This window comes from Veillonella parvula, assembly GCF_042850485.1.
Taxonomy (GTDB): domain Bacteria; phylum Bacillota; class Negativicutes; order Veillonellales; family Veillonellaceae; genus Veillonella; species Veillonella parvula_Q.
In genome coordinates this window covers 656,712-772,054 of record NZ_AP031417.1, presented here as the reverse complement: position 1 = coordinate 772,054, position 115,343 = coordinate 656,712, and the positions used below count along the sequence as shown (strand labels likewise).

Annotated in this window: 101 protein-coding genes, 1 tRNA gene, 3 rRNA genes and 1 pseudogene (2 of these 106 cut by a window edge); 11 read left to right on the top strand and 95 right to left on the bottom strand. The window is 38.8% G+C overall.

Annotation, left to right across the window (positions count from 1 at the left end):
* The 34 genes from ACGHIY_RS03335 to ACGHIY_RS03170 all read right to left on the bottom strand — a co-directional run.
* On the bottom strand, positions 1 to 881 hold the 5' portion of the coding sequence (locus ACGHIY_RS03335) for a branched-chain amino acid ABC transporter permease (protein ID WP_012864168.1). The gene continues 1 nt to the left of window position 1, outside the view; 881 of the gene's 882 nt are visible here — the first part of the coding sequence; the start codon lies at positions 879 to 881; the stop codon is cut by the window's left edge — 2 of its three bases fall inside, at positions 1 to 2.
* 16 nt (positions 882 to 897) lie between these two features.
* On the bottom strand, positions 898 to 2,046 hold the full coding sequence (locus ACGHIY_RS03330; protein WP_008713654.1) for an ABC transporter substrate-binding protein: 1,149 nt from the start codon (positions 2,044 to 2,046) through the stop codon (positions 898 to 900).
* Positions 2,047 to 2,166: 120 nt separating this feature from the next.
* A complete protein-coding gene (locus ACGHIY_RS03325; RefSeq protein ID WP_390525701.1) occupies positions 2,167 to 4,086 on the bottom strand; it encodes an ABC-F family ATP-binding cassette domain-containing protein in 1,920 nt (639 codons plus the stop codon).
* A gap of 28 nt (positions 4,087 to 4,114) precedes the next feature.
* On the bottom strand, positions 4,115 to 5,437 hold the full coding sequence (locus tag ACGHIY_RS03320; RefSeq protein ID WP_038150248.1) for a type II secretion system protein GspD: 1,323 nt from the start codon (positions 5,435 to 5,437) through the stop codon (positions 4,115 to 4,117).
* Positions 5,419 to 6,267 (bottom strand): hypothetical protein, encoded by an 849-nt coding sequence (locus ACGHIY_RS03315; protein WP_004697230.1) that lies wholly within the window; start codon positions 6,265 to 6,267, stop codon positions 5,419 to 5,421. Before ACGHIY_RS03315 ends, ACGHIY_RS03320 begins: the two co-directional genes overlap by 19 nt.
* A 125-nt stretch (positions 6,268 to 6,392) precedes the next feature.
* Positions 6,393 to 7,382 (bottom strand): UDP-glucose 4-epimerase GalE, encoded by a 990-nt coding sequence (galE, locus tag ACGHIY_RS03310; RefSeq protein WP_004693359.1) that lies wholly within the window; start codon positions 7,380 to 7,382, stop codon positions 6,393 to 6,395.
* A 9-nt stretch (positions 7,383 to 7,391) separates the two neighbouring features.
* On the bottom strand, positions 7,392 to 8,828 hold the full coding sequence (locus ACGHIY_RS03305) for a glucose-6-phosphate isomerase (protein WP_390525700.1): 1,437 nt from the start codon (positions 8,826 to 8,828) through the stop codon (positions 7,392 to 7,394).
* Between the two features lie 83 nt (positions 8,829 to 8,911).
* Complete coding sequence (locus ACGHIY_RS03300) at positions 8,912 to 9,190, bottom strand: DUF1294 domain-containing protein (RefSeq protein ID WP_077708305.1); 279 nt, start codon at positions 9,188 to 9,190, stop codon at positions 8,912 to 8,914.
* A gap of 20 nt (positions 9,191 to 9,210) precedes the next feature.
* Positions 9,211 to 10,134 carry an NAD-dependent epimerase/dehydratase family protein gene (locus ACGHIY_RS03295; RefSeq protein ID WP_390525699.1) on the bottom strand — a complete coding sequence of 308 codons (924 nt, stop codon included), beginning with the start codon at positions 10,132 to 10,134 and terminating at the stop codon, positions 9,211 to 9,213.
* Positions 10,135 to 10,156: 22 nt separating this feature from the next.
* Positions 10,157 to 10,882, bottom strand: a complete 726-nt coding sequence (locus ACGHIY_RS03290) for a viroplasmin family protein (RefSeq protein WP_390525698.1) — start codon at positions 10,880 to 10,882, stop codon at positions 10,157 to 10,159.
* Positions 10,883 to 10,892: 10 nt separating this feature from the next.
* Complete coding sequence (ybaK, locus tag ACGHIY_RS03285; RefSeq protein WP_004693347.1) at positions 10,893 to 11,384, bottom strand: Cys-tRNA(Pro) deacylase; 492 nt, start codon at positions 11,382 to 11,384, stop codon at positions 10,893 to 10,895.
* 81 nt (positions 11,385 to 11,465) lie between these two features.
* Positions 11,466 to 12,464, bottom strand: a complete 999-nt coding sequence (locus ACGHIY_RS03280; RefSeq protein ID WP_156697458.1) for a nucleoid-associated protein — start codon at positions 12,462 to 12,464, stop codon at positions 11,466 to 11,468.
* 27 nt (positions 12,465 to 12,491) lie between these two features.
* The gene (locus tag ACGHIY_RS03275) at positions 12,492 to 13,787 is read right to left on the bottom strand and encodes an AMP-binding protein (RefSeq protein WP_390525697.1); all 1,296 of its coding nucleotides are present in this window, start codon (positions 13,785 to 13,787) and stop codon (positions 12,492 to 12,494) included.
* Between the two features lies 1 nt (position 13,788).
* Positions 13,789 to 14,895, bottom strand: a complete 1,107-nt coding sequence (locus ACGHIY_RS03270; protein ID WP_390525696.1) for an acetyl-CoA C-acyltransferase — start codon at positions 14,893 to 14,895, stop codon at positions 13,789 to 13,791.
* Between the two features lie 62 nt (positions 14,896 to 14,957).
* The gene (locus tag ACGHIY_RS03265; RefSeq protein ID WP_295815585.1) at positions 14,958 to 15,470 is read right to left on the bottom strand and encodes a biotin transporter BioY; all 513 of its coding nucleotides are present in this window, start codon (positions 15,468 to 15,470) and stop codon (positions 14,958 to 14,960) included.
* Between the two features lie 8 nt (positions 15,471 to 15,478).
* Complete coding sequence (locus ACGHIY_RS03260) at positions 15,479 to 16,045, bottom strand: hypothetical protein (protein ID WP_302498409.1); 567 nt, start codon at positions 16,043 to 16,045, stop codon at positions 15,479 to 15,481.
* 173 nt (positions 16,046 to 16,218) lie between these two features.
* Positions 16,219 to 17,082 carry a UTP--glucose-1-phosphate uridylyltransferase GalU gene (gene galU / locus ACGHIY_RS03255; protein WP_004693334.1) on the bottom strand — a complete coding sequence of 288 codons (864 nt, stop codon included), beginning with the start codon at positions 17,080 to 17,082 and terminating at the stop codon, positions 16,219 to 16,221.
* 13 nt (positions 17,083 to 17,095) lie between these two features.
* The gene (locus tag ACGHIY_RS03250; RefSeq protein ID WP_302498411.1) at positions 17,096 to 18,649 is read right to left on the bottom strand and encodes an organic solvent tolerance protein OstA; all 1,554 of its coding nucleotides are present in this window, start codon (positions 18,647 to 18,649) and stop codon (positions 17,096 to 17,098) included.
* 37 nt (positions 18,650 to 18,686) lie between these two features.
* Positions 18,687 to 19,799, bottom strand: coding sequence for a hypothetical protein (locus tag ACGHIY_RS03245; protein WP_390525695.1), 1,113 nt, complete (start codon positions 19,797 to 19,799; stop codon positions 18,687 to 18,689).
* A 108-nt stretch (positions 19,800 to 19,907) separates the two neighbouring features.
* The gene (locus ACGHIY_RS03240; protein ID WP_004697051.1) at positions 19,908 to 20,354 is read right to left on the bottom strand and encodes a hypothetical protein; all 447 of its coding nucleotides are present in this window, start codon (positions 20,352 to 20,354) and stop codon (positions 19,908 to 19,910) included.
* A gap of 261 nt (positions 20,355 to 20,615) precedes the next feature.
* On the bottom strand, positions 20,616 to 21,623 hold the full coding sequence (gene hypE / locus ACGHIY_RS03235) for a hydrogenase expression/formation protein HypE (protein WP_302498414.1): 1,008 nt from the start codon (positions 21,621 to 21,623) through the stop codon (positions 20,616 to 20,618).
* 1 nt (position 21,624) lies between these two features.
* Positions 21,625 to 22,743, bottom strand: a complete 1,119-nt coding sequence (gene hypD / locus ACGHIY_RS03230) for a hydrogenase formation protein HypD (protein ID WP_390525694.1) — start codon at positions 22,741 to 22,743, stop codon at positions 21,625 to 21,627.
* Positions 22,703 to 22,954 carry a HypC/HybG/HupF family hydrogenase formation chaperone gene (locus tag ACGHIY_RS03225; RefSeq protein ID WP_004693324.1) on the bottom strand — a complete coding sequence of 84 codons (252 nt, stop codon included), beginning with the start codon at positions 22,952 to 22,954 and terminating at the stop codon, positions 22,703 to 22,705. The genes hypD and ACGHIY_RS03225 overlap by 41 nt, the downstream gene beginning before the upstream one ends.
* 233 nt (positions 22,955 to 23,187) lie before the next feature.
* Positions 23,188 to 25,467, bottom strand: coding sequence for a carbamoyltransferase HypF (gene hypF, locus ACGHIY_RS03220; protein ID WP_390525693.1), 2,280 nt, complete (start codon positions 25,465 to 25,467; stop codon positions 23,188 to 23,190).
* Between the two features lie 35 nt (positions 25,468 to 25,502).
* On the bottom strand, positions 25,503 to 26,912 hold the full coding sequence (gene scfB, locus ACGHIY_RS03215; protein ID WP_302498417.1) for a thioether cross-link-forming SCIFF peptide maturase: 1,410 nt from the start codon (positions 26,910 to 26,912) through the stop codon (positions 25,503 to 25,505).
* A 165-nt stretch (positions 26,913 to 27,077) separates the two neighbouring features.
* Complete coding sequence (scfA, locus tag ACGHIY_RS03210) at positions 27,078 to 27,221, bottom strand: six-cysteine ranthipeptide SCIFF (RefSeq protein WP_004693318.1); 144 nt, start codon at positions 27,219 to 27,221, stop codon at positions 27,078 to 27,080.
* Between the two features lie 100 nt (positions 27,222 to 27,321).
* Positions 27,322 to 28,083, bottom strand: coding sequence for an ECF transporter S component (locus tag ACGHIY_RS03205; RefSeq protein ID WP_012864151.1), 762 nt, complete (start codon positions 28,081 to 28,083; stop codon positions 27,322 to 27,324).
* 49 nt (positions 28,084 to 28,132) lie between these two features.
* Positions 28,133 to 28,975, bottom strand: coding sequence for a hypothetical protein (locus ACGHIY_RS03200; protein ID WP_390525692.1), 843 nt, complete (start codon positions 28,973 to 28,975; stop codon positions 28,133 to 28,135).
* Positions 28,968 to 29,372: a hypothetical protein gene (locus ACGHIY_RS03195; protein WP_279008286.1), complete on the bottom strand. Its 405-nt coding sequence runs from the start codon at positions 29,370 to 29,372 to the stop codon at positions 28,968 to 28,970. Before ACGHIY_RS03195 ends, ACGHIY_RS03200 begins: the two co-directional genes overlap by 8 nt.
* A 115-nt stretch (positions 29,373 to 29,487) precedes the next feature.
* Positions 29,488 to 31,626, bottom strand: coding sequence for a heavy metal translocating P-type ATPase (locus ACGHIY_RS03190; protein ID WP_390525691.1), 2,139 nt, complete (start codon positions 31,624 to 31,626; stop codon positions 29,488 to 29,490).
* Positions 31,627 to 31,640: 14 nt separating this feature from the next.
* On the bottom strand, positions 31,641 to 31,901 hold the full coding sequence (locus ACGHIY_RS03185; RefSeq protein WP_005376730.1) for a DUF6110 family protein: 261 nt from the start codon (positions 31,899 to 31,901) through the stop codon (positions 31,641 to 31,643).
* Between the two features lie 104 nt (positions 31,902 to 32,005).
* Positions 32,006 to 32,212 carry a FeoB-associated Cys-rich membrane protein gene (locus ACGHIY_RS03180; protein ID WP_390525690.1) on the bottom strand — a complete coding sequence of 69 codons (207 nt, stop codon included), beginning with the start codon at positions 32,210 to 32,212 and terminating at the stop codon, positions 32,006 to 32,008.
* A 231-nt stretch (positions 32,213 to 32,443) separates the two neighbouring features.
* A complete protein-coding gene (feoB, locus tag ACGHIY_RS03175; protein ID WP_155086300.1) occupies positions 32,444 to 34,813 on the bottom strand; it encodes a ferrous iron transport protein B in 2,370 nt (789 codons plus the stop codon).
* A 9-nt stretch (positions 34,814 to 34,822) separates the two neighbouring features.
* Positions 34,823 to 35,056, bottom strand: coding sequence for a FeoA family protein (locus ACGHIY_RS03170; RefSeq protein ID WP_021147945.1), 234 nt, complete (start codon positions 35,054 to 35,056; stop codon positions 34,823 to 34,825).
* A 539-nt stretch (positions 35,057 to 35,595) separates the two neighbouring features.
* On the opposite strand from ACGHIY_RS03170, the gene ACGHIY_RS03165 reads away from it, so the two are divergent.
* Complete coding sequence (locus ACGHIY_RS03165) at positions 35,596 to 36,894, top strand: DEAD/DEAH box helicase (RefSeq protein ID WP_390525689.1); 1,299 nt, start codon at positions 35,596 to 35,598, stop codon at positions 36,892 to 36,894.
* Between the two features lie 133 nt (positions 36,895 to 37,027).
* Here ACGHIY_RS03165 and ACGHIY_RS03160 read toward each other — a convergent pair whose 3' ends face one another.
* The gene (locus ACGHIY_RS03160; protein ID WP_390525688.1) at positions 37,028 to 39,349 is read right to left on the bottom strand and encodes a DNA topoisomerase 3; all 2,322 of its coding nucleotides are present in this window, start codon (positions 39,347 to 39,349) and stop codon (positions 37,028 to 37,030) included.
* A 178-nt stretch (positions 39,350 to 39,527) separates the two neighbouring features.
* Between ACGHIY_RS03160 and ACGHIY_RS03155 the strand changes: the two genes are divergently transcribed.
* Positions 39,528 to 41,123 carry a peptide chain release factor 3 gene (locus tag ACGHIY_RS03155; protein ID WP_287509192.1) on the top strand — a complete coding sequence of 532 codons (1,596 nt, stop codon included), beginning with the start codon at positions 39,528 to 39,530 and terminating at the stop codon, positions 41,121 to 41,123.
* A 444-nt stretch (positions 41,124 to 41,567) separates the two neighbouring features.
* On the top strand, positions 41,568 to 42,815 hold the full coding sequence (locus ACGHIY_RS03150) for a sodium/glutamate symporter (RefSeq protein ID WP_105086586.1): 1,248 nt from the start codon (positions 41,568 to 41,570) through the stop codon (positions 42,813 to 42,815).
* 228 nt (positions 42,816 to 43,043) lie between these two features.
* Here ACGHIY_RS03150 and rsmA read toward each other — a convergent pair whose 3' ends face one another.
* Positions 43,044 to 43,898, bottom strand: a complete 855-nt coding sequence (gene rsmA / locus ACGHIY_RS03145; protein WP_302498426.1) for a 16S rRNA (adenine(1518)-N(6)/adenine(1519)-N(6))-dimethyltransferase RsmA — start codon at positions 43,896 to 43,898, stop codon at positions 43,044 to 43,046.
* Positions 43,899 to 43,911: 13 nt separating this feature from the next.
* Complete coding sequence (gene rnmV / locus ACGHIY_RS03140; protein WP_302498428.1) at positions 43,912 to 44,439, bottom strand: ribonuclease M5; 528 nt, start codon at positions 44,437 to 44,439, stop codon at positions 43,912 to 43,914.
* 106 nt (positions 44,440 to 44,545) lie between these two features.
* On the opposite strand from rnmV, the gene ACGHIY_RS03135 reads away from it, so the two are divergent.
* The 3 genes from ACGHIY_RS03135 (at position 44,546) to msrB (ending at position 47,802) form a co-directional block, all read left to right on the top strand.
* Positions 44,546 to 45,484: a LysR family transcriptional regulator gene (locus tag ACGHIY_RS03135; RefSeq protein WP_302498429.1), complete on the top strand. Its 939-nt coding sequence runs from the start codon at positions 44,546 to 44,548 to the stop codon at positions 45,482 to 45,484.
* A 257-nt stretch (positions 45,485 to 45,741) separates the two neighbouring features.
* Positions 45,742 to 46,863 carry a 5-methyltetrahydropteroyltriglutamate--homocysteine S-methyltransferase gene (locus ACGHIY_RS03130; RefSeq protein WP_390525687.1) on the top strand — a complete coding sequence of 374 codons (1,122 nt, stop codon included), beginning with the start codon at positions 45,742 to 45,744 and terminating at the stop codon, positions 46,861 to 46,863.
* Positions 46,864 to 47,802 carry a peptide-methionine (R)-S-oxide reductase MsrB gene (msrB, locus tag ACGHIY_RS03125; protein WP_302498431.1) on the top strand — a complete coding sequence of 313 codons (939 nt, stop codon included), beginning with the start codon at positions 46,864 to 46,866 and terminating at the stop codon, positions 47,800 to 47,802.
* 47 nt (positions 47,803 to 47,849) lie between these two features.
* Here the strand turns inward: msrB and ACGHIY_RS03120 are convergent, their stop codons facing one another.
* The 20 genes from ACGHIY_RS03120 to ACGHIY_RS03025 form a co-directional block, all read right to left on the bottom strand.
* A complete protein-coding gene (locus tag ACGHIY_RS03120) occupies positions 47,850 to 48,827 on the bottom strand; it encodes a 3D domain-containing protein (protein ID WP_004693280.1) in 978 nt (325 codons plus the stop codon).
* Positions 48,828 to 49,252: 425 nt separating this feature from the next.
* Complete coding sequence (gene ppk1 / locus ACGHIY_RS03115) at positions 49,253 to 51,370, bottom strand: polyphosphate kinase 1 (protein WP_390525686.1); 2,118 nt, start codon at positions 51,368 to 51,370, stop codon at positions 49,253 to 49,255.
* Positions 51,360 to 52,925 carry a Ppx/GppA phosphatase family protein gene (locus ACGHIY_RS03110; RefSeq protein ID WP_390525685.1) on the bottom strand — a complete coding sequence of 522 codons (1,566 nt, stop codon included), beginning with the start codon at positions 52,923 to 52,925 and terminating at the stop codon, positions 51,360 to 51,362. Before ACGHIY_RS03110 ends, ppk1 begins: the two co-directional genes overlap by 11 nt.
* Positions 52,925 to 54,472, bottom strand: coding sequence for a Ppx/GppA phosphatase family protein (locus tag ACGHIY_RS03105; RefSeq protein ID WP_287501468.1), 1,548 nt, complete (start codon positions 54,470 to 54,472; stop codon positions 52,925 to 52,927). Before ACGHIY_RS03105 ends, ACGHIY_RS03110 begins: the two co-directional genes overlap by 1 nt.
* Before the next feature lie 214 nt (positions 54,473 to 54,686).
* On the bottom strand, positions 54,687 to 55,457 hold the full coding sequence (locus ACGHIY_RS03100; protein ID WP_314984744.1) for a TatD family hydrolase: 771 nt from the start codon (positions 55,455 to 55,457) through the stop codon (positions 54,687 to 54,689).
* Positions 55,457 to 57,400 carry a methionine--tRNA ligase gene (gene metG, locus ACGHIY_RS03095; RefSeq protein ID WP_390525684.1) on the bottom strand — a complete coding sequence of 648 codons (1,944 nt, stop codon included), beginning with the start codon at positions 57,398 to 57,400 and terminating at the stop codon, positions 55,457 to 55,459. The genes ACGHIY_RS03100 and metG overlap by 1 nt, the downstream gene beginning before the upstream one ends.
* A 34-nt stretch (positions 57,401 to 57,434) precedes the next feature.
* Positions 57,435 to 58,280, bottom strand: coding sequence for a 16S rRNA (cytidine(1402)-2'-O)-methyltransferase (gene rsmI / locus ACGHIY_RS03090; RefSeq protein ID WP_278607134.1), 846 nt, complete (start codon positions 58,278 to 58,280; stop codon positions 57,435 to 57,437).
* Positions 58,270 to 58,995, bottom strand: coding sequence for a tRNA1(Val) (adenine(37)-N6)-methyltransferase (locus ACGHIY_RS03085; protein WP_390525683.1), 726 nt, complete (start codon positions 58,993 to 58,995; stop codon positions 58,270 to 58,272). The genes rsmI and ACGHIY_RS03085 overlap by 11 nt, the downstream gene beginning before the upstream one ends.
* Positions 58,988 to 59,833, bottom strand: coding sequence for a stage 0 sporulation family protein (locus ACGHIY_RS03080; protein ID WP_278607132.1), 846 nt, complete (start codon positions 59,831 to 59,833; stop codon positions 58,988 to 58,990). Before ACGHIY_RS03080 ends, ACGHIY_RS03085 begins: the two co-directional genes overlap by 8 nt.
* Positions 59,834 to 60,874, bottom strand: coding sequence for a DNA polymerase III subunit delta' C-terminal domain-containing protein (locus ACGHIY_RS03075; protein WP_390525682.1), 1,041 nt, complete (start codon positions 60,872 to 60,874; stop codon positions 59,834 to 59,836).
* Positions 60,875 to 60,948: 74 nt separating this feature from the next.
* Positions 60,949 to 61,635, bottom strand: a complete 687-nt coding sequence (locus tag ACGHIY_RS03070) for a thymidylate kinase (RefSeq protein WP_295815630.1) — start codon at positions 61,633 to 61,635, stop codon at positions 60,949 to 60,951.
* Positions 61,636 to 61,637: 2 nt separating this feature from the next.
* Positions 61,638 to 63,119: an aminotransferase class I/II-fold pyridoxal phosphate-dependent enzyme gene (locus tag ACGHIY_RS03065; protein ID WP_390525681.1), complete on the bottom strand. Its 1,482-nt coding sequence runs from the start codon at positions 63,117 to 63,119 to the stop codon at positions 61,638 to 61,640.
* 57 nt (positions 63,120 to 63,176) lie between these two features.
* Positions 63,177 to 63,755 carry an aminoacyl-tRNA hydrolase gene (pth, locus tag ACGHIY_RS03060; RefSeq protein WP_390525679.1) on the bottom strand — a complete coding sequence of 193 codons (579 nt, stop codon included), beginning with the start codon at positions 63,753 to 63,755 and terminating at the stop codon, positions 63,177 to 63,179.
* 10 nt (positions 63,756 to 63,765) lie between these two features.
* Positions 63,766 to 64,719: a ribose-phosphate pyrophosphokinase gene (locus ACGHIY_RS03055; RefSeq protein WP_004693255.1), complete on the bottom strand. Its 954-nt coding sequence runs from the start codon at positions 64,717 to 64,719 to the stop codon at positions 63,766 to 63,768.
* A gap of 127 nt (positions 64,720 to 64,846) precedes the next feature.
* A complete protein-coding gene (gene glmU / locus ACGHIY_RS03050; RefSeq protein WP_390525678.1) occupies positions 64,847 to 66,220 on the bottom strand; it encodes a bifunctional UDP-N-acetylglucosamine diphosphorylase/glucosamine-1-phosphate N-acetyltransferase GlmU in 1,374 nt (457 codons plus the stop codon).
* Between the two features lie 133 nt (positions 66,221 to 66,353).
* The gene (gene purR / locus ACGHIY_RS03045; protein ID WP_302498444.1) at positions 66,354 to 67,172 is read right to left on the bottom strand and encodes a pur operon repressor; all 819 of its coding nucleotides are present in this window, start codon (positions 67,170 to 67,172) and stop codon (positions 66,354 to 66,356) included.
* Between the two features lie 221 nt (positions 67,173 to 67,393).
* Entirely contained in the window at positions 67,394 to 68,002 is a 609-nt protein-coding gene (locus tag ACGHIY_RS03040) for a peptidoglycan-binding protein (RefSeq protein ID WP_390525677.1), read from the bottom strand.
* A gap of 257 nt (positions 68,003 to 68,259) precedes the next feature.
* Positions 68,260 to 69,432: a Na+/H+ antiporter NhaA gene (nhaA, locus tag ACGHIY_RS03035; RefSeq protein ID WP_308521682.1), complete on the bottom strand. Its 1,173-nt coding sequence runs from the start codon at positions 69,430 to 69,432 to the stop codon at positions 68,260 to 68,262.
* Between the two features lie 36 nt (positions 69,433 to 69,468).
* Positions 69,469 to 70,626 (bottom strand): Na+/H+ antiporter NhaA, encoded by a 1,158-nt coding sequence (nhaA, locus tag ACGHIY_RS03030; protein ID WP_302498448.1) that lies wholly within the window; start codon positions 70,624 to 70,626, stop codon positions 69,469 to 69,471.
* 150 nt (positions 70,627 to 70,776) lie between these two features.
* Positions 70,777 to 72,102 (bottom strand): PepSY-associated TM helix domain-containing protein, encoded by a 1,326-nt coding sequence (locus ACGHIY_RS03025; protein WP_390525676.1) that lies wholly within the window; start codon positions 72,100 to 72,102, stop codon positions 70,777 to 70,779.
* 135 nt (positions 72,103 to 72,237) lie between these two features.
* Here ACGHIY_RS03025 and ACGHIY_RS03020 point away from each other — a divergent pair.
* Together ACGHIY_RS03020 and ACGHIY_RS03015 are read left to right on the top strand one after the other, a co-directional pair.
* Positions 72,238 to 72,311, top strand: a tRNA-Gly gene (locus ACGHIY_RS03020).
* A 101-nt stretch (positions 72,312 to 72,412) separates the two neighbouring features.
* Complete coding sequence (locus ACGHIY_RS03015) at positions 72,413 to 72,622, top strand: molybdopterin-binding protein (RefSeq protein ID WP_302498450.1); 210 nt, start codon at positions 72,413 to 72,415, stop codon at positions 72,620 to 72,622.
* Positions 72,623 to 73,279: 657 nt separating this feature from the next.
* On the opposite strand, the gene rrf is transcribed toward ACGHIY_RS03015, so the two are convergent.
* The 29 genes and pseudogenes from rrf to ylxM all read right to left on the bottom strand — a co-directional run bounded on the left by rrf (position 73,280) and on the right by ylxM (position 100,360).
* A 5S ribosomal RNA gene (gene rrf / locus ACGHIY_RS03010) occupies positions 73,280 to 73,396 on the bottom strand.
* 75 nt (positions 73,397 to 73,471) lie between these two features.
* Positions 73,472 to 76,406, bottom strand: a 23S ribosomal RNA gene (locus ACGHIY_RS03005).
* A gap of 475 nt (positions 76,407 to 76,881) precedes the next feature.
* A 16S ribosomal RNA gene (locus tag ACGHIY_RS03000) occupies positions 76,882 to 78,444 on the bottom strand.
* The 16S, 23S and 5S rRNA genes sit together here, the layout of an rRNA operon.
* Positions 78,445 to 78,909: 465 nt before the next feature.
* A pseudogene (locus ACGHIY_RS02995) lies at positions 78,910 to 80,086 on the bottom strand (MFS transporter).
* A gap of 240 nt (positions 80,087 to 80,326) precedes the next feature.
* Positions 80,327 to 81,220 carry a protein translocase subunit SecF gene (gene secF, locus ACGHIY_RS02990; protein WP_004695602.1) on the bottom strand — a complete coding sequence of 298 codons (894 nt, stop codon included), beginning with the start codon at positions 81,218 to 81,220 and terminating at the stop codon, positions 80,327 to 80,329.
* On the bottom strand, positions 81,217 to 82,491 hold the full coding sequence (secD, locus tag ACGHIY_RS02985; protein ID WP_390525675.1) for a protein translocase subunit SecD: 1,275 nt from the start codon (positions 82,489 to 82,491) through the stop codon (positions 81,217 to 81,219). Before secD ends, secF begins: the two co-directional genes overlap by 4 nt.
* A gap of 18 nt (positions 82,492 to 82,509) precedes the next feature.
* Positions 82,510 to 83,076 (bottom strand): 5-formyltetrahydrofolate cyclo-ligase, encoded by a 567-nt coding sequence (locus tag ACGHIY_RS02980; RefSeq protein WP_390525674.1) that lies wholly within the window; start codon positions 83,074 to 83,076, stop codon positions 82,510 to 82,512.
* Entirely contained in the window at positions 83,076 to 83,366 is a 291-nt protein-coding gene (gene yajC, locus ACGHIY_RS02975; protein WP_105087073.1) for a preprotein translocase subunit YajC, read from the bottom strand. The genes ACGHIY_RS02980 and yajC overlap by 1 nt, the downstream gene beginning before the upstream one ends.
* 77 nt (positions 83,367 to 83,443) lie before the next feature.
* On the bottom strand, positions 83,444 to 84,559 hold the full coding sequence (gene tgt, locus ACGHIY_RS02970; protein WP_390525673.1) for a tRNA guanosine(34) transglycosylase Tgt: 1,116 nt from the start codon (positions 84,557 to 84,559) through the stop codon (positions 83,444 to 83,446).
* An 8-nt stretch (positions 84,560 to 84,567) separates the two neighbouring features.
* A complete protein-coding gene (gene queA, locus ACGHIY_RS02965) occupies positions 84,568 to 85,593 on the bottom strand; it encodes a tRNA preQ1(34) S-adenosylmethionine ribosyltransferase-isomerase QueA (RefSeq protein ID WP_390525672.1) in 1,026 nt (341 codons plus the stop codon).
* Positions 85,594 to 85,604: 11 nt separating this feature from the next.
* Entirely contained in the window at positions 85,605 to 87,395 is a 1,791-nt protein-coding gene (locus ACGHIY_RS02960; protein ID WP_390525671.1) for a SpoIID/LytB domain-containing protein, read from the bottom strand.
* A gap of 2 nt (positions 87,396 to 87,397) precedes the next feature.
* Entirely contained in the window at positions 87,398 to 88,402 is a 1,005-nt protein-coding gene (ruvB, locus tag ACGHIY_RS02955; protein ID WP_038125893.1) for a Holliday junction branch migration DNA helicase RuvB, read from the bottom strand.
* Between the two features lie 2 nt (positions 88,403 to 88,404).
* Complete coding sequence (gene ruvA / locus ACGHIY_RS02950; RefSeq protein WP_390525670.1) at positions 88,405 to 89,013, bottom strand: Holliday junction branch migration protein RuvA; 609 nt, start codon at positions 89,011 to 89,013, stop codon at positions 88,405 to 88,407.
* Complete coding sequence (gene ruvC, locus ACGHIY_RS02945; protein WP_221741836.1) at positions 89,013 to 89,507, bottom strand: crossover junction endodeoxyribonuclease RuvC; 495 nt, start codon at positions 89,505 to 89,507, stop codon at positions 89,013 to 89,015. The genes ruvA and ruvC overlap by 1 nt, the downstream gene beginning before the upstream one ends.
* A gap of 204 nt (positions 89,508 to 89,711) precedes the next feature.
* Entirely contained in the window at positions 89,712 to 90,446 is a 735-nt protein-coding gene (locus tag ACGHIY_RS02940) for a YebC/PmpR family DNA-binding transcriptional regulator (RefSeq protein ID WP_221741834.1), read from the bottom strand.
* A 9-nt stretch (positions 90,447 to 90,455) separates the two neighbouring features.
* Positions 90,456 to 91,028 (bottom strand): RNA methyltransferase, encoded by a 573-nt coding sequence (locus tag ACGHIY_RS02935; RefSeq protein WP_005377916.1) that lies wholly within the window; start codon positions 91,026 to 91,028, stop codon positions 90,456 to 90,458.
* Positions 91,029 to 91,085: 57 nt separating this feature from the next.
* Positions 91,086 to 91,646: a hypothetical protein gene (locus ACGHIY_RS02930; RefSeq protein ID WP_295816467.1), complete on the bottom strand. Its 561-nt coding sequence runs from the start codon at positions 91,644 to 91,646 to the stop codon at positions 91,086 to 91,088.
* Positions 91,647 to 91,657: 11 nt separating this feature from the next.
* On the bottom strand, positions 91,658 to 92,089 hold the full coding sequence (locus ACGHIY_RS02925) for a DUF350 domain-containing protein (protein WP_004698434.1): 432 nt from the start codon (positions 92,087 to 92,089) through the stop codon (positions 91,658 to 91,660).
* Positions 92,090 to 92,099: 10 nt separating this feature from the next.
* The gene (locus ACGHIY_RS02920) at positions 92,100 to 93,170 is read right to left on the bottom strand and encodes a hypothetical protein (RefSeq protein ID WP_390525669.1); all 1,071 of its coding nucleotides are present in this window, start codon (positions 93,168 to 93,170) and stop codon (positions 92,100 to 92,102) included.
* Positions 93,171 to 93,272: 102 nt separating this feature from the next.
* A complete protein-coding gene (locus ACGHIY_RS02915) occupies positions 93,273 to 94,580 on the bottom strand; it encodes a glutathionylspermidine synthase family protein (protein ID WP_390525668.1) in 1,308 nt (435 codons plus the stop codon).
* Positions 94,581 to 94,594: 14 nt separating this feature from the next.
* The gene (locus ACGHIY_RS02910) at positions 94,595 to 95,167 is read right to left on the bottom strand and encodes a hypothetical protein (RefSeq protein WP_390525667.1); all 573 of its coding nucleotides are present in this window, start codon (positions 95,165 to 95,167) and stop codon (positions 94,595 to 94,597) included.
* Between the two features lie 44 nt (positions 95,168 to 95,211).
* Entirely contained in the window at positions 95,212 to 96,258 is a 1,047-nt protein-coding gene (locus ACGHIY_RS02905; protein ID WP_390525666.1) for a DUF4178 domain-containing protein, read from the bottom strand.
* Positions 96,255 to 97,070 carry a tRNA (guanosine(37)-N1)-methyltransferase TrmD gene (gene trmD / locus ACGHIY_RS02900; RefSeq protein ID WP_012864103.1) on the bottom strand — a complete coding sequence of 272 codons (816 nt, stop codon included), beginning with the start codon at positions 97,068 to 97,070 and terminating at the stop codon, positions 96,255 to 96,257. Before trmD ends, ACGHIY_RS02905 begins: the two co-directional genes overlap by 4 nt.
* Before the next feature lie 120 nt (positions 97,071 to 97,190).
* The gene (rimM, locus tag ACGHIY_RS02895; RefSeq protein ID WP_390525665.1) at positions 97,191 to 97,688 is read right to left on the bottom strand and encodes a ribosome maturation factor RimM; all 498 of its coding nucleotides are present in this window, start codon (positions 97,686 to 97,688) and stop codon (positions 97,191 to 97,193) included.
* The gene (locus ACGHIY_RS02890) at positions 97,688 to 98,095 is read right to left on the bottom strand and encodes a YlqD family protein (protein ID WP_390525664.1); all 408 of its coding nucleotides are present in this window, start codon (positions 98,093 to 98,095) and stop codon (positions 97,688 to 97,690) included. Before ACGHIY_RS02890 ends, rimM begins: the two co-directional genes overlap by 1 nt.
* A gap of 14 nt (positions 98,096 to 98,109) precedes the next feature.
* Positions 98,110 to 98,337, bottom strand: a complete 228-nt coding sequence (locus ACGHIY_RS02885) for a KH domain-containing protein (RefSeq protein WP_004695567.1) — start codon at positions 98,335 to 98,337, stop codon at positions 98,110 to 98,112.
* Positions 98,338 to 98,358: 21 nt separating this feature from the next.
* Positions 98,359 to 98,622, bottom strand: coding sequence for a 30S ribosomal protein S16 (rpsP, locus tag ACGHIY_RS02880; RefSeq protein WP_004695565.1), 264 nt, complete (start codon positions 98,620 to 98,622; stop codon positions 98,359 to 98,361).
* 60 nt (positions 98,623 to 98,682) lie between these two features.
* Positions 98,683 to 100,035: a signal recognition particle protein gene (gene ffh, locus ACGHIY_RS02875; protein ID WP_390525663.1), complete on the bottom strand. Its 1,353-nt coding sequence runs from the start codon at positions 100,033 to 100,035 to the stop codon at positions 98,683 to 98,685.
* Complete coding sequence (gene ylxM / locus ACGHIY_RS02870; RefSeq protein WP_390525662.1) at positions 100,025 to 100,360, bottom strand: YlxM family DNA-binding protein; 336 nt, start codon at positions 100,358 to 100,360, stop codon at positions 100,025 to 100,027. The genes ffh and ylxM overlap by 11 nt, the downstream gene beginning before the upstream one ends.
* A 307-nt stretch (positions 100,361 to 100,667) precedes the next feature.
* Between ylxM and ACGHIY_RS02865 the strand changes: the two genes are divergently transcribed.
* On the top strand, positions 100,668 to 101,993 hold the full coding sequence (locus ACGHIY_RS02865) for an FAD-containing oxidoreductase (protein WP_008603415.1): 1,326 nt from the start codon (positions 100,668 to 100,670) through the stop codon (positions 101,991 to 101,993).
* A gap of 194 nt (positions 101,994 to 102,187) precedes the next feature.
* Here ACGHIY_RS02865 and ACGHIY_RS02860 read toward each other — a convergent pair whose 3' ends face one another.
* Positions 102,188 to 102,715: an ECF transporter S component gene (locus tag ACGHIY_RS02860; protein WP_024060993.1), complete on the bottom strand. Its 528-nt coding sequence runs from the start codon at positions 102,713 to 102,715 to the stop codon at positions 102,188 to 102,190.
* Positions 102,716 to 102,922: 207 nt separating this feature from the next.
* Positions 102,923 to 105,097, bottom strand: coding sequence for a cation-translocating P-type ATPase (locus ACGHIY_RS02855; RefSeq protein WP_038150564.1), 2,175 nt, complete (start codon positions 105,095 to 105,097; stop codon positions 102,923 to 102,925).
* 407 nt (positions 105,098 to 105,504) lie between these two features.
* Here ACGHIY_RS02855 and ACGHIY_RS02850 point away from each other — a divergent pair, with 407 nt between their 5' ends.
* Positions 105,505 to 106,158: a YigZ family protein gene (locus ACGHIY_RS02850; protein WP_004698470.1), complete on the top strand. Its 654-nt coding sequence runs from the start codon at positions 105,505 to 105,507 to the stop codon at positions 106,156 to 106,158.
* 23 nt (positions 106,159 to 106,181) lie between these two features.
* On the opposite strand, the gene ACGHIY_RS02845 is transcribed toward ACGHIY_RS02850, so the two are convergent.
* Positions 106,182 to 106,367 (bottom strand): hypothetical protein, encoded by a 186-nt coding sequence (locus ACGHIY_RS02845; RefSeq protein WP_004698441.1) that lies wholly within the window; start codon positions 106,365 to 106,367, stop codon positions 106,182 to 106,184.
* A gap of 195 nt (positions 106,368 to 106,562) precedes the next feature.
* On the opposite strand from ACGHIY_RS02845, the gene ACGHIY_RS02840 reads away from it, so the two are divergent.
* Positions 106,563 to 107,453 (top strand): LysR family transcriptional regulator, encoded by an 891-nt coding sequence (locus tag ACGHIY_RS02840; protein WP_390525661.1) that lies wholly within the window; start codon positions 106,563 to 106,565, stop codon positions 107,451 to 107,453.
* A gap of 188 nt (positions 107,454 to 107,641) precedes the next feature.
* On the opposite strand, the gene ACGHIY_RS02835 is transcribed toward ACGHIY_RS02840, so the two are convergent.
* The 6 genes in view from ACGHIY_RS02835 to ACGHIY_RS02810 are tightly spaced (at most 5 nt apart) and all read right to left on the bottom strand, a layout consistent with a single transcriptional unit that may run on beyond the window.
* Complete coding sequence (locus tag ACGHIY_RS02835; protein ID WP_390525660.1) at positions 107,642 to 108,592, bottom strand: dihydroorotate dehydrogenase; 951 nt, start codon at positions 108,590 to 108,592, stop codon at positions 107,642 to 107,644.
* On the bottom strand, positions 108,592 to 109,359 hold the full coding sequence (locus ACGHIY_RS02830; protein ID WP_024060998.1) for a dihydroorotate dehydrogenase electron transfer subunit: 768 nt from the start codon (positions 109,357 to 109,359) through the stop codon (positions 108,592 to 108,594). Before ACGHIY_RS02830 ends, ACGHIY_RS02835 begins: the two co-directional genes overlap by 1 nt.
* A 5-nt stretch (positions 109,360 to 109,364) precedes the next feature.
* The gene (carB, locus tag ACGHIY_RS02825; protein ID WP_390525659.1) at positions 109,365 to 112,565 is read right to left on the bottom strand and encodes a carbamoyl-phosphate synthase large subunit; all 3,201 of its coding nucleotides are present in this window, start codon (positions 112,563 to 112,565) and stop codon (positions 109,365 to 109,367) included.
* Position 112,566: 1 nt separating this feature from the next.
* On the bottom strand, positions 112,567 to 113,634 hold the full coding sequence (gene carA / locus ACGHIY_RS02820; protein WP_221741781.1) for a glutamine-hydrolyzing carbamoyl-phosphate synthase small subunit: 1,068 nt from the start codon (positions 113,632 to 113,634) through the stop codon (positions 112,567 to 112,569).
* Complete coding sequence (locus tag ACGHIY_RS02815) at positions 113,634 to 114,920, bottom strand: dihydroorotase (protein WP_004695537.1); 1,287 nt, start codon at positions 114,918 to 114,920, stop codon at positions 113,634 to 113,636. The genes carA and ACGHIY_RS02815 overlap by 1 nt, the downstream gene beginning before the upstream one ends.
* On the bottom strand, positions 114,904 to 115,343 hold the 3' end of the coding sequence (locus ACGHIY_RS02810) for an aspartate carbamoyltransferase catalytic subunit (protein ID WP_004698511.1). The gene runs 511 nt beyond the window's last position; only the last 440 of its 951 coding nucleotides appear in the window; its start codon lies beyond the right edge, outside the window; its stop codon occupies positions 114,904 to 114,906. The genes ACGHIY_RS02815 and ACGHIY_RS02810 overlap by 17 nt, the downstream gene beginning before the upstream one ends.

Genomic DNA, 115,343 nt, shown 5'->3' with positions numbered 1-115,343 from the left:
TATGGTCTCCCCCCTTTATCTTTAGATCCAAACAAGCCTTGTGGGCGCCAGAATAATAATAGGATAATGAGACCAAAGGCCACAGCATCACGGAATGTAGATGCACCATAAGCAACAGAGAAGATTTCTGCTACACCTAAAATAAAGCCGCCAACCATGGCGCCTGTAATATTACCAAGACCACCTAAAATAAGTACTGCCAGACCTTTAAAGCCTATAATAACACCCATAGTAGGCTCAATAGCATTAAAGGACAAGCCTACCAATACACCTGCCGCTGCACCTAAAGCAGATGCAATCATAACAGTAATAGATATAATCATTGTTGGATTAATACCCAAGAGAGCTGCTGTTTCCGTACTCATGGATACAGCGCGAATAGCCTTACCAATCTTAGTTTTCTTAATAACTACATTTAAAATCAGCATTAGCACAACAGAAACGCCTAAACCAATAATTTGTACCATAGAAATTTTGAAAGCTCCAAAGTCGATTAGGCCACCAATATAGTCTGGTGGGAATGATCTAGTTTGAGGGCCCCAAAGCAATAATGCCAAACTTTCAAGGAAAATAGAAACACCAATGGTACTAATAAGTGGTGCCAAGTGAGACACCTTTTTCTTGCGTAGTGGACGAAGCGCCACAAATTCTAAAAGATAACCGAGGATAGCACCTACAGCCATAGCTACGATAAGGGCTACAAAAATGTTAACGTTAAAAATTGTTACCATAAAAAGACCAACGAAGGCACCTATCATAAAGATGCCTCCGTGTGCCATGTTGATGATATTTAAAACACCGAACACTAGTGTTAAGCCAATAGCGAGTACAGCATATAAGCTACCGAGGGTTAACCCGTTAACTAATTGTTGTAAAAACACTATACTACCTCAACTTTTATTTTTTTAATGCGTCAAATTGACCGTTTTTAATTTGTAAAACTTGAACTTCCATGGAAGGGTCGCGTTTTTCGTTGAACTTGAATTGACCAGTTACACCAACAAAGTCAGCAATATTTTTCAAAGCTTCTCGGAATTTTTCACGATCTGTAGTGGAACCTGCTTTTTTCAAAGCTGCTTCATAGAGGTATACCGCATCATAAGCTTGAGCTGCGAATTGGTCTGGTTCTTTACCGTATTTATCTTTATAAGCTTTACGGAAATCTTTTACCTTTTGATCGTCTTTGTTAGGGAACCAAGGTGTACCTACGATAACGCCATCAGCTGCAGCACCTGCAATTTTAATGAATTCAGGGCTGTTAAAGCCATTGGAACCAACTACAGGTTGATTCATACCCATTTCACGCATTTTTTTCATGATTAATGCGCCTTCTTGGTAAAGAGAAGCAACTACGATAACATCAGGTTTTGCTTGTTGAATCTTAGTTAATTGTGCAGAGAAATCAGTATCTTTATCTGCAAATGTTTCAGTATCAACGATTTGTACGCCTACAGCTTCCAATGCTTTACGAGCTGTATTATTTACAGATACCATTTGGTCATTATTGTTGGAGTACATAATAGCTGCAGTTTTGAAGCCTAAAGTTTTATGTGCTTCTTTAATTGCAGTATCTACTGCCAAGGATTCAGGTACAGCATTACGGAAAATGTAATCGCCGATATCTGTAATACCTTCAGCAGTTGTAGATGTACCAAGAGCTACGATTTTACTTTTGTTTGCTACAGGACCAGCTGCCATCATTTCACCAGATAACATTGGGCCGATAACAGCTACAACTTTATCCTTAGAAATTACTTTATTCATTGCATTAATTGCTTCGTTTTTATCACCTTTAGTATCTTCTACTAATAAGTTAATTTTTACAGCATTTGCATCAGCGTTAATTTCGCTTACTGCCAATTCTGCACCAGCTTTAATGGACTCACCATATGCGGCTGCACCACCAGTTGTTGTTGTCAACAATGCGATTTTAGCTTCATTGCTATTTGCATTACCTGCATCTTTATTACTGCCACAACCAGCAGCAACTGCCATTACACCAGCAAGGCCAAAAATGACTGCTTTTTTTAACATGGATTTATTCATGTTACACCCTTCCTTTAAAACATAAAACTTTGATTCTATACCTATATTATGAGAAATTTCAATCTTTTGTCAATTAAAAGAAAATGATTTTAATTCCTTAATAATATATACATTAAAAAGCTATTCACATAGCCGTTCCCACTTCTCATATAATGAATCCAACTCAGTTTGAGTCTCTTCAATTTGTATGGAAATTTTAGACATTTCATCTAAATCTTGTTGTACTACAGGATTCGCTAATTGCACTTCATACATCTTCATCGTCGCCTCTAAACGAGCAATTTCAGCTTCTACCTCAGCTAATTGTTTTTCTACCATATAAGCATTTGGCTTCTTCTGATTTTCCTCTATAGTTTCTGATGCTGAAAGCATTGACTCATTAGTAGGAGTAGCTGTACTATCACGCTTACTGCTCTCAGAGTTTTTCTCATTAGCTAATGCTAATAAGTCTTCTTGCTCTTTCAGCTTTTCCTTATAGTATGAATAATTACCGAGGTACTCTGTAATTTTACCTTCATCTAGAATTACTGTTTTTGTAGAAACTTGATCTAAGAAGTATCTATCATGAGAAATAATAAAGCAAGTCCCTTCAAATTGTTGTAATGCTCTTTCTACGATTTCTCGTGTAGGAATATCTAAATGGTTTGTCGGTTCATCTAAAATTAGGAAATTATCGCCTTGAAGAAATAACTTAAGCAAAGCTAAACGAGCGCGCTCACCACCCGATAATTCACCTACTAGCTTGAATACATCATCCCCTTTAAATAAAAACGACCCAAGCACATTACGCGCCTTATCCTCACTGTAGTTAAAGTGATTCATAATCTCTTCTACTACCTGCCAAGAATCGTGCAACTCTTCGTGCTCTTGTGAGAAGTAACCGACTTGTACCCGATTGCCAATATCTACATGACCGTTTTCAGGGAATAATTCTCCTACAATAGTTTTCACCAGTGTAGACTTACCAGCTCCATTAGGCCCGATAAGTGCTACGGATTCACCACGTCGAACAACAAGAGAGATATCATTAATAATACGACTTTCACCATATCCTACAGATAAATGATCTAGTACTAAAACTTTGTCAGCACTCATCGCTGCGGGAGGAAACAAAAATTGTAAATGATGTGAAGTAACAGGTGCCTCTAGACGTTCTAATCGATTGAGTTGGGACTGACGACCACGAGCCATTTTAGACTTGATACCAGCACGGTATTTATCTATATAAGCCTCTGTTTTCTTAATATACTCCTGTTGCTTTTCATAAGCCACCATATCTGCCTTTAAGCGTTCATCCCGTTGTTGAATATACCGACTATAGTTACCGCGATAGGTTGTAGCCTTATGATTATCTAACTCTACAACACCTGTGACAATACGGTCTAAAAAATACCGGTCATGACTTACAATGAGAATTCCACCCTGATAGGCAGATAGGTACCCCTCTAACCACTCCAGCATATCCATATCTAAATGGTTAGTTGGTTCGTCTAAGAATAAAAAATCGGGACTACGTACTAATGCTTTAGCTAAGTTAATACGTGTTTTTTGACCACCTGAAAATGCATTAGCCGGCTTATCTAAGTCATCGTCAGTAAAACCAAGACCATAGACTATGCGCTTTGTCTTTTGCTCGTAGTCATACCCGCCTAACCATTCTAGACGATTCTGTAAATAATCTAAGCGTTGTAAATCCGATTCGCTAGCCTCTTCAGATTCCAATCGACTAGTAAGTTCTTTTAATTGTTTTTCCAATGCATGAACATCGGCCCAAGCCTTTTCTATTTCCGTAGCAAGGCTATCATCCCCCAGATTTACATCTTGTCGTAAATAGCCAATACTAGCAACAGGCGACTTGACTACATTACCTTCATCCAGCTCTTCATAGCCTAATATGCACTTTAACAAGGTAGATTTCCCAGCCCCATTAGGGCCTACTAAGGCGAGTCGATCCCCTTCTTTTAACTCAAAGGACACATTGGAAAATACTTGGCGCACTCCAAACGATTTTCCAAGGCCTATCATTCGAATGCGTTCCATTCACAACCTCCTAATCATTTACTCTTCATTATACCACAGTTGCCCTCACTAACATTAACATTTCTATAGAATCTTTTGTTTTTCGACTATGACGGAATAATTTTCCTAACAAAGGGATATCTCCTAAAATAGGTATCTTTTGTATTTGATGTTGATCTCGATTGTCCATGAGTCCACCAATAACCAGCACTTCTCCTGGTTGTAATCGTACTCTTGTATGTGCTTGACGTGTGCTTATTTTATAGGCTTTCATTTCAGATACCATAATAGGTGTACTCACCTCTGCATGTATTTTAGCATCTACACCATCATCAGCAGTAATAATAGGAGTATAATTCAACTTAATGCCCACCTCTTCATAACGAGTAGAACGCTTTCGTTCTCCATTCACTTCCGATTCTTCTATAACTGGTATTCTTTCACCTATCAAGATATGTGCAGTCTCACCATTGAGAGCCATAATAGATGGCTTTGCAATTAGAACGGCTTTACCTGAGCTTTCCATAAGACTTAGCTCTGGTTTTACAAAGAACTTATAGGCCTCTCCAGTCGGAGTTTTGCCAAAGGTAACGGCACCATAGGAATGTGTTTTATCTTCTCCATGGCCGGTCAAGCTAAGCCAAGACCATCTAAATCCTTGTTCCTTAGCATAGGATTGTTCCATAGCAATGATGGTAGCTTCTAATTGCACTTGTTTTGGTTCCTTGTCGATAGCACGTACTAAGGTTTCTACACGTCGCTTTTCTCCACTCGTCAAATGCATAATTACTTCGTTTTGTTCTGAAAGCACTGCCATTTTATCGTTTTTTACCACTGTGCCTACCACATTTTTCAAAGACTCAGCCGGCAAATGTTCAGGTGATATAACATATAGCTCTCTTTTTTCAAGTGTTTCATCATCAGAATCAATAAGAAGGGTATTATGCTCCTTCGATACGGAAAAATGATATAACTTACCTAATTTATTAATAATTGCTTCTGGTGATTCTCCCTTTACAGTGGCCGTAATACTCCCTTTTAACGACTCTACACCAATTACGGATATACCATAACTACGACAAATGCCTAAGACGGTCTCCTTTAAGGATGCATTGCGTACAGAAATCGTTATGAGTTCGTTCCCAACCTTTTTTTCATTTTTATCTACTTCACTACTATTTACGATAGTTTCAGAACTACTAGCAATTATTCTATCATTTCTATTAGTACCTATCCTATCAGTACTATTAGCAAATACCATGAACGGAGTTACAAGCATGACGACCATCCATAAGCTTATTCGCAATATAACTATCACTATAATCTTATCTATATATTTTAGACTTAGAAAGTTTACTCGATTCTTAGCCACCGTGATGAACCTCCTTCAATAATTTCTACACCACTTGCAGTTATCTTAGATACTGATATTTCTTTCCACACACTTCCTATACTAACCATTTGTTCCTCTGTACCTTTTCGTAAAATGGCAATATTCTGTTGGCCCTCAATAATACCTATAAGCTCTATGGGATGTTGTTTGATAGGATTACTTATAGTAGGTTGTATACTAGATTCAACTCGTCTAGCACTAGTATCTTTAGATTTTAATTCAATATAATTACCACTATGCTTTTTATTATTTCTTATTTGTTGATATTTTCCATTTCTACGACTTTTATCTTCCGTTTTTCCAAAAGTACTCTTTTCATCATCGGACTCATATAAATTATTATTTATATCAACGAAATTGCCATTACTATCTTTAGTCATCTTATTCTGACCAAGTAAATCATCTATAGGAATATCTTTAAAAACCTCTCGCCAAGGATTTGCTCGCTCAACACCGGTAATATCATATAATAATCGTCCATGAACATTGCTTTTTACCTCTCTATCCTTTACATTTTTTATATCACTTTCATCTTTAAAATAGTTCTTTCCTTTCCCTGTTCTATTACCATGTGTTGTTTCTTTTGATAATTTCTCTGAGCCTCGTTCATCTTGATTACCATCTCTACCATTAGATTGATCTAAACTAATATGAACATTTTCCTCCTCATGAGGATAAAAAATACCAATACCTAAAAGGGCAACCGTAATGATAAGGAAAATACTAAGCGCAAACTTATAGTGGCGCATAATAAAATGCTGCTTATCAATCCACATTTTCATACGTTCTATATAGTCTCGTAAATTCATAATCCACCTCCTGCTGACATATTCTAGGAGGCTCTTTTAAAATCCTACAAAAAAATGACTCTACCAGTCACCACGGTGACTAATAGAGTCATTCATTATATTGACAAATCAAAACTATTTGTTCTTTATTTACTACTAAACCCATCTGGATGAGATGTATGCCAATGCCATGCATCTTTGATAACATCAGCAACATTACTAAATTTAGGATCCCAACCAAGTAAATTTTTAATTTTTTCAGAGGACGCAATTAATGTTCCTGGATCACCAGCACGGCGATCACCATATTGAACAGGAATATCGATACCTGTAACCTCTTTTGCAGTCTCAATGATTTCCTTTACAGAGAATCCATTGCCACTACCAAGATTAAATACTTGAGATTCTCCGCCTTTACGTAAGTAGTCCATAGCCAATACGTGAGCAGTTGCTAAATCATTGACATGAATATAGTCGCGTACACATGTGCCATCAGCCGTATCATAATCAGTACCAAATACAGTTATATGCTCTCTTTTACCACGAGCCGCATCTAACACAAGTGGAATCAAATGAGTTTCAGGATGATGGTCTTCTCCAATCATACCAGACGGATCTGCACCGGCCGCATTGAAATAACGCAACGCAACATATGTAGAGCCATAGATAGAACTATAATCAGACAACATTTCTTCTATCATCAATTTAGTGCGACCATATACATTTGTTGGTTGCAGTTGAGCATCCTCACGAATAGGCACTACCTTTGGCTCACCATACACAGCAGCCGTACTAGAAAATACAAAATGCTTTATACCTGCGGTACGAGCAGACTCAATAAGGTGATAGGAACCAACTACATTATTTTCATAATAAATAGCTGGATTTTGCATGGATTCACCAACTTGTGAGTGAGCAGCAAAATGCATTACACCTAGGATGTTATGTTCTTTCATAATGCCTACTAGTTTAGGATCTGCAATATCCATATTGTAGAACTTTACCCCTTCAGGAATAGATTCTACATGCCCTCGAGATAAATTATCTACAATGATTGGTGTATATCCTGCTTGTTGTAAAGCACGTACAGTATGACTCCCAATATAACCAGCACCACCTGTTACTAAAATATTCATAGTTCCCCCTCATGAATTATGTACATCCTTTGCTCGAGCCAATTTGGGCCCAATGAGACGCTTATAAACCTCTACCCCTGGTTGATCAAAAGCATCAACGCCCGCAAAAATGGACTCAAAATAAACGGCCCAACAATGCATAAACATAATTTCCCCTAAATGGAATGCGTTTAATGTTGGTACAGTTATAGTCATGTTAAAACGATTGTCACTAGACAAGGCTTCTCTATTAGCATCTAAAGCAATGTTTAAAATATCACAAATGCCTACATCAGATAGAGAGTGTAAACGTTCATATTGACTATAAGAATCTGGAACAATGAGATTATGTTTCCATTCCTTAACCTTAATAAATTGAACTACCTTATTTAGGCGCCCCTCTTGATGTTCTTGAACTTGGGCATGCATATCCATAGTACCTACTGCAGCTACTGGCGTACGTCCATATGGCAGACAAGTATTACTCATTTTTCCAAGAGATTCGGATAAGAGCTGCACATACCAATCAGATAATGAGTGGAGTGCTTCACTATAAGGCATAAACACCTCTATAATACGACCATATCGTTCAGATGCAATATATTTCAATAATGCACTTAAAAGGCCTGGATTTTTAAAAATGTCTTCTTCTTGACATGCTGCATCCATAGATGCAGCACCAGCTAAAAATCCTTCAATATCAAATCCTACAAGAGCGGCCGTTACAAAACCAACTTCTGTAAATACAGAGAAACGACCACCTACGCCATAAGGAATACTATAGGTCTTCCAATTATTTTCTATCGCCATAGATCGTAAAATCGTAGGATGTTCATCATCAGATACATCTGTAACAGCTATCACTTCGTAGTTAATATTACGATCTTGTAAAGCCTTCTCCAAAATCATGAAGTTAGCCATAGGTTCAATGGTAGATCCAGACTTAGAATTAATAACGAGCATCACCTTATAATCAGGACCTTTTTTCTGAGCTTGACACTCTAACGTACGAATTAGCCCTACTAAGTAATCACCATCCACATTAAAGCCTGCAAAGTACATTCTAGGATAGCCGTCGCGTTCCTCTGCACTGTAGTTATTCCAAAATGCTCCACATTGCACATCAAAAATAACTTTGCTCCCCAAATAGGAGCCCCCAATACCTAGAGATACAACCGTATCAATATTATGGCGTGCATAGTCACGTAATTCGTAAAGCCGCTCTAACATATCTGGTGTATTGATACCATCTTCTGAAATATATGGAAGTTGGTAAAACAACACAGGTTCAGGTAAACCATCTTTAGAAACATGACCTTCTTCAAAGCCTGTAGAACGCAAAATATTTGTATGACGCCATACATTTTGTATAGCCCGTTCAAAATTATTCACATCGCGTTCTTGTATGCAACTTTCATTATATATATTAGCATAATCTAACTCAAAACCTGATTGTAATCGCAACATCAAATATCTCCTTCACTGACATTTTATGTACAATATTCTCTTATTATATCATAAAAGAATGAATAAAATATTAGTTTATACAATCATTTCACCCACAAGCCATAACCGAATCCAACCGCATATACAGACCAAAGTAATGCAAAAGGAATGGCTAATTTAAATTTAAGCTTTAACGTCTTATGACGCCATAGGACCATACCTAATAAAGCACCAACACCACCAAAGGCAAAAGCTAAAAATAGTAATGTGAACTCTGAAATCCGATCATATCCATTAATGGCACATAATTTATCATATCCATACAGGCTAAATACGATAAGATTCCATATACCTACGGTCACCCAAAATTGCGTATCACTCATATCCCCAAACCTTATTCCTCTTACTTATGATGAGCTTTAAAATATTCTAATGTTTTTTGTAAACCATCTTCTAATGTTGTAGTAGCAATAAAACCGAAATCACGTTCAGCTTTTGTATTACTTAAGCGAGAATGTTTAATATCTCCTATACGCTCATCTTCATAATAAACCATAAAATCCGTCCCGCTAATAGTCCGGAATCGCGTAATCAACTCATTCACAGATGTTCCCTTATTGGTAGATATATTATAAATACCTGTGCATTGATCATTCCCCATAGCCTTAATGTTAGCATCTACCACATCATTTACATAAATGAAATCTCTAGTTTGCTCACCATCACCAAATACAGTTAATGGTTGCCCTTCGACAATCAAGCGGTTGAAAATACTGATAACACCACCTTCACCACCATCACCTTGACGTGGTCCATATACATTAGCATATCTAAAGCATACTGTATTTAATCCAAAAGCTTCATGATAAATTCGCAAGTAGCCTTCTGCAGTAAGCTTTGTTAAGCCGTAAAAAGACGAAGGCATACCACTCAAGTCTTCAGTCAATGGTAATACTGCCAAGTCGCCATATACAGCAGCTGATGAAGGCATTAAAAATTGTTCAACATTCATTTTACGACAAGCATCGAGAACATTAATAAGCCCTATTAGATTTACATCACAGTCATAACTTGGGTTCTCCATGGAGGATTGTACCATTGTTTGCGCCGCTTCATGGAAAACAATAGACGGCTTAAACTCTTCAAATACAGATAGTAATTTTGGATCTCGTACATCCATCTCAATAAATTGAGCATCTTCATGTACAAAGGAGCGCATACCTGTAGATAAATTATCTATAACGAGTACATCGTGACCTAATTCAATTAATCTATCAACTAAATGGGAACCAATAAATCCGGCCCCACCATTAACACATATATTCATAGCGCCCTCCCTTCTAACATCTTTAAATACCTGCACCTTGTTTTGCTAGTGCATCAGCCATTTCATTATATGTATCGCCCGTATGAGCAGCCACCTTGTGAAAGTAAACTCGCACACGATTTTTTATAGAATCATAAAATGCTGAGTACTCTTGGGTTAGCTCATTATTACGTTTCCATCCCTTAGTAGCCCACATTTCTATGCCCATATAATCATAGTATAGTGAACATTCAGAAATCCCATTATCAACGGCGTATTTCATAACATGCATAGCAGCCAACAACTCTCCAGCTACATTCCAAAACGATGTATATCGTTTATCAGTAGAGGAAAAAGAAAATGTTTTCCTCTTGCCATTCAAAAAGATAACCCCACCTGCCCCAACAGTATTGGTCTCTTTATTATAACTACCATCGATATACGCAACCATATAGTTTGGAGTAGTAAAATCTGGTTTCACAACATTTGCTGATACTTTACTTTGAATACTAGAACTAGAAACTATAGGCCTAGAATTTTTAGATTTAAACTTCACTTCTTGTGGCGATTTAAGTTCACTCTTTTTAGCGCTCATAAAATCACTTAAAGACAAACCTGAATCCTCTACAAAAGCACGTGCTTCGCCTTCTGTCGAAAATGATTTGTAGATAGCACCACCATAGCCCTTTACTTGTTTCTCACAGTCAGACCATGTAGTATAAACTCCTGGTACACGACCCTGACGAACAGCATAAAACTTTTTTGCCATACGCCCCCCCTTAATGGTCCATTGTCAGTTCAACAAATTCAGCATTTACAACAGATGCCAAATCCTTTGGATTTACCTTCATTTGCATACCGCGTAAACCTGCGCTTACATATACAAACTTTTGGGGTTCCATAGTAGCATCAAAATAGGTAGGGAATGCTTTTTTCATGCCTACTGGAGAACATCCACCGCGCAAATAACCTGTAATACCTAACAAATCCTTAACATGAACAAGCTCTACAGACTTATTATGACTAACACGTGCTGCCTGTTTCATATCTAACTCTTCAGCCACAGGAATACAGAATACTACATATCCAATTTTGTCACCTTTGCCAACTAATGTTTTAAAGACTTGTTTCTCATCGAGTTTTAATGCTTCTACTACATGAAGGCCAGCAGCACGCTCTTCAGACCACTCATATTCGCTAATACTATAAGGTATCTTATGAGTATCTAAAATACGTAATGCGTTTGTTTTTTTATGTTTCTCTTTACTCATCATAACCTCCATATACTAGCATAGCAAATAAATTTAATCATTACATAATATATTTCTATAGACAAATATAATTTTTCATTACTATTTATTTACGATTTTATTAATATTTTTTAATTCAATACGCAAAGTACCATCATCATTAGTTTTTATCTCAATAAACTCACGATTTTTCATATATTCTACAGGAAATGAAATCTCAATACCTGTATCTGTTTTAATCTTATGATGCTCTCCAACCTTCGTGGCAAACTCACGATTGACTGGCAAAGGACGCAGCATATCCGCATCAGCTAATTCTTTTTTTGCCGCCTCTTGTTGAATGGGATTCGCTTTAAATACCTCTTCTACAATACGAACAGGATCAACGGTATCTGATACTTCTGCATTTTTAGCAATCATAGATTTAGCGGTTGTCAACTCAACAACGCCATCAGACTCATGAGCTTGAGCCACCTTATCTACGATAGTCTTTACCTTTCTCACCGTATCTCGCGAGGATTGATTAGTCCCTAATTGCAAGACCTTATCTGCTAGGATATAGGATACCTCACCATCAAATTCCCCTTTAGGTTCAAAAATTCGAACGCTAAAATCATGCAAATTAATGGATGCAAAGGCACGTAACTTCTGCGACGGCATCGGCAACACAGCCTTATGAGAAACGAGTTCTGTAGCCAATGTACCATCATCTTCACTGAATAATTGATGGGTAAAAGCATCATGAGCTTGACACAAAAGAATACAAACATAAGGCGTATCCGTAACGGCTTCACAGATAATTGTATCAATAACAACAGAATCAGTAGCTTGTTTCATGTATGAAAATAAGCTTTCACCTAAATTCTTACATAAATCAATAAACTTAAGCGCTCCATTTTTATAATCTAATAATTGTTTGCCCACAGGGCTCGCATCATGTAAGGTTCCGGTTCTAGCCCCTGGATCTTTAAAAGCCTTAACTACATGATTTGCTATATAATCTTGTATAGCTTGATCCCCAACCTTTAATTCATGTTCAGAATATACAGCTAACGAGGATGTAAAGTCGAAAATCTCTAGCGCCGCCTTATTAATCTGCATGATGCCTCCTTGTAGTACAAAAAATGTTTACCCTTTATTATACCACTCTTTTAGCTTTCGTTTATCAACTTTTGAGCATTCCGTAAGGGGTAGCATAGGAACTTCTATTATAGCTTTTGGCCACTCCATAGAAGGCCTTTTATTATGAATAAGGTCTATAACTTCATTCAATCTAGCCTCACCATCTAGCACCATATAAACTACGTAGTCCTCCCCTCGTATCTCATCAGTAATATCAATTATAGCAACCTCGGAAACCCCTTGTAAGGATTGTAAATACAATTCCATCTCTGGAATAGAAATTTTATATCCCCCTTTATTGATTACGTCGCCTGCTCTCCCATTAAACATTAGATAACCATCGCTATCGATATATCCACAATCATTTACAGTATATGTATTAGAAATCCCTTCAATATGATATTTTGTGGTCACATAAATAACATTATCAGTCTCTGCTATCTGTATGGTTGGGAATGGTCTCCCCACCGTACCTTCTCGCTCTAGCCATTCCTTACCTGTACAATACGTTATATAGTTAAGCTCTGATGCGCCATAGTACAAGATAAACTCCATATCAGGACATATATGTTGTAACTGTTCCATTAATTGTCGATTTAGAACTTGAGATCCTGCAATTATATATTTAATAGATGATAAATTACTTTTACAGTGTCGTACCAATAATCGTAGTTTCGTTGGTAATGCATATATATGGTCTACATTGTATTCCTCTATAAGCTGTATCCATCTACTAGGACGCAATGAACTTGTTGTAACCACGGTCCCTCCAGCCCATAAAGCGGCAATGACCATATTACTAACGCCTGTGAAACTAAAGCTTCCCTGTAAAAAGATTTTAGTATCTTTGTTTATATGAAAAATATCATTTTGAATATCAAAAAAATCGCGCCAAGACATTTCTCGTCTCCACAAAGGTTTTGGTTGTCCCGTAGTCCCCGATGTAAGTACCCCAAAATCAGCTAATGGCGGTACACCTTCATAGGCTATAACACGAGCTAGCTCATCTACATAAGCCGTATCCATCTCATTGTGACATACCATAGGAATATTACCTTTATGTAATGCCCCAAGCCACTGTGTAAGTTGTTCAACAAACGACAGTTCTTGAATTAAAAGAATCTTAGTTTTTAATGTCTTTTTAGACTTAGTAAGATTTACAATGCGATTTGTATTATTAATACTGACCGATAGAATAGCATCATATAGTTCACCATATGTATATTGTATGTCATCTACGATTAAAGCCATTTTATGGGGCTCTAAATCTTTATGCTGTTGTAAGCGTTCAATAATTGTCATATTACATGCGTTCCATAATTAAAGCCGTACCTGTGCCCCCTGCACCAGCAATAGCACATAAACCATAGCGACCACCACAAGATTCTAAAGCAGCCATACAGTGAAGCACTAATATGGCACCAGAACATCCATAGGGATGTCCATAAGCTAAGGCACCTCCAAGCATGTTATATTTTTTAATGTGATTAGGATACGCCTTGTTAAAAAGAACATCAATGATGGCAAAAGCTTCATTCCATTCCACCACATCAATATCATCCATAGTTAAATCTGTACGTTTTAAAATGCCTTCTGTACTTTCAAGGGCGCCCTCTGGACTAAACTGGGGATTTCCTGCCCAAGGTTTAACGCTATGAATTTTAAAAGGCCCTTTTTTATTAGATAAATATACAAAGGCCGCTCCATCATGAGTTAAACACGCATTGCCTGCATTTGTAATAGAGTCAGCTCCCAACAAAGGCTTCATCCTAGACAAGAGTTTCTCGTTCATCGTAGGTCGAATACATTCATCTATACATCTTTTACCATCTATAGTAATAGGCATAATATATGACTGTAAATATGGGTTATCTAAAGCAACTGATGCTCTTTGATGACTGCCAATAATATGCGGATATAAATCTTCCTTTGTTACACTGTGTTTATGGATAGTCCGCTCAGCCCCTTCGAGCATGGCTAAAGGCGATTGATCTTGGGGCGTAAATTGAGCTACCTTATAGGTTCCTTTTCGATCATCCCCTAATGCATACACCCGCTCTGGCTGTAACGAAGAACTTTCAATACCACCCGCAATAACAGCATCCATAACGCCTGACGCAATATGTGTATACGCCATCTCAATACTCATTAATGCCGAGGCACATTGCATATCTACTGTGATAGCAGGCACAGAATTTGGTAAATTACACATTAACCCCATAAGCCGTCCTATGTTGCCACCGGTTCCAACAGCATTACCACAAAATAGCCCATCTACCTGTGAAATACTATGGCAATTGATTAATGTATCAATTACTTTAGCCCCTAGCACCTCTGGTCTCATATGTTTATATTGTCCATTTAAAACGCCGATGGGACTTCGAAGTCCACAATGAATATATACTGACATATAAACTCCTTCTATAAAAAGCAAAAAAGAGGCATCCCGAGGAATGCCACTTTTATTGTATTCTAAATTTTAATTTTAGTTGCTAACCAAGAAGCAACGAGACATTTTACGATATCCCCTGGGATAAATGGGAACATGACTACAGGCAAGGCCGCCCAAAGCTCTGTTTTTGTTACAATCATAAATCCTGCTACACCAAAGAGATATACTACAGGAATGGTAATCACAAGAGATCGCCAGGCATAAGAGAAAAAGCTTTTTTTAGAACCTTTAAATATACTTAGTAATGTATATGCAACTGGCCAAGAAAAAATAAAGCCCCCTGTTGGTCCCAACAATTTGCCAAGACCAGCCGTTCCCCCAACGAATACTGGCAAACCTACTGCACCAAGCAAAATATAAATGATAAATACGATAAGTGCATCTTTAGGCTGTAACAATAAGCCGGTCAATGTAGCTACCAAAGTCAAAGCCGTTACCATAGCGGGGCTAAATGGTAAGGGAAAAGAAATATATGCTGAAATACATAATAAGGCTGTTAATAAAGCCATTTTTGTTAAACGTCTTGTTTCCATAATTACCTCTAACTAATACATCTTTGTTTCAAAGATGATGAATCTTCATTTTCACCAAAAAATGTAGCCGAAAATGCCAATGTATCACCAATGTAACCTTCTACATGAGCATCTTCAGGATATTCCACCAAAGTTACCTTGTCATCTGCAATAACCGGTGCATGAAAATAAATCGCCATTTGTAGAGCAGATTTACTAATATTCCAAAAATCCCACATCGTTTCTAAAATCATGCAGCCAGGAACAACATAAGGATTCTCACGATGGATTGGATTCGTATCATTAATATCGTTTACAAATCGTACTATATCTTCCTTAGAGAACGATATAGCACCACTGCTTTCCTCTTGATGTATTGTAGCGCGAATGCTGAATTGTTTCGGCACCGGTCGTAAATCAACCATCAAGAAGCCTGAGCGATCCATAATACCAATTGTGGTAGTTTTAGCCACCTTCGATACGATTTCACATACCCTTCTATCACTACCTGAGGAATCATAATGCATATGTTTAATAACGCTGTGTCCTGGTAGGTTCAAATCATTATTACATAATGCTTTAAATAATGTTTTCATATAATCACAGTCCTTTTATTTATTCAATATCTTGATTATAATCAACATTATTTCATTCGTCAACAAAAGGCATTATCCATATGTTAACAAATAACAAATGAGTTTGAAACTATAACCAAAAAGAGCCTATGACATATATCATAGGCCCCTCACGTGGAAGTCTCATAGATTATCTATTTTAGATCTAATTCTTTTAAGTAAGCTTTAAAGCTTTCACCCAATTCTTCGTTGCGCAATGCATACTCAACAGTAGCTTTTAAATAGCCCAATTTATCCCCTGTATCGTAGCGAATACCTTCATATGCTAATGCATACGTATCAGTTTTAGAGGCTGCCAATGCATCAGTTAATTGGACTTCATTACCTACACCAGGCTTAGTAGCTTCTAAGATATTGAAAATATCTGGTGTCAAAATATAACGACCTAATACAGCGAGTCGAGATGGAGCATCTTCTTTCTTAGGTTTTTCCACCAAGTTATCAACGCGATATAAATTATCAGCCAATGCTTCGCCAGATACGATACCATAAGAGCTAACTTTATCTTCCGGTACAAATTGAGCACCTAAAATAATACCAGGATGCTCATTATAGCAATCAATCAACTGTTTTAAGCATGGATTTTCTGGATTGTAAACAATATCATCACCAAGTAATACTGCAAATGGCTCATCACCAATAAATGCTTTTGCACACAATACAGCATCACCAAGTCCACGAGGTGCTTTTTGACGAATAAAATGAACTTTAATGTCCGCCAAATCCTTAATCATAGCCAATGGTTTATTTTTGCCTTGACTTTGTAATAACAATTCTAATTCAACACTACTATCAAAATGGTCCTCAATAGCACGTTTATTACGCCCTGTAATAATTAGAATTTCTTCAATACCAGAATCTAACGCTTCTTTCACAATATATTGGATAGCAGGTGTATCGACAATAGGAAGCATTTCTTTGGGTTGTGCCTTGGTAGCTGGTAAGAAACGTGTACCAAAACCAGCTGCTGGGATTACAGCTTTTCTAATGCGTTGCATAGTATTCTCCTAACTAAAAGTCTTTACCTACAAATTTAATTTTCCATTGATCATTTTTATTTTTATGTCCATCTTTATATGTTAAGTACATATCGAAGGAATGTAAATCACGATGCCATGTATAATAGACAGAATCAATATCCCCACTCATCATGTTGTTCTTAACACTTACAGAAATATCATCAAGGCGAGTCAATTTATACGTACCACCATAAATAAGCTCTTTTGGAAGCTCTGTCGTATCAAAACGATAAGGTGAATTATTGTAGGTAATATTTCGTTGATTATAGCTAACCCATACATTAGCACGATTACCAACTTTAGATTGGAATCTAGCACCCCAATAAGGCATGCTACGGATACTACCATCATAACCATAGTAGTCACGTTGGTAACCACCTAAGAAGCGTAAATCAGCATTTTTGCCAAGCTTAATCGGATCATGAGAAACTTCTGCATAGTATTCTTTATGAGAACCTTTTACAGAGCCCTCTTTCCAATAACCAGCATTAACACCACCACGTACAGTAATTGGAGAATTCCCTACATGATATGTATGAGTATCCAAACGAGCTTCACCTATTTTTTCTACCCATACTGTTTCATCATTATATTCATTAGACTCCTTGCTATAACCAACAGAAGCAGTCCCCCAAGGTAAATAATGACGATATCCCACCTGTGGTTTAAAACCAGATTTAGAATACCAACGATAGTCAATATAAGCTTCACCGTTTTTACCGATAGGATATTCTGTACTACCATGTAAGCCAATACCATCATCGTTATTATACGTAGGCTTTGGTATTAAAGAAAAAATACTAAATTTGCCTTCTTTGTCATGACGCAATGAAGTCGTATAAGATGGCAAGGATAATATTTTAAAGTTTTTAATATAGAAGGATGGTTTTTTAATAACGACTCTATCACCAGGATATACCTTAATATCTTGACCTTCCACACGATAATCTGGAGTATGAACAAATGCCATTGCATGTTTTGTAGTTACCATGCCCTTTTCCATATGGCCTATTTGTCCATCAAAAGTGGCATTATTGCCCTTTACATAATAGGGGTCGCTCCATCCCATGGCTTGGTCCGCCTCAAAGTGACGATCGCTAGTGCGATACGTCATATTTTGACCTGTAATATCTTTTGTTTTACCTCCATCTTCCAAATAGCGATAGCCTCCAACAGTACGATATTCTGTAGTTTTAGTATTACCTTCAATACGGGGAGCCATCAAAGTTTGATTACCTTGAGACACCACAACATCGCCTTGAGCATATACATCACCTGTAGAGCCAGTATAAGACATTTTATTAGCATCGATACGTGTAGGCAACTGTTCAGCAGGAGTAGCAGATTTCGCTTTTTCACCACGACGTACAACACGGATATTACTATATTCAGGTGTAGATGCTTTAGAAATTTCTCCTGCATAGGATTGACCTACGCTATCCAATGTATCTTGATATACAATAGTTGACTCAGTAGCGGCAAATACAGGTTGTGCTAAACAAACAACACATGCCGCTGCCAGCCATTGTACTTTACGTTTCCTCATGGTTACTAGAACTCCTATTACTTTAAGAATTTGTTAATTATTGATTACGCTTTACAACAACGATAGGTTGAGAAACATTTTCTACAGGTTCTTCTGGCTCCTCAACCGCTGTAGTATCATCAGCTACAGTTACATTTTCATCAACACCATTATTTTCTACATATTCTTCAGACTCACCGGTTGTATTAGGTACAGTTACAGCATCAGCTAATTCATTATCACTATGAGCTAAACCATCGCCACCAATAACAAGACCTTGAATTGTTACGGAATCTTGAGGCTGTACATATACAGTAGCACCAGCTGGATACTCAATATTTTTACCTTTGATGAAAGCGCCTCCTACAAGTCCAACAGGGCCGAGTAGAACTGCGCCCGCCACAGATGCACCTGCTGCTTTAACTTCACTACGAGTTTTATCCTTAGCCTCTTTACCTTGAACAGCAGTAAATTCTGTACCATCAATAGCTGGGATTGTATCAAATGTAATATCTAACGCACCATTACGACCAAAGGAACGAGCCTTTTTCAAAGAAGTAATTGTTCCGGAACCTACAGTGCCCGCAGGTACTAATAAGACATTGCCATCCATTACATTTTCTGCAACTGTAAAGGATACAGTGTCACCTTCATGACTAGTTTTAGAAGAAACCGCTTCATTTAGAGTCACTTTGAACACTTGATTACCAGACAATGTACCTACTTGGTTAGTAAGAGCCACATTGCTACCATATACCTTTGTCTTCAAAGAGATAATACGTTTTTGTAAGGAACCGCTACCAATGCGACCATTAACGCTACGTTCCATCTTTTCTACACGGTCTACAAGAGATCCTGCGTTAATGCTATTTTGATATGTATATTCCAATGCATCCATTTCTTCGCGCAAAGAAATATTAGTACCACTGCCTTCTACAGAATTGTAGAGGGAGTCAACACGTTTACTCAATGTTGCGGAATTACCATTGAAACCAGTACCATACACGGTTTCATCAAGTTGATTAATGCGGTCCACAACAGCACCATCTTGTACGACTCCATATACAGTAGTTTCTAAAACATTTGTTTTTTCAGTTACTGTACCAGGAGCGGCAAATGCAGTACCTGAAATTAGGGATGCCATTAAAAGTGTAAGTACTTGTTTCTTCATAAATTCCTCCACAATGTATCTAATGTATAACTGTTATACAACAGAATAAGCACGGGCCTAAGACCGTGCTTATTCCCTGAGTCTATCAATTTATATGCTCAGTGGCCATTAAATTTTCAAATCAATAATCGCAGATACACCTACGCCTTGAACACGAGATGCACCAACTGGGTTTGTGCTATTAACAGGAACTAATCCTTTTACACGAACCATACCATTAAAGCTACCTTCTACTTGAGCAACAGCTTTAACCTCTTCAATGCTAGAAGCAGGCCCAGTAACTTGAGCCGCACCGATATAACCTTTTGTACCAATACTGATAATAGGAACTACTTTAGTTGTATATTCAGTACTCAAGTTATTTTGTTTCAATAATTTATTTAGGAAAGAGTCAATTTGTGGACCAAATTTATTAACAACAATGCCGATACCACCAATTTTAGCTGCACCACCAAGAATGCTACTAAGTCCACCAGCTTGAGTTGTCAAGATACCACCAAATGCAGTTGTAGTTAAACAAATCCCTAGAACAGCTGTAATAATCTTCTTTTTCATAATAAGCCTCCTATAGATACTTATATTTTAACAAATTCTATACATAGATTCTAGTGAAAGTATAAGAACTTACACATAAAGATACTAACATAATATAAATTTACGATGAATTCTTAATGAATTTTACGCAACTTAATTTAATGCTACCATCAACGATAAATACTGTCAACATCTAATATAAGTTACATCTAGAAAGCTCAAAAATTAAAATATAAAAATTAACAAAATGATATAGTTAAATTACTATTATTAATTATAAATTTAACAAATTCGTGGAACTTGATCTTCACCTAATAAATCAATCAAACGAACACCACCAATAGTTGTTTGTAATCCAACCTTACCGATATTTTTATCTAAGGTTTTACCAATTAGTACAGCTTCTTTTCCCTCTTCAAAACTATGAAGAATCTTAAGAGTTTCATCCGTAACAGATGGATCGACTACCATTACTACTTTACCTTCATTAGCTAAATATAAAGGGTCGTACCCTAATATGTCACAAACAGACTGTACCTCTTCATGAATTGGTATGGCTGTTTCTTCAACCTTAATCCCCACTTGGCTTTGGTCAGCTATTTCTTTTAGAACAGTACCTAGGCCACCACGAGTGGGGTCTCTCAACAAAGCAACTTGAACTCCTACTTTATCAAGCACCGCATGAACCATCTTATTTAAAGGAGCACAGTCAGTTGTTAAGGAGTCAGATAAATCTAAACCAAATCGCTGCCCCATAACGGCAATGGAGTGATCTCCAATAGCACCTGACAAAATGATATCCATCCCTGCTTTCACGCGATGTGGACCAATATCTATTCCAGCTGGAATCATGCCAATACCAGCAGTATTAATGTAGATTTTATCTACTTCGCCTTTTTTAACGACCTTTGTATCACCTGTAACAATTTGAACATTTGCAGCTTTTGCCATTTCTGACATAGTGCGAAGTATTTCATCTAGTTCTTTAAAGGCCAAGCCTTCTTCTAAAATAAGACCACAACTTAAATATTGAGGTATCGCACCATTCATGGCTAAATCATTCACAGTTCCACAAACAGCCAACTTACCAATATTACCACCAGGAAAGAATGAAGGTTGTACCACATAGGAATCCGTAGAGAAGGCCATGCGCCCGGCTGTAACGGGAAACTGGGCACCATCGTGTAGGGGCGCCAACAAATCATTTGTAAAATATTTCAAAATAAAACGGTCCGTCAACTCATGACTAAATCGTCCACCATTACCATGGACTAAGCGAACTCGTTCCATATTAATCCTCCCACGTCGATCCACCACTAGAATAACCATATTTATACCATGCAGCACAGCTACCCTCTACAGATACCATACAAGCACCTACTGGATGATCCGAGGTACAGCTTTTACCAAATAATGGACATTCACTAGGTTTAATAAGGCCTTGTAAAACACGTCCACATTGACAGCCTTTAGGATCAAGGGATGGTTTATCTAAGTTAATAGGTAGGACAAGCTCTACATCATAAGCTGCATATTCACCCTTTAATGCTAAACCAGAGTTAGGAATAACACCAATACCACGCCATACATCATCGCATACTTCATACACTTCCTCGATCATAGCTTGGGCTACAGGGTTTCCCTTCTGCATAACTACAGAATGATACGTATTGCCCACCACAATATTACCAGACTTACGTTGCTCTAAAATATTAGCTATGGCAGACAATATTTCTAAGCCATCAAAGCCAGCGATACAAGATGGGATACCGTATTCTTTGGGCAAAAATCGGTATGGTTCTTCCCCAATAATAACGCTAACATGACCAGGTAGAATAAATCCATCGATATGGCCTTCTTGTTTATCTAGTAATGCACGCAATGCTGGTGGTACTAACTTATGAGATACAAGAAAGAATACGTTCTTTAATCCCGCAACATGAACGGCTTTTACAGTAGCACAAATTACGGCTATAGTCGTCTCAAAGCCAATAGCTAAAAATACTATTTTCTTTTCTGGGTATTTTTTACTTAGTTCTATCACCTCTAAAGGCGTATAGATAACATGGATGTGAGCGCCCTTTGTTTGAGCTTCGCTGAGGCTACTATAACTCCCAGGGACCTTCAACATATCCCCAAAAGTAGCAATAATAACATCCTCACGTTCTGCATAGGCTAAAGCCTTATCCATATAGGTTTGATCAGTTACACATACTGGACATCCTGGTCCACTAACAAGTTCTATGCCACTTGGCAATAATTGACGAAGACCTTCTCGGAAAATCGATACTGTATGCGTACCACAGACCTCCATAAGCCGCACAGTTTCACCGGGCTTATGAAGCGCATTGATGCGCCTTAACAAAGCATCAGCTGTGTGCTGCTTTTCCTGCAAAGTAAGCTTCTTCAAGTTCTTCTAACTCCTTAAAGGCCTCTAATGTTTTTTGAGCCTCTTCTTCATCAACAATTTGTACAGCAAAACCTGCATGAACTAACAACCAATCCCCGACCTTTGCATCTGGTACGAGGAGCAAACTGCAGTCACGGGTAGCACCTGTCAATTCAACGGTACCAATAGCGTCATTCACAGCAATCAATTGAGCTGGTACAGCTAAGCACATAATATCTCCTTATCTATATCATTTATAACAAGTTTTATATACATTTACTTTAATAAAACATCTCCAAAATATATGAATAAAATTAATATTATTGTATCACAGTTACACTCATTATTTAGTGATAGTGGCCACAAACAACTAGAGCTTAAACTGGCTATACAACTCATATAGATTAAACAATATTCAAAACATTACTAAATAAATTTGTCTAAGAATAAGATCTACGTGACAATTTATAATTGACTTCCTAACCACAATTGTCCTAAAGCAAGTCCACCATCATTAGAAGGAACAGCTTCATTCATATATAAATTACCTATATGCCACGTCCTATATATGAATTCTAATAATTTACGATTTTGAAATACACCACCAGACATGGCCGCATTACTAATATTATATCGCTCCATCAAGTCTGCAGCCGTTTCACATAGTGCTATTGCCATTGTTTTATGAAATGAAGCGGCTAAATGAGCTCGACATTCACCACGAACAACACCATCCATAATAGATTGAACTGTAGGTGTAAAGTCAAGAATATGTCCATCATAATTGTAAGCAAGTAATGATCCTTTTTCATCACCACATAGAGTTTCTAAAGCAATGGCAATTTGTGCATCATAACTATGGACCATACCAAGACCTAATAAAGCACCTACAGTATCAAATAATCGCCCACAGCTTGTAGCTTGAATCATGGGCATTCTAGATTGTAATGCTTTATCTAAAATTTCCCATCCCTTTGGAAGTTCCTTCATCCATTCTTGATATACAAAAGGGATATCATCACCATAATAATTACGAATATACCATAAGGCTTGTCGCCAAGGTTCAGTAACAGCCTTTTCTCCGCCAGGCAAGGGAGCCGCATGAATATGTGCCAATCTCTGATATTGATTGCCTTTACAAAGGAGAAATTCTCCCCCCCATATAGTCCCATCTGGTCCATAGCCAGTACCATCCATAGCAATCCCTAGTACAAGCCCTCTTAAATTATGTTCCGCCATAACAGACGCTATATGAGCATGATGATGCTGAACAGGTACAACAGAAAGATGGAAACTTTCGCCTATTCTTTCACCCAACCGAGAAGAGAAAAACTGGGGGTGACTATCTATGATAATTTTATCTGGTTGTACAGAAAATAAACTCTTGTAACGTTTAATAGTCCATTCTAGTGTTTCATGAGTTGATATATTTTCTAAATCACCAATATGTGGACCTACAAGAATTTCACTACCTTTATTCATAGCAAAAGCATTTTTCAAATCACTACCCATTGCTAATATCGACGAATTATCTAAACCTTCACAATGAATAGGTTCAGGCACATAACCACGACTGCGACGAATAAATCGAGGTTTATTATTAATCACCACCACCACTGAATCGTCAAGGGGCGCATAGATTTCACGATTATGAACGAGGAAATAATCTGCTACCTCACCTAGTTCATTAAACGCTTGATCATCGTTATATAATACGGAATCACCGCTTTTGTTACCACTGGTCATAACCCATGCCGCATCAGAAGGTAATAACACCTCATGCATTGGTGAATAAGGCAACATAATACCTAACATACGATTATCAGGCGCCACATAAGAGCTCAAATGGACAGAACTATTATGATTTTTTTCTAATAACACAATAGGACGTTCCATCCCCGTCAATATATCTAGTTCTACATCATTAATATGTACTAACTCAATCGCCATATCTAGAGTTCCCACCATTATTGCTAATGGTTTATGCGATCTATTCTTTCGCTTACGTAAGCGTTGTACAGCAGCGTCATTTCTAGCATCGCAAACAAGATGATATCCTCCTACACCTTTTATTGCGATAATACTACCTTCATTAATTAATTCCCGCGTAGTGTTCCATATATTCACTGTATCCACAGCCTTACGATTTGGCTTATACAATGTATATTGGGGGCCGCAGCGCGAGCATGCGTTTGGCTCTGCTCTATAGCGACGCCCTTCTATATCTTCATATTCAGCCTTACAATCTTCACACATGGGAAACTCGTTCATCGTCGTCCGCTCCCGATCATAAGGCAAAGATTTGATAATCGTATACCTTGGTCCGCAATTTGTACAGTTGATGAAAGGATATTCCTTTCTACGTTTATCTTGTTGTAACTCTTTAAGGCAATCATTACAAGGCGCTGTATCGGCACTAATAAAGGTACTCACGGATTCATCTAATGGAGATGGCTGTACAACAAAATCACTTTCATGCATATTAAGTGTAAGATGCTGTACAGTTTGACTAGTAATGCGACATAAACGAGGTTGCTCCTCTTGAACAGCAGCTAAGAATAACTGCAATTCACCTAGAAAACCTTGAATTTCAACATACACACCTTGACTATCATTATATACAAAACCTGTTAATCCTAGGGAATGGGCCAACATAGAAACAAGGGGCCGGAATCCGACCCCTTGAACTATACCGGTATAGCGAATTCCCCAGCGTTCTGTAGTTTGATTACTATTTTGTTTCATATAAACTCCTACTATACTCGGAGAATCAAGTGTAATTAACCTAATGCAACAGGAATACTTCCATCAATACCAGCTTGTTCTAATTCGGCTTGAATCATAATAGCACATTCGATGCGTTTCTTCTGTAAACGACAACCAAATTCATAAGGTGTTTCTAGATCGCCACCCAATGTAATGTTGTTAGCATGACAACCACCGGAACAGAAGAATTTCGCCCAACATTCAGCACAAGTTGGTTTGGAGAATACATGTGTATTGCGGAAATCTTTAGGAATTTCTGTATTTTGTAAACCATCATACACATTACCAAGCACGTATCCATCTTTACCTACAAATTGGTGACATGGGTAAATATCGCCATTAGGTACGACTGCCATATATTCATGACCTGCCCCACAACCACGAAGGCGTTTCGCCATACATGGCCCACGATATAAATCCATGCGGAAGTGGAAGAAGTTAAACTTCTCACCCCAGCCTTCTAACTGGCGTTGTAAATAAATATCTGCTAATTTTTCATATTCTTTCTCTAGAGTTGGCCAATCTTCTTCACGAAGCACATAGTCCCCTTCTTCACCGACAACAGGCTCCATGGACAAATGCTCAAAGCCAAGATCAGACATTGCCATAACGTCTTTAGTAAAGTCTAAGTTTTTATGAGTATATGTACCACGTACATAATATTCAAGACCGTGACGTTGTTTTACTGCGTTGATAAGGTTTTTAGCAATATATTTATAAGACTCTGCACCACTACCTGCTACTGGACGCATTGCATTATGTACGGATTCACGACCATCCAAAGACAATACTAAACTCATCTTGTGTTTGTTTACATAGTCGATTTTATCTTGTGTTAAAAGCATACCATTCGTAGTCAATGTAAGTTTAAATATCTTATTGTGTTTTTCTTGAATGGATTCAATGTATTCAACCGTTTGCTTAACAACATCCCAGTTCAACAATGGCTCACCACCGAAAAAGTCAATTTCGCAATGTTGGCGAGGTCCACTCATTTTAATAAGAAAGTCCACAGCTCGTTTTGCTACATCAAAGCTCATCAATTCTCGTTTAACACCGCCGTAATCCCCTTGACTAGCAAAGCAATATTTGCATGCTAAATTACAATCGTGAGCAATATTTAAGCATAATGCCTTAACAATAGGTTTCTCACCTACTACAAGTTTAAACTCTTTACTCATCGGTGCAAATAGTTGCTCCGCTTTGATGAGCTCATCTAACTCGTCCATAATCTCATCTAGTTCTACTGCATCTTCTTTAGCATCTAACGCAGCATGTACAGCATCGCGATTAGTGCCATCATATATGTCAAGAACTCTATCGATGAGTTCGTCGATAACATGGATAATACCGCTATTTACGTCTAAGCAGTAATAGTTATCCTTCATCCGAAACTTATGGATCATTGGTTTTAATTCTAACATGGTACCTCCAATTGATTTGTATGGTAAAAGCTCTAGTATATAGAACTTTCTAGATAATTGTACCACATTTCCACACTAAACGTTATAAAAAGAGTCATAAAGATATACTATACAATGTATGTCTTTAAAACATAAATAAAAAGGCCCGCTAAGCGAGCCTCTTCATTATTTTTGTTTGCAAACTTGGTTACCAACTGTGCAACTTGTTTTACAAGCGGATTGGCAAGATGTTTGACATTCCCCACAACCGCCAGTTTTAGCAGTTTTTTGTAAGGATTCAGTGTTGATAGTACGAATACGTTTAGCCATGATTATCCTCCTCAATACTTATCGAATGATATTTATTTTATCATATTTATAAAAAGCCTGTAAAATACTATTTCGTTATATTTTCGTCTACAACTTCAGCTTATTTGGTTTCTACCACTTCAGTTTCTCCTAATTGATGGTCTGTAACTTTTGCGTCTCGCATAGCTTCACCTTTAGTTTTCTTAGGAGCATCCTTACGCAATACTTTTCGTAAAGCCATTGCCACCGGTGTTACAATTACAGCAGCAAAAACTGCTTCTGGAATACCATGTGTAACAGACAAGAATACAATAGAGCCTAATACTTGATCTGGACTAAGATTCATTTTAAGAGCAAACATATCTGCATAGAGTAAGAAGATTAGTCCCATAACCATGATCGTATGAAATACAGTCCCCATAAAAGCAGAAACAATAATACGTGGACCTTGCGGTGCTTTCCACAATAATAGATATACCAAATATGCTAATACTGGGAAAAGTATACGCGGTAATACGGAAATAATTGGATTAATAAATAGTGGAGATAAAATATTAGGAGCTGTAATATTTTGCCACAAACTATAGCAACCAAAGATAAAGCCTACAAAGGCCCCCACTTTTGGTCCTTCTACAATAGCACCAATTAAAGTTGGTACATGTAAAGTTGTTACATTTAGCGGCCCTAATGGAATAATACCATAACCAGAAAGCCCTAATGCAATAGTGATACCTGCTAGTAGACCAATAATTGTCAATTCTCGAATCGTAATGCCACTTTTCTTCTCTTTTTTGGCCTCTTTACGTTCAACTTGCTTCAGTTTTTCATTGTCGTGGATTGATACAGTTGAGTTATCATCCAATGGACGTTCAATGTTGTTCATAGATCCTCCTTCGCTCTCATTCCTTACGGATATAAGTCGAAACTAGAAATTAAATACGTTCACGGCGTCGTGAAATAATACCACGTTCTACCAATGCACCTATAATCACTGCTCCACCGGTCATACCAGCTTCTAATAAAGTTGGAGTTACAAACACTAGTGGATTACCTTGGTACGTTGGAAAAACGGTGGGAACTAAAGATAAAATAAATTCTGGAATATAACCACCATACAAGATATGAGCGTTCATAGCAAGCCATATGCCTGCAGTAATAATGATACGCAACAAACGTACACCCTTATATGCTAAATCTCTTGGATACAAATAGAATACAAAGACCAATAAAGAAACTAATAATAATACAAGTTCAGCAAATAATATATTTACATTCATGGATGATGCATACATAAAATATACCATCGGATCTTGTAAATCTATATATAGGATTGAGCCAATATACAAGAACGGAATCGGTATAGTATAGGCAATTATATCTAATGCTTCATCAATCATACCCCATCGATAAGTACGATTGAAAAACTTCGTAGCTAATAAACCACATAACTCAATGAGAACTTGAACGATAAAATACACCACAAATAAAAGTAATACTTTTGCTAATCCATTATCTACATTAAAGCTAAATGGTGTATGAAGAAACGAAAATACCGTCCACCAAGCCCAACTATAAGCATGATACCCCATGCTTAGCGGTAAATCATCGTTAAACTTGGCATTCTTTAGTCGTCGCACCATAATTGGTATGACTAGCGACAAAACTGGAAACACTAAAATGGATAATGATAATGCCCCACTTAATGAAAGTACTGTTGTAATAGCACTTACAAAAAGTGAACAAATTAACGTAAATAGCCAAAAACTTTTATTCATTACAGCCTCCCACTAATCGAGTTAAGCCATAAGCTATAAGCAAGCTAAATGTGACACTTAAATACATAGCTAATAAAAAGGCTATATCACGACCTACTGTTGGCCATCCCCACAACATGGATAAATCAACACCTAAAAAAATACCTTTATAGCTGATACCATGAACGACAACCCAACTCACTACATAAGCAATGCGACTTATAGATTTACCATCATCAAAGGTACTGCTTTTAAATGATAAATAGGCCCAAGGCATACATAAGGATAACAATAAATACCATACTAGTGCTACGGTCGCACTCGATCCATTATGAATCATATATGCAATAATGGGGATTACCACAATAAATAGATTCAAATAGAAGGAGCGCTTACAAATATCTATCAAAATGTTCATATAAATCTCCTACAATATGTAATCTCCTTGTATTTTACAATAATCATAGATAAATGTCATCAAAAAAGAAAAACCTCCATACAGGTAAATCAATACCTATATGGAGGTTCTTTGATTAAGCTACTACAGAATCAGCTGTTACATCAATTGTAGGAACAGTTTCCTTTGGTTCATCTTTTTTCAACAATGGGGTCATGCTTTCTAAGCCGATACCCAATGTGAATAGATTATGCAACCATGCTGTTTGGCTTGGCGGCATAATACCGAGTACGCCACCACCTACAAGAGCACCATTAAAACCAACGATGCCATTGTAATTAGCTTTGATACGTTTCATCAATGCAATAGAAATGCGGCGCAAATCTACAAGAGCTTGTAGATTATCAGAAGAAATAGTAACATTAGCAATCTTTTGAGCGATTGGAGCGCCTTCATTCATAGCGATACCAACATGAGCTTCAGAAATTGCCGGGGAGTCATTGATACCGTCCCCTACCATCATAACAGTATAGCCATCAGCTTTAGCTTGTTTTACATAACTTGCTTTATCTTCTGGCAATACTTCTGCATGCACTTCATCAATACCAAGTTCATCAGCTACACGTTGTGCATTACGCTTAGAGTCACCAGTCATCATGACAACCTTTTTAATACCTAATGCATGCAAATCAGCTATAACTTGTTTTGCCTCTTCACGTACAGGGTCTTTAATACAAATAACCGCTGCTAGTGTACCTCCAATAGCGAGGTAAATATGGGAAGATGAATTTGGTAAATTATTGAACTTTTCTTGTTCATCTGCAGGAATCTTTGTTTTTTCATCATCAAAGATGTAGTGAGCACTACCAATGCGTACACGGTAGCGGCCAACTTTAGATGCAATACCATGAGCTACAACGTATTCTACGTCGGAGTGCATTTCCTTGTGAGGCAAGGAATGATCCTTAGCAGCACGTACAATTGCTTTTGCCATGGAATGAGGGAAATGTTCCTCAATACATGCAGCTAATTTTAACATTTCATCTGCATCAAGACCATTAAATGGAATGATTTGTTCAAACTCAGGTTCTGCTTTTGTAAGAGTACCTGTTTTATCGAATACAATCATATCTGCTTGTGCAATTTGTTCTAAGAATTTACCACCTTTAACAGTGATACCGCGTTTAGATGCTTCTTGCATAGCGGAAAGTACTGCTAATGGAATGGATAATTTAAGAGCACAAGAGAAGTCAACCATAACGAAAGACAATGCTTTCATCACATTTCGAGTCAACAAGTATGTTAAACCAGCGCCAATGAAGCTAATTGGAACTAATTTATCTGCCATGCGGTATGCTTGTTGTTCCATACCGGATTTCATTTGTTCAGATTCTTCGATTAGGTTAACGATTTTTTCGTAACGAGATGATTTAGATGTACTACGTACTTCTACAATAGCTTTACCGTCTTCAACAACAGTACCAGCATATACAGAAGTATCTTTATCACGACGAACTGCTTCTGGTTCACCAGTCATGGAGCTTTCATTTACAAGAACAACACCATCGATTACAGTGCCATCCAAAGGAATAACTTCGCCTTGGCGAATAATGATTTTATCACCTGCCACAACCTCGTTAACAGGTTTGCTTACCTCAATATCATCCACCAATACCCATACTTTATCTACGTTCAAGGACATGCTTTGAGCAAGATTCAATACGGATTTACGGTGAGTCCATTCTTCTAAGATATCACCAATACCCAATAGGTACATAACGGCTCCAGCTGTAGGATAATCTTTTTGAAGTAATGCAGCACCAATAGCTACACCATCAAGTACTTCTACAGTTAACTTACGTTGCCACAATGTTTTAATCGCTTTACCGATAAATTTAATCCCATCAAACCATGCCCATGCTGCCACAATTGGTGCAGGTAACACTGCTTTTTTACCTAAGTAAACTGCTGTGCGGTTAATCATCATTTCACGGTATTTTTTATTTACCAAGCGTGGAGAGTATTCGTTCAAAGCTGGTGCTTCGGACAAATCTAAATCGCGTAGACCAAGTACTGCATCACGCACAGCATCAGAATCACCATTATGTTTAATGGCGATTTGACTGCTACGAGTGTAGAAGGTTACATCTACAATTGCATCATTAAGGAGCAATGTATCCTCTACATAAGCAGCTTCTGCTTCTGTAAAGCGATGCCCAGACACCTTAACGTGTAAGCGATTTCTGAGTTTTCGTACAACAGAAAATTGTAACATAGTTAAATCCTCAATTATTTGTTTTCTTCAAAGATTTCTTCGTTGCGTGCTTCGTTGATTTCTTGAGCTTCTGCCAATACATCAGATGCGGATGCTTGTACTTTTTCAGCTGTTTCTAATACAGTTTCTTTAGCGCGAAGACCAGCTGCTACGATACCAGCATATACTTTTTTAGCGTCTTTAGAAGTTAACACTTTAAGACCTACAGTACCTAATGCAAGACCTGCTGCGAATAAATTAGCGTTTTTAAGATTGTTTTGGTTGAAGTTGAACATGATAATATCCCTTTCTACTAAATATATAAAAATTTACTTACTATATTTTGAAAAGAGGAGCCTATTATAGAGACCCCTCATTCAAATTCAGAATTCGTATTAGCTTACTTAGCGGTACGTTTAATGCCTAAAGCCTTATTGGAACCATCACAGCTGCAGCTACCACCACAACCAGAAGATTTCTTTGAGCTAGAATCAGAGTCGCCGCCACCACAGCCGCAACCACCTTTTCCAGACACTTGCTTATAAATTTTAGTACTGATATAAGCTAACGCTAATACAACTATGAGTCCTATAACAAGATTATCCATTATTATGCCTCTTTCTCAATATCTACTAAATTACAATATGTGTCTTAGTGATAAACAAGATAAAAGCAATATCTAAAGGATATTTCCCTTTTCTCATTATCATTTAACCACGAATATTGATAATTATCAAGTATTATTTTTAAATTACCTATAACAAAATCGCATTTTTTTTATTCATTTTTGTTTAAAGAATCTAAAAGTGGCTAAACACACCTATTTAGCGACTCTAGATTAGAAACCTAATGCGCGACCTATGTTATAGAAGATGAAACATGCAATCCATGCAAATGCATTTTCATAGAAGAACATGAACAACATCCATTTCCAAGAACCAGTTTCACGTTTGATAACTGCTAAAGCTGCGATACATGGAGGGTAAATCAAGATGAATAGCATTAATGTTAATGCAATCAATGGTGTAAAGTGTGGATCATTTTGTAAGTAATCAGTCAATGCTTGAGGATGATCTGTATCGCCACCTACTGCATAGATAGTACCCAATGTAGATACAACAACTTCTTTAGCCGCTAAACCAGCTACGAGAGATACACCCATTTTCCAGTCAAAGCCCAATGGTTCTAGCACTGGGTTGATAGCTTTACCAAAGGATGCTGCATAGGATTGTTCAAGTTTTTCAGAAGCTTGTTCTTTATCAAGTTTGTCATTTTCAGCATCTAAGTTAGCACTGTTTTTGTACATTGCCCATGCTGCTGGGAACAAGTCTTTATTTTCATCTTTAATATCATTGAATAATTCAGGTGCTTCAGAATCATCTTCTACTTCGATTTCAGGAGCAGCTTCTTGAGCAGCTTCTGCTTGTGCAGTGGCATCTTGTACAGTAGATTTCATATTATCTACAATTTCATTTACTTGATCTTTTTGTTCATCTGTAGTGATACCAAAATGAGCCAAAGTTTCAGCATCTTTCATTTCATATGTTTGAGCTACTTGATCATGCAATGCATCATAATCTTTGGAGTATTCTACATCCATTGGATATGTTGTGATGAACCATACGAGGATGGAAGCAGCAAGGATGAAAGTACCTGCTTTTTTAAGGTACATAATACCACGTTCAAACATATGAGTTAATGTAGCTTTTAAAGTTGGTAAATGATATGGAGGCAATTCCATTACGAATGGTTCTGCTTCGCCAGCAAATAAATATTTGCGGAAAATTTTAGCAAATACGATACCAAATACAATACCTAATGCATACACACCAAATACTACAGTACCAGCCCATTCAGGAGGGAAAAATGCTGCTGCAAACAAAGTATAAACAGGTAAGCGTGCAGAACAACTCATGAATGGAGTAATTAAGATTGTTACCATACGATCTTTGTAGTTATCAAGGATACGTGCACCCATTACGGATGGTACGGAACAACCAAAACCTAATAATAAAGGAATAAACGATTTACCATGTAAACCACAAGCGCGCATTACACGGTCAATAACGAAGGCAGCACGTGCCATATACCCTGTATCTTCCAAGAAAGAGATACCAAGGAATAATAATAGAATTAATGGTACGAAGGATAATACAGCACCTACACCGGCGATGATACCGTCAGAAATAAGTGATTGTAACTGACCTTCTGGAATAACTGTTACAACCCATGCTTGTAATGCAGTAAAGCCATCTTCAATCCAACCTTGAGGAATAGCCCCTACAGTATTTACGAAGTTAAATAGTAACCACATTACAACCATAAAAATTGGCAAACCAAGAATACGGTGAGTTAAAATTTTATCATAACGGTCAGAACGCGTTTCTAATTGTGTAGGAGCCTGTGTTAAGCATTTATTATATACTTCTACTGCGAAGCGGTGACGATATTCTTGGAATACTACATCAAGATCGACTTGATCTTTAATTTCTTCACGAATAGCTTCAGCCTTTTGAATAACAGCTTCCGTATTATCAAAGCGCATAACCTTGCCAATAACGTCCGCATCTTTTTCAAGTAATTTAATAGCAATCCAACGAAGTGGATATGTAACAGTGCCAGCTTGTTTTAGTTCTTCTACAAGCTCACTAATTTTGCCTTCTAACAAATCACCATAATTAATTGTTACACCAGGAGCTTTTTGAGAAGCAGCTACACTAATTGTTGCTTCTAACAAGTCTTTTGTACCAATGTTTGTACGACCTACTGTGCTAACAATTGTAGCCCCTGTCATTTCTGCCATTTTTTTTAGGTCGTATTTGATGCCCATTTCTTCAGCAACGTCAGCCATGTTTAGAGCAATAACCATTGGCTTTTCAAGTTCCAATAATTGTGCAGCTAAATATAAGTTACGTTCCAAGTTAGATGCATCAAGAACATTAACAATTACATCTGGGTTATCATTTACGATAACATTACGCGCTACTAACTCATCCAAGGAACGTGCAGTTAAGCTATATGTACCTGGTAAGTCAATAAACAATAACTCATGGCCATCAAATTTCGTATGGCCTTCTTTTTTCTCTACTGTAACACCTGGATAGTTACCCACGTGTTGCTTCGCCCCTGTGATATTATTAAACATTGTAGTTTTACCACAGTTTGGGTTACCTGCTAAGGCAATGCGAATTTGCCCATTTTCTGCCATGTGAACCTCCTATTGAACATCTACATCAATCATGCCAGCTTCGCTTGTACGAAGTGCTAATTCAAAGTTTTTTACTTTGATCTCCACCGGATCACCCAAAGGGGCAAACTTCATAACATGGATTTTTGTACCATGTACGAGACCCATGTCGATTAGACGATGCTTAACATTGCCACTGCCATGTAGTGCAACAATAAGACCAGACTCACCTGGCTTCATGTCTTTCAACTTTTTGATAGCCATACGACACCTCCTAATTATTGTACCTAACAACCTCATATTAACCACACAAAATAATAATGCGTATTAATATCTTAAATTATTATATCAAATCAAGCATTAATTTCAACAATTATTATCATTATTATGGTTTATTTTTATCTCATATCTATATTTTATTATCATATTTAATATGAGATTATTTATATGATTATCTAATAAAATACTGAATACTAGCTGAATTTTAATATTTCATGGCTATATATTTAGATACAGTAATCAATAAACACTACAAAGATTATCATTTACAAATGCTTACACATTCTCAATTAACACTTTATAAATAGTTTAAATGTAGTTATTTTAATGTTTTCATTTCTCATTTCACTTAATTATATCAATATTTTTCTATATATTATCAAAAAAATATATTCGAAAGTACTATAATATTTTTTTGAGTCTAGAATATATTAAGACTATAAATCTTCCAAGTTCAATTCATTTGCCCCTAGTATGTGCATACTGTATAATTAATATAATATGTATTATAGAAAGGACAATCCATGAAATCTTTTAAATCTTTAGGTGTTTGTGATGAGCTCATCATAGCCCTACAAAAACAAGGTATCAAGGAGCCCACGCCAATTCAAGAACAATCCATTCCTGTCGTCTTTAAAGGGAATGATGTCATAGCAAAAGCTCAAACAGGCACGGGGAAGACACTAGCCTTCTTACTGCCAATTTTACAACGTGTACATACTGATGTTCATCAAGAACAAGTGCTTATCATTGCACCTACACGGGAACTAATTAAACAAATTTCCGACGAAGCGAAGGAACTAGGTTCTATTTTAAATGTAGATATCCTCCCTCTCATCGGTGGTAAAACTATTGAAGCCCAACTACAGCAACTGGGACGTCGTCCTCAAGTTATTCTAGGTACACCTGGTCGATTATTAGATCACGCAAAACGCGGTTCCCTACATTTAGATTGTATTCGCCGTGTTGTACTAGACGAAGCAGACCAAATGTTGCATATGGGTTTCTTACCAGATATTGAAAATCTCATTAGCCAAACAGACGCTAATAGGCAACTGTTGCTATTCTCTGCAACAATTCCAGATAAAATCCGAAATCTCGCAAAGGCATACATGTCTAAACCTATTTCTGTAACAGCAGAAGGCAAACATATCACGCTCGAATCAATTGATCAACGAGTGTATATGATGAATCCTGAAGAAAAAACACAACGTCTCATCAAAATGATTGAAGATGACAATCCATTCTTAGCTATTGTATTCTGTAATAAACGGGAAGATGCCATTCGTTTATCCTACGAGTTAACCGCAGCAGGGCTTAATATTGCAGAAATGCACGGTGACTTGACACAAGGTCGTCGCACACAAATTCTACGAGACTTTGCAAAAGCGAAAACACAAATCTTAGTAGCTACCGATATTGCGGCTCGCGGTATCGACATTGAAGGTATCACACATGTATATAATTACGACGTACCTCGCGATGTAGATTACTATATCCATCGAATTGGACGTACAGGTCGTGCTGGTAACTCAGGTATTGCTGTAACATTTGCAACTCCACAGGATGAGGCTTGGTTAAGACGTATTGAACGAGCTATTCAAGCTACGCTTACCAAATATACAAAAGATGGTCAGATTAAGACTAAGGGCAACGCCAGTACTGCGCCAAAACGCACAAAATCAGCTAGTAAACCTAAGGTTACAAGCACTTACCAATCCACTAAGGCGAAAGCTCACAAAGCACGAGGCCACAAAGGCTCCAATACACGCCAACGCCGCGCTTCTACGTCTCAGACTGGGCGTCGTGGCAAACGCAGATAAAATTCAGCTTAATATCCTAAACTAAATGAAGAAATTTTTCTTCTACAAAAGCAGTTTTAAACAAAAAAGACGCGTACAGCTTAGCTGTGCGCGTCTTTTTATTATTACAATAAAAACAATCATTTCTAAATTTCTAAGTAATGTTAGATTTGTTAACATAAATACTCGGTACCCCGTCTACATCAGAACATTGGGTCTTACATTGAGATCGATTACTACAAATCCAGTTCGTTCGACCTCTCACCTCTTGTTTCACAAAGTAACCTACTTTACATCTAGGACATTTATATTGTTTATCTCCATCAGATACTTCAATATTATCTTCAATACTAGAAACATTCTCTTCTACTGGCTGAGTATGTTTACAAGTAGGATAATTTGTACAGCCTAAAAAGGCACCAAATTTACCATTTCGCTGTTGCAAACGGCCCTTTTTACACTTAGGACATACAGGCAATGAAGACAAGTCTACGCTTTCATTATCCATAGGGCGTTTACGATTTTGGCTCGTTATAGTTCGAACCACATTTGGCATCATTTGATCAGAGTTTATTACTTTATCAAAACCAAGTTTATCAATTAATAATTGTAAAAACTTAATTTGATCCGCTAAGAAGGAATCTAACGTATCCGCTCCTTCGCTCATAAGTGCTAAGCGTTCTTCCCAAACAGCTGTTTCATCAGGATAAAGAAGTTCTTCTGGCAGAGCGTCTACTAAGAGATAGCCCGTTTCCGTCGGAGATAAGACTTGCTTCTTCCCAGACGTTTTCATAAAGCCTCGACTGATAAGCTCATCAATTATGTTTGCCCGAGTTGCTTCTGTACCAATACCAGAAACGGCCTTTAATTGTTTTTTTAAGTCTTCATTTTTTACGAACTTATGAATTTCTTTCATCGCTTGTAGCAATGTGGACGGTGTAAATCGAGATGGTGGCTTGGTTTGCTTCGCCTCTACAGAAGAATCCGTATATAAAACAGTGTCGTTCTTTTTAACCGCCGGCAAGTGATCCGTTTCTTCAACAACCTCTTTTTTAGGGTCTGATTCAGCTCCACGCTCATCGGTTAGATCAGGTTCGTCATTGTCCGTCGTAGATTTAGACTTTTGCCGCTTATAAAGTAATTTCCAACCTTCTTCGATAACTACACGACCATTAGCTACAAACTCTTCTTTACACTGCTCTACTACAATTTTAGTTTGCTCGTAAATATGCTCCCCATAAAATTGAGCAATATAAGCTTGACTGATGAGGAAGTAAATATTTCGTTCCTCATGGGATAAGCTATTTATATTACAAGCCACCGTTGTAGGAATAATAGCATGATGGGCGGTAATTTTCTTTTCATTCCAAGCACGGCTCTTAATAGAGCGATCTGCATCGGTAGCCCACTGTGCTAATCGCTCATCACCTGTATTTTGTAGATTGTTTAGGATTGCATTACGGTCACCATATTGATTTGGTGGTAAATATTCACAATCAGAACGCGGATAAGTAGTTAATTTCTTTTCATATAATTTCTGCGCTGTATCAAGTACAGTTTGTGGATCATAAGAAAAGGCTTTACCTGCCAGTACCTGTAAGGATGACAGGGATAACGGTAAACGCTGTACATCTTTCTTTTTGGATTTAGTAACAGCTTTAATAACACCATCAGGTCCACTTTGCAATTGTTCAACTAATGAATCAGCTATAGCCTTATTAATAAGACGACCATCAGGATCTAATCCTTTTTGCTCATCTGTCGGCTGCCAAGTGGCCCAAAACACCCCATTCGGATGATTATATAAAACCTTTACAGTAAAATAGTCTACCGGCTTAAAGGCTTCTAATTCACGTTCTCTACGAACAACTAACGCCAAGGTAGGGGTTTTAACACGACCAATTGGCAATGTTACCTTATTGCCTTTATAGCGTTCAGATAATGTATATGCCCGAGATAAATTCATCCCAATGAGCCAGTCTGCCCGCGCTCTTGCCAATGCAGATTGATATAGATTGTGAAAGTCCTTGTTATCTCTCAAATCATCAAGAGCGGAACGAATGGATTTTTCATCGAGGGCATTTAATAGAATACGCTGTACTGGTTTTGTATTACCTACATAGTACAAAACTTCGTCAACTAAAAGTTGCCCTTCTCGATCCGGGTCACCTGCGTTGACAATGATATCAGCCTTACCGATAAGATCTTTTACAATTTCAAACTGTTGACGGCTGCTATCTGTGACAAGCAATTTCCACTCATCTGGCACGATAGGCAAATCTTGAGGACGCCAACGGATATATTTATCATCGTAATCTCCAGGCTCAGCCTGATGCAATACATGACCTACAACCCAGGTCACCACATCATCACCTTGGATAAAATAACCATTCCGCTTTTGGATATTCTTATTTTCTGGTAAGCATTTACTGATTTCGCGAGCCATGGATGGCTTTTCTGCAATAAATAACCGCATGGTTCCCCTCCTTAACCTGAAGATAACGGCCAACCCCAAGCCGTTCTATGAAATCTCATTATACTACAATTTAGTGGTCATAACTAGAAAAATCATGTATAATTTTTACGATATATAGACTGTGAAAGTAGAACCTAAAGATTTATCTGCTTTCACAACATATTAATAGAGGTGAATCATGACATTTTTAGAAGAGGTACAACGTCGTCGTACGTTTGCTATCATATCTCACCCGGATGCGGGTAAAACAACACTAACGGAAAAATTACTATTATATGGTGGTGCTATTCACTTAGCCGGATCCGTAAAGTCACGTAAAACTGCAAAACACGCCGTATCAGACTGGATGGAGATCGAGAAACAACGTGGTATCTCTGTAACAAGTTCCGTGTTGCAATTTGACTACGATGGTTGTCGCGTAAACATCCTTGATACCCCTGGTCATCAAGACTTCTCTGAAGATACATACCGTACATTGATGGCTGCTGACAGTGCTGTCATGCTTATCGACGTAGCAAAAGGCGTCGAAGCCCAAACAAAGAAACTATTTGCCGTATCAAAAGAGCGCGGTATTCCTATCTTTACATTTGTAAACAAAATTGACCATTTCGGTCGTAGCCCATTCGATCTAATGGAAGAAATCGAAAATGTTCTGGGCATTCGTACATGTCCTATGAACTGGCCTATCGGTATTAATGGCGAATACAAAGGCGTCTACGACAGAGAACACGAAACTATCGAGCTCTTTGCAAAAGACGAAACTCATGGTCAAGAAAAGTTAGCTTCCGAAAAAGGTTCATTAACAGATCCTCGTATGAAAGAGTTATTAGGTGACGATGTATACCAAGCATTACTCGACGATATTGAGTTGCTCGACGTTGCTGGCGATCCATTCGATTTTGATAAGGTTCGTGCTGGTGAATTAACACCTATGTTCTTTGGTTCTGCTATGACGAACTTCGGGGTAAAACCATTCTTAGAAAAATTCTTGGAACTAGCTCCATCCCCCGCTCCACGACAAGCGATAGAGGAAATAGTGCAACCTACTAGTGAAGACTTCTCTGCTCTGGTATTTAAAATCCAAGCTAATATGGACCCTAATCATCATGACCGTATCGTATTTATGCGTATCTGCTCTGGTAAATTCGAAAAAGGTATGTCTGTATTACATCGCCAATCTAATAAAACAATCCGCCTATCTCAGCCTCAACAATTTTTGGCTACGGAACGTACCATCGTAGAAGATGCATACCCTGGCGATATTATCGGTGTCTTTGATGCCGGTACTATGGGCGTAGGAGATACGCTTTGTGCACAAAAACACAAAGTAACTTTCGGTGACTTCCCTGTATTCCCACCGGAATTCTTTGCCCGCGTATCCCCAAAAGATACTATGAAACGTAAGCAGTTTCAAAAAGGTATGACTCAATTGGCTCAAGAAGGAGCTGTTCAAATCTTTGAACAACCAGGCGCCCTTGATTCCTTCGTAGTCGGTGCCGTAGGTATGCTTCAATTTGAAGTATTAGAATATCGCCTCAAAAATGAATATGGCGTAGATTTATTAAATCATACTTTGCCATATGGCGTTGCTCGTTGGATTGACGGCGAAATTGATATTGCAGCCTTAAAAGGTATAGATAATGCGATGATTGTAAAAGATAATCGGGATCGCACCGTAGTTCTTATCTCTAACGAATGGCAAATGGGTTGGGTTCAAGAGCGTAATCCGGATGTAACATTCTTAACAACCCCTAAATTACACCATGAGCTATAACTTCTAATTAGCTTATTGCTAGGTATATATATTTTAGTTATATCTTAACATGCATTTATAGAACGAATTTATAGCATTTATAATTTAGAGCCTTACTAAATAACATAAAAATATTAAATTTTAAAACTGGAGTATATTTTATATAATTATAAATATAAAAAATATATTCCAGTTTATTTTTTTATAACAAGAAGGAAAATCACAGATTTAAGTCGAATACATATAGTATGATTATGTACATAAGTAATATATACTATTACTTTTCTATATTTATATGTATAATCATAAAAATAGCTTTATTAATATTATTGTTTTTTTGTGTTATTATGAGTGTTTAAAGATAAAAATGTAAACTTTTTATACGTTATATATTCTATAGTATTTTTTGACCATTCATGATACCATAAAATTCAGATTTATTTTTTATTTTAAAGGAGTGATTTTATGCCACTTATTGACTTAGCCCTAGTCAACAATGTATGGACCTTAAAACTGTCCATGATTCAAACTGTAGGTCTTGCTGTAATTACCTTATTCATCGGTACTTGGATCAATAAGCATTCCAAGTTCTTACAACGTATGTGTATGCCCGCACCAGCCGTAGGCGCTCTTCCATTTGCATTTTTAACTGCTATTTTGTCTTATTATAAAATCTTAAACATTACCTTTGAAGGTTCCTTGCAAACATTTCTAATGCTTGCCTTCTTTACCACTATCGGTTTAATGGCATCCTTAAAAGTCCTCAAAAAGGGTGGTATCTTCATTATTTTCTTCTTCTTAGCATGTGCAGTGTGGATTGTAGTACAAAATACTGCAGGTATTATGATTGCTAAAGCATTAGGAATTGAGCCAATTATTGGCATCATGGCTGGTTCTGTATCTATGATTGGTGGCCTTGGTACAGCTGGTGCCTTCGGTCCATATTACGAACAATTACTGGGTATCCCTGGTACCGCTTCCGCAGCAGTTGCAGCTGCAACATTTGGCATGGTAGCTGGTACAATCCTCGGTGCGCCTGTAGGTGAACGCATTATTAAAATGCATAAAGTTAAAACACCTTATGAAAATCCTGAGTTAATGGAGGATGAAGGCATCGATATGATCGAAGATCACGTTGAAAGTGGTGGCAAACAGTTCAACTCTCAAGATCTTTTAACAATTTGTATGTGGATTGGCCTTGCATTAGGCATCGGTACCATCGTAAGTGCTGGATTATCTGTTCTTACTCCACTACCTGCATATATTGGTGCTATGATTTGTGCAGCAGTAATTCGTAACTTTGGTGATTTTACTAAAGCATACAAAATCAACGATGCAGCTCTTGATGCAGTATCTAATGTAGCATTATCCTTATTCGTAACAATGGCTATCAACAGCTTAAAGTTAGTTCAATTAATTGATCTTGCTTTACCACTTATTACAATCTTAGTTGTACAAATGGCACTTATATGTGTATTTGCATACCTTATTTACTTCCTCTTTGGTCGCAACTACGATGCAGTTATGCTTGGTTCCGGAGCTATCGGTTTCGGTTTAGGTGCTACACCAAACGCATTAGTTAACATGTTATCCTTAGCAAGTAAACACGGTCCATCCCCTCGTGCTTGGCTCGTAGTTTCCTTAGTAGGTGCATTCTTAATCGACTTTGCAAATGCCTTCCTTATTACGACAATGGCAGGTATTCTATACTAAAAAAGAGTCCTTCGGGACTCTTTTTAATGTCAAAAACGGTGATAGTAAATCTTTAGGTTTTACTATCACCGTTTTTATTTGTCCAATTCAATTATGTTAATCCACTTCAATGCTATTGATTGTATATAAATAGTTTACCCTTTACGAAATAACTAGTACTTACTATTCATAACGCTACTTATATAGCACCAAATATCGTCTACCGCACTAAATAAACACTACTATTAATTATGCTTGGATATCCGCCCAGGCATTAGCCACATCAGCAAACTCTTGAAGACTAAAGGTTTCCCCTCTTCGTTGGCCATCAATATTTGCTTTTACCAAGATATCATCGATTTGTTCTTTTGAAAGTCCTGTGGTACGCATCGTATTGGCAAATGTTTTACGGCGTTGCGCAAAACCTGCTTTCACAACGCGAAAGAATAGTTTCTCATCAATTACATCTACAGGTGGTTTATCGCGCAATACACAACGGATAACAGAACTTGTCACCGCTGGAGCTGGCAAGAAAGATTTAGGCGGTACATCTAGAACAATATCTGGTTCCGTATAATACTGAACAGCAACAGATAATGCACCATAATCCTTTGTGCCCGGCTTTGCTACCATGCGTAAAGCTACCTCTTTTTGCACCATCACAACGAGACGTTCAATAGGTAATTTACTTTCCAACAAAGACATAATAATAGGTGTTGTAATATAGTATGGCAAATTGGCAACTACTTTAAATGGTTTGTGATTCATAATCGTTGGCACATCAAGCTTTAACACATCACCATGAATGATACGTACATTGTCATAAGATGCCAATGTCGTATCTAGTACCTCTAATAAGCGACGATCTAGCTCGATAGCCGTTACATCTGCCCCACTTTGAGCTAAACCTTGTGTCAACGTACCAATACCAGGACCGACCTCTAGGACAGGTTCCCCTACGGTTAATTCCGCAGCATGTACAATTTCATCAACTATGCCTCGCTTAATAAGAAAATTTTGCCCTAGCTTTTTGCTCATTTTAATATCAAAGCGCTTACATATATAATGCACAACCTCTGGGCTTGCAATTACTGATTCTAACATCTTAACTCCTATTTTAACAATGTACTGCCTCTTCATAAGCATCTCGAGTTATACCATAATGATTTAAACGGTACAAAAATTGTTTACCATTACCGTATCCAATACCTAATTTAGCACCAATAACCGCTCGACGTGCTGCACTACCAGGCATACCAGACAATCCGTGACGCACTAAGTCCACCATAGTAAATTCGTTGGATGATTCTAAAGACTCTACGTGTAATGTAGATAGAGCTTTTCTGATTGAATCTGGAGATGCTTGTTCTATGCCAATGTCATCATTTGCAAACGCTTCGTCACGAGGCACAAAAGCATGTTGTGCATTAGGAAATTTTTTAGTTAAAACGCGTCGGATTCGCTCCCCTGCTGTATCAGGATCAGTTAATATGATAATGCCACGCTTTTCATAGGCAACGCGAATCATATCGATAACACCTTTTCGAAGAGTGAAACCTTCTGTAGCAATACAATCAGCCTCTACAGCTTGAGCGATACGCTGAATATCAGATTTTCCTTCTACGACAATGACTTGTTTTAGCATAAATCCCCCTTTTATTCTATTAGTACATTGTAACATATATATAACATTGCTTAAATACTTATAATCGAGTAGTATTAATAGTGTAATATATAAAAGGAGGCCAATCATGACCTTACAACAATTAAAATATGTAACAACAATTGCCAATATAGGCAGCATTAGCGAAGCTGCCAAGAGATTATTTGTGTCTCAACCAAGCCTTACCAAAGCTATTAAAGAACTAGAGAAAGAAATGGGCATCACCATTTTCGATCGCACCAATAAAGGAATTACCGTATCCAAAGAAGGGGAACGCTTCCTCGGCTATGCGCGCCAAGTACTGGAGCAAGCAGCCCTTTTAGAGGAGCAATATAAAAGCCAAAGCGGCGGTAAAAAACAATTCTCCGTGTCTACCCAACACTATTCCTTTGCAGTCAATGCCTTTGTAGAGCTTTTAAAAGGCGCTGGAATCGACCAATACGATGTATCCTTACGAGAAACACAAACCTATGAAATCATCGATGACGTAGCTCATATGAAGAGTGAAATTGGTTTACTCTATTATAATGATTTCAACCGTCCTGTATTGGAAAAACTGATTCATACTAATGAATTAACCTTTACAGAATTATTTACGGCCCATCCTCATATCTTTATTGGTAAAACACATCCATTAGCCCATAAAGAGGTCGTCTCTATGGACGAATTAGAGGAATATCCATATATTTCCTTTGAACAAGGTGATCATAATTCCTTCTACTTTTCTGAAGAAATCTTTAGTACCGTAGTACGCCCAAAACATATTCGTGTTCGCGATAGAGCATCTTTATTTAGTTTACTGCTTGGTCTTGATGGATACACTGTATCTAGCGGTGTAATCGATAAAGAGGTAAATGGTGAAAACATCATTTCAGTACCACTTGCCGAAGAAGGTTTAATGCACATCGGCTATATTACTAATAATAAAATGCAACGCAGCCGTTTGGGTCAAGAATATATCCATGCCCTAGAACAATATGTTAGCAACTACGGTAGACATATTAAATTGCCGGAAAACAAAAAATAATTACATATCATATTATTAATAAGTCTATATAACACGATTGTTCAATTTAGTTCGATTAAATAATATATTAATAAAGCACTCTCTTTTTAGAGAGTGCTTTTCTATAGGTATAACTTATCGAGCAAAAATTTATATCAACATAGCTTTAAACTATATCAAACTTAAACATATTGATATTTTTATATATAATCATACTTCGCTATAATAAACCTATCGAAATTATCGGTTTTACCGTTTATATAAGGAGGATTATTATTATGGCTAAACATACAGCACCATTCCACTTTGATATCGTAGGTTCTTTCCTACGTCCTGCAGAATTAAAAGAAGCACGCGAAGCTTTCAATAACGGAAATATTACTAGAGAAGAATTAACAGCCGTTGAAGATCGTCTCATTACAGACCTCATTCAAAAACAAAAGGCTGCTGGTTTACCAGTTATTACAGATGGCGAATTTCGCCGTGCCTATTGGCATCTAGATTTCATGTGGGGATTTAACGGCGTAAAAGAAATCGAACTGGAACACGGTTACAAATTTGTCGGTCAAGAAACAGCGCCAGGTTCCCTCGCCCTTACTGGTAAAATTACGGGAACAAACCACCCATTCGTTGAGCATTTCAAATTTGTAAAACAATTTGAAGACGAAAATACTACGGCGCGTCAAACAATCCCAGCCCCATCCCAATTCTTAGCTGAATTATTTCGTGAGGATAACGGCATTATAACACGCTCCTTCTACCCTGATTTAGAAGAACTCATTCAAGATATTGCAGCTGCCTATCGTCAAGTGATTAAAGACCTTTATGATGCAGGTTGCCGCAACATTCAATTTGATGACTGTACTTGGGGCATGTGTTGTGACCATGATTATTGGACAGGTCGCCAAAAGGATAAAAGCGTAACCATCGAGGGTGAAACGGCTAAATATTTACGTTTGAATAACTTGGCACTTGAAGGACGCCCGCATGACTTAGCGTTTACCACACATGTATGCCGTGGCAACTATAACTCTACTTGGGCCGCTAGCGGTGGTTACGAACCTATCGCCCCTATTCTATTTGCCAAAGAGAATGTAGACGCTTATTACTTAGAGTTTGATGATGATCGTTCTGGAGGTTTTGAGCCATTGCATGAAGTTTCTCCTAATAAAAAAGTTGTTTTAGGCCTTATCACATCTAAACGCCCAGAGTTAGAAGACAAAGAAGCCATCAAAGAACGTATCAAAGAAGCGACAAAATATATCCCGCTCGAAAGACTTTGCTTATCCCCTCAATGCGGCTTTGCATCCTGTGAAATCGGCAACCAATTGACCGAGGAAGAACAATGGGCTAAACTAGCATTAGTTAAAGAAATAGCTCAAGAAGTATGGGGTGATTAAATGAATGAACATACAATATATTTAGGTGGCGGTTGTTTCTGGGGCCTTCAAGGGTACATCAGAAAAATCTCCGGTGTCCTTTCTACTGAAGTCGGCTATGCTAATGGTCCTACAGAGAATCCAAGTTATGAAGATGTATGCCACAATAGTGGCCACGTAGAAGCCCTCAAGGTCACTTACGATGCTGATATACTATCTTTAGACCACTTAATTCAATATTTCCTACGCGCTATCGATCCATTTAGCGTTAATAAACAAGGTGGCGACGTAGGCATTCAATATCGTACGGGTATTTATTATACTGATTCAACCGATAAGGCCGTTATTGAAAGCACCTTAGCTCGTGCTCAAGCCTTTGAAGGCAAACCATTTGCTATCGAAGTATTGCCTTTAGAGAACTACTACTCTGCTGAGGAATATCATCAAGATTACTTAGACAAAAATCCTAATGGCTATTGTCACATTCCATTAGGTCTATCCGATGAACCACTTATCGATGATAATGCATATGCTAAACCTTCCCAGGAAGATTTAAAGACTTTAACACCGCAAGAGTTTGAAGTAACTCAAAACTCTGCTACCGATGCACCTTTCAGCCATGAACTAACAGATGAGTTCAAAGCAGGTCTCTATGTTGATATTACAACTGGAGAACCCCTTTTTGTATCAGCCCATAAATTCGATTCTCATTGTGGCTGGCCTAGCTTTACTAAGCCAATAGCTAAAGATGTTATCAAATATTACCAAGATGACTCACATGGTATGAATCGCATAGAAGTTCGTAGCCGCATTGGTAATGCTCATTTAGGTCATGTATTTGAAGATGGTCCTAATGGCTCTCTTCGTTACTGTATCAATGGATCTGCTTTAAAATTTATTCCTAAAGAAGAATTAAAAGGTACCAAATACGAATACTTAATTCCATATATTGAGGACTAGTTAAAATAAAAGGACGCCATACATATGTAAGGCGTCCTTTTATTATATTAATCCAAAACGTACACTGTAACGTCTTGACGACCAAAGTCCATAGCCTCACCATAAGAGTCCATTACAAGGTCGATTTTATTACCTACTATAGCACCACCTGTATCGGCAGCAATAGCTTCACCGTAACCAGGAATAAATAAACGTGTTCCCAATGGAATAACATCTGGGTCAACTGCAGCAATGCCACGTACTGCAGGTAGGCCCGTAGCTGTAATACCAGCACCATCACCATCGCCAGCAAGATAAGCAGATGCTTCCATTACGATAGCGCGAGACGCACGACCCGCCACATTACGAGATGTAGTCACCTCACGAGTACCCTCTTTAATAATTGTAGGTACCATTGCACGTTGTGTTACTTTAGATACGTCATTAGTTTTAATAACTGTACCATTACTATATAGTGTTTCACGTTGTACTCGTTCTAAGCCAGGTTGACCAACTTGAACAACCTCTTCTTCACCCTTAGCCATAGTATCATCTTTTTGACGAACGACTTCAACAGCAACTTCTTGATCTACTGTAGATAAAGAACGACTTGTTACTTGAGCAATTGTTATACGTGTACCACTTAAAACAGATCCATTTTCATCGCCCACTACTACATAGTTAGGTGCTTTGAAACCAAGCTCATTAGCAACACCTTGAGCAGTTGTTTCTGTAGTGAATACAGCTCTTGTTTTACCATTTACAGTTACATAAACTGGAATAGCACGAACAACCGTTAAGGTTGTTCCATTTTGAACTGTAGATGAACTAGAAATAACTTTATCATTTGGATTTAACTTAACCCCAGCATCGCGTACAATGCCTTCGTTAGAATTTAAATGCGTTCTAACAGTGTGTGCTGCACCATCTACCATAACGGTAACGGTTTTATCATTATAAGAAAAACCGGTCATGGTTACAGCTGTTACAATCAATCCGGCAACAACAGACGAAATATATCGCTTGTGTGTCTTATGAATTCTCATGTTGTAATCCCTCCTGTAATGGTATTATTCTACTACAGATAGATACAACCTGTCAAACGCCGTAAGTTAACAATAAGTCAAAAGTCTTTATAAATACTGGATTTATAACACTATGCATTTTGTTTTTTTTAATGAAAGTCCACTGTATACGTACATATTGATATTTTTAAATACTATACAATATATTCCGAATTGTGTACATATATACAATACCAATACCACATATAGTATATATGGATTTTTTATTAATTGATTTGTATTTTTATGTGTTTTTCAATTGTTACCAAATTTTTCCATATTTTCAAAAACTTCATTTTTATCTCATTTTTGAATATATAAACATGAAAAAAGGCCCATATAATGGGCCTTTTTCGTGTTATGTAATTGTATTAAAATTCATTATCAAACGCAACAGTCATTCTTCATCATTTATTCATTTTTAACATCGGTTGCAAGCGTTCAATGACGGTCATCGACTCCTTGTGTTCATTCTCAATAGCAGCTTTCATTAGCTCCTCTTGAGCAGATATAGGATTTTCTCGATCATTGATTTTATGATACGAACCATCTGCTCTCATGAAATGAGCTTTTAATGTATCATCTAAGTATAAATCTAAAATACTTTTTACCCGTTCTTTATGACGTTTATCTTCAATAGGAATCATAAGCTCTACACGTTCATTCAAATTTCGAGGCATCCAATCCGCACTAGATAGGTACAGACTTTCATTCCCTCCATTACGGAAGTAGAACAAACGATGATGTTCAAGAAAACGCCCCACAATAGAGCGTACTGTGATATTATCACTAACACCGGCAATGCCAGGACGAAGCGTACAAATACCACGCACAATTAAATCTATACGAACACCAGCCGAAGAAGCTTCATACAACTTGGCAATGACCTTTTTATCGAGCAAAGAATTCATCTTACAGATGATATAGGCTTCTTCCCCGCTTTTGGCAAACTCAATTTCACGATCAATGAGTTCCATAATTTTTTCACGTAAATTTAAAGGCGCTACAATAAACTTATTCCAAATCGGTGGGTCAGAATATCCAGAAATCAAGTTAAAGAAACGTGACGCATCATCACCATATTCATCATTACAAGTGAATATACCACAATCAGTATACATGCGAGCTGTTTTACCATTATAGTTTCCCGTTGCTAGATGGACGTATCGCCTAATACCATCCGTTTCCCGGCGTACCACCATAGTAATCTTAGAATGTGTCTTAAGACCTTTTAAGCCATAAATAACATGACACCCCGCTTTTTCGAGTCGTCGAGCCATATGAATATTGTTTTCTTCATCAAACCGTGCCTTAACCTCCATAAGTACGGTTACTTGTTTTCCATTATCTGCCGCTTTTATTAAGGACGCAATAATCGGAGAGTCCCCACTAACGCGATATAATGTTTGTTTAATGGCCAATACATCAGGATCTATAGCTGCTTGTGCAATAAATTGCTCAACCACAGCAAAAGATTCAAAGGGATGATGAACAAAAAGATCTTGCTTCCCAATAATAGAAAATAAGCTATCACCTTCATAATCAACTAATTCACTAGGAATCTTAGGATCAAACGGTTCATATCGGAGCTTATCATAACCAGGATAATTACAGAAATCAAAATACATACGGCAATCTAAATGTCCATCAATGCGATATACGTCCTTTTGCTCTAATTCTACACTTGTAAGGACAAAGTCTAATAAGTGATCCTTTTTCTCTCCACAAACCTCAAGACGTACCGCATCACCACGACGGCGACGCCGCAAGGATGCCTCTACTTCAGATAGCAAATCTGTTGCTTCTTCCTCATCTATTTCAAGGTCTGCATCACGAGTAATACGGAAAACCATATAATCTTCAATGCCGTAACCTTGGAAGAATTGATTTGCATAATAAGTAATGACATCTTCTAGATAAACAAATCGATGTTCCTTATTACCTCGGCTCGGAACTTCAATGATTCGATCTAATACAGATGGTATTGGCAAGATAGCAATCTTGTAATCCTTAGTCCCATCATCTTGTATTTGAAAGATACGTACAATTGCATTAATAGTATGATTCGTTAAAAATGGAAATGGATGCCCCGAATCAACAGCCAACGGTGTTACTACGGGGTAGATATGTTCTTCAAAATAATGGCGTAACCAAGCTTTTGTTTTTACGTCTAGCTCATCAGGATGTGTAAAGAAAAAACCATAACTTTCTAGTTCAGTCAAAACATTATTTAAATACATACTTTGCATAGCAACAAGGCGTTGTACAGATTCATCTATCGCCTTTAATTGTGCCTTTGCATCCATATGAGCCGCATCATATTTAACAATGCCATTCACAACTTGATGACGTAAACCAGCCACGCGAATCATGAAGAACTCATCTAAATTAGAACTAGCAATAGCAATAAAACGCAATCGCTCCAACAGCGGAGTATTTGTATCTATAGACTCTAATAGTACACGCTGATTGAATTTTAGCCAAGATAATTCACGGTTAAAATAATATTTAGCATTACTGAACATGGCGCTCACCTCCTCTTACAAGCATGAGTTCCATACCAAATACTTCTGTAAAATACTCGGAATCGCGACTAAATGTCCACCATTCTAGAGAAATGTCTTCATTAGTGCGGCAGAATACATACAATACATTATCCCGTTCTTCTAAGGTAATATCCGATATTTTTTGATTGCTACCTGCATCAAGCGCACAAGCCACACGAATGATAGCTACTAACTTTGTAACTTGAATCTTTTGTAATTCCGTCAAGGAATTAAAATATGTATCATCATCAGACGGAGTTCCCTTATAATGATAAAACACAACATTTGCTACCACTTGTTTTTCTTCTTCTGAAAGCCCAAAAATATCCGTGCCCATCACAATATGATACGCATGCTCTCCATGGTTTCGTAAATTAACAAACTTGCCTACAGAACATAATATAGCTGCAATGCGGCATAAATAACCCCACCGCTCCGGTAAACCTTTATGGCGTAATGTTTTACAGAATAAAGAGCTGAATCTTTCTACCTCAGCATCATGAATGCTGTCAGTATGATATCTAGCGGCAACAGCACGAGCTAATTGAGCATTTTGCTCACGCAATTGATACATAAAAGGATTATTTTCCGCCTCAACTCCATAAAACCAGCTTATTCCTTGCGAGAAGGAGAAGCTACTAAAAATCAACGATTTAGGCTCTATAGCCGTTATAATTTCATTAAATAAAATCATAGTAGGCATCAAAATATTGGCCTTATATTCAGGTAGTCTATATCGATTGATCAACTTAGTGGCCGTTACACCATCAAAGGATTTGATGAACCCCTTAAAACGTTCTGGTTCAATGGTAATAATATCATCCTTATTACTGCCATCTCCCATGAGGCGCGCCATATATTGAGCTTCATCGCCTGATAAAATGACACTATTAATATTGAAAGTTTTAAGCTCTTTCCGCAATGGGCCTATCATGCGATGTAAATACTCGGTAATAGCCATTGGAAACGATGTAGAGGAACGTTGGTTGCGATTAAAAGATTCCATAACACGCAAAGATCCGCTATGCATATTGCGCTGGAATAATAAGCTTTCACCACGCCAAACGGTTAAACCTACACCACCAGAAGTGATATCAAGAAATAATGTTGCCTTCGTAGGATCCGTCAAGCGGTACTGATTAGTCATCTTGTAGTATAGTAAGGCATATTTGTAATACACCTCTTTAGGCATGTCGATAACCTCAACACGCATACCTGTTTGAATATAAATTTGGTCGAGAATACTACGACGATTAGCGGCTTCACGTATTACAGTAGTGCCATATAATCTAGAGCGACTCACACCGTAATCAGCCATTAATTGTTTATATCCCTTTAAGATATGACAAATTTCCTCAATTGTTTCAAAACTCAAACGAGAGGTTTGGAATAATTCTTCCCCAAAGGTTACCTCCCTAGCTGCATAATCTATAACGCGTACATCATCGATGCCCTTGTATTCTAAAATAGTAATGCTCATGCTACTGGAGCCTACATGTAGCACTGCATATCGTAACGCTTTTGGTAATGCCATTATGCCTCCTTACGAGCTTCCTTCCACTCTATTTCTAATGTTTTCTTAAATTCTTTTTTGAAAGATTTTCCTAATTTCTCTACAGCCGCTTTTGTTACACTTATATCGCGACCGTTCAAATAGGTTACTACTAATTGTACGCTAGTATATTTTAGATTCACGGATAAATGGCGAATAAATTGTTCATGACTTTCATCAAGAGCTTCAGCTAAGGCCAGAATAATAGATATTTTTTGTCCCAACAAACGCTGCTCTTGATCTAATAATTTACCGTATAAGAAGTTTTTATACTCTTTTGGTGTCAAACCATGAGAATTCATAACAAGGAACGCGCTAAAAGCTTGTTCAACATGAGAAAGCCCATATAAATTACTATTGACAAGCATATAGCAGCCATGGCGGGCATGACTATAATAGTTAATCCGTTTACCAATATCATGTAATAAACTAGCAGCAATCAAACAACGTCTTGTATTTTTATCAGCTCTATGAAGTGGCTCTAATACATCATACAGTTTAATAGCTAAACCTGTAATATATTTAGCATGAACTAACTCATGTTTAGTCATACCTAACAAGACATTCTCTGCAGAATGTACTAAAATATCATCAATAATAGAGTTACCACCTAAGTAGTGCTCTCCATAATAGTCGTAAAATAAGCCTTCACGCAGACCACAACCACCAACAACGAGTGTTTTAGTATTTACGTAGTTAAATAATTCTTCTACGATAGTGAGGCCGGCAATAATGATATCAGCGCGCTCCGATGATAAACCACTAATCTTTTTGCGTTCCTCTAGAGATTTACCTTTTACTTCTTCCAAAATCTCATGGAATCTATGATGTGGAATCTCATAATTATGTAGCTTTGTAATAGGATAAGATAACTTACGTTGATCCATTTTAGCAATATTACGAGCAGTACCTCCGATACCAAGGAGTGGTAATTTCACATTGCGAAGCCATGTATGTTCCTTAATCGTTTTCTTCACAACTTTCGTCAGTTTATCAAGTTCTTTAGGAGTATATTCATCTCCCTTTTGATAAGTACCTGTTAAGGTAAGGGCCCCTATCGGCAAGCTCACTGATTTTGTAATATGACGATTTCGTACAAGGGTTATCTCTGTACTAGCACCACCTAAATCAAAAATAATAAAATCCTTAAGTCCAATGGTATTGATAACGCCTAGAAAGCCCAGGCGAGCCTCTTCTTCACCAGCAATACGTTCTAAATCCAAACCTGTTCGTTCTTTTACGGATTTAATAAAAGCATCCCCATTTTTAGCCAGACGTACTGCCGCCGTAGCAACAGCTTTAATCGTATCTACCGCCATTGCATCAGCCATGTGTACAAAACCTTTTAGAGCACGCAAGGAGCGTTCCATGGCTTCTTCGGTCAATTCGTGAGTTCCCCACATATTCTCGCTAAGACGTACACTTTCTTTTTCTTGATATATCAGTCGATAACTACCAGTCTTAGAAATTTCATATATGACAAAACGAACTGAGTTCGATCCTAAATCTATAAATGCAATACGTTTCATGTTGCTATCCCCATTTTACTTCTGTTCAGTCTAAATATACTTTAGTATACCATAGAAAAACGCGATTCTCACCGATAAGGGAGAACCGCGTTTTATGATTTATAATTCTAATTTAGTTTTATCATGTTTTCTAATACTTTGTACGCAAAATCTTAGTCATTAGAGTCCAACAAATAGTTTATTCGCTAATAATCTTATGAACTAGTTTCTACATTTACTCGATACCAAATACTCGTTTGCCATTATTGAACGTAATTTCGCAGAACTCATCTACATCGAGTCCTTTAAGGCTTGCAATTTCTTCTGCCACAAACTGAGTTTTACTTGGATCATTACGACGGCCTCTAAATGGTGGTGGTGTCAAATACGGTGAATCCGTTTCAATAAGGATTCGATCTAATGGTACTTGTCTTGCCACTTCCTTGAGATTTGTAGACTTAGGGAATACTACAGGCCCTGCAAAGGAAATATAAAAGCCCATTTTAATGGCCTCTTTTGCCATCTCCCAGCTACCAGAATAGCAATGGAAAATACCCCAATTATCCTTTCCCTCATTGCGCAAGATATTCATAATATCACCATGTGCATCACGGTCATGGATAATAATGGGCAAATCTACCTCCCGAGCAAGCTCTAGCTGACGAATAAATACGCGTTTTTGCGTTTCACGATCAGAAAAATCATAGTAATAATCTAATCCAATTTCACCAATAGCACGTACCTTATCATTGTTAAGAGCTTCTTCCTTATAAAACGCGTAGTCTTCTTCTGTAAAGTCCTTTGACTCATGGGGATGAGTCCCTACAGCAGCATATAATCGATCATATTGTTTAGCCAAAGCTAAACCTGACTCAACAGTACCTCTGTCGACACCAGGAATCATAATATATTCTACACCTGTATCAAAGCAGGCTTGTAACATCTCATTACGATCATTATCAAAGCGCTCATCATTCACATGAGCATGTGTATCAAAAAGTTTCATTATTTAACCACACTTCCTGCCGGTAATGATTCGATATTTGTTACCTCTAAATGTTCTTCCCAATCAGAGGCGGACAAAATCATACCATAAGACTCGATGCCCATCATCTTTTTAGGAGCCAAGTTAGACAAATAAATTACCTTTTTACCAACCATAGCCTCCGGTTCATAATATTGGGAAATACCACTTAATACTGTGCGTTCTTCAATACCGATATCCAATACAAATTTCAACAATTTCTTGGACTTAGGCACTTTTTCACAGCTTATAACTTTAGCTACACGAAGATCGAGTTTCTCAAAGTCATCATAGGTAATATTTTCTTTTAATGGTGGAATATTAGATGTATCTACAGCTTCTTCAACTTCTTCTGTAACAACATCTACCATTTCAGGAACTTCAAAACGTGGATAGATAGGTTCACCTTTTACAACTTTAGTACCTGTTGCCAATAATCCCCAAGTTTTAGCATCTTCCAATGTAGCCTTACCAAAACCTACGAGCCCTAATTGATCCCAAATTTTTGGAGCCCCTACTGGAATTACAGGACTTACCAAGATGGCGATGATACGCAACGCCTCTGCCAAATGATACATAGCAGATTGCAAACGCACTTTATCATGAGCATCTTCAGATTTAGCCAATACCCAAGGCATTGTTTCATCAATGTATTTATTCATGCGACCAATAAAGGACCATACAGTTTTGATAGCTTTATTAAGCTCCATATTTTCCATCGCCGCTTCAAAATCTTTTGCAGTTTGAACGGCTAATGTAGATACATCACGATCCAAATCATCCATATCATCGCATTTTGTAATCACACCACCATGGTATTTTTCAATCATCGCAATAGTACGGTTTAATAAGTTACCTAAATCATTAGATAAATCTGCATTAATTTTTGTAACGAAGTTAGGTAACGTAAAGTTGCCGTCATTACCTAACGTAATCTCGCTTAATAAGTAATAACGCAAAGAATCTGCACCATATGTATCAATCAATGGAATTGGATCGATTACGTTCCCCAAGGATTTACTCATCTTTGTACCATCTACAATCATCCAACCGTGTCCAAACACCTTTTTTGGTAATGGCAACTCAAGGCTCATGAGCATCATAGGCCAAATAATAGTATGGAAGCGAACAATTTCCTTACCTACTAAATGAAGATCTGCTGGCCAATATTTTTTGTATAGTTCCCCAGCTCCATCAAATGGAGCAAGAGCGCTAATATAGTTCACCAACGCATCGAACCAAACATAGACTACATGTTTAGGATCGAAAGGAACCTTTATCCCCCAGTCAAAAGATGTACGGGATACTGCCAAGTCTTCTAGACCTTGTTTTACAAATTGAATCATCTCATTACGACGAGATTCAGGCTGAATAAAGTCAGGATTCTCTTCAATAAACTTAAGCCATTGATCCGTATATTTACCGAGTTTGAAGAAATAACTTTCCTCTTTAACACGCTCTACAGGGCGACCGCAATCCGGACAAGTATGATTAGGTCCTAGCTTCTGCTCTGTCCAAAAAGTTTCGTCTGGTGTACAATACCAACCTTCATATTCGGCTTTGTAAATATCGCCCTTCTCATAAGCTTTTGTAAATAACGCTTGAACAACCTTTTCATGACGTTCATCGGTAGTCCGAATAAAATCGTCATTGGAAATATGCATTTTTTCCCACAATGCTTTGAAACCATTTACAATATTTGTAGTATATTCAAGAGGAGTAATGCCTTGTGCTTCTGCAGCGCGTTGGATTTTTTGGCCATGTTCATCAGAACCGGTCAAGAAACGTACATCATAACCAGCCAATCGCTTAAAACGAGCAATCGTATCTGCTACAGATGTACAATATGTATGACCAATGTGCAACTTAGCACTTGGATAATAAATAGGTGTCGTAATATAATACGTTTTCTTTGTGTCTCCCATGACGAGCCTCCTTCTAACCTTCGAATGGGAAGGTTTAACGTTCTACAATATTATATACATCCCGGCGGGAAACGTTAAAACGCTTTGCCACCTGACGAATAGCTTCTTTTTTAGGTATCCCTGTATCTACAAGGGCTTGCACAGCATCTACATAAGATACTGGTTCATCCACCACTTCACTAGTATCAGACTCCACTGTATCAGCACCGCCTACAATGAGGACGAATTCTCCTTTATAGGTGAGTTGTTCGAAATTCTTTACAAGACTTTCCAAATCAGTGCGTACAAAGGTTTCAAACTTCTTCGTCAATTCCCTTGCCACCGTAATGGAACGATTGCCAAAGGCTTCATACATATCTTCTAACACCTCTTGCAATCGATGTGGTGCTTCGTAAAACAGCAAGGTGCTCGTCACTTGTGAAAGGCGTTGTAATTCTTCAACCCGATGTTTACCCCGTTTAGGCAAAAACCCCGCAAAGGTAAAGGATTTAGTATCTAAACCTGATGCAATAAGCGCTGTTAACGCTGCATTAGCACCTGGCAAAGGTACTACAGTTATGCCTTCTTCAATAGCCTTTATTACAAGATCTGCCCCTGGATCAGAAATGGCAGGCATGCCTGCATCACTGACACAAGCTACCGACTGTCCTTCTAATAAGAGCTCTATAATATAGGTCCCCTTCTCCTTATTATGTTCATGATAAGAAATCAAAGGCTTTTTAATGTCAAAATATTTTAATAATATACCCGTATGTCGCGTATCTTCGGCAGCGATAGCATCTACTTCACCTAAGATACGAACTGCCCGATACGTTATATCTTCTAAATTACCTATCGGTGTGGGCACTAAAAATAAGGTGCCCCATTTGTTATCGTTCATACCAAGAGGACACCTCCTTCGTGTACACATTCGGTTTTTCATAAACGATAAGCGGTTGCTCCAGTACAAGACCAGCCTGACCTTGGTACATAGCCTCAATCAAAACTAATTTTGCCGGCTTATCCATCATACCATGAACAAACCGAATTCGCTTTACTTGAAAGTGTAACGCTTCCAGTTCATGTAGCACATATTGTAACCGGCTAGCACTATAGACCATCCACAAACGACCTTTACACTTAATAAAGGCCTGTACGGCTTTTATAACCTCTTTTAGAGATGTATGACCATCATGAAGGGCTAATGCTCTTTCTTCAGATGTAGGCTTTGCTCCACTTTCACAATCATAAAAGGGCGGATTAACAATAACACCATCAAAAGGCTTGTCTTGTACGTCACGGTATGACATATGCCGATAATCGCCACATAACATCGTTACCACATCTTGTTTATTATTATGCTCAACACTACGCTGAGCCAAATCGATGATAGTTTCGTTAATATCGATACCCGTTATATGCCCCGCCCCTAATGACGTGCCTATAAGCGGCATAACCCCTGTCCCCGTTCCAAGATCAACATAGCTATGACGACCATTAAATCGGCAAAAATGTATAAGCGCTATAGCATCAAAGGAAAAGCGAAACATATCAGAACGCTGGTAAAGCTGTAAGCCATCTATAATTAAATCATCAAGTCGTTCTTGATTATTCATCAGGCAATGCCACCTCGGACCATTTCAAATCGATAGTACGGCCCGCTTCGAGCTGTACCTTTACAGTATGCTTATGATGATTTACCTTTAAAACTTTACCAATACCTTCGTCGGTAACAACCTCTTTACCAATGCCAGGAGGTGCTACCTCTTGAGGAGCTTGAGGGCGTTCCTTTTTCACATATAGGTCGCCACCTTTTTTATATAAATCATCTTCGTAGTTAAGGCAACACATTAATCGACCGCATACGCCAGAAATTTTTGTAGGATTAAGACTCAAGTTTTGATCCTTTGCCATACGAATCGATACAGGTGTAAAATCACCTAAGAAATTAGAGCAGCACAAAGGTCGTCCACAAGCGCCGATACCATTAAGTACTTTGGCTTCATCACGGACACCCACTTGGCGTAACTCGATACGCGTTCTAAATACAGTTGCCAAATCCTTAACGAGCTCACGGAAGTCGATACGGCCATCCGCAGTAAAAAAGAATATAATTTTATTCATATCAAATGTGTATTCCACATTGATGAGTTTCATTGGTAATTTACGTTTTTCAATTTTTTCGAGACAAATCTCAAAGGCTTTTTCTTCGCGCTCTTTATTCTTCTCGATTTGTTTCAAATCTTTAGAGGTTGCCTGTCTGATAACAGGCTTAACAGGGGCAACAACAGAGTCCTCAAAGACCTCTTTAGGTCCAATCACAACCGTGCCGTATTCTACACCACGAGCTGTTTCAACGATAACTCCATCCCCAACAGATAGTTCTAATTGTTCAGGCTGAAAATAATAAATCTTTCCCGCCTTTTTAAAGCGTACGCCAACTATGGTTAGCATTTAATCCTCCTCCCGAGCATCATGAAGGGCGATACAGAGACCGTCCACCACGAGAGCGGTTTTTATATGTAAGCGCAAAGCCCGTTCTGCTTGCAATGTTTCGGTAATAACCTCTGACAATGCTTGCATAGACCAACGCGGTAATAATCGTAATAATTGAGTTTTGTACATAGGTACTTGTAATTGCATGTCTTGAGCCCCCATTTTAAGAGCCATCATATCTCTACTTATAAGGCGTAACCAGTGCATCAATTCCGTTAGATTTTCACGAGATAAGCTTTCACAAGCTAAGGAAATCATAGAAAACCATCGTGTTTCAAAGGCCAACATATCCATTACCTTAACGGCTAACTCCAGCATTTCGATGCGACCTTGTGTCGCCAGTTTCTCCACTAATTGTGGATTACCATGACCAGCTAACAAAGCCTGCTCTAAATCACCGGTGACTCCACGAGCTACAAGAGCGTTGCGAATCGTATCTACATCAACACTATTAAAACCAACGCCCATACATCGAGAAATGATGGTAGGCAATACAGTGTTAATCTTGTTCGTAATAATGATGAAGTACACCTGTTCAGGTGGTTCTTCAATGGTTTTTAACATGGCATTTGCCATGACTGCATTGGCTGTGTGAAAGTCCTCCACAATGACAACGCGGTTTCCATTGCCCGCCACAGACAGATGATCTTGTAATAATGAATACCACTGCTCTACCTTTAAGGTTGTTTTCATAGGGCGAATCCAAAAGGCATCACCCTTATCCATATAGATTGGTAATCCTTCGGTTTCGATACGTTTTTCCGTATCCCCATTTGCCAAACGGGCTTCCTTAACCGCTGCTAAATAAGCTTCCCCCTTGGGTTGAGAGAACACTTGACGCCCTAGTAATAAAGATGCTAGGCCTATGGCCATATCTAATTTGTCAAGTCCAGATTCACCATAAAACAAGAGACTATGCGGTAATGCATTACGACTTACAAGTTCAGATAGGTGTGCCTTAATCGAATCTTGACCAATTATAGAATCAAAATATGTCATAGCGCCTCCTATCAATACATGCCCAATATTAATATTATATAGGAAAAAGGCGACTTTTAAAAGAGTCGCCTTTTTTAAGGTAGTAGATTTACTACTGCTTTATATACATCATTATGAATTTCTTCAATAGTACGCAACGTATACTGACTAGACTCAGCTTTATCAGCACAAGGTATACGGTGCCATTGATAACGCTCTACTAATTCTTCATACGCATCGTGAACGGCTACTAAATATGCATGATTTCCTTCGTGAATATCACCAGTATGGCCCCCAGTTTTACCAGTACGCTCCGCCATAAGGGCTTCGCTCACTTCAAGAGGCATATCTAAAAGGCATACCGCATCAGGTTTAGGCAAGCCAAATTTTTGGAACTCAAAATCTTCAAGCCAATCTAAAAATGCAGTCCGTTCCTTCGGATTATCATATTTTACCATTTGGTGTACCATGTTTGATGTGGTGTAACGATCTGCAATGATGATGCCACCATTTTTGTAAAACTGTTCCCAATCAGTTCTAAAGGAAGCAAATCGATCGATGGCGTACATGGAACTTGCCACATAAGGATTTACATCATGTACATCTTTGCCAAATTCACCGGCTAAATACATTTTGATAGGCATAGCGGCGCCGCTATCATAGTTTGGAAAACTCACAGACTTAACGGCATGCCCTTCTTTGATCAAGCGCTCTACTAAGAGTTTAGTTTGTGTAGCCTTGCCGCTGCCGTCTCCGCCTTCTAATATAATCAAAGTCCCCATAATTACTCCTGTAACACCCAAATTGTTTCCAATGTCATATCATCAGCCCCATTCGGTACATAACCTAGAGCCTTGCGATTCTCTATATATTGTAACACAGAGTCACTAATCTCTTCACCTACTGCTACACATGGAATACCTGGTGGATAATAAGCAATGGTCTCCCCTGCAATGCGATGAAGTGCTTCTTTTAATGGTACTTGCTCACGATTTGCATACATAGCATTACGAGGGGTAACACAAACTTGAGGTTCTGGTAGCAAAGCAGACTCGCTGCTAGGTTCATATAAGCCCGCTACATCTATGCTTCTAATTCTTGAAGAATCTCTTAGTACATCATCACTCACAGCTCGAACAGCCTTAATAAGGATATCTACAGATTCTTTAGTGTCACCAATTGTAATAAGTACTAACACATGATTTGCTTGTACTAACTCCACTTCGATACGATGATTACGCAATAAATGTTCAAATTCTACACCTGTTAAACCTAAGCCTTTTGCATCGATTAGCACCTTAGTAGAATCATAGTTTATTATGGTCTCTTGAATATCTGTATATTCCATAGTAGCAATACCAAAAATTGTATTGAGTTTCTCGCGTAAATATGCGCTCAACTCTACTGCTCGCCTTACTAAATCTTTACCTTCTGTGGCTAATTGATGGCGCGCCATATCTAAGGAAGCCAGAAAAATATAGTTTGGGCTCGTACTTTGTAGCATTTGATGCATTTGCGTAATACGCCGCTTATCAATTTTTTTACCTTGCCCTAATAGCCAAGATGTTTGTGTCAAAGAGCCAACAGATTTATGTGTACTTTGTGCCACTAAATCTGCTCCAGCCTCTATAGCCTCTACAGGCAATTTTTCAGAAAATGGCAAATGAGGACCATGAGCTTCATCAACCAGAACAATAAGGCCCCTCTTATGAGCTTCTTTTACAATACTAACAATATCTACACCTATGCCATAATAGTTTGGATAGACTAAAAGAATTGCCTTTGCTTCAGGATAAGTATCCATCGTTATAATAGCATTTTTTAAAGATACTCCTAATGGAATTCCCCATCGTTCATCAAAATTGCAGTCCATATATACTGGTTTGGCCCCAGATAAAACAAGACCACTGATAACGGAGCGATGCGCCTCCCGAGGAATGATAATGGTTTCATCAGGACCTACAGTGCCCATGATCATAGCTTCAATCAAAGCTGTAGTGCCATTAATAGAAAACCAACAGTGCTCAGCGTCATATAGTTCAGCCGTTAAATCTTGCGCTTCTTTTAACTCTCGTTCGGGCTCATGTAAATCATCTAAGGCATACATAACGCCTAAATCATAGGGTAACGCTGGCCCCATCCAGTCCTTTAATAAGATAGGTGCTTCACCACCTATCTTATGTCCTGGCGTATGAAAGGGCACAAAATGTTGATCTTTATATAATTCTAAGGCCTCTACAAAAGGCATTTTATCTTGATTACTCATACGTACCTCGTAAAAAGGGCATGAATCTCTATGAGACTCATGCCCTTATGCATGTATTTATCGATGTGGACGACGTTTAGGATTGAATTGATTCATCCCTTTATCGATGCCCATCTCTAAGGTTCCTAGTACAGCTTTCACCGTATCCTTGATACCTTTTTGTACTTTCTCTTGCGACTCTTCACTAAATGGTGCTAAAACGTGATCAATGACAGTCCATTGTGGTAACGGACGTCCAATTCCCACGCGGAATCGAGGAAAATTTTCTGTTCCTATATGGGAAATTAAGGATTTAATCCCATTATGTCCACCCGAACTACCATTTGGTCGAATACGCAACTTGCCTACGGGTAAATCCATGTCATCATAGATACAATACACATCAGATGGATCAATTTTGTAGTACCGCATTAACGGTCCTACAGACTCACCACTTAGATTCATAAATGTTTGCGGCTTTACAAGCAATACTTTTTCACCATCTACGGTAATACTGCATACCTCAGCACGTTGCTCCTCTCTCCAAGGCGTGTGAGAGACACTATCGGCAATGGCATCAATAACCATAAATCCAATATTATGTTTTGTCTTTTCGTATTGCTTGCCGGGGTTACCGAGGCCTACTACTAATTTCAAAAATCACCTATTATTTATCAAATAAATTACTTACAGACACTTCATGGAAGATACGCATAATTGCTTCACCCAACAATGGAGCTACGGATAATTGCGTAATATTTGGTAAGTTGCAATTTTCCGGCAATGGAATAGTATTAGTAACGATAAGTTCCTTAATATTGGAATTTGCAATTCGTTCACTTGCCGGATCTGTCAACACTGCATGTGTAACAGCGGCGGTAACGGATTTAGCACCGAATTCTTCCAATGCTTTAGCACCTTCAACCAAGGATCCAGCCGTATCTACGATATCATCGATAATAATACAGTTTTTACCTGCCACATCACCAATGAGATTCATAACTTTAGCCACACCTGGTTCAGGGCGTTTTTTCTCAATGATTGCAATCGGTGCACCAATGCGGTCAGCCAAATCACGAGCTCTTGTAACACCTCCAAGGTCAGGAGATACAACGATAACATCTTCCATATTTTTTTCATTGATATATTTAGCTAAAATAGATGCGCCGAACAAATGATCTACAGGCACATCAAAGAAACCTTGAATTTGGCCTGCATGCAAATCAATTGTTACAAGACGTGTAATACCTGCCGTTTGCATCAAATTAGCTACTAGCTTAGCTGTAATCGGCTCACGACCGCGAGTCTTACGGTCTTGGCGAGCATAGCCATAGTAAGGAACTACTGCAGTGATATGACGTGCAGAAGCGCGTTTTAATGCGTCAGCCATAACCATGAGTTCCATTAAATTATCATTTACAGGATAGCTAGTTGGTTGAATGATAAATACATCTTTGCCACGTACGCTTTCATCAATCATTATTTGCACTTCGCCATTATTAAAACGACCTACAAATGCTTCACCTAAAGGCAACCCTAAATAATCACAAATTTCCTTTGCCAATGCAGGATTTGCATTACCTGTGAAAATCTTGAGTTTTTTGCCATCTTCAAATGCCATTTTGTTACCCTTTCATTTGCTCCTATACTGGTTACTTATCCATAATCTATACATTACAGATACACACTATTGCCTTTTTATTGTATACTATTTTGACCTAATTGTGTTAAAAAATATGAGATTTTTTTTATTTCTTTTTGAAAGTATCCTCTGTTACCCAATTTTCTTTCACAATTTGCTTGCTACGACCTACCGCCAATGCCTTATCTGGTACGTTTTTAGTAATAGTAGAGCCCGCACCCACATAACTATAATTACCTACTGTTACAGGGGCAACTAAATTACTATTACAACCAACAAATGCGCCATCACCGATTGTAGTACGATGTTTAACTTTACCATCATAGTTTACAGTAATAGTACCACATCCAATATTAACACCAGCACCTACATCGCTATCGCCGATATAGGAAAGATGTGGGAACTTAGTCCCCTCCCCAACATTAGAATTTTTAACTTCTACAAAGTTACCTACATGAACCTTGTTGCCTAGAACTGTATTTGGACGCAAATGAACATATGGGCCTACATCTACACCGTCTTTTACTTCACAGTCATGACCATATGTGAAGTGAATAATCGTATCATTACCAACTTTTACATTCGTCAAACGAGTATGTGGTCCAATTTCACAACGTTCACCAATCACGGTGTCACCTTCAAGGATTGTACCAGGATGTAAAATGGTATCCGCTCCTACGGTTACCTCTGGAGCTACATAAGTGTTATCTGGGTCAATAATTGTTACCCCTGCAGTCATTAACTCAATATTTTTACGATGTTTCAAAATAGATTCAGCTTCCGCTAATTGCAAGCGAGAATTTATACCTAAAGACTCTTCAAAATCTTCAGTCATATATGCGCTCACTGTATCGCCACCATTTACGAGAATACCAACTACATCAGTAATATACAATTCACCTTGCGCATTATCATCAGATAGCTGATCTAAGCAAGGCCATAATTTTTTACTATCAAAAGCGTACATACCTGTATTTACTTCTTGAACCGCTAATTCTTCTGGCTTGCCATCTTTCTGCTCTACGATGCGAACTACGGAACCAGCTTCATTGCGAATGATACGTCCATAACCAGTTGGATCGGGCATATGAGCAGTTAAAATTGTAGCTGCTGCACCAGAATTTTTATGTTCTTCTAAAAGTGCTTCTAAGCTTTCTTTTGTAACTAGAGGAGTATCACCGCATAACAATAAGATTGTACCATCATAATCACCAAGTACAGGTTGAGCCATTTTAACTGCATGGCCTGTACCATTTTGTTCTTCTTGACGAACAAATTCAGCGCGCTCCCCCAAGTAATTTTGTACTGCATCGCCGCCAAAACCAACGATAACAACATCGCGATTGGTACCAATGGATTGAACTGTTTCAAGAACGCGCTCTACCATCGCCTTACCGCCAACCTTGTGTAATACTTTTGGCAATTTAGACTTCATACGCGTGCCCTTACCAGCAGCTAAAATAAGGCTTGCAATATTCATAGTAATCTCCTATCTGTTATCTCTTATATCTCTAACCCATTTTAAATATTGTTTACGTCATTATTTAGCCCATAGACCAATACTCAATATAAACTATATTGTATCAGCCTACAATATTCTAAATATTAATGATCTACTCTTCATCTAACACAGGCTCTATACTAATTTCCTTCGTATTTTCATCGATGCCATAAAAAGTAAATAGTGATTCATAATCATCAATCAACTTCGGACTTGGTTCAGCTGTAGCTACAAGAACACCTGTGCCAACAACGACACCGCTCATTTCAAGTACTAATTCCTTAAGTCCCTTAGCAGTACCGCCAGCTTTCATAAAGTCATCGATAATTAACACCTTCGCATTGGGAGGAATTGCCCGTTTAGTTAGCGTCATAGTCTGAATGCGCCCAGAGGATCCTGTTACATAATTAATGCTAATAGCAGAACCTTCTGTTACCTTACTATCACGTCGAGCAATAACAAGTGGTTTATTAAAAGCTCTCGCTACCATTACAGCCAAAGGAATCCCCTTTGTTTCAACAGTCAAAATATAGTCCGGTTCACGATCCACGAAACGAGTCATAATAATCTCACCCAGACGTGTCATTACGTGCCAATCATATAAGATATCAGACATATAAATAAAACCACCTGGAATGATGCGATCTGGCTCCATTAAACGAGCTTGCACATCGCGTAGAATATCGTTCGCTTGTGTGCCCTTGCGATGCGGAATAAATCGTACCCCACCAGCTACACCGGCCACCGTTTCTAAGGTCCCCAGTTGAAAGTGTTCCATAGACTGCCTTACACATGTTAAATCTTCACTAACCGTTGATTTAGCCATGCCAAAAAAGTCGCAAAAGTAATTTAAAGGAATCAATTTTTGCGGTGAATCAACTAACAGTTTTGTCATTGCCACCATTCGTTCTACACGCCGTACTTTATCCATAGGGTTATCCTTTACCATTCATCATATAACTATTGAGTATACTCATCAATTTAACATCATGAGTCATCATCATATATCTATATTATACCATAATTTCCGAATATTCGAGGTTTTGAATACATTATAATTCGGTAAAAGAAAAACTCTCTAGCATTTTATACAAGAATATGATTTTAGTCTATAAACCTATCATATAGTTATATAAAGCTAGAGAGTCATCATTATAAAATATAAACCTTTACAGATTGACGTCCAAACTGCAATGCTTCTGCACGAGAATCAAAAGCTAAATCAATGCGATGCCCTTTAATAGCACCACCTACATCGTCAGCTACAGCGTAGCCATAACCTTCAATATATAATCGCGTTCCCAAGGGGATTAATTTAGGGTCTACAGACACAAGTCCCTTCCGTAGACGACTACCTGTAGCTGTATATTTTCCGTTGCCAGGATCTTGAGATGAATAACCACTAGCCTCCATCGTTAAAACTTTAGAGTATTTATTAGGCACTCCATTATGATTGCGTTCTGTGCCATGGCCACCATAACGAGTCTCCATCTTTTCCAAAGCATTCATCGTAGCAGGACCAACACGACCATCTACAGGGAGCCCTTTAGATTTTTGAAATTTTCGAACAGCCTGTTCTGTATTATGACCGTAAATGCCATCTATAGAATCATGTAAAAAACCTTGATGCTTTAACATAGTTTGCACCTTACTAACATGATGCCCTCGTTGCCCCCGATCAATAGTTTTTGCTAATGATACAGAGGATACTATTACAATCATACAAACAAGCGTACATGCAATAATTATTTTTTTTATCATATACACCTCTCCTTACAACAAGTAGTATACTATATAGTTTTAAATAATCCATAAATCATATTGAGATTGTAATATGAAAAATGCATATATTTAGCTATTAATAAAGATCTCAAACGATGTATCACATATATATCATAAGAATATAGGGTAACAATGAAAAATCTCCACTGTATACTGATAAAGTTTTCATTTAGAATTATTCTTCTAAATTTGATACTGTTCAGACTACAATGGAGATTTAATATATTTATTTAATGTTAACAGTTATGATATACACCGATATGGCATTCCTTACAATTCGCACCAACAATTCGTAAGAATATATAGCCAAGTACTGCAGAGGTTAAGGAGCCTAAAATTACGCCACCTTTAGCCATTTCTTGAGCATGTCCTGGCGCAAATGCCAAAATAGATACGAAGATACTCATTGTGAAACCGATACCACATACAATAGCAGTACCATATACATGCTTCCAATTTGCTCCTGTTGGCATTGGTACAAGACCACATTTTACCATAGCAAATACGGCACCGAAGATACCAAGTTGTTTACCAAGGATAAGCCCTAATGCTACCCCAAGTACTACCGGATGCGTCAAATCATTTATAGATACGTCACGTAAATCTACGCCGGCATTGAAGAAGGCAAATATTGGTACAATTAAGAAACTAACCCAGTTAGATAATAGGTGTTCCCAATGTTGCATCGGACGAACATACTTACGACCGCGCTTACCTTTTGAAGGAATTGTCATCGCCAAGATTACACCAGCCATAGTTGCATGTAAGCCAGATTTTAATACACAATACCAAAGGATAAAACCTAAAATGATATATGGTAAAGGTCTAACATAGCCTTGTTTGTTGCAGTAAATTAACGCACCTACAACTACTGCTGCAGCTACTAAATAGAATGTTTGTATGCTTGCAGCATAGAAAATAGCAATTACAATAATAGCCATTAAATCATCAATAACAGCGAGAGCTGTTAAGAATACCTTCATCGAGTTTGGCACTCGTGAACCTAAGGCAGAGATGATACCGATAGAGAATGCAATATCTGTAGCCGTCGGTATAGCCCACCCATGAATGTATTCAGGATCAAAACCTGCGATTAAGTAGTAAATGAAAGCTGGTGTAAGAACACCGAACAAAGCAGCAATACCAGGCATTATACGCTTGGCATTTGTATTAAGCTCACCTGCTACTAACTCACGCTTAACTTCGAGACCCACAAATAAGAAAAATATCGCCATCAAAGCATCATTAACCCATTCAAGAATTGTTAAATTACCGATATGATGATTAACAATCTGGAAGTATTGTTCAGATGATGGAGAGTTCGCTAAAATTAAAGCGAGTACTGTTGCTCCTAATAATACAGACGTAGCTGCACCTGGAGAACGTAAGAATACAAATATGCGTTCCATTTGAATCCTTTCTATACTATCAAAAAGATTACCTTATTAGATTCTACCACGTATCTTGCGTATTTGGTAAGCTAAAATTAGAACAATTGCACCTAGTAAACCAGCTACAATAGAACCTATAAAAATCCCTACCTTAGCCATTTCTTGATTTACCCCTGGTGGAAAAGCCAATGTAGCAACAAATAGGCTCATAGTAAAACCGATACCGCAAAGAATAGAAGTACCATAAATCTCAGGCCAAGTTGTATTTGTAGGCATCTTAATCGCCTTAGATTCAACTAAAATATATACGGCAGAGAATATACCTAATTGCTTACCTAAAATTAAACCTAATGAAACACCCATGATTACAGGATGGAATAAGTTCTCCATAGAAAAACCAGTAAAAGATACACCAGCATTTAAGAAACTAAATAGTGGAATAATTAAGAAGTTTACCCAATTTTTTAAGGCATGAGCCCATTCCTCCATCGGATATACTACATTATCCAAAACTTTACCTTTAAATGGAATCGTCATAGCTAGTACAACACCGGCAATAGTAGCATGAACACCGGACTTTAAAACTAGATACCAAAGAACTAGTCCAAGAACACAGTACGGAAGTGGTCTTAAATAGCCTTGCTTATTAGTATATACCAGTAAACCTATTACGGCAGCAGCAGCTATTAAGTCCATAAAATTGACGCCAGCCCCATAAAAGAGAGCAATAACAACGATAGCAATCAAATCATCAATGATCGCCAAGGCCGCTAAAAAGGCTTTCATCGCTGTAGATACCTTATTACCGAGCATCGTAATAACACCTATGGCAAATGCAATATCTGTAGCGGTTGGAATCCCCCAACCATGTCTATATTCTGGCATATATCCAGCGGCAAAATAATATACAATTGCTGGCGTAATAACACCTGCAAATGCGGCTAAAACGGGAAGCACACGTTTTGCCTTAGTATCGAGTTCACCAGAAATCATTTCCTTCTTGATCTCTATACCAACATATAGGAAAAAAAGAGCCATTAAAGCATCATTAACCCATTCCAGTATATCCATAGGCCCCAAATATACGTGCATTAAAGAAAAATACTGTTCTGATAGTGGAGAGTTAGCTGTAATAACACCAAGAATAGCAGCAAGTAAGAGCATAATACCGCCAGAAGACTCAGACTGAATAAATGCCTTTATATAATTCATAGTAACTACCACTTTCTCAATTATAAAATAAATACAAATTTTACTACATAAAATCCTAACTAATATATATTATTTTATCATCTTAGTTCGAAATAAATCAATAAACTAATAATGAACCTCATTGATTAAGTGTATAAAATATACAATGAATTAATGATTAAATCCTTTGATTAAAGAATAAAAAAGTACAATAAGAGGGACAGTTAAACAAATAGCTGCTATAAGATTTGTAATAGGGTTAGACCAAAGGGGCACAATAAGGCCAAGTAGTAATAAAATGCTACAGCAGATTGGCGCACGCCAAACATGTTTTATGGCAGTTGGAGTTTTAGATTCTGAAGTACTATATTTTAGAAATTTCTTTTTAATAGTCATCATAATGCCAGTCACAATACCTATAATAAGAACGATATCCCAGATGGCCCATAATATTTTAAGTTCCATTGTATTATGATTGTGAATATGTAGATTAATCATTGTGGTCATACCAGTAAAATACCAAGGAATCGATTTGGTAGAATATATATCTTTAGAAGAATCAGTATATAAATTAGCATATACTGGTTGACCCAAAAACATAGCCGGATCATCATCATTTTCAGCACCTAAATAAAATGCATAATGATAATCGTTAAATTTAGATGGATAATCGATAGATATAAGCTGACGATCAGGATACGCTTTCATAATACGAGAGATAGCTTCAGAGGGCTGCAATACATCAGATTGATCAGCTGAAAGCTCCTGCTTTGCTGTATATAGCACATCTGCATTATAATTGTCATTAGCAATAAAAAATCCACCTATCCATACACCTGTAATGCATAATATACCCCCCCATACAGTGGAAACCATAGCAAATTCTCGATGTAATGTACTTAATTTCATATATTTAGACAATACAGTAGATTTTGCAAAGCTTTTACGAAATGGACCATATAAAAAAATACCAGAAATAATGGATAAACCACATATAAAAGATAAAATCGTTACAATATAAATTCCAGATTTACCAAGATCTAATCGAGTATGTAGTTGATGAAGCGTATGTAATACACTTCGAACCCAAGGATGCGCAGGAGTTTCATGATGCGTAGTAATGAGGGATTTTGTTTTAGGGTTATATAATGCATAATCCCCTCCCATTCCCATACGCGCTGGAGGTGCTACAGTAGCAGATGAATCAATAATACGATAACGTAAAATATCCCCATGTCCCATGGCAGGAGAAATATTCAAAATATCTTTAGACGGATATGTTTTCTTAACTAATAATGCCCCTTCATCAGCATATTTAAAAATAGAGCTTTCGTCTTGAGTCATGACCATTGCGGAAGATGAATGGAATGTTCCTCCCTGGGCCCATGCATTTAACTCAGTCCTAAACATAAGAATAAGTCCTGTGATACAGAACATTAAGAAAAATAGCACAGAAACTATAGAAAACCATTTATGGATATTATATATTTTAGACATATATATACCCCCTTTCTCATTATTTTATACATCCTTTTTAGTATTAATACAATACAATTACCACTATAGGTATATATAGTATAATTAATGTTACTTGAATAAAAAGATTAATATATGATACAATATGTACATCGTGCGGGCGTAGTTCATCGGTAGAATGCGAGCTTCCCAAGCTTGAGAGGAGGGTTCGATTCCCTTCGCCCGCTCCATATATAAAATTCTGTGATATGATATACATCACGGTTATTTTTTTATATAATGATATAATAAATATAGATTTGTATTGTATATTTTTTACAAGGAGTATTCCATGAAATTAAGCGCAAGAAACCAATTAAAAGGTACAATCGTTGAAGTTCAAGAAGGTGCTGTAAACGCAATTGTAAAAATTAATGTAGGTAACGATAACATTCTTACAGCTGATATTACAGTTCAATCCGTAAAAGACTTAGGCTTAGCAGTTGGCAAAGAAGTTGTAGCTGTTATCAAATCCACTAGCGTAATGGTTGGTGTAGAATAATAAAACTAGAGTCGCTTTGGCGGCTCTTTTTTGTATATAAATTAATTTTCTAGTTAATCGATATGAATAAAAATGAGCCATGTAAGCTTTTTTAAAGTAGCTTATAGGGCTCATTTTATGTTTTATATAGTTACTACAATTGAAATTATATATACTGATCTAATTACAAGTATTTGAATTTACTCAACTGCTTTACGGTTCGGTAACATTGGCACGTTGTGCCGCGTTACCGTGTAGATTTACTTTGCCTCCTACCACTAGCCGCGGCTTCCTATCACACTCGCCCATGACAGTATTTAAACAGTCTTTTAATGTACAGTGCTTATTGTAGGGCTTCGTCGAACCTGATGCAATGGACGTATGCGTCGCTACGCTCCTTTACGCCCTATTGCCCTACTTGCTTCCTCACTGTGAATTTTCCTTCACCGCTTCGCAGTTCGGTAAATCTTACGTTCGGAAGAAAGTGATGCAGTGAATCTGTCGTCGTTTCACTCCTCCATCTTCTACTGCCCTACTTTTCCCACGCCGTCTTATATATTACTACCCATAGTTAATACTTGTACAACCTTGGCTGGAGACGGCTCTAGCAGGGTTAGCTAGTCGAAGACTAACAAAAAGAAAAAGGCCTACCTTTAGGTAGACCTTTTTCTTTTAGTCAATCAGCGGCTTCCTATCCTCCCAGGCCGTCTCCAGCCAAGTACTTTCGGCGTTTATGAGCTTAACTACTGTGTTCGAGATGGGAACAGGTGGATCCTCATAGCCATCGCCACTGAATCTGTCAGAGTTTGTACTCTGAAAACCACATAGAAGTATATATTTTTGTTGCACATTCTGCTTAATGTTTTTATTTAAGTAAAGCCCTCGATCGATTAGTACCAGTCAGCTCCAAACCTCACGGCTCTTCCACACCTGGCCTATCTACCATGTCGTCTACATGGGATCTTACTAGCTTATGCTATGAGAAACCTCATCTCAAGGCTGGTTTCACGCTTAGATGCTTTCAGCGTTTATCCGTCCCGAACGTAGCTACCCAACTGTACCCTTGGCAGGATAATTGGTACACCAGCGGTTCGTCCACTCCGGTCCTCTCGTACTAGGAGCAGCCCCCTTCAAGTTTCTTACGCCCGCGATGGATAGGGACCGAACTGTCTCACGACGTTCTGAACCCAGCTCACGTACCACTTTAATCGGCGAACAGCCGAACCCTTGGGACCTACTTCAGCCCCAGGATGTGATGAGCCGACATCGAGGTGCCAAACCTCCCCGTCGATATGGACTCTTGGGAGAGATTAGCCTGTTATCCCCAGGGTAGCTTTTATCCGTTGAGCGATGGCCCTTCCACTCGGCACCACCGGATCACTAAGCCCGACTTTCGTCCCTGCTCGACCTGTCCGTCTCGCAGTCAAGCTCCCTTCTGCCTTTACACTCTTCGAGCGATTTCCGTCCGCTCTGAGGGAACCTTTGGGCGCCTCCGTTACTCTTTTGGAGGCGACCGCCCCAGTCAAACTGCCCGCCTAAGACTGTCCGGCCGGTCGTTACTCGGCCCGTTAGAAATCAATTAATGAAAGGGTGGTATCCCAACAGCGACTCCCCTAAAACTGGCGTCCTAGGTTCTCCGTCTCCCACCTATCCTGTACATTCATTAACTAAGTTCAATCTTAGGTTGCAGTAAAGCTCCATGGGGTCTTTCTGTCCAGTCGCGGGTAACCTGCATCTTCACAGGTACTTCAATTTCACCGGGTCCCTCGTTGAGACAGTGCGCAAGTCGTTACACCTTTCGTGCGGGTCGGAACTTACCCGACAAGGAATTTCGCTACCTTAGGACCGTTATAGTTACGGCCGCCGTTTACTGGGGCTTCAATTCAGAGCTTCGACCGAAGTCTAACCCCTCCTCTTAACCTTCCAGCACCGGGCAGGTGTCAGCACCTATACATCAGCTTTCGCTTTAGCAGGCACCTGTGTTTGTGGTAAACAGTCGCTTGCGCCTCTCTTGTGCCACTCATTCATGCTCCAAGCGCTTCTGCTCTTCACACTACATGAGTCCTCCTTTTCCCGAAGTTACGGAGGCATTTTGCCGAGTTCCTTAACGAGGGTTTTCCCGCGCACCTTAGGATTCTCTCCCCGCCTACCTGTGTCGGTTTTGGTACGGGCGATGTGTCTCTACCTAGAAGCTTTTCTCGACAGTGTAGGATCAATCACTTCGCGACTATTGCTAGTCGCTCGTCATCACATCTCAGCTTTTAGAACTACGGATTTGCCTATAGCTCAACCTACCTGCTTAAACACGCTCTTCCAATCGCGTGCTGACCTACCTTACTGTGTCACTCCATCGCTCAAACGATTCACACCGGTACAGGAATTTCAACCTGTTGTCCATCGCCTACGCTTTTCCGCCTCGGCTTAGGTCCCGACTTACCCTGAGACGACGATCGTTGCTCAGGAACCCTTAGGCTTTCGGTGGAATGGATTCTCACCATTCTTTTCGCTACTCATACCGACATTCTCACTTCTCATCAGTCCACAACTCCTTACGGTACTGCTTCAGCCCGATGAGAACGCTCCCCTACCCATATACATTGCTGCATATGACACGACTTCGGTTTTACACTTTAGCCCCGGACATTTTCGGCGCAGAGTCTCTCGACCAGTGAGCTATTACGCACTCTTTAAATGGTGGCTGCTTCTAAGCCAACATCCTGGTTGTTTTGGAAATTCCACATCCTTCGCCACTTAGTGTAACATTGGGGACCTTAGTCGGTGTTCTGGGCTGTTTCCCTCTTGACAATGGACCTTATCATTCACTGTCTGACTCCCGAGTATAAGTATAGCCATTCGTAGTTTGACTAGGTTCGGTAACCGGTATGGCCCCTAGCCCGATCAGTGCTCTACCGCCTATACTCTCTACCTCGAGGCTAGCCCTAAAGCTATTTCGGGGAGAACCAGCTATCTCCGTGTTCGATTGGCATTTCACCCCTATCCACAACTCATCCCAAAGCTTTTCAACGCTCACGAGTTCGGTCCTCCACACAATTTTACCTGTGCTTCAACCTGGCCATGGATAGATCACTACGGTTTCGGGTCTACTATTACTAACTGAACGCCCTGTTCAGACTCGCTTTCGCTGCGGCTCCATGTGTTCCACTTAACCTCGCTAGCAACAGTAACTCGTCGGTTCATTCTTCAATAGGCACGCCGTCGTCCTGATATATATACAGACTTCGACTGTTTGTAGACATACGGTTTCAGGTTCTCTTTCACTCCCCGCCAGGGGTTCTTTTCACCTTTCCCTCACGGTACTATGCGCTATCGGTCGATATCAGTATTTTGGCTTGGAGGGTGGTCCCCCCTGCTTCCCACAAGGTTTCACGTGTCTCGTGGTACTCTGGATACAGTCCCATGTATGCAAGGTTTCGATTACAGGGCTTTCACCTTCTGCGGCTGAGCTTTCCAGCTCCATTCTTCTACCTCATTTACACTTGATGACTGTCCTCAACCCCGGTGCGGTTGCCCGCTCCGGTTTGGCCTCTTTCCCGTTCGCTCGCCGCTACTAAGAAAATCTCGTTTGATTACTGTTCCTCCGGGTAATTAGATGTTTCAGTTCCCCGGGTGCCCTCCTCATAGTCTATGCTATGGGTGACAGTGCATAACCACTGCCGGGTTCCCCCATTCGGATATCTACGGGTCAAAGATTGCTTGCATCTCTCCGTAGCTTATCGCAGCTTACCGCGTCCTTCTTCGGCTGATATCGCCAAGGCATCCACCGTACGCCCTTAAAATCTTTACTTATTTTACATCTTCTGATGAAAATCTTTTCGATTTTATTGACATGCATTAGATACATTGTCGTTTTTTGTAGCCGTACATTTTCATGTACGTCACCATTAAGTCAGAGAATTATTTCCTATGTGCTCGGGTCAACCTACTTAGAAATTCTAAGAGATGACCTTACAAATATATATTAATTCTTCTATGCAGTTTTCAAAGAACAAATCTGTCGATAAATTCCGTGTTACTCGTCGTTGCACTTGTCTTGCTCATCTAGCATACTTCCAGTATGCGTCGATTTCGCAATCCTACGTGCGCCTAGATTAACGCGTAATTTATACGCCATATTAAATTGAGAAATCTATTACAGATCTCTCAAAACCAAACAATGATAAGTGTGTAAGTACAGCTAGCGCTTATGCTACGTCTACTTACTCGCCAAAGTGTCGACCTAAGTGACATCCAAGCTCTTGGCTCGGTGTATGTCTCCCTAGAAAGGAGGTGATCCAGCCGCACCTTCCGATACGGCTACCTTGTTACGACTTCACCCCAATCATCGACTTTACCTTAGACGGCTGGCTCCCGAAGGTTACCCCACCGGCTTTGGGCACTTCCGACTTTCGTGGTGTGACGGGCGGTGTGTACAAGGCCCGGGAACGTATTCACCGCAGTATGCTGACCTGCGATTACTAGCGATTCCGACTTCACGTAGGCGAGTTGCAGCCTACGATCCGAACTGAGAGAGTGTTTCTCGGGTTTGCTCCATCTCGCGATCTCGCTTCCGTCTATTAACTCCCATTGTAGTACGTGTGTAGCCCAGGTCATAAGGGGCATGATGATTTGACGTCATCCCCGCCTTCCTCCGCATTGTCTGCGGCAGTCTCTCATGAGTTCCCACCCGAAGTGCTGGCAACATAAGATAGGGGTTGCGCTCGTTGCGGGACTTAACCCAACATCTCACGACACGAGCTGACGACAACCGTGCACCACCTGTTTTCTGGCTTCCGAAGAAGAGGAACTATCTCTAGTTCTGTCCATCAATGTCAAGACCTGGTAAGGTTCTTCGCGTTGCGTCGAATTAAACCACATACTCCACCGCTTGTGCGGGCCCCCGTCAATTCCTTTGAGTTTCAACCTTGCGGTCGTACTCCCCAGGCGGGGTACTTATTGCGTTAACTCCGGCACAGAAGGGGTCGATACCTCCTACACCTAGTACCCATCGTTTACGGCCAGGACTACCGGGGTATCTAATCCCGTTCGCTCCCCTGGCTTTCGCGCCTCAGCGTCAGTTTTCGTCCAGAAAGTCGCCTTCGCCACTGGTGTTCTTCCTAATATCTACGCATTTCACCGCTACACTAGGAATTCCACTTTCCTCTCCGATACTCTAGATCAGCAGTTTCCATCCCATCACGGGGTTAAGCCCCGAACTTTTAAGACAGACTGACTGATCCGCCTGCGCGCGCTTTACGCCCAATAATTCCGGACAACGCTTGCCACCTACGTATTACCGCGGCTGCTGGCACGTAGTTAGCCGTGGCTTTCTATTCCGGTACCGTCAATCCTTCTAACTATTCGCAAGAAGGCCTTTCGTCCCGATTAACAGAGCTTTACAACCCGAAGGCCGTCATCACTCACGCGGCGTTGCTCCGTCAGACTTTCGTCCATTGCGGAAGATTCCCCACTGCTGCCTCCCGTAGGAGTCTGGGCCGTGTCTCAGTCCCAATGTGGCCGTTCATCCTCTCAGACCGGCTACTGATCATCGCCTTGGTGGGCCGTTACCCCTCCAACTAGCTAATCAGACGCAATCCCCTCCTTCAGTGATAGCTTATACATAGAGGCCACCTTTCATCTTTCCTCGATGCCGAGGTTAGATCGTATGCGGTATTAGCAGTCGTTTCCAACTGTTGTCCCCCTCTGAAGGGCAGGTTGATTACGCGTTACTCACCCGTTCGCCACTAAAATTGATAGAAGCAAGCTTCCATCGCTCTTCGTTCGACTTGCATGTGTTAAGCACGCCGCCAGCGTTCGTCCTGAGCCAGGATCAAACTCTCCAAGATATCTTGAAGCTATTTGAATAGCTCATTTGTTTTTGTTGTCGCTACATTGAAGTAGCTTTGAATTATGGTTGGTTTTGACTTTGTCAAAACCCGCACTCTGGCATATGTTCAATCATTTTGATTGATTACCTATCATTGTTCAGTTTTCAAAGATCTGTGCCAGTCTACACATTCTTTCGTCGAAGTGTTTCATCAACTGGCGACTTGATTATTCTATCAAGTTAAGCTCATTACGTCAAGTGCTTTTTTTAACTTTTAAGAAGTTTTTTATACTTATCATTTGAGCTGTGTCCTAATGACTTGTATTAGTATAGCATAAATATAATAAACGTCAATATATAAAATTGCTACCTTATCATTTTCATCTTACATTCATCATTTTTTTAACATTCTATATATAATATCTCATTAAAACCCATTTTAACTTGTTAAATACTTCTTTACCCAATTTTTACCTTAAAATATCTATAGTTCTAAAGGAGTATATCTTTTTACCCATATATGATACAAAGCAAGTGCTATCACCATAACCAATGCAGTGAACATATATAAATATTGATAGCCCCACGCACTAGCTAATACTGCAAGTATAACCGATCCAGCACCGACACTTATATCTAAGGCTAGAAAATAAGTTGCTGTTGATACACCCGCACGCTCAATAGGAGCTGATTGTATAGCTAACGCTTGGAATGCAGGTTGTGCTGCACCATAGCCTAACCCCAACAATGGAGCGGTGAATAGAATAGCTAATGGTGTTATAGCTAATCCCAATGCAAATAAGCCTAATATAAATAATCCTAATCCTGTATAGATAATAATTTTTGAACCATATCGAGCATATATTTTTCCTACTATAGGCCGACTAATAATAATCATCAACGCAAAAATAGCAAAGAAAGCACTTCCCCATATTCCTGCCCCCATGCTATTAAGTTCTATAGGTATAAAAACTAAAACACCAGAGTAAGTAAAACCGATAAATAAGCCCATTAAAGCCCAAGGTAAACTTTTATTTTCTATAAACTGGGAAATATGCCAACCTTTATATTTTGATTGTTTAGGTAATGTTAACTCTTTTGATAGGGGAATAATATTACTTAAGACCATGGCCAATCCAGTCATAACCGTTAAAAATATATACAATGCCATACTACCGTATAACGATAAAGCATATAGACCGATAGCAGGGTCCTAAAACCATTGCTATATTTGAAAAGATAGCAAACATATTAACCCCCTCACCTTTTCGATTAGGAGGCAATACTAATACTGCTAAAGTAGCCATCACAGTTGTTCCAAGGGCAAACACAACACCATGTAACCCACGTAGTACAAAAACAGCCTCTAAGGAGGTAGTAAAATTAAATAATCCCATAATAATGAAAAACAAGGCTGTTGATATTAATAGAACAATACGCTTATTAAAACCATCTATTAATCGTCCTGCAAAAATCCTACATAAAATTGTACCAATTTGAAAATATGTCATTGCTAAGCCCGCATCAAGATCGCTGCCACTCAGTTCAGACGTGATTACAATTGGCAATGCCGCTACGAGAACATATTGAGTCATATATAAAATACCACTACTAATACCATAATTAGTAAAAGCAGGGCTCCATAATCTATTTGAATCCATATTTGAATCCATATTTGTATCTCCTTTTATATCGTGTCACCTAGCCATTTTACGCCTCTATCTTATGGAATTCAAGAACAAGCCTCTTTAAATTTTGTATAGTTAAAAATGAATATTATCTGTAATATACCTATACCGTTTTACATAATAAAAGATGGCAAAATAAAAGAACCTCTCTAAAAATAAATCAAGAGAGGTTCTTGTACTTTAATCATTAACACAATAATAATTTATAACTTATTATTGATTACGTACGTCATTTTTATTGCGGCTCTTCCACATAACCCACAAGGATGTAGCTACACAGATAGAGGAGTACGCACCGCTAGCAAAGCCAATAATCATACAAAGAGCAAAGTTCTTTGTAGTATCTCCACCAAATAAATAAAGGGATACACAGGCAAACATAACTGTTGCCAATGTATAGAAACTACGATGAATACTTTGTGTAATAGATGCATTCGCAAGATCTGCAAATGTATCAGAACGCTTGTGAGTATGCGTATTTTCTCGAACACGGTCAAAGATTACTACGGATTCATTCATGGAATAACCTACAACCGTAAGAATGGCAGCTAAGAAGGATGCATCAATCTCTAATTGGAAATAAGAGAAAACACCAAGAACCATAATCAAGTCATGAAAAATGGCAACTAAAGCAGAAATGGCAACCTTATATTCAAAACGATAAGAAATATATAGAGCTAATGCTGCGAATGCTATAACAAGATTTAATAACGCATGTTCTGTAACTTCAGAGCCAATTACAGCACCTACAGTTTCAATACGTTTAACTGTATTGTTACCAATAGATTTAGTCAAAGAATCAACAACAGCTGCACTTTCACTAGACTCAAGATTACGTGTACGAATCATTACGTCTTCGCCAGCTGTATCACCAGTAGTATCACCGGAAAGCTGAATTTGTGCATTTTCAAGATTATATTCTTTTAGAACGTCACGAACTTGACTAACCTCTACAGGTTGATCAAATACAACTTCAACAATAGTACCACCAGTATAATCAATACCAAAGTTAAACCCTTTAGTAAATATGGAAATTAAGCTGATAATAACGAGTGTGGAGGAAATAGCAAACCACCAACGATGATGTTTAATTACGTCTAATGTCATTTGCATTTACCTCCTTTCAAAGATTTAGGTGCAAATGCGTCAGCACTTGTGCTTGGAGAAATATTCGCACCAAACCAGAATGGATGGTTTGTAAAGTTACAATCAATTAATAAGCGCAATAAGAAATGACTCACAGTAATCGCTGTGAACATACTTACCACAACACCTACACCTAAGCTGATAGCAAAGCCTTTTACAGGACCAGATCCTAAAATAGTTAAGATACCAGCTGTAATGATAACGGATACGTTTGCATCAGTAATTGTGGCTAACGCACGGCTAAAACCTGCTTCCATAGCAACCCGCATAGATTTACCGGAAAATACCTCTTCCTTGAAACGTTCAAAGATTAGAATATTCGCATCTACCGCAACACCCATGGATAAGATAATACCAGCAATACCTGGCAATGTCATAGTCGCATTAAAGCCCTTGCCCAACACGAGTAATAAGAGCATAACATATACAAGTAACGCTATATTAGCTACGATGCCAGAAAAACGATATAAAATAACCAAGAAAATCATGATCATTGCAATACCGGCACTGAAGGCTACAACAGATTTATCCTTGGAGTCTTGCCCCAAAGAAGGACCTACTGTACGCACTTCCAATACATTAATTTTAACAGGCAATGCACCGGAACGTAATAAAATAGCCAAGTCTTTAGCTTCTTCTAAACTTTGACTACCAGAGATAGTGGCTTTACCACCTGTAATTGCTTGTTGTACTACAGGATTAGTCAATTCTTTACCATCCAATGTAATGGCAATACGACGACCAATATTTTTAGATGTTAAATCAGCAAATTTCTTAGCCCCTTCATCGCTTAATTCAATAGCAACGAGTGGTTGTTTATTTTGACCTAACTCTTCTTTCGCATCTTTTAAATCATCACCAGTCATAACGGTTTGACCTTGGTCGTTTTTAAATTCCAAGACCGCTGTTTTACCGATACGTTTAATCGCTTCGTCAGGATCTTTTACACCTGGCAATTCAATGATAATACGACGAGCCCCTTCACGTTGTACCAATGGTTCAGACAAACCCATTTCATTAATACGACGCTCTAAGATTTGCTTTGCCCGTTCTACTGCATCATTGTCAGCTGTACCAGTCGCAGAATCTTCTGCTTCCAATACAATATGCGTACCACCTTGTAAATCAAGGCCTTGTTTCAAAGAACCTGCTAAAGGTTGAATACAATACGCAAAGGTACCAATGATAACAGCAATGACTACTAAAAACTTGATAATAGCTTTACCGTTCAAAATAGTTGCTCCCTTCTGCTATATACAATGTATAACGCCTTGCTCTGTCACGATTTTACTCATCCGTTGGTCTAACTCATCCATCGGGATTAGTGTATCCCATAATTGTACCGTCCAACATACGCCCATAAATGTACTTGGTAAAAGTTCCTTGAGAAATCGATCATAATACCCATTCCCCATCCCCATACGACCACCTTGACGGTCAAAGCCAGCACCAGGCACTAAAATCAAATCCAAGTCATGTGGATCAATAATCTCGTATGGCTCAGAGGGAATGCGTATATTTAACACACCCCGAGTGATAGATTCTAGAGACTTAAGACGAACTGCAATCATAGTCGTCTTATCGGTACATACTGGAACGTATACGGATTTACCATGTTCTAAAGCATGACGAATCACATCGTCTAAATCGGCCTCTTTGGGCATCGCCAAATAGGCCATAATATTTTTTGCCGATGTATACTCAGGACTATTGACGATTTGATTCGTCAACATCGGCGTCCACTGCCTACAATCAGCAACGGATAAAGCAGCGCGCTGAGACTTACACGCCTGGCGCACTGCTTCCTTTGTATTCATTATTTTTCTTCCTTGTTTTTCTTAGACAGTACGTTAGCAACTGCTGTACGAGCAAATGTTAATTCAACTTTTTCAGATACCTGTACTTTGACTTTTTCGTCATCAAGTTCAACAATTTCGCCGTAAATACCACCAATAGTAACAATTTTTTGGCCTTTTTTTAAGCTACCTAACAAGTTAGCGCGCTCTTTTTGTTGTTTCTTTTGTGGACGCCACAATAAAAAGTAAAAAATCACTACCATTAACAAAATAGGCCAGCTAGTTTGCAAGATTTGTTGAATATCTCCCATGTTATCCTCCTAGATTAATAAATATGTATTTCTTTTCTAGTATAGCCACCTAATATAAATTTGACTAGACTTAATTACTATTTTTTAAAGCTATCCCAGAATTGCATTCTAAATTGTGGGAACCGATCTTCTAGAATAGATTGTCTCATTTGACGCATAAACTCTAACAAGAAGTAGAGATTATGATACGTTACAAGGCGCAATGCCAAAATTTCTTCTGCCTTATATAAGTGACGAATATATGCACGGGAATAATTTTTACATGTATAACATTGGCACCCTTCTTCTAACGGTCCCCAATCATGAGCAAATTGAGCATTTCGAATATTAAGACGACCATTCCAGGTCATGGCCATCCCATTTCTAGCAACACGAGTTGGATATACACAATCAAACATATCAACTCCACGTGCAACACCTTCTACAAGACAGTCCGCAGTACCAACCCCCATTAAATAGCGAGCTTTATTTATCGGTAATAATGGGGTTGTATATTCAAGGATTTCATTCATTAAATCATGAGGTTCCCCTACGGATAAACCACCGACACTATACCCTTCAAAGTCCATAGCTACAAGCTCTTCCGCACTTTGTTTGCGTAAATCTTTGTACATACCACCTTGAACAATACCAAACATACCTTGGCGGTCATGAGCCTTACGAGCCTCTTGGCAACGATGAGCCCAACGTGTGGTACGCGCTGTAGAACTCTTCGCATAATCATGATCGGCAGGATACGGAATACATTCGTCAAAAGCCATCGCAATATCAGAACCTAATTGTTCTTGTACCTTTGTGGCAACTTCTGGAGATAAAAACTGTTTTGATCCATCAATATGTGATCTAAAAGTTACACCTTCTTCAGTAATCTTACGCATGTCGCCTAAGCTAAATACTTGGAACCCACCGCTATCAGTTAAAATAGCTTGATCCCAATTCATAAACTTATGCAACCCACCTGCTTCTTCCACAAGTTCAGAACCAGGACGAAGAAATAAATGGTACGTATTACTCAAAATAACTTGAGAACCCATAGCCTTTAGTTCTTCTGGTGTCATTGTTTTAACAGTTGCCTGTGTACCTACAGGCATAAACATAGGTGTTTGGAAGGTACCATGTGGTGTATGCAATAAACCTGCACGTGCCCCCGTATGAGGACATGTCTTTTGTAATTCATAAGTAATACTTGGCATAATCCCTCCTAACGAATAAACATAGCGTCGCCAAAGCTAAAGAAGCGATAACGTTCTCGAACAGCTTCTTCGTAGGCCGCTAAACAATGTTCACGACCGGCTAATGCACTAATCAACATTAACAATGTAGATTGAGGCAAATGGAAATTCGTTACCAATGCATCAATCATCTTAAATTTATAACCAGGATAGATAAAGATTTGAGTCCATCCACTAATACCTTGTAGTATACCGTCATCATTCGTAGCAGACTCGAGTGTACGTACAGATGTAGTACCTACCGCAATAATACGGCGTCCGTTTCTCTTAGCTGCATTAATACGGTCAGCGGTTTCTTGAGATACAACGAAGAACTCACTATGCATCTCATGATCTTCAATAGTCTCTGCCGATACAGGTCTAAAGGTACCCAATCCAACGTGCAAGGTTACAAACTCAAGCTCCACGCCTTTAGCTTTTATTTTTTCTAATAGCTCAGGTGTAAAGTGAAGTCCTGCAGTTGGCGCCGCAGCAGAGCCTTTCTCCTTAGCATATACCGTTTGATAACGATCTTTATCTTCTAGTTTTTCATGAATATATGGAGGTAATGGCATTTCACCAATCTCTTGAATCACATCATCAAACACACCGTTGCATGTGAACTGAATGATACGGCCTCCAAAATCTGTTTTATCTATAATAACTCCACTTAGGCGGTCATCAAACTCTATAACTTGCCCGATAGGACATTTTTTCCCCGGTTTAACAAGGCATTCCCATCGATTTTCACCACATGGTGTGAGTAGAAGTACCTCCACCTTGCCACCAGAACCTTGACGATGTCCATATAATCTCGCAGGGATAACCTTCGTATTATTAAATACGAGTACATCACCTTCGTGAAGTTCTTCAAGCAAATCGTAAAAATGCTCTTTATGACTAACTTTACCACTTACCTTATCCAAGGTTAAAAGCCGTGCTGTATCACGAGGCTCTATGGGATGTTGAGCAATCAGTTCTTCTGGCAATTCATAATCAAAATCTGTAACTTTCATCGTTATCCTTATTAATACATTTTCTTCAATGTAATGCCACTATAGTAGTGACGCAAAATAGTTTGGTAATAATTTGTATCTCCAGGGTTAGCACGCTTTGCCATTTCTGCAGCGCCCCATTGAGACATACCAAGACCATGTCCCCAACCATGGCCTTTAATATAGACAGTATCATTCTTGCCAGTAAAGCTATGATAAGCCTTACCCGTGCCTTTAGCAGGATTGTGATTTACATAGAAATCAAACAATGTAGATTTTAAACCTAAAATGCTACGTAGTGCATCACCATCTACAGTAGTTTTTCCAGAGGCACCTATGAAAGTAGCACTCTTTATACGACCTGATACACCACGGTCATATGTTTGTTGCCCAGGCTTACCAAGAGGGGTCAATTGAATGCTCTTCAATTTACCTACCCCTTTACTTGCCGCATTAAGTTTACTTTCAAGAGCTTGACGAGAGGTAGTAACAGTCCAATTCGATGTAGATGTACCAGTACTAAAGTCTTTTACCCCTTTCAAGTATGGTACATCACTTCCCCAAACATTTACACTATCCTCTGTATAGCCACCGCCATCAGAATGGAATAAGGCATTAATAGGACGTTGATCATAAAGCATAACTACGCCTTTAGTTTTATTTACCGCATTTGTGGTAGCTTGAGATTCACCACTCACACCACTATATACTTGATGATCCGTGGAATTACTCACATCGTAGAATTTACCTTTATTTTGTTCCATCGTATGAAGAGCATAAGTACGAGCTGCTACAGCTTGTGCCTCTAATGCAGCAGCCGGCCAAGACGGTACTACCTCTTGTGGGACAACACCATACAGGTAATCCTCAAGGGGCACAGAATTAATGACCATCATGGTTCCATTATTGGCACGTAATGTTAAACCGCCACGATAACCTTTACCTTCGAACAAGAATGGTGCATCGCTATTCGCAGGCTTCAATGTAACCACACTATCAATAGCCTTTCCATTTACAGCAATCTTGCCGGCGCGAACGCCAATAGATGTACCACGATTAGCACTGATTGTGCTAACTTGACCATTACCGCTGTTCAATACAACCATGTTGGCTGTAGATGTAACAGTAGCATCGGAGCTACGACTACCTAGTAGAACACGTACATTTGGCATGTTTTCTTTGCGTTCTGTGGCAGGCGTCACTACGGAGCCCACTTTGTTGCGAGTAATAACTGCTGTATTGGCTTGAATGCTATTCGCATCCGTTGTTTTTACTACCTTTTTAGTAGCAGTTTTTTCAGTAGCTCTTTTTTGTGGTACAGGCTTATCACCAGTAACTGCAGGTTTAGTAGCTGGCTTTGCAGTAGCAGAAGCCGCAGGTTTTGTAGCCGTTGTAGCTTTACCTGTAGTAGCTGATTTCGTAGCTGTTGCATTAGTACTAGATTTCGCAGTACTAGTTGATTTTGTTGCACTAACTGGTTTAGCCGTCGTTACCGACTTTGTAGCTGTAGCAGGCTTTGCTACACTAACCGGTTTTGCACTAGGTTTAGCCACCGTAGATGTAGCAGTTGACTTAGAAACCGTTTTAGTTGTTGTGACCGGCTTCGCAACTGGTTTAGTAGCAAGTGGACGAAAACTAGATTTCTTCGTCGTATTTACTTTCGATACAGTTGTATTAGATACTGTTGATTTTGGCGTTGGCTTTTTCGTTACCACTGCACTTTTATTTTGCAGCGTCGCTCCATGTGCTACAGAAGCGCCACCAATGTTTACACCTAAAAATAAAGTGGCCATTATCATCAATTGTAATCGTTTCGTTTTCATTGTTATTTCCCTGTCTGTGAAATACCTAAATGCTCATAGGCCAATTTAGTAGCCACCCTCCCACGCGGTGTGCGTCCTAAAAATCCTAATTGCATCAAATATGGTTCATACACATCTTCGATGGTATCTCTCTCTTCGCTGATGGCCGCCGCAATGGTATCAATCCCTACAGGGCCGCCATCATATTTTTCAATAATACATTCCAACACACGTCGATCGATTCGATCAAGTCCCATTTTGTCTACATATAAACGTTGTAATGCTTCATCTGCAATTTCTTGAGTGATAACCCCATCACCAATGACTTGTGCAAAATCACGTACCCGTTTAAGCAGACGGTTTGCGATACGCGGTGTTCCTCGTGAACGACGTGCAATTTCGCTTGCCCCAGTCGACACAATACCAATATTAAGAATTTCTGCGGCTCGAGTCACAATAAATTCTAGCTCTGGTTGTTTATAATATTCCAACCGATTAATAATACCAAATCGGTCCCGTAACGGTGCCGCCAAAGCACCCGCTCGAGTAGTGGCACCTACCAAAGTAAATTTTGGCAAGTCAATGCGTACAGTTCGAGCACTTGGTCCCTTACCGATGATAATATCAATAGCATAGTCCTCCATAGCAGAGTACAACACTTCCTCTACGCTACGAGACAAGCGATGAATCTCATCGATAAATAATACATCATGATCATCTAAATTTGTTAAAATTGCAGCCAAATCACCAGACTTTTCAATAGCAGGACCAGAAGTTATGCGAAAATTAACACCCAATTCATTCGCAATAATCCCTGCTAATGTAGTCTTACCAAGACCTGGAGGCCCATAGAGCAAAACGTGATCCAATGCTTCACCACGTTGCTTTGCAGCCTGAATATACACATTTAGATTGCCTTTAGCCTCTTCTTGCCCTACATACTCATTAAAGAACTTAGGTCGAAGGCTATATTGCCATATATCCTCTTCGTGCTCGCCATTGCCGACAAGGCGTACTTCTTCATTCATCCTTATCGTCCTTTCCCAAGCTCAATCAAACTGACTTTAATCAACTCAGATACATCGCGCTTACCATCATCTAAAGACTCAACAATATCAGACACATCTCGCTCGGAGTATCCTAATGATACGAGAGCTTCAATAGCCTCCCCTACGGCACCACTAGCAGTGACATCAATAGGCTGAATAGCCGCAGGTGATTCTGCAGAAATATGTGTCATCTTAGCAATCTTATCCTTCAGTTCTAAAACAAGTCGCTCCGCAGACTTCTTACCAATGCCAGGTAACTTAGTTAATTGTTGCACCTGTCCATTGATAACCGCTAATTTAAAAGCCTCTGGTGTCATGCCTGACAAAATGCCAAGCCCCACCTTGGGACCGATACCGGAAACAGAAATGAGCAGTATAAACAACTCATATTCCTCTTCCGTCCAAAAGCCGTAGAGTTGCATCGCATCTTCTCGTACATTAAGATACGTGAATAGCGTCACCTCACGACCTTCTATCAATTGTTGACGCGTAGTGGTCGGCACATATACGCGATACCCTACGCCATGTACATCTACATAACAAGACTCTTTAAAGAGATGTGTTACGATGCCCCGTACATACCCTATCATTATACCAACCTCTTCAATCTATCATTGTGAGAACTATGAGCCGTACAGATAGCAACTGCCAATGCATCTGCTGTATCATCGGGCTTGATTTTCTCACGAATCCCCAAAATATTCATCGTCATATAAATGACCTGATTCTTATCAGCCTTGCCATAACCAGTGACCGCTTGCTTGATTTGTAGCGGCGTATATTCATAGAGTGGAATACGCTGTTGCTCGGCGGCCAATAAGATGACACCTCGTGCTTGTCCAACCTTAATGGCTGTCGTTACATTGCGGTTAAAGAATAATTCCTCTACTCCAAACTTATCTGGCTTGTATTCCTCTAAAAGATCGCTAAGATCATTAAATAGAATTTCCAATCGCTGTGAATCAGTTAATTCCTTAGGAGTTGTAATAGCCCCATAGGCTACTGGTGTTAGTTTGCTGCCCTTCACGTCAATAATGCCGTATCCGCATATAGCCGTGCCTGGGTCAATTCCTATAATGCGCACCCCAACCCCCTTAGTTTAAAAATGAGATAAGCTATCGCCTACCTCCATTACATAATCTATTTCATTATAGCACAATATCACATCGAAATTCATGAATTCCCGTATATTTAATATAAGAAATCTATTACTTTTCTTAACTTTTACATATCTTTCTAATTTAATTCATCAATAGAAAAGGAGCACCCATAGAGTGCCCCTGTTTATTTATTCTTCATCGTCTGGCAAAATACCGTTGTGATATACGTTTTGTACATCATCAAGATCATCCAATACGTCGAGCATTTTCTGCATTTTTACAGCATCATCACCAGCTAACTCAATCGTTGTATCTGGAACCATTGTAATTTTAGCTACTACAGTTTCGATACCCGCATCAGCAAGCGCTGCTTCTACAGCATCAAAATCCTCTGGTGTTGTATAAATTTCAAACACATCATCTTCAGACTTAAGATCTTCTGCACCAGCTTCGAGAGCGAGCATTGTTACTTCGTCTTCATCATGACCCTCTTTATCGATAACGAATACACCTTTAGATTTAAACATCCAGCCTACACAACCGCTTTCACCAAGGTTGCCACCTTGTTTAGAGAATGCATGACGCACATCAGCAGCCGCGCGATTACGATTATCCGTCATAACCTCTACAGTAACGGCAACACCGGCAGGGCCATAACCTTCATATACGATTTCTTCATATGCGTTCATATCGGTAGCGCCAACGCCCTTGTCGATAGCACGTTGAATATTATCCTTAGGAATATTGTTTTCACGAGCTTTTTGTAAAGCCAATTTCAAACGCATATTACCAGTTGGATCTGCACCACCCATGCGTGCTGCAACGGTAATTTCACGACCGATTTTTGTAGCCAATTTAGCTTTTAATGCATCGGTTTTACCTTTTTTATGTTTAATATTTGCCCATTTAGAATGTCCTGACATAGACGCCTCCTATTTATTCCACCATGCTTCGCCCCGCAGCCGATCTAAGATGATTGATACGGCACTACGCACGGATAAATGATTGTATTCACCATGGCCATATATAGGTTCTAAAATATAGTCAAAGCTTTCCATCGTTTCTTTTGTCATACCATAACCGGTACCAAATAATACTAACACAGGGCGCCCCTCATTTTCAAGATGTTCGCGCATCCGTGCATAGGAAATTGTATTATCATAAGTTCTAGCATCGGTAGTTGCTACGATAGGTTTTACCCCTTCCAATTCCTCGATAGTACGCACCGCAACAGCGATAGAATTAACGAGTTCAACGCCTGTGAAAGCATCTTTTCTGTCCGGATTATAGGTACTACCAAAGCCTGACTTCCAATGTTCCATAATGGTAGCTGCTAATTCTCGTTGAGCCGGTATATTATGAATCACAAAATATTTAGATACATCATAGGTGATAGATGCGCGTGCAATATCGTGAATATCATAATTGGTAATGGCCGTCGTTATCACATCTTTATGCTTATTCATAATCGGATAATGAACGAGCCCAATATATAAATTTGCCAATGCTAAATCTCCTGATTTCTAAACAACTGCCATCAACATATAGTGTCATCGCATCCATTATGAAGCACTAGACCGTGCACCAGCACTGCCAAAGCCAGACTTTTGCCCTATAGATGATGCTTTCTTACTTCTATTATTCTCATAACTACGAAAGCTTCTTCCACCTCCATAGCCATGTATAGTTGATCCTGATGACGTATATTCATTAGGTTGTTCATACGGTTTTAATGGCGATACCGTGCGATACGTCATAGTTCGTCCATCCATACGTGCCGTAGGAGGATTAAACCCATGAAACATATAATACCCAGCTGCAATAGTTGGTAACAAACTTGCCAAACCAGCATCCCACACTAAGTTTCCACCATTATCACGGTGAAAGGTAACTGAACGATTATCGTCATACAAGGCGGTTTCTTTTCCATCGCCATGGTTTAAAAGAGAATACCGATTACCTTGACTATCCTTTAATCGAACCTCCCCCTCATTTGCCTCTGGATAAACCTTATCACACACAGCATAGGAGATATCGTTCCAGTATGAATACACACCTACAAGACCAGCAACTGCGGCGAAAGCACCTGTAAGGTATATGGTTTTCTTACTTGGCTTATACATAAAACGCTCCCTTAGTGCACAGCACCGCTAATAACAAGAGCAAGACCAACGAAAATGCCAAATACAAGAATACCAGCCGCTGTATTACCACGCATAATTTCTTCGGATAATTTATATTTACGATGCCAAATATTGATAAACATATAGCCCGTTACAAATAGTATAATACCTAGCACAGCGTATACAACACTGGCTACAATGCCATGTAACAGGGACGTATCAGCCGTAGTCACGGCTGGTGACATAATAACAGCGCGCAAAATTTCACCGATACCGATAAATGATCCCGCTGAAAGCCACGCCACAGCACAGTTACCACGCTTAATTTCTTCACTAAATTTTCCAGGCACGAAGAAATCGATAACCGTGTTCGCTGTCAACATCAGCATAATGCCAAAACAAGCATAAAAAATTGTCAATAATACATCTGGTATATAAATCATAATAAGCCTCCTAATAATATAATTTTGTATTGGATGTGTTGTTAGAGTTGCTGGTAGGATACAATCGTTCGCGTCCCGTATTATCCCCTAGTCGAACCATGGTCGCATAGTTATCGAGTATATGAGAGCTGATTAATGTATGATCAATAATTTTCCAATCCTCTTGTGTTAATTTTGATTGTTCACATACCTTAACCCTAGTTTGTCCATCCATATTAGTGATGAGATACACCATGTCCCCAGAATAAAATACAATAACTTCATGTCCCTCTTCTAAGTTATCCCGCTCATTCTTAATATCACCATTCACAGAATCAATCAAGTCTAATGCGGTACTAACAGGATCTAGTATAGACGTGTATACATAGTCGCTATCCGAATCTGTTTTTGTATAATATGCAGATGTGTCATGCATATGTTCTTTTGCCGTGTAAGGCACTCCAAACATAGCGCGTATACTATGCCAAGACAAATCATTGTCCGACCAAAATAGAAATAGTAAAAATAGTACACCATACCCCACACCAACAGCAATAGATCCAAACCTCTTTTTCATTGATTTGTTACGCATCTTTTGCTTAATAGCTTGAGCGGCTGCATCATTACAAAGACGAATATTCACCAAGGGTACTCGTGATCCTTCGGCAAACATTTTTTTACCTTCAAACCACTCTTCTTCAAAGAATACACTAGCACCACCTTCACAAGGTAGCTGATATTCTCTATATCCTGCGCGGTCCCCTACGGAGGCACCACTTTCACCATCCACATCGACAACCTTTTCTAAGCCGATTTGATGTAATGTAAAATCTTTCCCTGGCCGTGTATGAAAGGATGTTCTAGATACGGTACACCATTCATTATCATTGTACTCAATGGTTAACCATATTTTATCGATTCCCTCAACAGCCTCTAGTCCATATTCATGCCAATAATCACCTGGTGATTTTGTCATAGACGGCTGGCCCCTATAGGATTGTTCCTTATCTGCTTTTGGAATAATCTCTATGTATTTAATTTTCTCAGTGATTACATAGCGGCTGCCATGAACCTCTAAGACATCATAACAATTAAATTCCATACACACCCTCGCTAAAGTAGACATAAGCACGACTGCTACTAAATACACCTATTATCATTCGTTTGCCCATACTATATGGTCACAAATTTCATAGTATTTCGCTTACTCTATTAATAATGGTACAAAGTATGCTTCTGTACCAGCTATCTCTTCCGGAGAAAAACGGCATCCTACCGCGGAAGCTTGATCACCAAGCATAAAACAGGATAAGGTTAAAAATCCATCTTTCACTCCACAATCCACTGTATGAGTAAAACGTTTCTGCTGTATAAAATCTTGATACATAACCTTTTTACTATCACGACAAATGATATCGTCATAGTTATCAACTAGCTTTTCCATGTAAAGCTCAGATGTATCACCATGCTTTTGAACAACTTGTACATGTCGTCCTTCACGGCCCCAAATCTCCTTTTGAATATAAAGGCCATCATCAAGAGAGGAAAAATCATTTTCAAAATAGGATGGTGCCAAATAACGCTCGATTATATCTCGATCAGGTTTCGTAAAAAATTGATCTGTTAAATACAATGCATATACTAAGGACATAAAGGATTTGTTTTGTAAAATAATTGCCTCTGGCGGATTAAAAAGAGCAAATCTATTCTCCTCGTAAAGATCTAAAAACATCTCACCCAAAGGTTCATTATCTGGTGTTTGTTCATCAATCAAAAGTTCCATGGGATGCAATCGATATAATAGAGTCGCATGACTACCATCTGCTAAAGGAATGCCCTCATCATCAATCTTCATATCATAAAAGGATAGAAATCGCGTGTCAGCCTCAGGGCAAGCCGATTTTAATTCATTCATAAGGAATTGTGTTGTACCGTAATCTTCAAAATAATCATGAAAACAAGAGAATACAAAAGCCTCCTTAGATGGGCAACCTCCATTTGCTATCATAGACTCATATACATCTCTACCATACTTAGCAGATAAAACAGCATCATACATGCGCTTTAAAAATGTATGTAATTCTTTTCGGCATTCTATATTAGGATGTTTTCGTCCTACATAGTTAGCTGCAATTTCATTGGCATAATAGCTTTCAATAAGAAAACATGGCGTATCAGCATTAAGTTCTACCATGCGTAAATTGCCATTTACATCAAGAACAAAATCAAAGCGAGATAACCAAGTCGGTAACCCTAAGGCATTCGACTTATGTAGATATGGGATTAAATTTTCTGGCATATCCATATTTCGAGCAAAGTCATCTGGTGCCATTTGAAATACTTTTGCGGCTTTACAAAAAATTTGAAATAATCTACGAGACGCATGGCGAATTTCATCGTAAAAATCAGCTGAAAAGGCCTGCATAGATAATGAAGGATACCGGTCATCATAGCCTTCATATTCCACGAAATTAAATATATTTCTATCAAGCTCATCAATATAGGATTTCATTGTTCATCCTTTCATTAAGAGGCACCGCTCGAAGTTCGAGTCCCTACACTACCAAAGCCATACTTTTCACCAATTCTATGTGCCCGACTACTCGTTTTAGTATTGTAACGATTTCTAGTCATCTCATTAATAGTCCTAGCCACTCTTGCACTATTAGATTTGCTAGCGCCTGTATTTGCATCAAAAGATGTAAGTGGCGATGTAGCACGATAGGTCATACTGGGTGCATCCATATATGCCGTTGGAGCTGAAAAGCCATGGAACGCATAGTAACCTACCGCCAAAGTTGGAATCAAACTGGCTAAGCCTGCATCCCATATAATATTGCCTTTCTCATCACGATGAAAGGTAACAGATTTTTCTGCATCATCATAGAGCGCAGTTTCTTTTCCATCACCGTGATTAATCAAGGTATAGCTTTTACCTTCATCATCAACGAGCCGTACTTCACCATTATTTAATTCTGGTTTGACCACATCACATAGAGCATAGCTAACATCGTCCCAATACGAATAAGCGCCTACTAGAGCTGCTATAGATGTAAAGGCTATGGCTATGTAAACAGTATTCTTACTTGGTTCATACATATAATATTCCTTCGTTTGATTTCGTAACTGAAATCAATACTATATCAATCTTTTATTATATTTGATAACGTCTTACGACCCTGCTTATTCTTTAACTCCACCATATACGCATATCGTAACAATATTTCACTGTCATTTCTAATAGTCGCTATACGCCTATCCTCCGAATCTGACAAGTTTTTTAATTGCCCCACTTCAACATACGTAGTGCCATTAACCACACTAATAACAGATACATCTTTAGTCGTATAAATGACAATCCACTGCTCAGGGGACTTAGTATCTTGTTTAATGGTATAAACCTTGCCATACACAGCATCGATAAGATCGATAGCCGTTGCATTTGGATCTTGCTTTGACGTATATACCATCAAACCGTCTTTTGTACCTTGCGGTTCATAATAATAGGAATCTTTAATGCGCTCTTCCATGGTATATGGGAATCCTACTTCATCACGCAATTCATGCCAAGACATATCTCCTATAAACAAATATCCAAAAAAGAATAAAATGATTCCCCAACTCAGACCCAATCGTGTCCATTCTTTTCTCCTCGCTGCATTACGAATCTTTTTACTCACTGCTTGAGCAGCCTGATCTCGCCGTCGATGTACATCAGACAAACGAATCCGCTCACCTTGAGCCTGATCCGTCAAACCACCATGCCAGTCCTCAATAAAGAATACATAGGTTTTATCCTTTTTAATTGATCTATATTCTTTATAATCTGCTTCGTCGCCACTTCTAGCCTTCGATTGCCCCTCCACAGCTACGACACGTTCTATACCTTTATCATGTAGTCTATATCCTGCAGGAGGGGTTGAACGTAAAACTGTTTCAGAAAAAGTGCAATATTCTTTTTCACCGTTTACAATGGTAAGCCATTTTTTATCCGTCCCATTAACGGGCATAAGACCATATTCGGTCCAAGACTGAGCTCCTTTGGAAACACCTAGTTCTTTTTTATAATTTTCATCATTAAGATCATAACGTATTGTTTTATCAACGATAAACTCTTGATAAGAAATGACCTCCCCGACTACATATCGTTTTCCCTGAATCTCTACAACATCATAACACTTAAATTTCATAGCCTAGACTCTTCTGCAACAATTTCTTTTAACAGTTTAACTTCCTCTTTTGTTAATGGTCGTTCTAATAAGTCAGGCCGTAATAATCGTGTTCTTTTTAGTGCTTCCTTTTGACGCCATGCGGCAATATTTTTATGATGACCACTACGCAATACATCTGGAACAGTCCAACCTCTAAATTCTGGTGGTTTTGTATATTGTGGGCATTCTAAAAGTGACTCATAAAAAGAATCCTCTTGTGCCCCACTAGCCGCACCTAATACACCAGGTATCATGCGAGCCACTGCATCAGTAACTACCATAGCTGGCAACTCACCACCGGTCAATACATAATCACCAATAGAAATCGTTTCATCTACAAGATGTTTCTCTACGCGATAATCTACACCTTCATAATGACCACAAATAAGGACCACTTGATCATAGCTAGCCAATTCACGAGCCTTCTCCTGTGTGAAAGGCTGTCCTGTAGGTCCCATAAAGATAATACGACGTCGTATACTTTCATTAGGATTACCAATAAGACTCATTTCATCACACATCTCATCTGTGGTATAAGTATCATTAATATCACTATCATATTGAGCAATAACGGATTCTACAGCTTCAAAAATAGGAGGTGCCATCATGAGCATACCAGCCCCACCACCATATGGTGTATCATCTACTTGACCATGCTTATTATGGCTAAAATCTCGAGGATTCGTTACATCTACAGATAGACGTTTTGCCTCGATAGCTCGTTTTATGATGGAATGATTAAAAAACGCATCAAAAAACTCTGGAAATAAAGATACAATATCAATACGCATATACCGTCCCCTGTACTTATTAACTCACATTAACTCATTAGTATTATCTATATATAGCTATATTATATAACTTTTACGATAATATACCTATATGTAGATAAAACAAAACCGCCCAAATGATTATATCCATTCAGGCGGATCTACGATCATCAATTTATTTTTCACATTGATATCTTTAACGACCTCTTCAATGGCTGCAAATAATTGATCTGGTTCCCCATCTTTGGAGACCACATAGACATCATTAGCACCTGGTTGTAATACATCAGTAACTGTGCCAAGCACGTTACCCATAGTATCTTGTACCTCAAGACCAATGATATCAAAAATATAGTAACGACCTTCTGGCAATTCCACTAAATCTTCACGACGAACTTGAATTGCTTTCTTAGTGAATAGTTCAGCCGTATTGCGATTAGAAATTTCCTTAAAAGATGCTAAAACAAATTGCTTGTGAAATCGTGCGGATGCAACGTGGTATTCTTTACCATCGATGTAACAGGCATCCATATGCATAAACCGTTCTGGAAAATCGGTTTGAGGCATAATACGAAGATCACCCCGCACACCGTGCGGGGCGATGATAACACCTATTGTGATGAAATCGTTATGCTTCATTATTGACGAAACGCAACGATCTTACCGTCTTCTAATAGGATTTCAGCGCCCATCAAGGCATCCAAATTATCCCCGATTTTAACGGTAACTGTTTGCTCTAATGTACCTTGAGGAATTTCAGTTCCTAAAGACAACTCCTTAGCATCCTTCAATTTAGCTGTTACTTCTTCTTTGAAAGCCAAGCGTTTATTTTTTTCTTCGTCGATTTGTTGACGAATAGCAGTAAGACTTGTAGCATCAACTTTAGCTGCATCAGCCAAAATACGTTGGGCTTGAAACTCAATTGCTTCCAAATCTTTATTTACCATATCAAGGCGAGCTTCAAGATCGGATACAATTTTCGCTTTCAAGTCGTCTGTTACTTTTGCTTTTACTGCTACAGGGACACGTAATGTCATTTCTTCCATTGGAATACTCCCTTTTAGACAATATCAACAGATATCTTTTTGTTCTCTTTAATAGCCGCCGCTTTCACCACAGATCGAATCGCTTTTGCAATTCTACCTTGCTTTCCGATGACTTTGCCCATATCCTCTGGGGCTACATGAAGTTCGTAAACTTCAACATTCCCCTTTTGGACCATGGTAACAGAAACGGCATCAGGCTGCTTCACTAATGATTTCGCAATTAATGAAATTAATTCTATCATCACAGTATGCCTCTCTATTAATTACTTTTTAGCGTCTGCAAATTTTTGCATAACGCCTTGTTTTTTGAACAAGGAGCGAACAGTGTCAGTAGGCTGAGCACCTTTAGCTAACCAAGCCAAAGCTTTTTCTTCGTCTACATTAACGATAGCTGGTTGTTTAGTAGCATCATATTGACCAATTGTGTCAACAGGACGACCTTCACGTGGAGCACGTGCGTCAGCAACTACGATACGGTAGAAAGGAGCTTTTTTAGCACCTAAACGAGTCAAACGAATTTTTAACATTGTGAAATTCACCTCCTTATACTGATGTAAATGGACAAGTTCAGCGCCCCTGCCCATGTATTACATAAACGGTAATTTAGGCATTCCAGGGAAGCCGCCCTTACCGCCACGTAAACCTTGCATGCGCTTCATCATCTTCCGCGCTTCTTCAAATTGTTTCAACAAGCGATTTACATCTTGTACCTGTGTACCAGAACCTAAAGCAATACGCTTGCGGCGAGAACCATTAAGAATACTTGGATTTTCTCGCTCTGCCGCCGTCATGGATGTAATGATGGCCTCAATACGACGCACCTCTTTACTATTCAAATCAAGGTCTTTTAATTGATCCTTAACTTGCCCCATACCTGGCAACATGCCAATAATATTTTGTAATGGCCCTAACTTTCTCACCTGATTCATCTGTTTTAAGAAGTCATCCAAGGTGAAATTGTTTTTTGCCATTTTCTTAGCCATTTCACGAGCTTCTTCTTCATCGATAGCGCCTTGTACATTTTCAATCAATGTTTTAAAGTCGCCCAAGTCGAGAATACGAGAAGCCATGCGGTCTGGATAGAATACATCAAAACCATCCATTTTTTCGCTCACACCAGTGAACTTGATTGGCAAGCCTGTTACAGCTTTGATAGACAATGCGGCACCACCGCGCGCATCACCATCGAGTTTAGTAAGGATAACACCATCAACACCTAATTTTTCATTAAAAGTTTGCGCTGTAGTTACCGCATCTTGACCGATCATGGAATCTACAACTAGTAAAATTTCATGAGGTCTAACAGCAGCTTTAATGTTGGATAACTCATTCATGAGAACTTCATCAATTGCCAAACGACCTGCTGTATCGATGATAACAACATCTTTCAGCATATGCGTGCTTTGCTCTACGGCACGACGCGCAATATCTACTGGATTGGCACCCGGTGTCTCATCCGCAAATACTGGAATATCAATTTGCTTACCTACTACTTGCAACTGAGTAATCGCAGCTGGGCGATATACGTCGGCAGCTACGAGCATCGGACGCTTACCTTGTTTGCGTAGGTATACAGCTAGTTTACCAGCCGTTGTAGTTTTACCAGCACCTTGCAAACCAACGAGCATGATAATAGTTGGAGGCTTGCTAGAAATCATGATACGACTTTGCGTACCACCCAAGAGAGCCGTTAACTCATCATTTACGATTTTAATAACCGTTTGAGCTGGATTCAAGGAACCGAACACCTCTTCACCAAGGGCCTTTTCCTTAATGGACTTAACAAAGTCCTTTGCTACCATAAAGTTAACGTCCGCTTCTAATAGAGCCGTACGTACCTGACGCAACGCAAGATTGACATCATCTTCTGTAATTTTGCCCTTCCCTTTTAAGGATTGAAAGGCTTCTTGCAGTTTTTCTGACAAGCTATCAAATGCCATAATATCCCTCCATTTGCGCCAATACTTGTTGCACCTTAGTTTCGGCCAACACCTCTTTAGGCAAGGTTGCTTTCAACTGTGAAAGCAAGCCTTCCTGTTGTTCATATTGTGCCACCAAGTGCAATTTAGATTCGTAATCATTTAAAATGTGTCGAGCACGCTGTAAATTATCGTGTACAGCCTGTCGTGATACACCTAATTCCTCAGCGATCTCGCCAAGAGACATATCATCTTCGTGGTGAAGTTGTAAGGACATGCGTTGCTTGTCCGTCAACAATGGCCCATAGAAATCTAAGAGCAAACTTATGAGTACTCGTTCTTCCATTTCGCCACCTCCATCACTGTCAAGTCATATTACTTTACATATGGTACATTATAAAAAAAGATGTGTCAAGTAGAAATACTTAACACACTTACTTCATTACTATAATACATATAAATCATAGTTATACAAGCTATCTCATCTCCTTGAACCAAAATCATAAACTAATTGACTACCTTAACATAATCATTCTAGACAAATTTAATTCATAATCAATGATAATTATTTCTAATTTCTACTTTTATATCTATAATAATATGCTATAATATCAATATCTAATATTTTCAATATAAAAAACAGGAGGTATTATATGAATACCAAACAATATGACATTATCGTCTTAGGTTTCGGCAAGGCTGGCAAAACATTAGCCGCAAAATTTGGCTCTATGGGCAAATCAGTAGCCATGATTGAAGAAAATCCACTAATGTACGGTGGTACATGTATTAATATCGCATGTATTCCTACTAAAACGATGATCATTGCCGCATCAAAAGGCTTATCATACGATCAAGTATTAAATCAACGTGAAGTTGTTACATCTCGCTTACGCAATAAAAACTTCGGTATGTTAGATACAAATGAACATGTCGATGTCTATACTGGGCATGGTGCATTTATTAGCAATAAAGAAATCGCTGTTACCGCTGGCAAGGATAAGATTATATTATCTGCTGACACTATCGTTATAAACACTGGTGCTGTAGCGATTAAACCTAATATTTCTGGCATTGATACAGCTACAGGTTTCTATAATAGTACAGAAATTCAACAATTACCTACTCAACCTAGTACATTAGGAGTTATCGGCGCTGGTCCTATCGGTCTTGAATTTGCAAGTCTATATGCAAAACTTGGTGCTAAGGTAACTGTATTCAACATCGAATCTAGCATCTTAAAACGTGAAGAACCTATCGTTCAAGAGCTAGCTACTGAGTACTTAACTGAACAAGGCATTACCATTCTTAATAATGTAACATTAGACTCTGTATCCAATGATGACAACAAACCAGTTATCAAAGCTAATAATCAAAACTATACATTTGATGCTGTTCTATACGCTACAGGGCGCAAAGCCAATACAGCTAATATCGGTTTAGAACATACGGACATCGTTACTAACGAACGCGGTGCCATTGTAGTTAATGATACTTGTGAAAGCTCCGTTCCTGGTGTATACGCAGTCGGCGATGTAAACGGTGGACCTCAATTCACATATGTATCTCTTGATGACTTCCGTATCGTATTTGGCACACTTACAGGCAACGGCCAGTATACCTTAAAAGATCGTAAAAATATACCTTATACTACCTTCTTAACACCTCCACTTTCTCGTGTAGGTCTTACAGAAGAAGATGCAATCAACCAAGGATATACTGTTAAAACGAAAGAAATGCTCGTAGCTACCATGCCTAGAGCACATGTAAACGACTATTTAAAAGGTGCTTTTAAAATTGTTGTAGATGCGGATAACGACTTAATCCTGGGCGCAACACTCTATTCCCAAGGCGCAGAAGAATTGATCAACTTAATTAAAATGGCTATGGATAATAACATTCCATATACATATTTCAAAAATCAAATCTTCACACACCCTACAATGGCAGAAAATTTAAACGATCTTTGTAATTTCTAATAGCTTAATAGCTAATACAAGCACTAACTATAAAATAATAACCTAACACAAAAGCCTTTAGACGCTAAACTAATTTAGCATCTAAAGGCTTTTGTATGTATTGAAAAGGCAGTTATATAAGTGTATTAGGTCATTATAAATATATTAGATTATTATAGATATTTTACCATTATCTGCCTAAAACATTATATAAATTAATTTTTAGTAAACAATCTGCGTACTATCGTTTGTAATTTAGGTGTTAATATAATCGCTACTACAATGCCTGCGGCACTTGTAATCAAGGAGTATTGAATTTTGCTAGCCGCAACGACCGCACTTTCAAGAACGAACCACCACGCAAGGAAGTAGCCTAAAGCTGTCCAAATAGCACCAATAATAAGGGCTACTAAAATACGACCAAAGGATGCCGTTGGTTTTGTAATAGAGGGTGGCAAATAGCCTGCAGTCATACCACCTACGATAAGTCCTGCAATGCCTTTAATAAAGAAAGAGAATACGATATACTGCGTATGACCACCAAAGAGATCAAATAGTGCAGATCCAATTGCCGCACCTAAGCCGCCATATAATCCACCAAAGAGGATAGATGTTGTAAAGAGTGCAGCAGATCCTAAATGAACCATAGCGCCACCTGGTATTTCAATGCGAATTGTAGTAGCCACTGCACATAACGCGGCAATAAAACCAATATAGACAATGTCTCGAGTACTTAATTTCATAATCATGAACCTCTCTTTTAAATCAATCACTATATTCAGTATAACAAATCATAAGCCGTCTAAAAACACCATTATCATAGGAATTAAATATCCATTTCACGTCTCAATACAAGATATAAATATATACTTAGCTATATGTCTGTAGATATAATAAAGCACCTATACCTCTGTATAGGTGCTTTATAGTATTCAATTATATGTATAATCTTAAATTTTAGCTCGTTTCAAACGAAGTGAATTACTTACAACTGTAACAGAGCTAAATGCCATCGCTGTACCAGCAATCATAGGATTTAACGCACCAATAGCGGCCAAAGGAATGCCAATACAGTTAAAGATCAATGCCCAGAATAGGTTTTGTTTAATGTTGGTCATTGTCTTACGGCTAAGTCGTACTGCTTGTACCAAGGTATGTAAATCATTTCGTACAAGAACGATATCCGCCGCCTCTACCGCAATATCGGTACCACTACCGATGGCAAAACCAATATCTGCTGTAACAAGAGCCGGAGCATCATTGATACCGTCACCAACCATCCCCACTACAAGACCTTTATCTTGCAATTCTTTTACCTTGCTAGCCTTATCTTGAGGCAATACTTCAGCTATAACATGAGAGATACCCGCTTGTTTAGCAATATATTGAGCAGTTCGACGATTATCACCAGTAAGCATCCATACATCAATACCTTGAGCATGTAACTCTTTTACAACCTCGATAGTTTCTGGACGTAATTCGTCTTCTACAGCCCACAAAGCACTAACAACGCCATCTACAGCTAGAACAGATACGGAAGCACCTTGTTCTTCAAAGCGTAAAATATCTTCTTGAACCGCCGTTAAATCATAACCTAGTTCATTCATCCAACGACTGTGCCCAAGTTGTACGGATACGCCTTGGTATGCACCTTGTAACCCTTTACCTGGTACATCAGCAAAACTTTCAAGTTCAACAGCTTTACCTTTATAGCCATGATCTTCACCATAGTAAACCATGGCCTTTGCAATCGGATGAGATGTACCACTTTCAAGAGCCATCATAATAGACATATTAGTACTTTCATCACCATTATAATTTTTAAAAGCCGTCACATCCAATACACCCTGTGTAAGGGTACCGGTTTTATCCATAACAATGGCATCGAGTTTACCCGCTTTTTCAAGATATTCTGCACTCTTGATGAGCACACCGTGTTCCGCACCAAGTCCAGACCCAACCATGATAGATGTTGGTGTAGCAAGGCCAAGCGCACAAGGACATGCGATAACCAGTACCGCTGTTGCATTAATGAGAGCAACGTTAATAGAATCTCCCATAATGAAGTACCACACAAGACCTGTCAAAACAGCAAGGCCAATAACGGTCGGTACAAAATATTGAGCCACGATATCTGCAATACGTTGAATACTAGCCTTGGAGGTTTGTGCCTCTTCTACAACCTTGATAATTTGAGACAACATCGTATCGGAACCGATACGCTTGGCTTCCATGGTAAAAGCACCACTTAGGTTTATAGTAGCACCAATAACTTCAGAACCAACTTGTTTTTCTACCGGTAAGCTTTCACCGGTCAGCATAGCCTCATCTACTGTGGAATATCCCTCAGTAATCGTGCCATCAACAGGGATCTTTTCACCTGCACGAACTTGTAAAATATCACCGGCTACCACCTTAGATGTAGGGATATCAATAAATTCTCCATCACGCAACACATGAGCCGTTGCAGGTTGTAAGGCAATCAATTTTTGAAGTGCTTCGGAGGTACGCCCTTTTGCAATCTCTTCTAAGAGTTTACCAAGAAGGATAAAAGTAATGAGCCACGCAGAGGTTTCAAAATATATTCCATGAGGGCCTAATTCAGGGTGAAATTGCCAGTTATAGATACTGAATAGATAAGCTACCGTCGTGCCCATTACAACGAGCACATCCATCGTAAGCGCCCCATTTTTCACTGCACTCCAGGCGCTCTTATAGAACATGAGACCAGGACCGAACTGAGCAATAGTAGCAAGAACAAACTCTACCCATACAGGCAATGCCTGAATACCAAATCGATGTAAGGTCATATTAATCATCATCGGTACCGCCATACAGGCGGCAATAATAAGGCGTGTAATATGAGGTTTTAAGTTAACCTTTTCTATTTCTTGCTTTGTTTCGTCTGCTTCTGCAGCACCAAAACCAATATTTGTAATGGCATCAATAATCTGTTGTGAATCTATAGTAGCGCCATCTTTATATTCAACGCTCCCCTTTCTAGTTAAGAGGTTGACCTTAACAGATTCTACGCCATCAACTTTAGAAACAACGTTTTCAACACGTTTTACACAGGCTGCACAGTGCATACCTGTAATATCAAATTCTTGTTTTTTTACGCTCATATTCACAGGCCTTTCTACTCTGTAGATATATCTTATCTTACAACTTACTATATTATTACAAATTCGTACTATATTTTGTATTTATGTACTTAAATATATGTCTAAACATCTATCTATAAAAAGCTATATATCCTATTGTAAATAAAATAGCCATAAACAAGTTCACTAAGAATGTTTCAATATATTTTAAAACTTCAATATATGAACATATTACATGACTAACTACTCATATATCTACATTTAATAATAACATAAATTCTCATTACGTCAATATCCTACCAAATATAGAGGCTATTTCTTTTTTATAAGGGAATTAACCGCTTTTACCTATACATAGCCTTCATAAATAGATTATAATAAAGTGATGATGAATAAACATAAACTTTGATTCCAAAGGAGGTGAATATATGTCTGAATCAGTAAGCCCTACAGTGGAATTTACTTCGGTAGCAAAGGAATTTCGCCATGAATATGTTGTTGAAAAATCACGGTTTATAACAACAGTATATCCTTGCAAGACTGAAGAGGAAGCCCAAACCTTTATAAGCCGCATCAATAAAGAATTCTGGGATGCGCGCCATAACTGCACAGCCTATACATTAGGCCCACAGCAAGAACAACAACGATCTTCCGATAATGGAGAACCATCAGGCACAGCAGGTAAACCAATGCTAGAAGTACTCAAAAAGACTGGTATTACCAATGTAGCCGTCGTCGTAACACGTTATTTTGGAGGCATTAAATTGGGCGCTGGTGGCTTGATTCGGGCCTATTCACACTCCGTTGCGGAAACCTTACGTCTTGCGCCTAAAGAACTACATACAACACGAACTCGGCTACAAGCAAAGATTGACTATTCACTGTATGGAGCAGTAGAAAGATATGTACAGGATGAAAAATTACACTATGAAGCAAGCTTTGGTGAATATGTAGACATAACAATCCTAATACCACCTACTGATGTAGAGCGCATACAAAAAGAGCTCCAAGACATAAGTCATGGAGCTGCTACTTGTAATGTATTAGATTCTATTGAGGTGGTACTACCACTAGATAAATAATCTAGTTAGTAGATTCCAAACTTTTAATTGCCGTTATTAACTAAACCGGCTATACCTTGACCGAGTTCACGACGTTTTTCCTTAGTCATAGGATAAGGCCATACTCGTTCTAATTGTTTTTTCCGGCTAATTTTATTACGAGCCGTCATTAATCTACGTGCTTCCCAATTACGAATTGCTCGACTTAATGTTCTTTTTACCACGCCCATAGTAGTACCTACTTTCTTAACTATTGTTATATATCAAAATTTGTGATAAGTATAGAAAGATAATTTAAAACTTAATTTACTTTCTATTACTTTGTTGAATTTAGTATATATAGCATTTTATTAAATGTGAAATGACCGTTACTTAGTTCGTTATAATTTTTATTTATCATATTATGTGTATAATAGGGAGATTCTATGGATACATCTTACTACCACAATTTTATTACCCTTGTTCAAACGGGCAATATGACACAGGCCGCAGAGATTCTTCATATTACACAACCAGCGTTAAGTAAGCAGTTGAAATATTTAGAGGCTGAATTTGGGGCTCAATTAATCAACATTAAACGCGGCCAACGAGGATCAAACTTGCAATTAACAGATGCTGGTAAAATCTTCTATGAAAAAGCACAACAACTTTGCTCTATTGAAGAATCTACATATAATGCTGTACAACAATTGAATTCACGCATTGAAGGTACTTTACGCATTGCGACGTCTGCATCTCGTTCAACGCCAATCGTACAGCAATATTTACCAGCTTTTTCCATGAAATATCCATCTGTCCATTTTGAAATTTATGAAGGACTTATGACAAATGTAGTGACCCAACTCATCAACGGTAGCGCCGAATTAGGTATCGCCAATATTCAAATGGTAGATATCGATAAATTCGATATTCTGCTTACCCAAGAAGAGCATTTATACGCTATTTTCCGCCGTGATGTATTCTGGACAGATCGTGAGCATGATACCATCACGTGGGAAGACATAAAAAAATGTCCCCTTTCCCTTTCTGGTGGCTCTGTCCGAATGATTATGCAATCTAGCTTAACAGATATGGATCAACTTAATGCGGTAGCTATCACCACAACTAAAAGCTCAGCTATTGAATGGGCCTCTTCTGGTCGTACAGTTTCTTTAGTCCCAATGGACGCTAAGGAACTCATCAATCATCGCAAAATGGCCCGCATCAAATTGCCAGAATTCTCGGGGGATTTCAAAAAAGCTTTTATCGCGCTTAAAGGCCATGCACTTTCCCCAGTAGCACAACAATTTATTGACTTCTACAAAGCATATGTATAATCATAATTATACATATTATTACCATACTATGACATTAACAGTCTATATAATTGGCATCTATGTAATTATAGACCTCAATTCAATACATAAGAAAAGACCTAGTACTGAATGTGCTAGGTCTTTTTGTATCATATCCTATATAACGACAATTCTTATGGTTGTTTAAGCTCGCCGTATATATGATTCTGTTATACTTGATGAACAGCACCTACAATATCAGTGATGCTGTTAAGATTATATTGTTCTACATATTCGCTCATTTCACGGGCAATACGTGAAATTGCTGTTGGATCTACCATCGTAGCCGTACCAACTTGAACGGCTTGCGCCCCTGCCATCATAAATTCGATAGCATCTGTGCCAGTCATGATACCACCAAGTCCAATAATAGGAATAGTTACCCCTTTATAAACTTGGTGCACCATGCGAAGAGCCACGGGCTTTACGGCTGGGCCAGATAATCCACCATAAGTGTTCCCCAATACAGGCTTGCAACGATGAATATCTATAGTCATGCCCAACAAGGTATTAATTAGACTTACTCCATTACCACCGCCTGCTTCAACAGCCTTTGCGATTTCTACAATGTCTGTTACATTTGGTGAAAGCTTAACGATAACAGGTTTATCCGTTACCTTACGAACCGCTTTAGTTACCGATTCAACGACCTTTGGATCTACACCAAAAGCCATGCCTTCACATTCCACATTTGGGCAAGATACGTTGACTTCTAATCCTGCAATGCCAACTACAGATAATGTCTCTGCCATCCATGCAAATTCATCTATCGTACCAGCAGACATATTCGCTAGCAATGGTACATCATATTTCTTAAGCTCTGGTAGAATTTCTCTAACAAAATGTTCAGCTCCAGGATTTTCAAGGCCAATACAGTTCAATACACCAGATGGAGTTTCTGCAATACGAGTACCAGGATTGCCATGACGTCCTTTTGGTGTTAAACCTTTTACAGAAATAGCACCTACTTCATTACTTAGATCAAGGTAGCCTGCATACTCAGGGCCATTACCAAAGGTGCCAGATGCAGCGATAATAGGATTTTTCATCTTAATACCGCAATAATCAATAGCAAGCTTTGGATTTGGCGTAACGGTGTTATTTAAATCGCGTTCATGCATTAAAAGAACACCTCCTCAGCTGGGAATACAGGACCATCCTTACAAACCTTATAGCGTTTACCTTCTGCACCATCACAAGCACAGCCTAAACAACCTCCAGTACCACAGCCCATGCGCTCCTCAAGAGAAACTTGGCAAGGCACATTGAGTTCTTTAGCCACTTGAGCTACACCTTTCATCATCGGCGTAGGACCACAAGTCATGACAGAAGTAAAGGAATTAGCATTAATTAGGTCAGGCATAATAGCCGTAGGGAACCCTTTTGTGCCCACACTACCATCATCAGTAGTGATATGTACTGTAACAGGTGTATCTTTAAATAAATCTGCCCAGAAGGTTTCGCTTTCATTTCTAAAACCAAGAATAACTTGTGCTTCTTCACCTTTTTGCAAATGCGACGCGATGCATAGCATCGGCGCAATACCAACGCCACCGCCAATGAGAAGCATATTATTAGATGTTACAAACGGTTCGCCCAAAGGGCCTAAACAATCTAATGTATCGCCAGGCACGAGACGTGTCATAATTTCAGTCCCCTTACCTACGACGCGATACAAAAGGGTAATCGTACCCTTTCGGGCATCAAATCCAGCATAGCTAATAGGACGACGCAATAATGGCGCCGTAGAGTCCGCTACGCGAACATTACAAAACTGTCCTACCTTTGCTTCTGCTGCTTGTTTTGGTGCGTGAATATCCATAATCCACACATCAGAGCCTATTTGCTCATTGCGAACGACTTCGCCCTGTTCTACATAGCCACTCATGGTTATTACTCCAATTCAAAATCTTGTAACGCTTCTACAGTGTAGTTAGCATCATCTTTACGATTCGCCACAACACGCAATACTTCCCGTGCTGTATCAAGACTTGTTAAGCAAGGTGTACCCATTTCTACAGCGAGGCGACGCAATTGGAAGCCTTCGCGCTCAGGACGTTTACCTGCAGTCAATGTATTAAGTACAAGATCGACCTTGTCTTGACGAATGTGGTCAGCACAGTTGTCATCCCCTTCAGAGATTTTATTAACCACCTTACAATCAACACCGTGTTCGATAAAGTATTTACCTGTACCACCAGTTGCTTCAATATGATAACCAAGATTGATGAACCCTTTTGCAAGTTCACAAGCTTCTGCTTTATCACGGTCTGCTACTGTCATGAGAATTGTACCATCCTCTGGAATACGCATGTTCGCACCATTGATAGCTTTGAATAAAGCTTCAGAATAGGTGCGGCCAATCCCCATAACTTCGCCAGTAGATTTCATTTCAGGTCCAAGAGCGATTTCTACAAGCCCCATTTTGGAGAAGGAGAATACAGGTGCTTTTACAGCTACATAAGGTTTATTAGGTACAAGACCAAGTGGCAAGCCTAAGTCTTTTAAGCTTTCACCAAGGGCAATACGTGTTGCACATTCTACCATATTAATACCTGTAACCTTTGAAATGAATGGTACGGTACGACTAGAACGAGGATTAACTTCGATTACGTTAAGTTCACCGTCAGCCACGATATATTGAATGTTAAGTACACCTTTAACATTAAGACCTACTGCAATACGACGTGTATAATCAACAATTTGATCAATCAATTCTTGACTCAAGTGTTGAGCTGGGTAAACGGCCATGGAGTCACCAGAGTGAACACCGGCACGTTCGATTTGTTCCATAATACCAGGGATACATACATCAGTACCGTCGGAAATAGCATCAACCTCTACCTCCATACCAACCATGTAACGGTCGATAAGAACAGGATGCTCCTTAGATGCTACTACTGCTTCCTTCATGTATACATCGAGCTCTTTATCATTGTATACGATTTCCATCGCACGGCCGCCCAATACATAAGAAGGACGAACAATTAATGGGTATTTTAACTTTTTAGCTGCTTCTTGTGCTTCTTCATCAGAGGTTACCAGAGCACCTACTGGACGAGGAATGCCAAGTTTCGCCAACAATTCATCAAAGCGTTCACGGTCTTCTGCCATATCGATGCTATCCACGGATGTACCAAGAATTTTTACACCGCGCTTAGCCAATGGGCCTGCCAAGTTAATCGCTGTTTGTCCACCGAATTGAGCGATAACGCCAACTGGCTGTTCTTTATCAATGATTTCCATAACATCGTCCACAGTCAATGGCTCAAAGTATAAAGAATCAGAAATATCAAAGTCTGTAGAAACTGTTTCTGGGTTGTTATTAATCATAATGGATTGGTAACCCGCTTTACGGAGTGCCCAAGATGAGTGTACGGAACAATAGTCAAACTCTACGCCTTGACCAATGCGAATTGGCCCAGAACCAAGTACTACTACAGATTTTTCACCTAGTGGTTTAACTTCATCTTCTTGCGCATAGGCACTATAATAGTACGGCGTTTTAGATTCAAATTCTGCCGCACATGTATCTACGTATTTATATGTTGGTAGAATGTTCCATTCTTTACGTTTTGCGCGAACTTCTTCTACAGTTGTATTAGCATAGCGAGCAATAACAGAATCGGTGAAGGAATAGCGTTTTGCTTTGCGCAATACATCTTCTGTTAAGCCCTGTTCAGCCAATGCTTTTTCTACATTAACAATGTTTTTGATTTTTTCAATAAAGAATGTATCAATTTTTGTAATATAGTGGATTTTTTCTACACTAATCCCCTTGCGAAGAGCTTCTGCCACAACATAGATACGTTCATCATCTACTAAATGTAAACGTTCGATCAATTGTTCCATAGACTCATGAGCGATTTTCTTAAGCTCAATATGGTCTAAACCAATTTCCAAGGAACGAATTGCTTTAAGTAAGGAGCCTTCCAAAGAACGGTCGATGGCCATAACTTCGCCAGTGGCTTTCATTTGTGTGCCCAAGGTACGATCTGCCAAGTTGAATTTTTCAAAAGGCCAGCGTGGAAACTTAGTTACTACATAGTCAAGAGTCGGCTCAAAGCATGCTTTAGTTTCACCGGTTACAGCATTTGTAATTTGATCCAATGTCATGCCTACTGCAATTTTTGCTGCTACTTTCGCAATTGGGTACCCAGTTGCCTTAGATGCCAATGCAGAGGAACGAGATACGCGAGGGTTTACTTCGATAACAATATATTCGTTGCTATTTGGATTCAAAGCGTATTGTACGTTACAACCGCCTTCGATTTTTAAATAACGGATAATCTCTACAGATGCGGTACGCAGCATTTGGTATTGAATATCGTTCAAGGTTTGGCTTGGTGCCACAACGATAGAATCACCAGTATGCACACCAACAGGGTCAATATTTTCCATATTACATACGATGATGCAGTTATCTGCACTATCGCGCATTACTTCGTATTCAATCTCTTTCCAGCCTGCAACGGAACGTTCTGCTAGAATTTGGTGAATTGGTGAAAGTTTCAAACCACGACGTGTGATTTCATACATTTCATCTTCATTATGGGCAATACCTCCACCAGTACCGCCTAATGTGTATGCAGGACGGATGATAATAGGATACCCAATATGATTAGCAAAGGCTACTGCTTCTTCAAGATCGTTAAAGATATCGGATTCAGGAACCGGTTGGTTGATTTCCTTCATCGCTTCTTTGAAAAGCTCACGGTCTTCCGCTTGTTTAATGGCTTCAAGAGTTGTACCAAGAAGTTTTACACCATATTCTTCTAATACGCCAGCTTCAGACAATTGTACGGCCATATTAAGACCTACTTGACCACCTAATGTAGCCAACAAGCCCCAAGGGCGTTCTTTTTTTATAACTTCTGTTACGAATTCAAGACTAATCGGTTCTACATATACGCGGTCTGCAATATCTGTATCAGTCATAATAGTAGCAGGGTTAGAGTTAACCAATACTACTTTATAACCCTCTTCTCGAAGGGAACGGCATGCTTGTGTGCCAGCATAGTCAAACTCTGCAGCTTGGCCGATAATAATTGGACCAGAACCAATTACAAGTACTTTTTTTGCTTCTGAGGTCATATTATTTTCCCTTTCTCATTAAGTCTTCAAATTCGTCAAATAAATATAGGTTATCAGTAGGTCCTGGGGATGCTTCTGGATGGTATTGTACGGAGAAGATTGGCAATTCTTTATGACGCATACCTTCTACGGTGCCATCATTTACACTACGATGTGTAATTTCTACAAAAGCTGGCAAAGAAGTATCATCTACCGCATAGCCATGATTTTGAGATGTAATATATACCCGACCAGTACGTAAATCTTGTACAGGATGGTTAGAACCACGGTGACCAAATTTCAATTTGAATGTAGTGCCACCATAAGCTTGTGCCAATACTTGATGCCCCATACAGATGCCAAAGATTGGTTTCTTACCAAACATTTTCTTTACTTCTTCTACTGCATAGCCAAGATCTTGAGGATCTCCAGGGCCATTAGATAAAAAGATACCATCTGGATTTGCTTCCAACACATCTTCGGCTTTAGCATCTGCAGGAAATACAGTAAGACGACAGCCTGCAGCTTCTAGAGAGCGAAGGATATTTTCCTTTACACCATAATCCATTACCGCTACGTGGAATTCAGCATTTTTATCTCCACGCATACCTTGCCATTTTGTAGTTACACGCATAACTTGATCTGTTGGCAAGTCTTGTTTAAACAATTTTTGAATATCCTCCATAGGGTAATCAGAGCGTACGAGTACGCCCTTCATTACACCATGGTTACGAAGAACACGTGTTATTGCACGTGTATCTACATCATAAAGGCAAGGGATGCCGTGCAAACGAAGATACTCACTAAATAGGCCTTCATTTTGCCAGTTAGATGGAAAGTCACACAGTTCACCTACAATAAAACCTTTACAATATGGTTTAGGGCCTTGAGTAATAGAATTTAAAGTACCATAATTACCAATTAAAGGATAGGTTAATGTAATAATTTGATCCGCATAGGATGGATCAGTCAAGATTTCTTGATACCCTGTCATACCTGTGTTAAATACAACTTCGCCAACCGTTGGGGCGCCACCTAATAAGGAACCTTCAAACACGGAACCATCTTCAAGAACTAACTTGCCTTTCATTATAAGACTACGCCCTCCTTCATAACAATTTTGCCATCAACTACTGTGAGTTTAGCTTTACCTGTAACAGTCATACCATCAAATGGGCTAACTTTACCTTTTGTATAGAATTTATTTCGATCTACTGTCCATTCTTCAGTCGTGGAGAATACGGTAATATCTGCTGGCTTGCCAACTTCAAGAACACCTGCATCAAGGTGCATCAACTCAGCTGGTCGAGTACTCATATAGTACACAACTTGATCGATGCTTAGTTTATCAGGACCATATGCATTGGTAATAACCGCCGCCAAAGATGTTTCGAGGCCACTGAAACCATTTGGTGCACAGCAGAATTCATGGTCTTTTTCTTCATATGCATGTGGTGCATGGTCTGTAATAATCGCATCGATTGTACCATCTTTCAAGCCTTCTAATAATGCTTGGCGATGATCTTCAGAGCGAATTGGAGGAGCCATTTTGAATGCTGGGTTATATTCGCGTAGGTATTCATCTGTGAAAGATAAATGTTGGCTTGTAACTTCACATGTTACATTAAGGCCTTTAGCCTTCGCACGGCGCACCATATCTACAGTATTTTTACTACTTACGTGGGCGATATGGATATGACCACCTGTCATTTCAGATAACAAGATATCACGAGCAACAGCCAAATCTTCAGCTACTGCAGGACGACCAATAACACCTAATTCATAAGAAACAATACCTTCATGCATATGTCCATTTTTAGTCAATGTAATATCTTCTGCATGGTCGATAACCATCTTATTAAACATGGAGGAGTATTCTAAGGCACGACGCATAAATGCAGCATTTTCTACATAGTGACCATCATCGGAGAATGCTACTACACCAGCTTCTGCCATATCGCCCATTTCAGCAAGTTCCTTACCTTCTAGGCCTTTTGATACAGCGCCAATAAATTCTACTTTCACAACGCCAGTGAGTTCAGCCTGTTTTTGTAAACCTCTTACAAGTGCAGCATTATCTACAACTGGGTTAGTATTAGCCATAGTGACAACACGTGTGAAACCACCTGCAGCAGCCGCTTGTGTACCAGAGTGGAAATCTTCTTTAGCTTCTTGGCCTGGTTCGCGCAAATGTGTGTGAATATCGATAAGACCAGGTGCTACGATAAGCCCTGTTGCATCATAAACTTCAGCACCTTCAGCACTCAAGTTTTGACCGATGGCTGCAATTTTACCATCTTTTACGAGAACATCTGCTACTTCGTTTTGTTTTTTTGCCGGATTAACTACCGTACCATTTTTAATAAGCAAGCTCACTACCGTCACCTCCGATAATAGTTAAGTACAATACAGCCATACGTACAGCTACGCCATTACGTACCTGTTCTTGAATTACGGATTGATCAGAATATGCTACATCTGGTGCAATTTCAAGGCCGCGGTTCATAGGACCTGGATGCATTACCATTACATCATCTTTAGCTAATTTTAATATATCATTGTTAATACCAAAGATACGAGCATATTCTCTATTTGTAGGATACAATGCAGAATGAATGCGTTCTAATTGAATGCGAAGTACGTTAACTACATCTGCATCAGCCACTGCTTCACGAATATCATGGTGTACGGTAACACCTAATTTTTCAAATTCTGGATATACCATTGTACGAGGACCAGCTAGATGTACATCAGCCCCCATTTTTGTAAGGCCATAAATGTTGGAGCGTGCTACGCGAC

Coding starts and splice junctions, on each gene's coding strand:
- ACGHIY_RS03330 (WP_008713654.1), bottom strand. CDS start 2,046: ATGAATAAATCCATGTTAAAAAAAGCAGTCATTTTTGGCCTTGCTGGT.
- ACGHIY_RS03325 (WP_390525701.1), bottom strand. CDS start 4,086: ATGGAACGCATTCGAATGATAGGCCTTGGAAAATCGTTTGGAGTGCGC.
- ACGHIY_RS03315 (WP_004697230.1), bottom strand. CDS start 6,267: ATGAATTTACGAGACTATATAGAACGTATGAAAATGTGGATTGATAAG.
- galE (WP_004693359.1), bottom strand. CDS start 7,382: ATGAATATTTTAGTAACAGGTGGTGCTGGTTATATTGGGAGTCATACT.
- ACGHIY_RS03305 (WP_390525700.1), bottom strand. CDS start 8,828: ATGTTGCGATTACAATCAGGTTTTGAGTTAGATTATGCTAATATATAT.
- ACGHIY_RS03300 (WP_077708305.1), bottom strand. CDS start 9,190: ATGAGTGATACGCAATTTTGGGTGACCGTAGGTATATGGAATCTTATC.
- ACGHIY_RS03295 (WP_390525699.1), bottom strand. CDS start 10,134: ATGAATATATGTGTTAATGGTGGGGCCGGATTTATTGGTTCCCATTTA.
- ACGHIY_RS03290 (WP_390525698.1), bottom strand. CDS start 10,882: ATGGCAAAAAAGTTTTATGCTGTTCGTCAGGGTCGTGTACCAGGAGTT.
- ybaK (WP_004693347.1), bottom strand. CDS start 11,384: ATGAGTAAAGAGAAACATAAAAAAACAAACGCATTACGTATTTTAGAT.
- ACGHIY_RS03280 (WP_156697458.1), bottom strand. CDS start 12,464: ATGCAGATTAATAAGGCGGCGCTAGAGATTTTCGACTTTACATCCTCG.
- ACGHIY_RS03275 (WP_390525697.1), bottom strand. CDS start 13,787: ATGACAATTATTGAACGCTTACAACAGCATAAAGATTTAGAGCCCCAT.
- ACGHIY_RS03270 (WP_390525696.1), bottom strand. CDS start 14,895: ATGTCAGTATATATTCATTGTGGACTTCGAAGTCCCATCGGCGTTTTA.
- ACGHIY_RS03265 (WP_295815585.1), bottom strand. CDS start 15,470: ATGGAAACAAGACGTTTAACAAAAATGGCTTTATTAACAGCCTTATTA.
- ACGHIY_RS03260 (WP_302498409.1), bottom strand. CDS start 16,045: ATGAAAACATTATTTAAAGCATTATGTAATAATGATTTGAACCTACCA.
- galU (WP_004693334.1), bottom strand. CDS start 17,082: ATGCAACGCATTAGAAAAGCTGTAATCCCAGCAGCTGGTTTTGGTACA.
- ACGHIY_RS03250 (WP_302498411.1), bottom strand. CDS start 18,649: ATGAGGAAACGTAAAGTACAATGGCTGGCAGCGGCATGTGTTGTTTGT.
- ACGHIY_RS03245 (WP_390525695.1), bottom strand. CDS start 19,799: ATGAAGAAACAAGTACTTACACTTTTAATGGCATCCCTAATTTCAGGT.
- ACGHIY_RS03240 (WP_004697051.1), bottom strand. CDS start 20,354: ATGAAAAAGAAGATTATTACAGCTGTTCTAGGGATTTGTTTAACTACA.
- hypE (WP_302498414.1), bottom strand. CDS start 21,623: ATGGAACGAGTTCGCTTAGTCCATGGTAATGGTGGACGATTTAGTCAT.
- ACGHIY_RS03225 (WP_004693324.1), bottom strand. CDS start 22,954: ATGTGCTTAGCTGTACCAGCTCAATTGATTGCTGTGAATGACGCTATT.
- hypF (WP_390525693.1), bottom strand. CDS start 25,467: ATGAAACAAAATAGTAATCAAACTACAGAACGCTGGGGAATTCGCTAT.
- scfB (WP_302498417.1), bottom strand. CDS start 26,912: ATGTTAGAATTAAAACCAATGATCCATAAGTTTCGGATGAAGGATAAC.
- scfA (WP_004693318.1), bottom strand. CDS start 27,221: ATGGCTAAACGTATTCGTACTATCAACACTGAATCCTTACAAAAAACT.
- ACGHIY_RS03205 (WP_012864151.1), bottom strand. CDS start 28,083: ATGAACAACATTGAACGTCCATTGGATGATAACTCAACTGTATCAATC.
- ACGHIY_RS03200 (WP_390525692.1), bottom strand. CDS start 28,975: ATGAATAAAAGTTTTTGGCTATTTACGTTAATTTGTTCACTTTTTGTA.
- ACGHIY_RS03195 (WP_279008286.1), bottom strand. CDS start 29,372: ATGAACATTTTGATAGATATTTGTAAGCGCTCCTTCTATTTGAATCTA.
- ACGHIY_RS03190 (WP_390525691.1), bottom strand. CDS start 31,626: ATGTTACAATTTTCTGTTGTACGAAAACTCAGAAATCGCTTACACGTT.
- ACGHIY_RS03185 (WP_005376730.1), bottom strand. CDS start 31,901: ATGTTCAACTTCAACCAAAACAATCTTAAAAACGCTAATTTATTCGCA.
- ACGHIY_RS03180 (WP_390525690.1), bottom strand. CDS start 32,212: ATGGATAATCTTGTTATAGGACTCATAGTTGTATTAGCGTTAGCTTAT.
- feoB (WP_155086300.1), bottom strand. CDS start 34,813: ATGGCAGAAAATGGGCAAATTCGCATTGCCTTAGCAGGTAACCCAAAC.
- ACGHIY_RS03170 (WP_021147945.1), bottom strand. CDS start 35,056: ATGGCTATCAAAAAGTTGAAAGACATGAAGCCAGGTGAGTCTGGTCTT.
- ACGHIY_RS03165 (WP_390525689.1), top strand. CDS start 35,596: ATGAAATCTTTTAAATCTTTAGGTGTTTGTGATGAGCTCATCATAGCC.
- ACGHIY_RS03160 (WP_390525688.1), bottom strand. CDS start 39,349: ATGCGGTTATTTATTGCAGAAAAGCCATCCATGGCTCGCGAAATCAGT.
- ACGHIY_RS03155 (WP_287509192.1), top strand. CDS start 39,528: ATGACATTTTTAGAAGAGGTACAACGTCGTCGTACGTTTGCTATCATA.
- ACGHIY_RS03150 (WP_105086586.1), top strand. CDS start 41,568: ATGCCACTTATTGACTTAGCCCTAGTCAACAATGTATGGACCTTAAAA.
- rsmA (WP_302498426.1), bottom strand. CDS start 43,898: ATGTTAGAATCAGTAATTGCAAGCCCAGAGGTTGTGCATTATATATGT.
- rnmV (WP_302498428.1), bottom strand. CDS start 44,439: ATGCTAAAACAAGTCATTGTCGTAGAAGGAAAATCTGATATTCAGCGT.
- ACGHIY_RS03135 (WP_302498429.1), top strand. CDS start 44,546: ATGACCTTACAACAATTAAAATATGTAACAACAATTGCCAATATAGGC.
- ACGHIY_RS03130 (WP_390525687.1), top strand. CDS start 45,742: ATGGCTAAACATACAGCACCATTCCACTTTGATATCGTAGGTTCTTTC.
- msrB (WP_302498431.1), top strand. CDS start 46,864: ATGAATGAACATACAATATATTTAGGTGGCGGTTGTTTCTGGGGCCTT.
- ACGHIY_RS03120 (WP_004693280.1), bottom strand. CDS start 48,827: ATGAGAATTCATAAGACACACAAGCGATATATTTCGTCTGTTGTTGCC.
- ppk1 (WP_390525686.1), bottom strand. CDS start 51,370: ATGTTCAGTAATGCTAAATATTATTTTAACCGTGAATTATCTTGGCTA.
- ACGHIY_RS03110 (WP_390525685.1), bottom strand. CDS start 52,925: ATGGCATTACCAAAAGCGTTACGATATGCAGTGCTACATGTAGGCTCC.
- ACGHIY_RS03105 (WP_287501468.1), bottom strand. CDS start 54,472: ATGAAACGTATTGCATTTATAGATTTAGGATCGAACTCAGTTCGTTTT.
- ACGHIY_RS03100 (WP_314984744.1), bottom strand. CDS start 55,457: ATGAAACTTTTTGATACACATGCTCATGTGAATGATGAGCGCTTTGAT.
- metG (WP_390525684.1), bottom strand. CDS start 57,400: ATGGGAGACACAAAGAAAACGTATTATATTACGACACCTATTTATTAT.
- rsmI (WP_278607134.1), bottom strand. CDS start 58,280: ATGAACGATAACAAATGGGGCACCTTATTTTTAGTGCCCACACCGATA.
- ACGHIY_RS03085 (WP_390525683.1), bottom strand. CDS start 58,995: ATGAATAATCAAGAACGACTTGATGATTTAATTATAGATGGCTTACAG.
- ACGHIY_RS03080 (WP_278607132.1), bottom strand. CDS start 59,833: ATGCTAACCATAGTTGGCGTACGCTTTAAAAAGGCGGGAAAGATTTAT.
- ACGHIY_RS03075 (WP_390525682.1), bottom strand. CDS start 60,874: ATGACATATTTTGATTCTATAATTGGTCAAGATTCGATTAAGGCACAC.
- ACGHIY_RS03070 (WP_295815630.1), bottom strand. CDS start 61,635: ATGGGGACTTTGATTATATTAGAAGGCGGAGACGGCAGCGGCAAGGCT.
- ACGHIY_RS03065 (WP_390525681.1), bottom strand. CDS start 63,119: ATGAGTAATCAAGATAAAATGCCTTTTGTAGAGGCCTTAGAATTATAT.
- ACGHIY_RS03055 (WP_004693255.1), bottom strand. CDS start 64,719: ATGGCATTTGAAGATGGCAAAAAACTCAAGATTTTCACAGGTAATGCA.
- glmU (WP_390525678.1), bottom strand. CDS start 66,220: ATGAATATTGCAAGCCTTATTTTAGCTGCTGGTAAGGGCACGCGTATG.
- purR (WP_302498444.1), bottom strand. CDS start 67,172: ATGGATAAAGTACGGCGTGTAGAACGAATGGTGGCAATGACAAAACTG.
- ACGHIY_RS03040 (WP_390525677.1), bottom strand. CDS start 68,002: ATGATAAAAAAAATAATTATTGCATGTACGCTTGTTTGTATGATTGTA.
- nhaA (WP_308521682.1), bottom strand. CDS start 69,432: ATGGAACGCATATTTGTATTCTTACGTTCTCCAGGTGCAGCTACGTCT.
- nhaA (WP_302498448.1), bottom strand. CDS start 70,626: ATGAATTATATAAAGGCATTTATTCAGTCTGAGTCTTCTGGCGGTATT.
- ACGHIY_RS03025 (WP_390525676.1), bottom strand. CDS start 72,102: ATGTCTAAAATATATAATATCCATAAATGGTTTTCTATAGTTTCTGTG.
- ACGHIY_RS03015 (WP_302498450.1), top strand. CDS start 72,413: ATGAAATTAAGCGCAAGAAACCAATTAAAAGGTACAATCGTTGAAGTT.
- secF (WP_004695602.1), bottom strand. CDS start 81,220: ATGACATTAGACGTAATTAAACATCATCGTTGGTGGTTTGCTATTTCC.
- ACGHIY_RS02980 (WP_390525674.1), bottom strand. CDS start 83,076: ATGAATACAAAGGAAGCAGTGCGCCAGGCGTGTAAGTCTCAGCGCGCT.
- yajC (WP_105087073.1), bottom strand. CDS start 83,366: ATGGGAGATATTCAACAAATCTTGCAAACTAGCTGGCCTATTTTGTTA.
- tgt (WP_390525673.1), bottom strand. CDS start 84,559: ATGCCAAGTATTACTTATGAATTACAAAAGACATGTCCTCATACGGGG.
- queA (WP_390525672.1), bottom strand. CDS start 85,593: ATGAAAGTTACAGATTTTGATTATGAATTGCCAGAAGAACTGATTGCT.
- ACGHIY_RS02960 (WP_390525671.1), bottom strand. CDS start 87,395: ATGAAAACGAAACGATTACAATTGATGATAATGGCCACTTTATTTTTA.
- ruvB (WP_038125893.1), bottom strand. CDS start 88,402: ATGAATGAAGAAGTACGCCTTGTCGGCAATGGCGAGCACGAAGAGGAT.
- ruvA (WP_390525670.1), bottom strand. CDS start 89,013: ATGATAGGGTATGTACGGGGCATCGTAACACATCTCTTTAAAGAGTCT.
- ACGHIY_RS02940 (WP_221741834.1), bottom strand. CDS start 90,446: ATGTCAGGACATTCTAAATGGGCAAATATTAAACATAAAAAAGGTAAA.
- ACGHIY_RS02930 (WP_295816467.1), bottom strand. CDS start 91,646: ATGTATAAGCCAAGTAAGAAAACCATATACCTTACAGGTGCTTTCGCC.
- ACGHIY_RS02925 (WP_004698434.1), bottom strand. CDS start 92,089: ATGATTTATATACCAGATGTATTATTGACAATTTTTTATGCTTGTTTT.
- ACGHIY_RS02920 (WP_390525669.1), bottom strand. CDS start 93,170: ATGGAATTTAATTGTTATGATGTCTTAGAGGTTCATGGCAGCCGCTAT.
- ACGHIY_RS02915 (WP_390525668.1), bottom strand. CDS start 94,580: ATGAAATCCTATATTGATGAGCTTGATAGAAATATATTTAATTTCGTG.
- ACGHIY_RS02910 (WP_390525667.1), bottom strand. CDS start 95,167: ATGTATGAACCAAGTAAGAATACTGTTTACATAGCCATAGCCTTTACA.
- ACGHIY_RS02905 (WP_390525666.1), bottom strand. CDS start 96,258: ATGAAATTTAAGTGTTATGATGTTGTAGAGATTCAGGGAAAACGATAT.
- trmD (WP_012864103.1), bottom strand. CDS start 97,070: ATGCGTATTGATATTGTATCTTTATTTCCAGAGTTTTTTGATGCGTTT.
- rimM (WP_390525665.1), bottom strand. CDS start 97,688: ATGAAGCATAACGATTTCATCACAATAGGTGTTATCATCGCCCCGCAC.
- ACGHIY_RS02890 (WP_390525664.1), bottom strand. CDS start 98,095: ATGGAAGAAATGACATTACGTGTCCCTGTAGCAGTAAAAGCAAAAGTA.
- ACGHIY_RS02885 (WP_004695567.1), bottom strand. CDS start 98,337: ATGATAGAATTAATTTCATTAATTGCGAAATCATTAGTGAAGCAGCCT.
- rpsP (WP_004695565.1), bottom strand. CDS start 98,622: ATGTTAAAAATTCGTTTGACTCGTTTAGGTGCTAAAAAAGCTCCTTTC.
- ffh (WP_390525663.1), bottom strand. CDS start 100,035: ATGGCATTTGATAGCTTGTCAGAAAAACTGCAAGAAGCCTTTCAATCC.
- ylxM (WP_390525662.1), bottom strand. CDS start 100,360: ATGGAAGAACGAGTACTCATAAGTTTGCTCTTAGATTTCTATGGGCCA.
- ACGHIY_RS02865 (WP_008603415.1), top strand. CDS start 100,668: ATGAATACCAAACAATATGACATTATCGTCTTAGGTTTCGGCAAGGCT.
- ACGHIY_RS02860 (WP_024060993.1), bottom strand. CDS start 102,715: ATGAAATTAAGTACTCGAGACATTGTCTATATTGGTTTTATTGCCGCG.
- ACGHIY_RS02855 (WP_038150564.1), bottom strand. CDS start 105,097: ATGAGCGTAAAAAAACAAGAATTTGATATTACAGGTATGCACTGTGCA.
- ACGHIY_RS02850 (WP_004698470.1), top strand. CDS start 105,505: ATGTCTGAATCAGTAAGCCCTACAGTGGAATTTACTTCGGTAGCAAAG.
- ACGHIY_RS02845 (WP_004698441.1), bottom strand. CDS start 106,367: ATGGGCGTGGTAAAAAGAACATTAAGTCGAGCAATTCGTAATTGGGAA.
- ACGHIY_RS02840 (WP_390525661.1), top strand. CDS start 106,563: ATGGATACATCTTACTACCACAATTTTATTACCCTTGTTCAAACGGGC.
- ACGHIY_RS02835 (WP_390525660.1), bottom strand. CDS start 108,592: ATGCATGAACGCGATTTAAATAACACCGTTACGCCAAATCCAAAGCTT.
- ACGHIY_RS02830 (WP_024060998.1), bottom strand. CDS start 109,359: ATGAGTGGCTATGTAGAACAGGGCGAAGTCGTTCGCAATGAGCAAATA.
- carB (WP_390525659.1), bottom strand. CDS start 112,565: ATGACCTCAGAAGCAAAAAAAGTACTTGTAATTGGTTCTGGTCCAATT.
- carA (WP_221741781.1), bottom strand. CDS start 113,634: ATGAAAGGCAAGTTAGTTCTTGAAGATGGTTCCGTGTTTGAAGGTTCC.